109 protein-coding genes, 5 tRNA genes and 3 pseudogenes (1 of these 117 only partly in view) are annotated in these 113,449 nt (G+C 71.2%); 38 read left to right on the forward strand and 79 right to left on the reverse strand.

Going from position 1 to position 113,449, the window contains the following annotated elements; translation table 11 throughout:
• The 7 genes from IE258_RS42200 to IE258_RS31400 form a co-directional block, all read right to left on the reverse strand.
• Positions 1-84, reverse strand: the beginning of a protein-coding gene (locus IE258_RS42200) for a DUF7848 domain-containing protein (protein WP_444545805.1). The gene continues 123 nt to the left of window position 1, outside the view; 84 of the gene's 207 nt are visible here — the first part of the coding sequence; the start codon lies at positions 82-84; the stop codon falls past the left edge of the window.
• Positions 85-95: 11 nt separating this feature from the next.
• A complete protein-coding gene (locus IE258_RS31375; RefSeq protein ID WP_229892524.1) occupies positions 96-311 on the reverse strand; it encodes a hypothetical protein in 216 nt (71 codons plus the stop codon).
• A gap of 5 nt (positions 312-316) precedes the next feature.
• Positions 317-520, reverse strand: coding sequence for a hypothetical protein (locus tag IE258_RS31380; protein ID WP_189749133.1), 204 nt, complete (start codon positions 518-520; stop codon positions 317-319).
• A 90-nt stretch (positions 521-610) separates the two neighbouring features.
• The gene (locus tag IE258_RS31385; RefSeq protein ID WP_189749134.1) at positions 611-1,444 is read right to left on the reverse strand and encodes a helix-turn-helix domain-containing protein; all 834 of its coding nucleotides are present in this window, start codon (positions 1,442-1,444) and stop codon (positions 611-613) included.
• Entirely contained in the window at positions 1,441-1,959 is a 519-nt protein-coding gene (locus IE258_RS31390) for a DUF6879 family protein (protein WP_189749135.1), read from the reverse strand. The genes IE258_RS31385 and IE258_RS31390 overlap by 4 nt, the downstream gene beginning before the upstream one ends.
• Positions 1,943-2,149 carry a hypothetical protein gene (locus tag IE258_RS31395; protein ID WP_184910170.1) on the reverse strand — a complete coding sequence of 69 codons (207 nt, stop codon included), beginning with the start codon at positions 2,147-2,149 and terminating at the stop codon, positions 1,943-1,945. The genes IE258_RS31390 and IE258_RS31395 overlap by 17 nt, the downstream gene beginning before the upstream one ends.
• A gap of 127 nt (positions 2,150-2,276) precedes the next feature.
• The gene (locus tag IE258_RS31400; protein WP_189749136.1) at positions 2,277-2,471 is read right to left on the reverse strand and encodes a hypothetical protein; all 195 of its coding nucleotides are present in this window, start codon (positions 2,469-2,471) and stop codon (positions 2,277-2,279) included.
• A gap of 915 nt (positions 2,472-3,386) precedes the next feature.
• On the opposite strand from IE258_RS31400, the gene IE258_RS31405 reads away from it, so the two are divergent.
• The 10 genes from IE258_RS31405 (at position 3,387) to IE258_RS31450 (ending at position 8,546) form a co-directional block, all read left to right on the forward strand.
• On the forward strand, positions 3,387-3,581 hold the full coding sequence (locus tag IE258_RS31405) for a helix-turn-helix transcriptional regulator (RefSeq protein ID WP_189749137.1): 195 nt from the start codon (positions 3,387-3,389) through the stop codon (positions 3,579-3,581).
• Positions 3,578-3,865 (forward strand): hypothetical protein, encoded by a 288-nt coding sequence (locus IE258_RS31410; protein WP_189749138.1) that lies wholly within the window; start codon positions 3,578-3,580, stop codon positions 3,863-3,865. Before IE258_RS31405 ends, IE258_RS31410 begins: the two co-directional genes overlap by 4 nt.
• A gap of 172 nt (positions 3,866-4,037) precedes the next feature.
• Complete coding sequence (locus tag IE258_RS31415; RefSeq protein WP_189749139.1) at positions 4,038-4,958, forward strand: hypothetical protein; 921 nt, start codon at positions 4,038-4,040, stop codon at positions 4,956-4,958.
• 90 nt (positions 4,959-5,048) lie between these two features.
• Positions 5,049-5,237: a hypothetical protein gene (locus IE258_RS31420; RefSeq protein WP_189749140.1), complete on the forward strand. Its 189-nt coding sequence runs from the start codon at positions 5,049-5,051 to the stop codon at positions 5,235-5,237.
• A gap of 103 nt (positions 5,238-5,340) precedes the next feature.
• Positions 5,341-5,994: a hypothetical protein gene (locus IE258_RS31425; protein ID WP_189749141.1), complete on the forward strand. Its 654-nt coding sequence runs from the start codon at positions 5,341-5,343 to the stop codon at positions 5,992-5,994.
• A 282-nt stretch (positions 5,995-6,276) separates the two neighbouring features.
• A complete protein-coding gene (locus tag IE258_RS31430; RefSeq protein ID WP_189749142.1) occupies positions 6,277-6,591 on the forward strand; it encodes a hypothetical protein in 315 nt (104 codons plus the stop codon).
• On the forward strand, positions 6,588-7,214 hold the full coding sequence (locus tag IE258_RS31435) for a helix-turn-helix domain-containing protein (RefSeq protein ID WP_189749143.1): 627 nt from the start codon (positions 6,588-6,590) through the stop codon (positions 7,212-7,214). Before IE258_RS31430 ends, IE258_RS31435 begins: the two co-directional genes overlap by 4 nt.
• Positions 7,215-7,432: 218 nt before the next feature.
• Positions 7,433-7,936 carry a hypothetical protein gene (locus tag IE258_RS31440; protein WP_189749144.1) on the forward strand — a complete coding sequence of 168 codons (504 nt, stop codon included), beginning with the start codon at positions 7,433-7,435 and terminating at the stop codon, positions 7,934-7,936.
• Between the two features lie 20 nt (positions 7,937-7,956).
• On the forward strand, positions 7,957-8,382 hold the full coding sequence (locus IE258_RS31445; protein ID WP_189749145.1) for a hypothetical protein: 426 nt from the start codon (positions 7,957-7,959) through the stop codon (positions 8,380-8,382).
• Positions 8,379-8,546 (forward strand): hypothetical protein, encoded by a 168-nt coding sequence (locus IE258_RS31450; protein WP_189749146.1) that lies wholly within the window; start codon positions 8,379-8,381, stop codon positions 8,544-8,546. The genes IE258_RS31445 and IE258_RS31450 overlap by 4 nt, the downstream gene beginning before the upstream one ends.
• 508 nt (positions 8,547-9,054) lie before the next feature.
• On the opposite strand, the pseudogene IE258_RS31455 reads toward IE258_RS31450, so the two are convergent.
• The 14 genes and pseudogenes from IE258_RS31455 to IE258_RS31515 form a co-directional block, all read right to left on the reverse strand.
• Positions 9,055-10,056 (reverse strand): annotated as a pseudogene (locus tag IE258_RS31455) (YifB family Mg chelatase-like AAA ATPase); the annotation flags it as partial.
• Entirely contained in the window at positions 10,056-10,418 is a 363-nt protein-coding gene (locus IE258_RS31460; protein ID WP_189749147.1) for a YraN family protein, read from the reverse strand. The pseudogene IE258_RS31455 and the gene IE258_RS31460, both read right to left, overlap by 1 nt.
• Positions 10,419-10,506: 88 nt before the next feature.
• Positions 10,507-10,815 (reverse strand): DUF2469 domain-containing protein, encoded by a 309-nt coding sequence (locus IE258_RS31465; RefSeq protein WP_003965949.1) that lies wholly within the window; start codon positions 10,813-10,815, stop codon positions 10,507-10,509.
• Between the two features lie 56 nt (positions 10,816-10,871).
• Entirely contained in the window at positions 10,872-11,402 is a 531-nt protein-coding gene (locus IE258_RS31470; RefSeq protein ID WP_189749148.1) for an NUDIX hydrolase, read from the reverse strand.
• A complete protein-coding gene (lepB, locus tag IE258_RS31475; RefSeq protein WP_189749149.1) occupies positions 11,392-12,168 on the reverse strand; it encodes a signal peptidase I in 777 nt (258 codons plus the stop codon). The genes IE258_RS31470 and lepB (IE258_RS31475) overlap by 11 nt, the downstream gene beginning before the upstream one ends.
• A 127-nt stretch (positions 12,169-12,295) precedes the next feature.
• Positions 12,296-13,312 carry a signal peptidase I gene (gene lepB / locus IE258_RS41405; protein ID WP_229892528.1) on the reverse strand — a complete coding sequence of 339 codons (1,017 nt, stop codon included), beginning with the start codon at positions 13,310-13,312 and terminating at the stop codon, positions 12,296-12,298.
• Positions 13,203-14,294, reverse strand: a pseudogene (gene lepB / locus IE258_RS31480) (signal peptidase I); the annotation flags it as partial. The gene lepB (IE258_RS41405) and the pseudogene lepB (IE258_RS31480), both read right to left, overlap by 110 nt.
• A complete protein-coding gene (gene lepB / locus IE258_RS31485; protein WP_189749151.1) occupies positions 14,287-15,054 on the reverse strand; it encodes a signal peptidase I in 768 nt (255 codons plus the stop codon). The pseudogene lepB (IE258_RS31480) and the gene lepB (IE258_RS31485), both read right to left, overlap by 8 nt.
• 45 nt (positions 15,055-15,099) lie before the next feature.
• A complete protein-coding gene (gene rplS, locus IE258_RS31490) occupies positions 15,100-15,450 on the reverse strand; it encodes a 50S ribosomal protein L19 (protein ID WP_016432403.1) in 351 nt (116 codons plus the stop codon).
• A gap of 136 nt (positions 15,451-15,586) precedes the next feature.
• Positions 15,587-16,420, reverse strand: coding sequence for a tRNA (guanosine(37)-N1)-methyltransferase TrmD (trmD, locus tag IE258_RS31495; RefSeq protein ID WP_189749152.1), 834 nt, complete (start codon positions 16,418-16,420; stop codon positions 15,587-15,589).
• On the reverse strand, positions 16,420-16,986 hold the full coding sequence (rimM, locus tag IE258_RS31500) for a ribosome maturation factor RimM (protein WP_189749153.1): 567 nt from the start codon (positions 16,984-16,986) through the stop codon (positions 16,420-16,422). The genes trmD and rimM overlap by 1 nt, the downstream gene beginning before the upstream one ends.
• Before the next feature lie 114 nt (positions 16,987-17,100).
• A complete protein-coding gene (locus IE258_RS31505) occupies positions 17,101-17,340 on the reverse strand; it encodes an RNA-binding protein (RefSeq protein WP_003973401.1) in 240 nt (79 codons plus the stop codon).
• A 2-nt stretch (positions 17,341-17,342) separates the two neighbouring features.
• Complete coding sequence (gene rpsP, locus IE258_RS31510; protein WP_007444852.1) at positions 17,343-17,762, reverse strand: 30S ribosomal protein S16; 420 nt, start codon at positions 17,760-17,762, stop codon at positions 17,343-17,345.
• Between the two features lie 259 nt (positions 17,763-18,021).
• Entirely contained in the window at positions 18,022-18,618 is a 597-nt protein-coding gene (locus tag IE258_RS31515) for a hypothetical protein (protein WP_030188620.1), read from the reverse strand.
• Positions 18,619-19,288: 670 nt separating this feature from the next.
• Between IE258_RS31515 and IE258_RS31520 the strand changes: the two genes are divergently transcribed.
• On the forward strand, positions 19,289-20,176 hold the full coding sequence (locus IE258_RS31520; RefSeq protein ID WP_189749154.1) for an SAM-dependent methyltransferase: 888 nt from the start codon (positions 19,289-19,291) through the stop codon (positions 20,174-20,176).
• Positions 20,177-20,346: 170 nt separating this feature from the next.
• Positions 20,347-20,967, forward strand: coding sequence for a hypothetical protein (locus IE258_RS31525; protein ID WP_189749155.1), 621 nt, complete (start codon positions 20,347-20,349; stop codon positions 20,965-20,967).
• A gap of 13 nt (positions 20,968-20,980) precedes the next feature.
• Here the strand turns inward: IE258_RS31525 and ftsH are convergent, their stop codons facing one another.
• The 6 genes from ftsH to nsdA all read right to left on the reverse strand — a co-directional run bounded on the left by ftsH (position 20,981) and on the right by nsdA (position 30,712).
• On the reverse strand, positions 20,981-22,927 hold the full coding sequence (gene ftsH / locus IE258_RS31530) for an ATP-dependent zinc metalloprotease FtsH (RefSeq protein WP_189749156.1): 1,947 nt from the start codon (positions 22,925-22,927) through the stop codon (positions 20,981-20,983).
• Positions 22,928-23,045: 118 nt separating this feature from the next.
• Entirely contained in the window at positions 23,046-24,596 is a 1,551-nt protein-coding gene (ffh, locus tag IE258_RS31535; protein WP_189749157.1) for a signal recognition particle protein, read from the reverse strand.
• A gap of 126 nt (positions 24,597-24,722) precedes the next feature.
• Positions 24,723-27,191: a [protein-PII] uridylyltransferase gene (locus tag IE258_RS31540; RefSeq protein WP_189749158.1), complete on the reverse strand. Its 2,469-nt coding sequence runs from the start codon at positions 27,189-27,191 to the stop codon at positions 24,723-24,725.
• A 30-nt stretch (positions 27,192-27,221) separates the two neighbouring features.
• Positions 27,222-27,560, reverse strand: a complete 339-nt coding sequence (locus tag IE258_RS31545) for a P-II family nitrogen regulator (RefSeq protein ID WP_003973409.1) — start codon at positions 27,558-27,560, stop codon at positions 27,222-27,224.
• Positions 27,557-28,903: an ammonium transporter gene (locus IE258_RS31550; RefSeq protein ID WP_189749159.1), complete on the reverse strand. Its 1,347-nt coding sequence runs from the start codon at positions 28,901-28,903 to the stop codon at positions 27,557-27,559. Before IE258_RS31550 ends, IE258_RS31545 begins: the two co-directional genes overlap by 4 nt.
• Before the next feature lie 306 nt (positions 28,904-29,209).
• Positions 29,210-30,712, reverse strand: coding sequence for a transcriptional repressor NsdA (gene nsdA, locus IE258_RS31555; protein WP_189749160.1), 1,503 nt, complete (start codon positions 30,710-30,712; stop codon positions 29,210-29,212).
• A gap of 445 nt (positions 30,713-31,157) precedes the next feature.
• Here nsdA and IE258_RS31560 point away from each other — a divergent pair, with 445 nt between their 5' ends.
• On the forward strand, positions 31,158-31,829 hold the full coding sequence (locus tag IE258_RS31560; protein WP_189749161.1) for a bifunctional DNA primase/polymerase: 672 nt from the start codon (positions 31,158-31,160) through the stop codon (positions 31,827-31,829).
• Positions 31,830-31,958: 129 nt separating this feature from the next.
• On the opposite strand, the gene ftsY is transcribed toward IE258_RS31560, so the two are convergent.
• On the reverse strand, positions 31,959-33,167 hold the full coding sequence (ftsY, locus tag IE258_RS31565) for a signal recognition particle-docking protein FtsY (protein WP_189749162.1): 1,209 nt from the start codon (positions 33,165-33,167) through the stop codon (positions 31,959-31,961).
• A gap of 184 nt (positions 33,168-33,351) precedes the next feature.
• Here ftsY and IE258_RS31570 point away from each other — a divergent pair, with 184 nt between their 5' ends.
• Positions 33,352-34,815, forward strand: a complete 1,464-nt coding sequence (locus IE258_RS31570; protein ID WP_189749163.1) for a cytosine permease — start codon at positions 33,352-33,354, stop codon at positions 34,813-34,815.
• 125 nt (positions 34,816-34,940) lie between these two features.
• On the opposite strand, the gene IE258_RS31575 is transcribed toward IE258_RS31570, so the two are convergent.
• The 4 genes from IE258_RS31575 to IE258_RS31590 all read right to left on the reverse strand — a co-directional run bounded on the left by IE258_RS31575 (position 34,941) and on the right by IE258_RS31590 (position 41,243).
• Entirely contained in the window at positions 34,941-36,359 is a 1,419-nt protein-coding gene (locus tag IE258_RS31575) for a sugar porter family MFS transporter (protein ID WP_189749164.1), read from the reverse strand.
• Between the two features lie 203 nt (positions 36,360-36,562).
• Positions 36,563-40,117 carry a chromosome segregation protein SMC gene (smc, locus tag IE258_RS31580; RefSeq protein WP_189749165.1) on the reverse strand — a complete coding sequence of 1,185 codons (3,555 nt, stop codon included), beginning with the start codon at positions 40,115-40,117 and terminating at the stop codon, positions 36,563-36,565.
• 252 nt (positions 40,118-40,369) lie between these two features.
• A complete protein-coding gene (locus IE258_RS31585; RefSeq protein ID WP_030188592.1) occupies positions 40,370-40,582 on the reverse strand; it encodes a hypothetical protein in 213 nt (70 codons plus the stop codon).
• A gap of 379 nt (positions 40,583-40,961) precedes the next feature.
• The gene (locus IE258_RS31590) at positions 40,962-41,243 is read right to left on the reverse strand and encodes an acylphosphatase (protein WP_052838393.1); all 282 of its coding nucleotides are present in this window, start codon (positions 41,241-41,243) and stop codon (positions 40,962-40,964) included.
• A gap of 183 nt (positions 41,244-41,426) precedes the next feature.
• Here IE258_RS31590 and IE258_RS31595 point away from each other — a divergent pair, with 183 nt between their 5' ends.
• A complete protein-coding gene (locus IE258_RS31595; protein WP_189749205.1) occupies positions 41,427-42,635 on the forward strand; it encodes a CAP domain-containing protein in 1,209 nt (402 codons plus the stop codon).
• Between the two features lie 130 nt (positions 42,636-42,765).
• Positions 42,766-43,170, forward strand: a complete 405-nt coding sequence (locus IE258_RS31600) for a winged helix-turn-helix transcriptional regulator (protein ID WP_189749166.1) — start codon at positions 42,766-42,768, stop codon at positions 43,168-43,170.
• On the opposite strand, the gene mutM is transcribed toward IE258_RS31600, so the two are convergent.
• From mutM to fakA, 9 genes are all read right to left on the reverse strand, one after another.
• On the reverse strand, positions 43,160-44,020 hold the full coding sequence (gene mutM / locus IE258_RS31605) for a bifunctional DNA-formamidopyrimidine glycosylase/DNA-(apurinic or apyrimidinic site) lyase (RefSeq protein WP_189749167.1): 861 nt from the start codon (positions 44,018-44,020) through the stop codon (positions 43,160-43,162). The genes IE258_RS31600 and mutM overlap by 11 nt on opposite strands.
• 125 nt (positions 44,021-44,145) lie before the next feature.
• Positions 44,146-44,976 (reverse strand): ribonuclease III, encoded by an 831-nt coding sequence (gene rnc, locus IE258_RS31610; protein ID WP_161377550.1) that lies wholly within the window; start codon positions 44,974-44,976, stop codon positions 44,146-44,148.
• A gap of 7 nt (positions 44,977-44,983) precedes the next feature.
• Positions 44,984-45,157, reverse strand: coding sequence for a 50S ribosomal protein L32 (gene rpmF, locus IE258_RS31615; protein WP_003951102.1), 174 nt, complete (start codon positions 45,155-45,157; stop codon positions 44,984-44,986).
• A 2-nt stretch (positions 45,158-45,159) separates the two neighbouring features.
• On the reverse strand, positions 45,160-45,813 hold the full coding sequence (locus tag IE258_RS31620) for a YceD family protein (RefSeq protein WP_087807035.1): 654 nt from the start codon (positions 45,811-45,813) through the stop codon (positions 45,160-45,162).
• 144 nt (positions 45,814-45,957) lie between these two features.
• Positions 45,958-47,088: an ATP synthase F0 subunit B gene (locus IE258_RS31625; protein WP_189749168.1), complete on the reverse strand. Its 1,131-nt coding sequence runs from the start codon at positions 47,086-47,088 to the stop codon at positions 45,958-45,960.
• Between the two features lie 133 nt (positions 47,089-47,221).
• Positions 47,222-47,701 (reverse strand): pantetheine-phosphate adenylyltransferase, encoded by a 480-nt coding sequence (gene coaD / locus IE258_RS31630; RefSeq protein ID WP_104632564.1) that lies wholly within the window; start codon positions 47,699-47,701, stop codon positions 47,222-47,224.
• Between the two features lie 26 nt (positions 47,702-47,727).
• Positions 47,728-48,315, reverse strand: coding sequence for a 16S rRNA (guanine(966)-N(2))-methyltransferase RsmD (gene rsmD / locus IE258_RS31635; RefSeq protein WP_189749169.1), 588 nt, complete (start codon positions 48,313-48,315; stop codon positions 47,728-47,730).
• A gap of 55 nt (positions 48,316-48,370) precedes the next feature.
• A complete protein-coding gene (recG, locus tag IE258_RS31640; protein ID WP_189749170.1) occupies positions 48,371-50,590 on the reverse strand; it encodes an ATP-dependent DNA helicase RecG in 2,220 nt (739 codons plus the stop codon).
• 61 nt (positions 50,591-50,651) lie between these two features.
• Entirely contained in the window at positions 50,652-52,349 is a 1,698-nt protein-coding gene (gene fakA / locus IE258_RS31645) for a DAK2 domain-containing protein (protein ID WP_189749171.1), read from the reverse strand.
• 266 nt (positions 52,350-52,615) lie between these two features.
• Between fakA and rpmB the strand changes: the two genes are divergently transcribed.
• The 3 genes from rpmB (at position 52,616) to IE258_RS31660 (ending at position 57,466) form a co-directional block, all read left to right on the forward strand.
• Complete coding sequence (rpmB, locus tag IE258_RS31650) at positions 52,616-52,801, forward strand: 50S ribosomal protein L28 (RefSeq protein WP_003993230.1); 186 nt, start codon at positions 52,616-52,618, stop codon at positions 52,799-52,801.
• Positions 52,802-52,949: 148 nt separating this feature from the next.
• Positions 52,950-56,027, forward strand: a complete 3,078-nt coding sequence (locus tag IE258_RS31655; protein ID WP_189749172.1) for an ATP-binding protein — start codon at positions 52,950-52,952, stop codon at positions 56,025-56,027.
• Between the two features lie 233 nt (positions 56,028-56,260).
• Complete coding sequence (locus IE258_RS31660) at positions 56,261-57,466, forward strand: FAD-dependent monooxygenase (protein ID WP_189749173.1); 1,206 nt, start codon at positions 56,261-56,263, stop codon at positions 57,464-57,466.
• Here the strand turns inward: IE258_RS31660 and thiD are convergent.
• Positions 57,444-58,247, reverse strand: a complete 804-nt coding sequence (gene thiD, locus IE258_RS31665) for a bifunctional hydroxymethylpyrimidine kinase/phosphomethylpyrimidine kinase (RefSeq protein ID WP_189749174.1) — start codon at positions 58,245-58,247, stop codon at positions 57,444-57,446. The genes IE258_RS31660 and thiD overlap by 23 nt on opposite strands.
• Positions 58,244-59,212 carry a thiamine-phosphate kinase gene (locus tag IE258_RS31670; protein WP_052838407.1) on the reverse strand — a complete coding sequence of 323 codons (969 nt, stop codon included), beginning with the start codon at positions 59,210-59,212 and terminating at the stop codon, positions 58,244-58,246. The genes thiD and IE258_RS31670 overlap by 4 nt, the downstream gene beginning before the upstream one ends.
• A 233-nt stretch (positions 59,213-59,445) precedes the next feature.
• Between IE258_RS31670 and IE258_RS31675 the strand changes: the two genes are divergently transcribed.
• On the forward strand, positions 59,446-59,679 hold the full coding sequence (locus tag IE258_RS31675; protein ID WP_003973433.1) for an Lrp/AsnC family transcriptional regulator: 234 nt from the start codon (positions 59,446-59,448) through the stop codon (positions 59,677-59,679).
• Between the two features lie 178 nt (positions 59,680-59,857).
• Here IE258_RS31675 and IE258_RS31680 read toward each other — a convergent pair whose 3' ends face one another.
• The 3 genes from IE258_RS31680 to IE258_RS31690 all read right to left on the reverse strand — a co-directional run bounded on the left by IE258_RS31680 (position 59,858) and on the right by IE258_RS31690 (position 62,926).
• Positions 59,858-61,027 carry a D-alanine--D-alanine ligase family protein gene (locus tag IE258_RS31680; RefSeq protein WP_189749175.1) on the reverse strand — a complete coding sequence of 390 codons (1,170 nt, stop codon included), beginning with the start codon at positions 61,025-61,027 and terminating at the stop codon, positions 59,858-59,860.
• 103 nt (positions 61,028-61,130) lie between these two features.
• Positions 61,131-62,141 carry an NAD(P)H-dependent glycerol-3-phosphate dehydrogenase gene (locus tag IE258_RS31685; RefSeq protein WP_159330353.1) on the reverse strand — a complete coding sequence of 337 codons (1,011 nt, stop codon included), beginning with the start codon at positions 62,139-62,141 and terminating at the stop codon, positions 61,131-61,133.
• Positions 62,138-62,926, reverse strand: coding sequence for a lysophospholipid acyltransferase family protein (locus IE258_RS31690; protein WP_189749176.1), 789 nt, complete (start codon positions 62,924-62,926; stop codon positions 62,138-62,140). The genes IE258_RS31685 and IE258_RS31690 overlap by 4 nt, the downstream gene beginning before the upstream one ends.
• A gap of 143 nt (positions 62,927-63,069) precedes the next feature.
• Between IE258_RS31690 and cofC the strand changes: the two genes are divergently transcribed.
• Positions 63,070-63,708: a 2-phospho-L-lactate guanylyltransferase gene (cofC, locus tag IE258_RS31695; protein WP_159330349.1), complete on the forward strand. Its 639-nt coding sequence runs from the start codon at positions 63,070-63,072 to the stop codon at positions 63,706-63,708.
• Between the two features lie 9 nt (positions 63,709-63,717).
• Positions 63,718-63,969: a hypothetical protein gene (locus IE258_RS31700; RefSeq protein ID WP_189749177.1), complete on the forward strand. Its 252-nt coding sequence runs from the start codon at positions 63,718-63,720 to the stop codon at positions 63,967-63,969.
• A gap of 115 nt (positions 63,970-64,084) precedes the next feature.
• On the opposite strand, the gene IE258_RS31705 is transcribed toward IE258_RS31700, so the two are convergent.
• The 4 genes from IE258_RS31705 to leuC form a co-directional block, all read right to left on the reverse strand.
• Entirely contained in the window at positions 64,085-64,741 is a 657-nt protein-coding gene (locus IE258_RS31705) for an HU family DNA-binding protein (protein ID WP_087807049.1), read from the reverse strand.
• 137 nt (positions 64,742-64,878) lie between these two features.
• Positions 64,879-65,109, reverse strand: a complete 231-nt coding sequence (locus IE258_RS31710) for an SCO5555 family protein (RefSeq protein ID WP_052838413.1) — start codon at positions 65,107-65,109, stop codon at positions 64,879-64,881.
• 286 nt (positions 65,110-65,395) lie between these two features.
• Positions 65,396-65,989 carry a 3-isopropylmalate dehydratase small subunit gene (gene leuD / locus IE258_RS31715; protein ID WP_189749178.1) on the reverse strand — a complete coding sequence of 198 codons (594 nt, stop codon included), beginning with the start codon at positions 65,987-65,989 and terminating at the stop codon, positions 65,396-65,398.
• 5 nt (positions 65,990-65,994) lie between these two features.
• Positions 65,995-67,425 (reverse strand): 3-isopropylmalate dehydratase large subunit, encoded by a 1,431-nt coding sequence (gene leuC, locus IE258_RS31720; RefSeq protein ID WP_159330343.1) that lies wholly within the window; start codon positions 67,423-67,425, stop codon positions 65,995-65,997.
• 197 nt (positions 67,426-67,622) lie between these two features.
• Here leuC and ndgR point away from each other — a divergent pair, with 197 nt between their 5' ends.
• The gene (gene ndgR / locus IE258_RS31725) at positions 67,623-68,339 is read left to right on the forward strand and encodes an IclR family transcriptional regulator NdgR (RefSeq protein ID WP_011030305.1); all 717 of its coding nucleotides are present in this window, start codon (positions 67,623-67,625) and stop codon (positions 68,337-68,339) included.
• 69 nt (positions 68,340-68,408) lie between these two features.
• Here the strand turns inward: ndgR and IE258_RS31730 are convergent, their stop codons facing one another.
• Positions 68,409-68,972 carry a DUF4188 domain-containing protein gene (locus tag IE258_RS31730; protein ID WP_189749179.1) on the reverse strand — a complete coding sequence of 188 codons (564 nt, stop codon included), beginning with the start codon at positions 68,970-68,972 and terminating at the stop codon, positions 68,409-68,411.
• Between the two features lie 81 nt (positions 68,973-69,053).
• Here IE258_RS31730 and IE258_RS31735 point away from each other — a divergent pair, with 81 nt between their 5' ends.
• Positions 69,054-69,698, forward strand: a complete 645-nt coding sequence (locus IE258_RS31735) for a MerR family transcriptional regulator (RefSeq protein WP_189749180.1) — start codon at positions 69,054-69,056, stop codon at positions 69,696-69,698.
• 60 nt (positions 69,699-69,758) lie between these two features.
• Here the strand turns inward: IE258_RS31735 and IE258_RS31740 are convergent.
• The 6 genes from IE258_RS31740 to IE258_RS31765 all read right to left on the reverse strand — a co-directional run bounded on the left by IE258_RS31740 (position 69,759) and on the right by IE258_RS31765 (position 71,113).
• Positions 69,759-69,831, reverse strand: a tRNA-Glu gene (locus IE258_RS31740).
• A gap of 44 nt (positions 69,832-69,875) precedes the next feature.
• A tRNA-Gln gene (locus tag IE258_RS31745) sits at positions 69,876-69,947 on the reverse strand.
• 20 nt (positions 69,948-69,967) lie between these two features.
• Positions 69,968-70,040 (reverse strand) — tRNA-Glu (locus IE258_RS31750).
• Between the two features lie 62 nt (positions 70,041-70,102).
• Positions 70,103-70,175, reverse strand: a tRNA-Glu gene (locus IE258_RS31755).
• Positions 70,176-70,214: 39 nt separating this feature from the next.
• Positions 70,215-70,286: transfer RNA gene (locus IE258_RS31760), tRNA-Gln, on the reverse strand.
• 92 nt (positions 70,287-70,378) lie between these two features.
• Entirely contained in the window at positions 70,379-71,113 is a 735-nt protein-coding gene (locus IE258_RS31765; RefSeq protein WP_189749181.1) for an HAD family hydrolase, read from the reverse strand.
• A 107-nt stretch (positions 71,114-71,220) separates the two neighbouring features.
• Here IE258_RS31765 and IE258_RS31770 point away from each other — a divergent pair, with 107 nt between their 5' ends.
• Positions 71,221-71,505, forward strand: a complete 285-nt coding sequence (locus IE258_RS31770; RefSeq protein WP_189749182.1) for a hypothetical protein — start codon at positions 71,221-71,223, stop codon at positions 71,503-71,505.
• Positions 71,506-71,596: 91 nt separating this feature from the next.
• On the opposite strand, the gene gltX is transcribed toward IE258_RS31770, so the two are convergent.
• From gltX to IE258_RS31785, 3 genes are all read right to left on the reverse strand, one after another.
• The gene (gltX, locus tag IE258_RS31775) at positions 71,597-73,081 is read right to left on the reverse strand and encodes a glutamate--tRNA ligase (protein ID WP_189749183.1); all 1,485 of its coding nucleotides are present in this window, start codon (positions 73,079-73,081) and stop codon (positions 71,597-71,599) included.
• On the reverse strand, positions 73,074-73,859 hold the full coding sequence (locus IE258_RS31780; RefSeq protein ID WP_127895591.1) for a fumarylacetoacetate hydrolase family protein: 786 nt from the start codon (positions 73,857-73,859) through the stop codon (positions 73,074-73,076). The genes gltX and IE258_RS31780 overlap by 8 nt, the downstream gene beginning before the upstream one ends.
• A gap of 104 nt (positions 73,860-73,963) precedes the next feature.
• Positions 73,964-74,152 (reverse strand): hypothetical protein, encoded by a 189-nt coding sequence (locus IE258_RS31785; RefSeq protein WP_164461019.1) that lies wholly within the window; start codon positions 74,150-74,152, stop codon positions 73,964-73,966.
• Positions 74,153-74,755: 603 nt separating this feature from the next.
• Between IE258_RS31785 and IE258_RS31790 the strand changes: the two genes are divergently transcribed.
• From IE258_RS31790 to IE258_RS31825, 8 genes are all read left to right on the forward strand, one after another.
• Positions 74,756-78,718 carry a nitrate- and nitrite sensing domain-containing protein gene (locus IE258_RS31790; protein WP_189749184.1) on the forward strand — a complete coding sequence of 1,321 codons (3,963 nt, stop codon included), beginning with the start codon at positions 74,756-74,758 and terminating at the stop codon, positions 78,716-78,718.
• Positions 78,719-78,727: 9 nt separating this feature from the next.
• Positions 78,728-79,141 carry a roadblock/LC7 domain-containing protein gene (locus tag IE258_RS31795; RefSeq protein ID WP_003973453.1) on the forward strand — a complete coding sequence of 138 codons (414 nt, stop codon included), beginning with the start codon at positions 78,728-78,730 and terminating at the stop codon, positions 79,139-79,141.
• 111 nt (positions 79,142-79,252) lie between these two features.
• Complete coding sequence (locus IE258_RS31800) at positions 79,253-79,651, forward strand: DUF742 domain-containing protein (RefSeq protein WP_003973454.1); 399 nt, start codon at positions 79,253-79,255, stop codon at positions 79,649-79,651.
• On the forward strand, positions 79,632-80,207 hold the full coding sequence (locus IE258_RS31805; protein WP_003973455.1) for a GTP-binding protein: 576 nt from the start codon (positions 79,632-79,634) through the stop codon (positions 80,205-80,207). The genes IE258_RS31800 and IE258_RS31805 overlap by 20 nt, the downstream gene beginning before the upstream one ends.
• Before the next feature lie 417 nt (positions 80,208-80,624).
• Positions 80,625-83,867: a sensor histidine kinase gene (locus tag IE258_RS31810; RefSeq protein WP_189749185.1), complete on the forward strand. Its 3,243-nt coding sequence runs from the start codon at positions 80,625-80,627 to the stop codon at positions 83,865-83,867.
• Between the two features lie 10 nt (positions 83,868-83,877).
• Positions 83,878-84,291 carry a roadblock/LC7 domain-containing protein gene (locus IE258_RS31815; RefSeq protein ID WP_004983065.1) on the forward strand — a complete coding sequence of 138 codons (414 nt, stop codon included), beginning with the start codon at positions 83,878-83,880 and terminating at the stop codon, positions 84,289-84,291.
• Positions 84,292-84,385: 94 nt separating this feature from the next.
• Complete coding sequence (locus IE258_RS31820) at positions 84,386-84,958, forward strand: DUF742 domain-containing protein (protein WP_142200578.1); 573 nt, start codon at positions 84,386-84,388, stop codon at positions 84,956-84,958.
• On the forward strand, positions 84,939-85,520 hold the full coding sequence (locus IE258_RS31825) for a GTP-binding protein (protein ID WP_009314218.1): 582 nt from the start codon (positions 84,939-84,941) through the stop codon (positions 85,518-85,520). The genes IE258_RS31820 and IE258_RS31825 overlap by 20 nt, the downstream gene beginning before the upstream one ends.
• Before the next feature lie 268 nt (positions 85,521-85,788).
• Here the strand turns inward: IE258_RS31825 and IE258_RS31830 are convergent, their stop codons facing one another.
• The 3 genes from IE258_RS31830 to IE258_RS31840 form a co-directional block, all read right to left on the reverse strand.
• Positions 85,789-85,986, reverse strand: a complete 198-nt coding sequence (locus IE258_RS31830) for an acyl-CoA carboxylase epsilon subunit (RefSeq protein ID WP_059302326.1) — start codon at positions 85,984-85,986, stop codon at positions 85,789-85,791.
• Positions 85,987-86,003: 17 nt separating this feature from the next.
• Positions 86,004-87,587 carry an acyl-CoA carboxylase subunit beta gene (locus tag IE258_RS31835; protein ID WP_159330471.1) on the reverse strand — a complete coding sequence of 528 codons (1,584 nt, stop codon included), beginning with the start codon at positions 87,585-87,587 and terminating at the stop codon, positions 86,004-86,006.
• Between the two features lie 154 nt (positions 87,588-87,741).
• Positions 87,742-90,072 carry a polysaccharide lyase 8 family protein gene (locus IE258_RS31840; RefSeq protein ID WP_189749206.1) on the reverse strand — a complete coding sequence of 777 codons (2,331 nt, stop codon included), beginning with the start codon at positions 90,070-90,072 and terminating at the stop codon, positions 87,742-87,744.
• A 150-nt stretch (positions 90,073-90,222) separates the two neighbouring features.
• On the opposite strand from IE258_RS31840, the gene IE258_RS31845 reads away from it, so the two are divergent.
• Positions 90,223-90,780 (forward strand): YceI family protein, encoded by a 558-nt coding sequence (locus tag IE258_RS31845; RefSeq protein WP_109036151.1) that lies wholly within the window; start codon positions 90,223-90,225, stop codon positions 90,778-90,780.
• Here the strand turns inward: IE258_RS31845 and IE258_RS31850 are convergent.
• On the reverse strand, positions 90,767-91,342 hold the full coding sequence (locus IE258_RS31850) for a cysteine hydrolase family protein (RefSeq protein ID WP_189749186.1): 576 nt from the start codon (positions 91,340-91,342) through the stop codon (positions 90,767-90,769). The genes IE258_RS31845 and IE258_RS31850 overlap by 14 nt on opposite strands.
• 43 nt (positions 91,343-91,385) lie before the next feature.
• Positions 91,386-91,985 (reverse strand): TetR/AcrR family transcriptional regulator, encoded by a 600-nt coding sequence (locus tag IE258_RS31855; RefSeq protein WP_189749207.1) that lies wholly within the window; start codon positions 91,983-91,985, stop codon positions 91,386-91,388.
• 112 nt (positions 91,986-92,097) lie between these two features.
• Here IE258_RS31855 and IE258_RS31860 point away from each other — a divergent pair, with 112 nt between their 5' ends.
• Entirely contained in the window at positions 92,098-93,063 is a 966-nt protein-coding gene (locus tag IE258_RS31860; protein ID WP_189749208.1) for a DMT family transporter, read from the forward strand.
• A gap of 14 nt (positions 93,064-93,077) precedes the next feature.
• Here IE258_RS31860 and IE258_RS31865 read toward each other — a convergent pair whose 3' ends face one another.
• From IE258_RS31865 to ureA, 6 genes are all read right to left on the reverse strand, one after another.
• Positions 93,078-94,448 (reverse strand): hypothetical protein, encoded by a 1,371-nt coding sequence (locus IE258_RS31865; RefSeq protein ID WP_189749187.1) that lies wholly within the window; start codon positions 94,446-94,448, stop codon positions 93,078-93,080.
• Positions 94,449-94,512: 64 nt separating this feature from the next.
• Positions 94,513-96,117: a citramalate synthase gene (gene cimA / locus IE258_RS31870; protein ID WP_189749188.1), complete on the reverse strand. Its 1,605-nt coding sequence runs from the start codon at positions 96,115-96,117 to the stop codon at positions 94,513-94,515.
• Positions 96,118-96,426: 309 nt separating this feature from the next.
• Positions 96,427-97,029, reverse strand: coding sequence for a TetR/AcrR family transcriptional regulator (locus IE258_RS31875; RefSeq protein ID WP_159330463.1), 603 nt, complete (start codon positions 97,027-97,029; stop codon positions 96,427-96,429).
• 17 nt (positions 97,030-97,046) lie between these two features.
• Positions 97,047-98,075 carry an agmatine deiminase family protein gene (locus IE258_RS31880; protein ID WP_189749189.1) on the reverse strand — a complete coding sequence of 343 codons (1,029 nt, stop codon included), beginning with the start codon at positions 98,073-98,075 and terminating at the stop codon, positions 97,047-97,049.
• A 108-nt stretch (positions 98,076-98,183) separates the two neighbouring features.
• Positions 98,184-99,866, reverse strand: coding sequence for an urease subunit alpha (locus IE258_RS31885; RefSeq protein WP_189749190.1), 1,683 nt, complete (start codon positions 99,864-99,866; stop codon positions 98,184-98,186).
• A complete protein-coding gene (gene ureA / locus IE258_RS31890; RefSeq protein ID WP_189749191.1) occupies positions 99,863-100,546 on the reverse strand; it encodes an urease subunit gamma in 684 nt (227 codons plus the stop codon). Before ureA ends, IE258_RS31885 begins: the two co-directional genes overlap by 4 nt.
• A gap of 173 nt (positions 100,547-100,719) precedes the next feature.
• Here ureA and IE258_RS31895 point away from each other — a divergent pair, with 173 nt between their 5' ends.
• Complete coding sequence (locus tag IE258_RS31895; protein ID WP_189749192.1) at positions 100,720-102,165, forward strand: cytosine permease; 1,446 nt, start codon at positions 100,720-100,722, stop codon at positions 102,163-102,165.
• A 93-nt stretch (positions 102,166-102,258) separates the two neighbouring features.
• On the opposite strand, the gene IE258_RS31900 is transcribed toward IE258_RS31895, so the two are convergent.
• The 5 genes from IE258_RS31900 to IE258_RS31915 form a co-directional block, all read right to left on the reverse strand.
• Complete coding sequence (locus tag IE258_RS31900) at positions 102,259-103,347, reverse strand: branched-chain amino acid aminotransferase (protein WP_189749193.1); 1,089 nt, start codon at positions 103,345-103,347, stop codon at positions 102,259-102,261.
• A gap of 261 nt (positions 103,348-103,608) precedes the next feature.
• A complete protein-coding gene (locus IE258_RS31905; RefSeq protein WP_189749194.1) occupies positions 103,609-104,652 on the reverse strand; it encodes a 3-isopropylmalate dehydrogenase in 1,044 nt (347 codons plus the stop codon).
• A 75-nt stretch (positions 104,653-104,727) separates the two neighbouring features.
• Positions 104,728-104,859, reverse strand: coding sequence for a hypothetical protein (locus IE258_RS41795; protein WP_011030289.1), 132 nt, complete (start codon positions 104,857-104,859; stop codon positions 104,728-104,730).
• A gap of 306 nt (positions 104,860-105,165) precedes the next feature.
• Positions 105,166-106,806 carry an L-glutamate gamma-semialdehyde dehydrogenase gene (gene pruA, locus IE258_RS31910; RefSeq protein ID WP_189749195.1) on the reverse strand — a complete coding sequence of 547 codons (1,641 nt, stop codon included), beginning with the start codon at positions 106,804-106,806 and terminating at the stop codon, positions 105,166-105,168.
• A 46-nt stretch (positions 106,807-106,852) separates the two neighbouring features.
• A complete protein-coding gene (locus tag IE258_RS31915; protein WP_189749196.1) occupies positions 106,853-107,779 on the reverse strand; it encodes a proline dehydrogenase family protein in 927 nt (308 codons plus the stop codon).
• A 165-nt stretch (positions 107,780-107,944) separates the two neighbouring features.
• Between IE258_RS31915 and IE258_RS31920 the strand changes: the two genes are divergently transcribed.
• Complete coding sequence (locus IE258_RS31920) at positions 107,945-109,186, forward strand: PucR family transcriptional regulator (protein ID WP_189749197.1); 1,242 nt, start codon at positions 107,945-107,947, stop codon at positions 109,184-109,186.
• On the opposite strand, the gene IE258_RS31925 is transcribed toward IE258_RS31920, so the two are convergent.
• Complete coding sequence (locus IE258_RS31925) at positions 109,167-109,757, reverse strand: TetR/AcrR family transcriptional regulator (RefSeq protein ID WP_189749198.1); 591 nt, start codon at positions 109,755-109,757, stop codon at positions 109,167-109,169. The genes IE258_RS31920 and IE258_RS31925 overlap by 20 nt on opposite strands.
• Positions 109,758-109,840: 83 nt before the next feature.
• Here IE258_RS31925 and IE258_RS31930 point away from each other — a divergent pair, with 83 nt between their 5' ends.
• On the forward strand, positions 109,841-111,403 hold the full coding sequence (locus IE258_RS31930; protein ID WP_189749199.1) for an MFS transporter: 1,563 nt from the start codon (positions 109,841-109,843) through the stop codon (positions 111,401-111,403).
• Between the two features lie 81 nt (positions 111,404-111,484).
• Here the strand turns inward: IE258_RS31930 and serA are convergent, their stop codons facing one another.
• Both serA and IE258_RS31940 read right to left on the reverse strand, forming a co-directional pair.
• Positions 111,485-113,074, reverse strand: a complete 1,590-nt coding sequence (gene serA, locus IE258_RS31935; RefSeq protein ID WP_127896301.1) for a phosphoglycerate dehydrogenase — start codon at positions 113,072-113,074, stop codon at positions 111,485-111,487.
• A 220-nt stretch (positions 113,075-113,294) separates the two neighbouring features.
• Positions 113,295-113,449, reverse strand: a pseudogene (locus IE258_RS31940) (ketol-acid reductoisomerase); the annotation flags it as partial.

Consider the following 113,449-nt stretch of genomic DNA (forward strand, 5'->3'; position numbering starts at 1 on the left):
CTTCCAGGTGCACGTCATGCACTCGGCCTCGAACGTCACGCAGGTGTCCGGCTGCTGCGTGATCCGATGCTTCACGAAGCGCATGACGGAGCGGGTCACTGCGCGCCCTCTCGGGCTCTCATCGCCTCGGCCATCCGCTCGGCCACGTCCGCACGCACCATGCCTACGTGCACGTACGCGGTCCCCTTGTGGGTGACGACAGGGCGCACGGTCCCCCACACGCTCTCTGGGACGCCGAGGGAGGCGAGGGCCGCCCGGAGTGCCTCGGTCGCTTCAACGGCCGTAGCTCGGCCGTCTCGCCACGTCTGCATGTCCATCACTCGGCCCCGTGGTCGTCCCGCAGGTGCGTACGGAGCACGACGTTCGCGTCCGACACCTTCGAGTAGTCGCCGACCGATCGGGCGTTGGCCCGAGTCACTGCGTGGCCGAGGCATTCCCGGCAGCTTGCTACGGGTTCCGGCTCCCGATCCGGGGCCGTCAGGTGCACCGGCTCCGTGATCGTCGTCTTCGGTGTACTCATTCCGTACGGCCTCCCGGACTTCGTATCTGCCGAAGCATGATCCCGCGGAATGCGCACCGGTCCTCGGTTCATGCGCGTTGTCGACTGAAGTCATGCACGGCAGGCAGCCGACCACTCGGCGAGCCTCGCTCGAAGTTCCTCACCGAACAGCGCGCATTCCTCGTATCCCGCGAATTCCTTCAAGTAGGTCTGCACGTCTCGACCGTCACGCAGTACGAGACTGCCCGCTGAACTTTCGATGGTGACCAACGATGCGTCGTAAATCGTGAAGGTATTCAGTGGCGCCCGAGGAGTTACCGTCCCCACGGGAATCACACCGATGCGCACATTCGGAAGGTAGGACAGGGAAGACAAGCGGTCCATCTGTTCGGCCAAAGCCAACGGCGAAACGACAGGCCAGCGAACGGCCTGCTCGGTCAGTAGAAACGTGAACTGTTTCGACACGTCGTAGAGAATGGCTTGCCGTTCCAGCTTTCCAGCGACTGCCTTACTCGTATCGGCCGGGGAGTGCGCGAGGCTCGCCCTCACGTATTCCGGCGTGGCGAGGAGACCGGTAACCATCGAGAGCAGGAAGTAGCGCATGTGCGTCGAGGACGCTTCAAGCCCTTTCAACTCAGCCTGCCGTGTCCCGAGTCCCTTACGTCGAAGCTCCCGCAGGTTCCGCCATTCCGTGTTGGCCATCCTGGCGAGCGCGGACGCCTCGGCGACCAGTTCGGGCGGCGCCTCCAAGGCTCTGAGGATCGCCTCCACGTCGACCAGGGACGGCCGTGTACGGCCGTTCTCGATCCGGCTCACCTTGGACTGAGACATGTTGCAGCGCGCGGCGAGCCGATCCCCTGAGAGACCGGCTCGCTTGCGTAGCTCTCGGAGCAGTGAGGCAAGTTCCGGGCCGGACTCGCCGAGCTGCTCAGCTTCGAACGTCACTCGCTCTTCACGTACTCCAGGAACGGGACCGACTCGGCAACGGCGATGCGCTGGTATTCGATGAAGTCGGCCGGCTCGCCCTCGAAGAGCTCTCGACTCACCTGTGTGCCGTCGCTCTCGTAATGCATGAGAACGACCGTCGAGCGATCGAACATCCAGAAATCTTGGACTCCCGGCAAGGGATTCTCTCGCTCGGTCACGTCGAGAATGCGGATGTCTTCCCCGGCGAGTACGTGCGGCGCGTAGTAGCGAGAGAACTCGAAGAGCAGATACTCCGAGAGTGGCCGAGTCACGACGTGCACTCGCCCCTTACTCTTTCCCTCGGCGCGAAACCTCTTCAGGTCTTCCGTGTACGGGGACGAGTAGGTTTCTGGGTCCACTCGCTTACCCGCTCGAAAGGCTTCGAGCTCTCCGGATTCCTGCGGCATGAGGTACTGCGGCAAGGTTTCCAGTCGCCATGCCTCGGACTGGAATCCTCGAAGGGTGGCCTTCCAGTCGTCACCATCCAAGAGCACGAACAGCCTCCCGAAGAACGCTCTCGGGAATCTCCACAAGTCCTTCCCCCTGCGGCGGAGCGAAGGCGCTGGAAACGTCGCCCTGCACAACGAACGTTCCCCGCTCGGTCCGGTAGACATTCGGGCAGTCGTCTTCACCGCACTCCCCGTTCCCGTTGCCGGTAAGCCGAGTCAGTTCTTCGCGTGCCATGCGAAACCCCCTTGTCTGTCGGCCCTGTTGGGCCGTTGGACACGACCGTACGAGTGTCATGCCCGGCCGTCCATGCACGTTCGTGGGTATGCACGTTGTTGCATGAAGAGGCCAGCGCGGCACCGCCTCACGGGAGCAACGGACGCCCCTCCTGCGCGTCCCTGATGTGCTCAGGCTTCAGCGCGTCCTCGCCGTACCGGGCGGTGAACGCCCGCACGCGACCGAGGGGGGAGTCCGGCGGGGGCGGCTCCTCGCTCAGCGTGCCTCCGAGGATCAGGGCGCCGAACGCTGCGCCTACGTCTTGCGGGTTGTTCATGTCCATGCGGGGACGGTAGGCCGAGGGTCTGACAGTCAGGTGACCGGCGTCACGACCCAACCCCGCAACATCCGGCCCGCTCGATGGCTCTTTGTAGGTAGGGCCTCTTCGCCCTCGGCCGGGCGAGTGACCGGCGCACGCCCGAGGCACGGAAACTTCCGGCCCGCTCGCTCCGTATCAGTAGGTGGGAGACGTTCACTCGACGAGTGACCGGCGCCACAGTGGTTCGACCCGGACAAACGGCCCGCTCATCCGATCCTTGCAAGTGAGGGCGTTCCGCCTCGCGGCCCGGCAGGTGACCGGCATCACGCACATCTGATGGAAACTTCCGGCCCGCTCTTCCGGGACTTACGGGTGAGGGACGTTCGCTCCTCGTTCGCCGAGTGACCAGCGTCACCGCCGGTCCATCCGGACTTCCGGCCCGCTCGATGGCTCTTTGTAGGTAGGGGCCTTTCGCCCCGACCGATCAGGTGGTCAGCGTCACAGCCGATCCATCCGGACTTTCGGCCCGCCCATCCCGGACTTACGAGTGAGGGCGTTCGCTCCTCGCTCGCCGAGTGACTGGCGTCACGGTTCAGATCTCGCAACAAACCAAGATCGTTCTCGGTATACGTAAGTGAGGGCAGTTCGCTCCTCCCCACAGACCTCACGGGCGCGTCCTCCTGCGTGCTCCCCCTGGGTCGAGCCGGGCTCCCTGTCTGCCCGCGCTCCCCGCACGTCCCCTCTGCCTCACCGGTTCCCTCACTGGCCGGTGAGGCGGGGGTGACGCACTCAGACTTCCGCCCCTCGCGCGTGGGGACGGAACGGCCCTGAGCCGCCTACTCCGGTAGGTGGCTCGGGGCCTCTCTCTTTGGACTTCGTCAGTGACGACGACATCACCCATCACTCACCGCCCGAGTAGGGCAGGAAGGAGGCCCGGACGTGATCACGTACGACGGCCGCAAGCTGGTCTCGACCCGAGAGGCAGCCGAGATCCTGGGCATCACTCACGCGACGCTCAGGAACCAGAAGACTGAGGGCAGGTTCACCCTCGAAGGAGTCCGCATCGGCTCGGCCCTCTTCTACGAGGAGAGCCAGGTTCAGGCGCTCGCCGAGGAGCGAGGGGCCAGCCAGTGAGCGACGAACACGACTACTGGACCGTCAGGGACACCGCCGCCTACCTCATCGGATGTCACCAGAGTTGGCTTCGAGAGGACTTCGGAGTCAACAAGGAGTTCTGGAGACCGCTCTTCGCGACCGGCCCGGATGGCGGCTGTCTGATCGACGTCACCGCGCTGGCGGACATCATGGCCCGCGATCCGGAGCGGATGTGCTGGCCGAAGACTCGGGCGCCGGGCTCCACCCGCTCAGCCAAGAGGCGCCGTAAGCGTGAGCGCGAGGCTGGCCGCGCCACCCCCTGACGGCCCCTCTCTCAGCCTTCCCGCCCCTCTGGCCACCGATGGCCGCAGGGGTTTTCTCATGCCCGTACGCAGCCTCTCAGCGCCACCTCGGCCTGACGGCCGGCTCGCGCGCGGGCGCCTACCAAACCCCATGACCGGCACGTATCCCGTGCCAGAACAGGAGAACCGAACAGTGGCTACCAAGACCAAGCCCACCACCTACGCCGACCAGATCGCCGAGGCTGACGCCGTCGCCGCCGACAAGGCAGCGCAGGCGCGCGAGGCGTTCGAGGAGTTCAAGGAGAAGTCGGAACGCCTCGCCGACGAAGCCCACGAAGCAGGAGCGAAGCTGAAGTGGATGGAGGGCCGCTTCAAGGCTGGAGACGAGACCGTCTCCGTCGAGGAGTACGCCCTCGCCAAGGCTCGCCACGAACGGGCGGAGCTCCTTGCAGCGCTCGGCGAGGTGAGCAACCACACCGGGGAGAACGCCTCGGAGCGGCGCATCAAGGCCGCCAAGCGGGCACTCCCCGCGATGGAATCCAAGCTCGCCCGAGTCGTTGCCGAGGCTCTGCGGGCGCCCCTCCGGGGGGTCACGGTCCACGCCACGTTCGGCGAAGTGCCCGCGCCCGAGGAGTCTGACCTCCCCGTGGCCGTCGTCTCTCAGAGCAAGCCGACGAAGAACTTCGCCAAGGACGGCGACAGTGACGGCAAGCGCGTCTTCGCGAACGCCCTCAGCCGCTACCTCATCCACGGCGAAGTGAAGGTGACCCTCTTCAAGCTCCCCATTCACCGGGAGCTCGCAGGCAAGCAGATCGCCGACGCGCTCAGGAAGCACGGCATCGAGCTCGCGTCTGGCGCCGGGCTCGACCACAGCCACCCCATGACCGTGGCCCGCAACGGCTACGAGGTGCAGGAGCTGCGCGTCATGGTCGGCAAGGCGCTTGACCCGGACGCCGACCCGGAGCGAGTCGCCGAGGCCGAGGAGCAGATGGCCGAGAGCGCGAATCGGGCGGGAGCACAGACCTTCCGGCACATCGACGCCCACTCGCCCGAGTGGCAGATGGGGACCGGCTTCGAGGAGCACGGAGCGCGCGACTACGCGCGCACCCTCTGACGGCTCGCTGAATCTCTTCCCGAGTGGTTCGCCTCGGGGAGGGGTTGAGCGAGCCGACCGCGGCTCGCCGGTACCGAAGGAGCACGCCCCATGACCGTCGCCATCGCCGCCCTGTACGTCGCTCTCCTCGTCGAGGTCTTCACCCTCGCTCGCGTCGGCGTCAACGTCCTGTCCCCCGTCAAGCCTGTCGGCCGAGGAGTCCCGTACTCCGGTGCCCTGCTGCGTCACATGGCCCACGACCGCTACGTCCGCGAGACGGCCCACACCCGCAACGCCTGACCCCGGCCGCGTACGTCGACCACGTCACCGGTCACGTACGTACGTTTCCCACTTGACGTACCGGGCGCCCGTCGAGGGCGCCTCTTCGAAGGAGGATCTCCCCTTGCCCCGCACCACCCCCACGGCGAAGAGAGTTGCCACTGTCGCACTGCTCGTCTGCCTGCTCGTCGTCGCCGCCCTCGCGTTCGTCTCCACCTTCCCCGCGGCTCTCGCCGCCGCCTACTCCATCGGCCTGCCTCCCGTGGCTGCCTACTGCTGGGCCGCTCTGCCGGACGCTGGAACGCTCGTCGGCATGCTCGGGGCCCTGGTCCTTACGGACCGCAAGGGCCGACGCTTCGCCCTCGCCACCGTCGCCGTGTTCGCCCTCTCCTCGGCTCTCGTCAACGTGGCGCACGCCCTGTCCGGCCGGTACGGGGAGGCACCCGTTCCTCTCCTCGTCGCCTACGGCCTGACGGCAACCGTCGCCCTCTTCCTGTCGGCCGAGACTGCCTCCCGAGTTGTCGCCTCCCTCGCGCCTGCCGTCGAGGGTGAGGCCGTACCGAAGGTGGAGAGTCGAGCGACCGGCGGCGAAGGGAAAGGCTCGACGCTCCCGGCTCGACGCACCGAAGCGCAGGTGATCGAGCAAGCCCGAGAGGTGGCACGGAAGTACGCCCGAGCGGGCAAGCGCCTCACTGCCTCGGCCCTTCAGTCCGAGTGTCGACTCTCCTGGAAGCGGGCAAGCCGAGTGCTCGCCGTCGTCGAGACTGGCGCAGCCTGACGGCTACTCTCCGCTCAGCCGGCCGTCGACTCCGAGTGACCGAGGTTGACGGCCTCCCGGCCGATCATGTAAGAACTTCCTTCCGCTCGATCATGGGCGGACACCGTAGCTCCCGCCGCTCGACGGCGGTCGAGCTGGACACTCCGCGAGAGTCCGCCACCCCGAGGGGCTGGCAGGGGAAGCCGAGGGCACCCCGAGCGCGAACGGTACGCGCGATCTCCCATCATCACGCCGAGGCGTAGCCGCGCGCTGCCCTCGGCCTCTCGAAGGAGGTCGCAACCCGTGACGTCGACTGGCTACCTGCTCGACCTGCCCGTCACTGACTACCACCTGTCCTACTCGCACATCTCCGCCGAGCTCATCACCGCTCTGCCCGAGGGCTCTGCCGTCTCGGCCGTCCGCATGATGGCGGACGGCTCCTCGCTTCGGCTCACGTTCGTTCGCAGCTACGGCGAACGGGAGCTCTGGCACGTCCCTGGACTTTGCGCCCGAGGGGTCTCGAACGAAGAGCTCTCCCGAGAGCTCGTCTGCGTCCTGTACCGCCCTACCGCCACCGTCACCGCGGAGCGGTCACGCCCCTTGGAGGTGGCTCGATGAACAACGGCACGAAGAAGAAGGGTGCCCCCTTCAAGGTCCAGTGGGAGCGGCACGTTCTGCGAGTGGCGAAGCTGAAGAACCCGACTCACGCACTCGTCGGCATGGCTTACATCGGCTACGCCAACCCTGACGGGAGCAACCCCCGGCCGCCCGCCATGAAGCGGATCGCCGCAGACCTCGGCCTGTCCGAGCGCACCGTAGAACGCGCCTTCGAGGGGCTGGAAGCTGCGGGGCTCATCGTGCGACTGACCCGAGGAATCCCCGGCAAGGCCAGCCACTGGCGCTTCGTCATCCCCGAGGAAGACCCGACAGCCGTGACGGGTGTTGTCGAGGTCGAGGAGGAAGACCCGACAACCCTGACGGAGACACCCGACAGCGGTGACGGGAAGACCCGACAGCCCTGTCAGGAAGACCCGACAGCGGTGACGGCGTACCAAGACAAGTACCAACACACCACCAACACAACTACCAACACAGAGGCGGCCCTCACGGGCCGCATCAACGTTGACGACGTCTGGGCTCAGGTCGAGGCCGAGCACTACGAGCGAGAGCACTACGAAGAGCTCTCGACTCGGCACCTACTCGAACGCTTCGAGCTCGGGGCGCCTGTCGGCGCCCTCTGACGGAGATCGCGACGGCGAGGTGATCGCCGAGCACCACGCCTTCGCCGTTGCTCTGTGGCGCCCTACCGGGCGCCCCTGGCGCATGCCCGCTTACCCCTTGGGGGCGCTGCCGCGCCCCACTTCCCGAAGACCCTCACGGCAAGCGACTTCACCTTGCCGTTGCAGCTCTGCTCAAGCGGCGCCCGACAGGGCGCCCCATCACAAGGAGGACATCCACAGTGGAACCGACCAACACCACCAACCCGTACGCCGACATCAAGGTCTACGACGAGCAGGGCAACCGCGTCTGCGGGGTCGAGACCTGCGAGCAAGTGCACAGGGCCAACGGCTTCTGCATCTCGCACAACTGGCGCTTTCGGAAGCACGGCGACCCGCAGGCCGACAAACCGTTGCGCTCCCACGCCTCCCGCAACTGGAAGGGCGAGGACGTCTCGTACGTCGGCGCACACAGTCGCGTGAAGGCCGAGCATGGCCCCGCGTCGTCGTGGCCCTGCTCTTGCGGATGCGGCCGACAGGCCGATGACTGGGCGTACCTGGGCACTGCGGGAGAGCGCGAGAAGGTCTCCGACGCGAAGGGTTCGAAGGGCTTCCCGTACTCCCCTGACCCCGAGGACTTCGCCCCGCTCGCCAAGACCTGTCACAAGCGGTTCGACACCTGGCAGGCGCAGCGCCGTACCGGCGTCCCCCTCGCTCTCGTCATCGCCGAGGCGCTGGCCGCGTAACCACCCCCTACCGGAAGGAAGTGATCCCACTGTTCACCGTCTCTCACGTTCACCACTCCGCCCGCCGTACCGGCGAGCGCCTGTCGTCTCTGCTCGACTCCGTCACTGCCCGTGGCGTTGACGTCCGGCTCATCTCTGCCGACGCACACCAGGGCCGAGGATCGGCCCGTTGGCTCGACGTCGAGCTGTACGCCACGAAGGGGCACGGCTACCCGCACGCCGACACGTCCGAGGCACTTGGCGCCGTGGTGTCCGTCCTGGACGCCGTCACTGGCCACGAAGTACAGGGCTTCGGTTCGGTCACTGGCGGCGCCCTGGTGGACTCTCACGCCGTGCGTGAGGGTCTGGCGCTTCGCGTCCGTCTCGACGTCGAGGGCGAGGCGTCCCGCCTCTTCGCGCTGGACTCGCGAGACGTCCCGGCCGTCCCCGCGGAGGTGGCAGCGTGAGGCGCACCTACGCCCTGACGGACGACCCGAAGGAGATGGAGCGGCGAGCCATCGAGTTCCTGTGCTTCGCCTGCGCTCGCCCCCTCCCCGAGGATGCGGCAACGCACCGGGCGTACTGCGATGCCACCTGCCGCAAGCGGTACAACCGCTTCATGGCCGCCTGAGCGGCCCCATGTCCCGATCGACCCCCCGGACTGGCCCCAGAATTTCGGCCGGCTGGGGGGTCCTTCTGTGCGTTGACCTGCGGTTTTGCACCCCCACCCCCTGTCCGGGCAGATGTCACGATCGACCCTGTTACTGGGGCTGGATGGGAGGCGCTAAGACTCGGCGGTGCGGGAACCACGCTCCAGGGGGTCACCCCCCACCCCCGACCGGCGTCCGGCCGAGCGGGCAGGCACCAGGGCGGCCGAGGACGCAAGACGCGGCCCGCTCGCGAACGATCACGCAGCCTCGGGCCCGACTCCTCGGCCAGCCACTCAACGACCGACACAGGGGCACACAGCGGCTCGGCCAGCGGCCAACACACGCCCACGGGACCCGCGTTCAACGGCCATGACCAGGACTCTCAGCGCGATGTGAGCTCGACCACATTCGACAGGATCGAGCTTGACAAGATCCCCCGCCCTCATGAGAGAACCGAGATCCACACCGGAGTAAGTGCGAATCGCTCGGCTCGTCCAGGAACAGGACGCCCCGGTGCGCCAGCGACACGGCGCCGGGCCGCGCGATGCCGGGGCCCCCTCCGACGAGGGACTGCATCGTGGCGGAGTGGTGGGGAGCGCAGTAGGGGGCTGTGTCGATCATGGGTTTGCCCGGTGGCAGCAGTCCCGCCACCGAGTGCACTGCGGTGACTTCCAGCGACTCCGCCCGGCAGAGCTGGGGCAGGACGGCGGGCAGCCGTTCGGCGAGCATGGTCTTGCCGGCGCCGGGCGGCCCTTCCAGGAACAGGTGATGGCGGCCGGCCGCGGCGACCTCCACCGCGGTGCGCGCCGACTCCTGGCCGACGACGTCGGCGAGGTCGTGGCTGTGCTCGTGACCGTGGTCGTGCTGTGCCGCTCCGATGCCGCGCATTCCCGTGGCCGCGCCGGTGCCGGGCATGCGCAGACCGGCCAGGAGCGGGTCGGGGCGGCCCTGCGGGTCCTGCTCCTCCTCCGGCACGGGTTCGTCGGCGAGCACGGCGATCAGCTGGCGCAGGCTGCGCACCCCGAGCACCGACACTCCCGGCACCAGGGACGCCTCGGCGGCGGCGCACTCGGGTACGACCACCTGCTCGTACCCGGCCTCCGCCGCGGCCAGGACCGCCGGCAGGATGCCGCGCACCGGCCGCACCCGGCCGTCCAGACCCAGCTCTCCGATCATCACGATGTCGGCCAGCACCCGCGGGTCGATCCGCTCCGCCGCGCCCAGGACGCTCGCGGCGACGGCGAGGTCGAAGCCGCTGCCGCTCTTGGGCACCGAGGCGGGGCTGAGTCCGACCGTCAGCTTCTTCTGGGGCCACTGAGCGCCCGAGTTGACCACGGCCGCCCGTACCCGGTCCCGGCTCTCCGTGAGGCTCTTGTCCGGCAGCCCCACCAGGGTGAACGCCGCCACGCCCGGTTCCAGGTCGGCCTGGACCTCGACCACCACGCCCTCGACGCCGACCAGCGCCACCGAGCACGTACGCGCGAACCCCATCACGCCACCCCCCGGGCGTGCTCGACCACGGGGGCGCCGCGCTGCGGGAGGAGCACGCCGACCAGATCGATACGCACTCCCCCGGGCGGGACTCCCCCGTGGGTCTGGATCCAGCGCTCCGCCAGCCTCCGCAGCCGCTCCGCCTTCTCCGGCGTCACGGCGGCCATCGGGTGCTCGAAGGAGCCGCCCCTGCGCGTCTTGACCTCGCAGACCACCAGGACGTCTCCGTCCCGGGCCACGATGTCGATCTCGCCGGTCCTGCCACAGCGCCAGTTGCGCTCCAGGACGGTCATCCCGGACCCGGTCAGCCGGCGGGCGGCGAGTGTCTCGCCGTACTTGCCCATCGCGCCTCGTGCGTTCATGTCGGCACCACCTCCGGCACCAACGATCACGCAGACGAGCTGACCTCGTCACTCACGGTGAACTACTCACCGGTTGTGGAAAACCCCGTCACCCGCCCGGCAGTTCCAGATCGCTCTTGTTCAGCTCCTCGATGTTCACGTCCTTGAACGTCAACACCCTCACCTGCTTGACGAACCGGGCTGGCCGGTACATGTCCCACACCCAGGCGTCAGCCATGGAGACCTCGAAGAACACCTCACCCTGTACCGAGTGCACCTGCATCTCGTAGTCGTTGGTGAGGTAGAAACGCCGCTCGGTCTCGATCACGTATTTGAACAGACCGACGACATCGCGGTACTCCCGGTAGAGCTTGAGCTCCATCTCGGTCTCGTACTTCTCGAGGTCCTCGGCGCTCATGGCATGTTCCCCTTCAGCCGTGCGGTCCCCCCATTGTGCGCCAGTCCCGTGCGCCCCTAGACGATTTCGGTGTCCAGGGTCACCGGCCCGGCCGGGGGACCTTCGTCGAGCAGCGTGCGCAGCAGCTCGGCGAGTCTGGTCGGATACACCGTCTCACGTGCCCGGGTCAGTTCCTCACACGTCCACCAGCGCGCTCCGGCGACGCTGCGCCGCTCCAGCTCCGTGAGGCCGGCACCGACCGCCTCGGTCCCGGTCCGGGCGGTGCGGGCCAGGTAGTACCACTCGTCCTGGTCCCAGCGGCGGCCCGCGAAGGGGAAGGAGCACCTGCGCCGCCAGAGCACCGGGCCGAGGTCGACGTCGCTGATGCCGGTCTCCTCCAGCAGCTCGCGCCGGGCGGCCTGCTCACGGGTCTCGTCGCCCTCCACACCGCCGCCGGGGGTGAACCACCAGTCGTCGGCCGGATCGTCCGGTTCGTGACCGTGCAGCAGCAGGATGCGGTCCTCGGGGTCGAGCAGCACCACCCGGGCGACCCGGCGCAGTCCGCCCTCGTATGTGTCCTGTTCCGCAGACGTCACCTCAGCGCCCACCGGCGGGCTCCGCTCCCTTGCGGGCCCGGGAGGCCCCGGCCCGTTTGGCGAAGGGACCGTAGGCCGCGCCGCCCAGGATCAGCACGGCCCCGGCGATCACCAGGACGACCACGGTCCGCAGCGGCCCCGGCGAGGACAGGTCGCCCAGCGCCTCGAAGCCGGTGGGCCGCTCCAGCATGCCGTTCATCGGCCAGGCCACGGCGTCCACGCGGGCGTCCACGGCGCCGCGCGACACGGTGCCGCCGGCCGCGTCGGTGAGGTGGGCGGTGGAGTCCACGGAGTTGTCGCGCTCGTCGCCGAGCAGGAACAGGCGGCCCTCCGGGACGGTCACGGTCTGGAAGTCGCTGATCTCGGCCGGAGTGCCGGCGGGCAGGTACGGCTCGTCGATCACCTTGCCGTTGACCTTCAGCTTGCCCTTCTGGCAGCAGGAGACGGTGTCCCCGCCGACGGCGACCACCCGCTTGACCATCGGGGCGTTGGCCCAGGTCGCGTCCTTGAAGACGACGACGTCGCCGCGGCGGACGTCGGCGCCGTCGATGCGCTGTGCCAGGACCCGGTCACCGGCGTCGATCGTCGGCGTCATCGAGCTGGTCGGCACGGTGTAGGGCCGGTAGACCACCGCTCCCCAGCCGAACCCGCCGAGGAACAGCACCAGGCCCAGCGCCACGGCGATCCCGGACAACCGCTGCCCGGTCCGGCTGCCCACCGGATCCCTGTTCGCTCCGCCGCCGCGCGGTACCGTACGTGTCGTGCTCTCGCCACCCATGGAGCCGCACCTTACCCGGCGGTACGGCAACGGGGCAGCCCCCTCCCGGCGACCGGAAGGGGGCTGTTCGAACCGCGGCGGGCTGCGGCGGGGTCACCCCGCTGACCCCGCGGCGGGCGGCGGCAGGTCAGCGGGTCTCGACCGGGGCGGTGCGGCGACGGCGCCACCAGACGAAGGGCACCACGCCGGCCACGGCCAGGCCCTGGGGCGCGACCGACAGCGCTGCGGCGGCCGAGGACTGGGCCTGGGACTGCAGGCCGTCCTGGCCGAAGGTGTCCGGGACCGGCAGGGTGCTCCAGCGGTCCATCGGCCAGGCGACCACGATGGCGCGGCCGACGACCTCGTCCACCGGGACCATGCCGCCGTTCTTGTCCGACTGGTTGTAGCGGGAGTCCCGGGAGTTCTGGCGGTGGTCGCCCATGACCCAGATCTTGCCCTCGGGGACCGTGACCTTGAACCGCCCGCCCTGGTCGTCGTCCGAGCACGGGGTGTTGCCCGGGTAGACGTACGGCTCGTTCAGCGCCTTGCCGTTGACCTTGAGCGGGCCGGTCTTGTTGCACTCGACGGTGTCACCGGCGACCCCGATGACCCGCTTGATCAGGTCCTTCTCCTCCGCGGACGGCATCAGGCCGATCCAGCTGAGGACCGTCTGCAGCGCGTTCGGGTCGGGGGTCGGCTCGCCCGCAAGCCAGTCGGCCGGGTCGTGGAAGACCACGACCTCGCCGCGCTCGGGCTCCGAGCCGAACCAGGGGGTCAGCTTGTCGACCAGGACCCGGTCACCGATCTGAAGGGTGTTCTCCATCGAGGAGGAAGGGATCGAGAACGCCTGCACCAGGAACGTCTTGATCAGCAGGGCGAGCACCAGCGCGATGCCGATGAGGATCGGCAGTTCCTTCCAGAAGGAGCGCTGCTTCTTGGCCGCGGGGGGTGTCACGGGCGGCGTCCCGCCGACTCCCTCGTCCTCGGTCCCGCCGTTGTGTCCGTTCTGGCCGTGCTGTCCGTTCGTCACCCTGTCGCCCTCGGTCCCGGAGCCGTACCCGGAGTCCGGGGCGCCGACCGCGGCCGGACCGGAACTCTCCTCGGGGCGTCCGCGGTTCTCCTCGCCGTCGTGACCGGACCGTGCGCCAACCGCCACATCCCCCACGCCAACTCCTTACTCTCTGCCGCCGCCTGCCCCGGATACGGCGCAGGCCCACCACTCCCATAACGAGCGGGAGTTCCGCAGGGGTCGGGAGTTCCATCATCGCGTTCGGATCGTTCGGATCGTAGGGGGCAACCCTATGCGACAGCTCGGGGGCGGCGGCCGAACCGGAGGCCGCGTCGGACACGGACGCGTACGTTTTCGGTTCGTCCAGGGTGGTCCAGTGACCGAACGGCCACGCGATCACCATGGCCCGCCCCACCACCTCGTCCTGGGACACCGTCCCGAAGTCGGTCTCCTGGTGGGCGCGGGAGTCGGCGGAGTTGGACCGGTGGTCGCCCATCACCCACAGCCGCCCCTCGGGGACGGTGACGTCGAACGGCGTCCGGGACGGGGTGTCTCCGGGGTACAGGTAGTCCTCGTTCAGGGGCACGCCGTTGACGGTGACGCGTCCCTGTTTGTCGCAGCACTTGACGTGGTCGCCGCCCACGCCGACGACCCGTTTGATGAGGTCCTTCTCGTCGTCGGACGGCAGCAGGCCGATGAAGGCGAGGCCCTCCTTGACCTGCTTGACGACGACGGGGTCGTCCTTCTTGGTGGTCTGCTCGCCCTGGAGCCAGCCGCCCGGGTCACGGAAGACGACGACGTCCCCGCGCTGCGGCTCGGAGCCGAACCAGGGCGTGAGCTTGTCCACCAGGACCCGGTCGCCGATCCGGATGGTCTGCTCCATGGACCCCGAGGGGATCACGAATGCCTGTACGAGGAAGGTCTTGAGCACCAGCGCTATGAGCACGGCGACGCCGATGAGGAGCGGGATCTCCTTGACGGCGCCGCGTCTGCGCCGCCGCTTGACCTTGCGCTGCAGTTTGCGGCGTTCGGCGCGCGAGCGGCCGCCGGACGGTGCGGCGGTGCGCCTCGAACCGGTGGGCAGCAGGTTCTCCGTGGGGCTGCTGGGCGCTCCCCGCGGTTTGCCCCGGCTACCCATCGCCGTCCTCGGCGGGCGCGGACCGGGCCTCGGCGCCGGAAGCGGCCCCGGCATCGGCCTCCGCGTCCGGCACGCGCGCGTAGGCGTCGGGGCGCTCGATGCGGGTGGCGTGGCCGACGGGCCAGACGATCCAGTCGGCGCGGCCGATCACGTCGTCCAGCGGGACCATCCCGCCGCCCGGGGAGCCCAGGTGGTCGCGGGAGTCGCTGGAGTCGGCCCGGTGGTCGCCGAGGACGAAGAGGGTGCCGTCGGGGACGACGACGTCGAAGGGGACCGTGGACGGGCGGTCGCCGGGGTACAGGAACGCCGACTCGTCGACCGACTGGCCGTTCACCCGGATCCTCCCCTCCTCGTCGCAGCACACCACGTGGTCCCCGCCCACACCGACAACGCGTTTGATGTAGTCGCCGTGCCCGAAGCTCCCGGTGCCGTCGAAGACGACGACGTCTCCCCGTCGTGGCCGGCCGTCGAAACGGTACGCCAACTTATTTACGAGAACCCGGTCACCGATCCTCAATCCGCGCTCCATCGATCCGCTGGGGATCTGGAACGGCTGCAGCACGAAGGTGCTGACCAGCAGCAGGAACAGCAGGAAGACCAGCAGGACCACGGTGATCCGGCCGCCCGGCACCCAGTCCCTGATCCGCCCACCGAACGCGGAACGCGACCGGTCCTCCGGGCCCTCCGGGTCCGAGGGCTGCTCGGAGTCGGAAGGACGGGAGGAGCGGTCGCGCTCCGTGTGCTGTGTTTCGATGTCCATCGGGGCCAGATGCTATCCGGCCCCGGCACGGACCTCGGAGGGCGCTCAGCTCTCGCGCTTCTCCTTGATCTTCGCGGCCTTGCCGCGCAGCTCGCGCAGGTAGTACAGCTTGGCGCGGCGGACGTCACCGCGGGTGACGAGCTCGATCTTCTCCACGATCGGGGTGTGCACCGGGAAGGTGCGCTCGACGCCGACGGAGAAGGAGACCTTGCGGACCGTGAAGGTCTCGCGCACGCCGGCGCCCTGACGGCGGATGACGACGCCCTTGAACTGCTGCACACGGGAGCGGTTGCCCTCGATGACGCGCACGTGGACGTTGACGGTGTCGCCGGGGCGGAAGGCCGGGACGTCGCTGCGCAGCGACGCGGCGTCGACGGAGTCGAGCAGGTGAGACATTTCGTCTGCTTTCTTCGCCGATGCCACAGGTCATCGACGGAAACTAGGTGTTTCGGAATCAGGGTCGTGCGGGTCGGGACGGGCGTCGTCTCCCCCTGTGGCAGGGGCGCGCTCCGGACGGACGCACAACAGCCGCCTATTCTTCCATGCCGGGGGTCCTGCGCCAAAATCGGCCGTACGGTTCCCCGTCCGGATCCGGCTGCCAGCCCAGGATGGAGAGCATCTCGCGGTCCTTCTTGTCGAAGGCGGCGGGCTCGCACCGTTCGATCAGGTCGGGCCGGTTGGCCGTGGTGCGGCGCAGCGCCTCGTCGCGGCGCCAGCGGGCGATCTTCCCGTGGTGACCGCTGAGCAGCACGTCCGGGATGCCGCGCCCGCGCCACTGCGGCGGCTTGGTGTGGACCGGGCCCTCCAGCAGGTTGGCCATGGCGCCGAGGGCGAAGGAGTCGTCCCGGTGGGACTCGGCGTTGCCCAGCACGCCGGGCAGCAGCCGGGCCACGGCCTCGGTGACGACGAGTACGGCGGCCTCGCCGCCGGCCAGGACGTAGTCGCCGATGGAGACCTCGTACACGGGCATCCGGGTCGCGTACTCGTCGACGACGCGGCGGTCGATGCCCTCGTAGCGGGCGGGGGTGAAGATCAGCCAGGGCCGCTCGGAGAGGTGGACGGCGAGTTCCTGGGTGAAGGGCCGGCCGCTGGGCGTGGGCACGATCAGGGCGGGCTCGCCGGACCCCGTCTCATAGCCGTCGGCCAGCACGGAGTCCAGCGCGTCGCCCCAGGGCTCGGTCTTCATGACCATGCCGGGGCCGCCGCCGTAGGGGGTGTCGTCGACCGTGTTGTGCCGGTCGTAGGTCCACTCGCGCAGGTCGTGCACGTGGACGCCGAGCTGTCCACGCGCGCGTGCCTTGCCGACCAGGGAGACGTTCAGCGGTTCCAGGTACTCGGGGAAGATCGTGACGACGTCGAGCCGCATCACGCCTCTTCTCCGGAGGGGTCCTCCGAGGCGTCACGGGAGGAGGCGATCTCCGCCCGGTCGTCGATCAGGCCGGGGGGCGGGTCGATGACGGCGCGCTGCGCGTCGAGGTCGATGTCGGTGACGATCTCGGAGACGAACGGCACGTAGACCTCGCTGCCGTCGGGGCGCTCCACCACGAAGAGGTCCTGGGTGGGCAGGTGGGAGATCTCGCTGATGCGGCCCACCTCGGTGCCGTCCTCGGTGACCACGTCGAGGTCGATCAGCTGGTGGTCGTAGTACTCGTCCTCGTCCTCGGGCCGCTCGGCCGGGTCGACGTCGGCGATCAGGAGGGTGTTGCGCAGCGCCTCGGCACCGGTGCGGTCGTGGACACCGGCGAAGCGCAGCAGGAGGCGGCCGCTGTGCACCCGGCCGGTCTCGATGGTGAGCGGACCGGTGGAGGCCGGGTCGGTGGCCAGTACGGCGCCGGGCCCGAGCCTCAGCTCCGGCTCGTCCGTGCGGACCTCGACGGTCACCTCGCCCTTGATTCCGTGGGCGCGGCCGATGCGCGCGACTACCAGCTGCACTGTGCTTGATCTCCTGTCGGAACTGCGACGAGCCCGCACGACGGGGCTCATACGACTGCGGGCCGGGGACGGCCCAGTGGCCTTCCCCGGCCCGAGCCGGTGCTGCGATTGGCGTCAGCGGACGTGATCCACGTCGACGAGGTCGACACGGACACCGCGGCCGCCGATGGCGCCCACGACGGTGCGCAGCGCGCGTGCGGTGCGGCCGTTGCGGCCGATCACCTTGCCGAGGTCGTCGGGGTGGACCCGGACCTCGAGCACTCGCCCGCGGCGCAGGTTGCGCGAGGCGACCTGCACATCGTCGGGGTTGTCGACGATGCCCTTCACGAGGTGCTCGAGAGCCTCCTCGAGCATGCTCAGGCCTCGGACGCGGAGGACTCGGCGGCGGCCTCGTCCTTCTTGTCGGCCTTCTTCTTCTGGGTGATCGCCTCACCCTTGCCCTCGTCCTCGCCACCGATCGCCTCGAAGGACGGGCGGGCCGCCTTCTCGGCCGGCTGCAGCAGCGGAGCCGGGGCGGGCTCGCCCTTGAACTTCTGCCAGTCGCCGGTCTTCTTCAGGATGGCGAGCACGGGCTCGGTCGGCTGGGCGCCGACACCGAGCCAGTACGCGACACGCTCGGCGTCGACCTCCATCACCGACGGGTTGTACGTCGGGTGGTACTTGCCGATCTCCTCGATGGCCCGGCCGTCACGGCGGGTACGGGAGTCGGCAACGACGATGCGGTAGTGAGGCGAACGGATCTTGCCCAGACGCTTCAGCTTGATCTTGACTGCCACGGGAGTGGGTTCTCCTGGATTTGACGTGGTTGGGCACGGCGAGAGAGCCGCGTGGGGTTGCGGTACCCGAGTGCCCGATGGACGCGTCAGCCGGAGGAGAGAGGGGTCCTGTGCGACTGTCGAGTACAGCTAGCCATTGTGCCACACGCGGGCAGGCCCGTCGGACCGAGGGCACCGGGTCCGCCCACCCCGGGGGCGGACCACTCGGCTCTGGACGACGGACATCGGCCCGGTCCGGCTGCCACGAGCAGCCGGGCCGTCAGCTCACTCCCGCGCCGACCACCTCCGGGATCCGGAACGGCTTGCCGCAGCCGCCGCACATGATCGGGGCCTGGGCCAGCACCGACGGGACGACGCGGACGTTGCGCCCGCAGTCGCAGACCGCCTTCACGCGCACCCCTCCCCCGGAGGAGCCGTGGCGGGCGGCCGGACCGCGGAAACTGCGGGCTGTGTCGGTCGCGGTCGCGGCGGTGTGGGCCTTCAGCGCGCGCTGGAGGCGTTCGATCGTCGGGCGGTAGCGGCGCTTCGCCTCGGGGGTGAGCGTGACCAGCGAGAAGCCACTGCTGGGATGCGGCTCCTCGGGATGGTCCAGGCCCAGCTCCTCGGCGATCGCGAGGAATCGACGGTTGTGATAGCGCCCCGCGCGGGAGGTGTCGCGTACTCCGCGCGCGGCGGCGATGCCGTGGACTGCCTCGTGAAGCAGTCGCTCGAAGGAGAGCTCGTGCCCGCAGGCGGACGACGACTCTCCGATCAGGGACTCGGGCGCGGCAAGATCGGGCAGCTCGGTGTGGTGCCGCTGAATGTCGGCCCACGCCTGCGCCAGCTCTGCGGCGAGAACAGGTGGTGTCGTGCTCACGTAATGACAACGAGCCGGGGGGCCGCTGTGTTCCTATTCCGGGCCATCCCAAATATTTTGCACGTACCAGTCAGTTGCCGCTGATGCGTCCCGACGAGGGCGGGTGCGCTGATCTGCGGAGAAGCCTCACAGCTCGTACCAAGCTGGTGCGTAGTCCGACGTACGCGCCGGCGCGTAGCCACCGTCCACGCGCCGGAGTACGGGATCCGCGCGGGCGCAAGGGGCCGTTTCGGTCGCTGTCGTGCCGGAGGGGCGCCGTCCGAGCGGGCGCACCGACGAATGCGACGTTACCGGGTGCGCCGTCGGCGTGCGGCACCGCCCCGCCTTCCGACGCGTCCGGGCAGCACGCGGTGGCCGCCGGTCCGGCCGACCTTGGCCGAAACCGTCCCGTCGGTGCGCCGGCCACCCACGGTCATCGCCCGACGACACGATCCGGCCATCCGGGCCGGGTCGCGGGACGGGGCCGTGCCGGGTACCGCGCGGCCAGGTCCGTGTTGCCGGGAAGTGAAATCTCGCCACGGTGCCGGGGATCGGGCAAAGCGGGCCCCGCCACCACTGGACGCCACGGCGCGCCCGGAGTTACCTGGCATACGGGGGGAGTGCGAGCGCACTGCACGGGGGCCACGAAATCGGGCACGGCGGCAACACTCGGCGATTGGGGCACTTTCCTATGACACCTACGCTCGTGCGGCAGCACTCATCTCACGCGAGGGCGACGCCCCACGTGGACCTGCGGGCACGCGCGCGTGACTGGTCCGAGATACAGGAGCGGATGCTCGTACCGCTCCACGAGGCCGTCTACGAGCGACTGGACGTGGGCGGCGGCACCCGGATGCTGGGCCTGGGCTGCGGTTCCGGTCTCGCGCTGCTGATGGCCGCCTCGCGCGGTGCCGCGGTGACCGGGGTCGACTCGCGCTCTCCAGAGCTCCTGGACCTGGCCCGCCGACGCCTGCTGTCGGACACGGCCGAGGACCCCGGTGCGGGCCGCGCGGGCAGCACGCGCGTGCGTGCCGACGCGCCACGGATCGTCGAGGGCTCCCCCGAGGACGCGGCGGACCCCACGGCACCGGCGTTCACCCTGGTGACCGCCTTCGAGCCCACCGGGTGCCGCGCGGGCGACTCGGAGCAGCTCGGCGAGCTGCTCGCCCGGGCGACACCGCTCGCCGCGCGCGGTGCGGCCGTCGTGCTGGCCGGCTGGGGCCCGCCCGAGCGGTGCGCCACGACATCGGTGCTGCGGGTGGCCGCCAAGCTCACCGACCCGATGCGCGGTACGGGCGGCTGGCGCCCCGCCCTGCGCGACGACCTGGAGGAGGTCGCCCAGCGGGCCGGGCTCAGGCCGGACGGCTCGGGGCGGGTGGCGTGCCCGTTCGGCTACGCCGACACGGACAGCGCGGTGCGCGGGCTGCTGTCGACCGGACTGTTCGACGCGGCGGTCGCGGCGACCGACCGGGAGCAGGTCGACAAGGAGCTGACGGAGGCCCTGCACCCGCACCAGCGGCCGGACGGGACCGTGTGGATGCCGAACGTGTTCCGCTACCTGATCGCCCGGGTCCCGTAAGGATCGATTTCGATCGATGATGCGCGGCTCCTGATCGGCTCCTTTCGGTGCAGGTGTGAATGGTGTGAAGAAGCCGGGCCGGGGCTCCTGCGGTTTCCCCAGGTGGATCATGACCTCTACTCTGATCCACCGTTCGGGGGAACAGACACATCTGCATACAGGAGCCTGTAGTGCCGCACCGCAAGACCGCACTGTGCCTCGTCGCGCCCGTCGCCGTCCTCGCCCTGGCCCTCACCGCGTGCGGAGGCGAGGACGACGACACCGGCGCCGACGCGAAGGGCGAAGGGACCACCGAGTCCGCCGCGGCCTCGGTGGTCCCGTCGCCCTCACAGCCCGTCTCGGGCGGCGACATGGCGCAGGGCGAGAGCGCGACGGGCAAGGTGGCGGAGGACCCCGGCGAGGTCACCTACGACGTCGTGGCACAGAAGGTCGAGGTCGGCACCGAGGCGGAGGCCGCGAAGGCGGTGGCCGACGCCGCGGACGCCAAGGGCAAGGTGCTGGCCACCGCCCACATCAAATACACCCACAAGAGCGGGCCCGCCCTGACCGAGGGCTCCGACGTCCACGACGGCACCACGGTCTTCGCGGACGGGCAGCGCGGCGGCGTTCTCATCGGCGCCTCCGAGGACGCACCGGGCTGCGAGGACCCGTACGACGTCGAGAGCTGGAAGCAGGGCGAGAGCCACGTCTTCTGTGAGACCTACGTGATCCCCGCGGGCGCCACGAGCGTCGAGGTCCACTGGTCGGAGGAGGACGGCGAGCCCTACGTCTGGAAGTTCCCGCAGAAGTAGGGGCGCACGGCGCTCACGCCTCCGGGTCGTCCTTCGTCAGCCGGGTGATCCCGGCGATGCGGTACGCCTCCGCCTCGTCCAGCGTCTCGCTCGCCAGCAGCGACTCCGCCAGCGCGTCCAGTTGCCCCCGGTGGTCGCGCAGCTTGCGCACGGCCTCCTCGTAGCAGGAGTCCACGACCCGCCGCATCTCGCCGTCGATCGCGTCCAGCGTCTGCGGTGCCGCGGCGAGGCCGTACGCCTGCTGGGCGTCGCCGGGCAGGGCGGAGAGCCGGCCGACCCGCTCGCTCATGCCCCAGCGCGCGACCATGCCGCGGGCGATGTTGGTGACCTGTTCGAGGTCGCTCTCCGAACCGGTCGTGATCACGCCGTACACGACGTGCTCGGCCGCCATACCGCCGAGCGCGCCGATGATCCGCCCCCGCAGATACTCCTCCGTGTACGCGTACTTGTCCGCGTCCGGCGTCGACAGCGTCACCCCGAGCGCCCGGCCGCGCGGCACGATGGTGATCTTGCGGACCGGGTCGGCACCCGGCTGCAACATGCCCAGCAGGGCGTGACCGCTCTCGTGATAGGCGGTGCGCCGGCGCTCCTCCTCGGGCATCACCAGCGGGCGCTCGGCTCCCAGCTGGACCTTCTCCAGCGCCTCGGAGAGGTTCGCCTGCGTCACCCGCTCCTGCTTCCGCTTCACCGCGAGCAGCGCCGCCTCGTTGGCGAGGTTGGCCAGTTCGGCGCCGGTCATGCCGGGCGTCGTACGGGCGACCTGGGCGAGGTCGACGTCCGGGGCGAGCGGAATCTCACGGGTGTGAATCTCCAGGATCGCCTCCCGGCCACCGCGGTCCGGCGGCGAGACGCTGACCACCCGGTCGAAGCGCCCGGGGCGGGTCAGGGCGGCGTCCAGGATGTCGGCGCGGTTGGTGGCGGCGATGACGATCACGCCCTCCGAGCCGGAGAAGCCGTCCATCTCGGTGAGGATCTGGTTCAGGGTCTGCTCACGCTCGTCGTGCCCGCCCATGCCGGAGCCGCCGCCCCGGGCCCGGCCGATGGTGTCGATCTCGTCGATGAAGATGATCGACGGCGCCACCTTGCGGGCCTCCGCGAACAGCTCCCGCACCCGCGAGGCGCCCACGCCCACGATCATCTCGATGAACTCGGACGCCGACGCGGAGAAGAAGGGCACCCCCGCCTCGCCCGCCACCGCGCGCGCGAGCAGCGTCTTCCCGGTGCCGGGCGGGCCGGTCAGCAGCACGCCGCGAGGCATCTTGGCGCCCATGCGGCGATAGGCTTCCGGGTTCTTCAGGAAGTCGACGACGTCACTCAGCTCGCCCTCCACCTCGTCGATCCCGGCGACGTCGGCGAAGGTGGTGCGCGGCTTGCCGGCCTCCAGCTCGACCGGCTTGGGCGGCGCCTTGCGGCCCAGCATCCCGCCCGCCCCACCACCCAGCGCGCCCCGCATGCGCCGCGCGATGAGGATCCACAACACCACCAGGATCAGCATCGGGGCCAGCGCGATCAGCAGGTTGGCCAGGAAGCTGCGGTGCTGCACGACGGGCTCGGCGGTGACCGTGACCTTGTTCTTCGTCAGGTCGGCCCAGAGCTGGTCGTCCGCGAAGGTCGGCCGCTCGGTGGTGAACTTGGTGTACGTCCCGTCGCCCTCGGGATTGTCCCGGGCCTTCTTCAGCTGCCCCTGGATCGCGTCGCCCTTGGCGTAGATCTTGCTGACGTTGCCCTCGTCGACCTGTTTGCTGAACTCCGTGTAGGAGATGGTCGGCTCGTCGCCCTCGTTGAAGAAGGAGAGCACGAGGTTGGCGATGAGGTAGACGATCAGCGCGGCCAGGATCAGGTTCCACCAGCCGCCGCGCATCCTCCTGCCGCCGGACGGAGGCTTGGGCGGCTCGTCCGGCGTGCCCTCGGTCCGCCAAGGCGGCTCCGGTGCCTTGCGTGGCGGGGACGGATTGGTCATATCCGGACGCTACGACAGGAAAGCCGCGCGGGCATGTGGGTGTACCGGATGCACGACGCCGGGGCGCCCCCTGCGACAGGAGGCGCCCCGGCGACGCATATGCCCGGACGGGCGGCGGTCAGCCCATGAACTTCTTGAACTCGTCCGGCAGCTCGAAGTCCTGCCCGCCCTGCTGCGGCAGCCCGAGGGCACCCCCGCCCTGCGCGGCGGCGGCCCGGCGGGCGGCCTCCTCCTGCTCCTGCTGCTTGCGCTTCATCGGGTTGCCCGAGCGCTGCTTGCCCTTGGCCTTCTTCTGCTGCTTCTTCTGCCGCCCGGGGCCACCACCCATGCCGGGCATCCCCGGCATACCGGGCATGCCGCCGCCCTGAGCCATGCGGGACATCATCTTGCGGGCCTCGAAGAACCGCTCCACCAGCGACTTGACCGCGCTCACGTCGACACCGGAACCCTTGGCGATACGGGCCCGGCGCGAGCCGTTGATGATCGTCGGCTCCTGGCGCTCGGCCGGGGTCATCGACTTGATGATGGCGGCCGTACGGTCGACGTCGCGCTCGTCGAGGTTGTTGATCTGGTCCTTCATCTGGCCCATGCCGGGCAGCATGCCGAGCAGCTTGGAGATGGAGCCCATCTTGCGGACCTGCTCCATCTGGGCCAGGAAGTCGTCCAGGGTGAAGTCCTGGCCCTTCTTGGACGCCAGCTTGGAGGCCATCTTCTCGGCCTCTTCCTGGCTGAACGTCTTCTCCGCCTGCTCGATCAGGGTGAGCAGGTCACCCATGTCGAGGATGCGGGAGGCCATCCGGTCAGGGTGGAAGGCGTCGAAGTCCTCCAGCTTCTCGCCGTTCGACGCGAACATGATCGGCTTGCCGGTCACCGAGGCGATCGACAGGGCCGCACCACCGCGGGCGTCGCCGTCGAGCTTGGAGAGCACCACGCCGTCGAAGCCGACGCCGTCACGGAAGGCCTCGGCTGTGTTGACCGCGTCCTGACCGATCATCGCGTCGACGACGAAGAGGATCTCGTCGGGGCTGACCGCGTCGCGGATGTCCGCGGCCTGCTGCATCAGCTCCTGGTCGATGCCCAGGCGGCCGGCGGTGTCGACGATGACCAGGTCGTGGACCTTGACCTTGGCGAACTCGATGGAGTCCTTGGCGACCTTGACCGGGTCGCCCACGCCGTTGCCCGGCTCGGGGGCGTAGACCGCGACACCGGCGCGCTCGGCGACGACGCTCAGCTGGTTGACGGCGTTGGGGCGCTGGAGGTCGCAGGCCACGAGCAGCGGGGAGTGGCCCTGCTCCTTGAGCCAGCGGCCCAGCTTGCCCGCGAGGGTGGTCTTACCGGCACCCTGCAGACCGGCCAGCATGATCACGGTCGGCGGCTGCTTGGCGAAGCGCAGGCGGCGGGTCTCGCCGCCGAGGATGCCGACCAGCTCCTCGTTGACGATCTTGAGGACCTGCTGGGCCGGGTTCAGCGCCTTGGAGACCTCGGCGCCCAGGGAGCGCTCCTTGACCTTCTTGATGAAGGCACGCACGACGGGCAGCGCCACGTCGGCCTCGAGGAGCGCGATGCGGATCTCGCGGGCCGTGGCGTCGATGTCCGCCTCGGACAGCCGTCCCTTGCCCCGGAGGGATTTGAAGGTGGCTGACAGGCGGTCGGAGAGAGTATCGAACACGGCGGCGTAGGTCCTCGCGTCGGCGTTGGTGTGGGTCGCCCTCCAGGGTATCCGGCCCGGCAAGCAAATCGTCCCTGCCCGCCGCAGAGAGCGGACAGCCCGCTGCACGCGTCACGCGTCACGGGGTCACCCCCGCAGCGACTCCTCCAGCTCGCGCGCCACGGACGCCGCGTCCTCCCTCGGCAGCGGCACCCCCTCGCTCCGCGTCACATAGAACGCGTCCACCGCGTTCGCCCCCAGCGTCGACACGTGCGCGCTCCGCACCCGCACGCCCGCCGCCTCCAGCGCTCGCCCGAGCCGGAACAGCAGCCCCGGCGCGTCCTGGGCGCGGACCTCGATCACCGTGGCCAGCCGGGACGCGGCCGGGGCCACGGTGACGCGGGGCGGGGGTGGCTCCACGCCCCGGCGCCGGGGGTGGGCGGCGTCCCGTTCGGCGAGCCGCCCGGCGATGTCCAGGGTGCCGTCCAGAGCCCTGACCAGGTCGGCACGGAGCCGGGCGGCCTGGGGCAGGGAGCCGTACTGGGCGGCGACCCGCCAGTCGAGGAGCAGGACGGAGCCGTCGACGCCGTCCGGCAGCGGGAGGGAGCGCAGCTCGGCGGTGCGGACGGTCAGCCGGTGCATGGCCAGCACCCCGGCGACCGCGGGGAGCACACCCGCCTGGTCGGGTACGGCGATCAGCAGCTCCACGCCGAGGGGCTCGGAACCGTCGGCCGGGGAGGGAGACGGTGCGGAATCGGCGGGCGGCTCCGTCTGGGCCCGCAGCGCCAGGACCGGACCGCCGGTGCGGAATGCCTCGACCGCGAGCCGTTCCTGCTCGGCGGTGGGCGCGGCGGCCGCGGGTTCGGCGGGCGGGTCCCCGGCGAGCACCCCGGCGACCCGTTTCACCAGGTCGGCGACGAGGGAGCCGCGCCAGGACGACCAGGCGGCCGGGCCGGTGGCCAGCGCGTCCGCCTCGGTCAGCGCGTGCAGCAGCTCCAGCGTGTGCTCGGTGCCGACCGCCGCCGCGACCGCGCGCACGGTGGCCGGGTCGTCCAGGTCGCGCCGGGTGGCGGTCTCCACCAGCAGGAGGTGGTGGCGTACGAGGGTGGCGAGGACGGCCGCGTCCGCGCGGTCGAAGCCGATGCGCGTGGCGACGTCCCGGGCGATGGTCTCGCCGGCCACGGAGTGGTCGCCGGGCCAGCCCTTGCCGATGTCGTGCAGCAGCGCGGCGATCAGCAGCAGGTCGGGTCGGTGCACCCGGCGGGTGAATTCGGCGGCGCGGACGGCGGTCTCGATCAGGTGCCGGTCGACGGTCCACAGGTGCACGGCGTTGCGCTGCGGGCGGCAGCGGACCCGCTCCCAGTCGGGCAGCAGCCGGGTGACCAGGCCCTCGGCCTCCAGTGCCTCCCAGACCTGCACCGTGGGGCGGCCGGAGCCCAGCAGGGTCACCAGTTGCTCCCGTGCCTCGGCGGGCCAGGGCGTGGGCAGGGGGCGCGCGGTGGCGGCCATGCGCCGTACGGCGTGCAGGGAGAGCGGGAGTCCGGCCTGCGCGGCGGCGGCCGCGGCACGCAGCGGGAGCACGGGATCGCGTTCGGGGCGTGCGGTGCGGGCGAGTACCACCTCGCCGTCCTGTTCCACGACGCCCTCGGCGAGCGGGGAGCGCTCGGCGACCGGTTTACCGCCGTTCCTTCCGCTCATCATGGCGCGCAGCCGCGGCCGCACGGACCGCGAGCGCAGTACGCGCCCCACTTCGCGCCAGGTGACGTCGCCCGCGTAGGAGATGACGCGGGCCGCCTCGTACACCTGCCGCAGCAGGGCGTCGGCGTCCAGCAGGCCCAGCTCGGCGGCCACCTGGTCCTGTTCCTGCAGGGCCAGCCGGTCGGTCGCGCGGCCCGTCGCCAGGTGGAGCGCGTCGCGTACGTCGAGCAGCCGGCGCCGGGCCTCGGCGAGTCCCTCGCGCGGGGCGTCGGCGAGCCAGGAGGCGGCGACGGCACGCAGGGCGGTGGCGTCGCGCAGGCCGCCCCGGGCCTCCTTGAGGTCGGGTTCCAGCAGGAACTGCAGCTCGCCCTGGCGTTCGGCGCGCTCGGCGCACAGGTCGCGGAGTTCGGGGAGGCGCTTGGGCGCCTGGTTGCGCCAGTCGGCGAGCACGGCGGTGCGCAGGGAGGCGGTCAGGCCGAGGTCTCCGGCCAGGTGGCGGGCGTCCAGGAGACCGAGGTGGACCTTCAGGTCCTCGCCCGCGGTCTTGCGGGCCTGCTGCGGGGTGCGTACGGAGTGGTCGAGGTCGAGGCCGAGGTCCCAGACCGGGTACCAGAGGCGGTCGGCGAGGGCGGCGACGGCCTTGTCGTCCCGGCCGTCGTGCAGCAGGAGCAGGTCCAGGTCGCTGCGCGGGGACAGCTCGCCGCGCCCGTAGCCGCCGACCGCGACGAGCGAGACCCCCGCCTGTCCCCCGGCGCCCGCGCCGAAGAGGCCCGCCAGCCAGTCGTCCGTCAGTTCGGCCAGCGCCCTGCGGCGCGGCGGCCCGGACCGCGCCCCCTCGGTGAGGAGGCGCAGCCGGGCCGCCGCGTAGCCGCCGGGTCCCGAGCCTTCTGCTTCTTCCGTCACGTCCGTACTGGTCACCCGGCGACTCCCGTTCGTCCGTCCGTCGTGTCAGAGCGCGTCGGGTCCGCGCTCGCCGGTCCTGACCCGTACGGCCGTGTCGACCGGGACCGCCCAGACCTTGCCGTCGCCGATCTTGCCGGTGCGGGCCGCCTTGACCACCACGTCGATCAGCTGCTCGGCGTCGTCGTCCTCGACCAGGACCTCGATGCGGATCTTGGGCACCAGGTCGACGGTGTACTCGGCACCCCGGTAGACCTCGGTGTGTCCGCGCTGGCGGCCGTAGCCGCTGGCCTCGGTGACGGTCAGGCCGTGGACCCCGAAGGCCTGGAGGGCCTCCTTGATCTCGTCGAGCCGGTGCGGCTTGACGACGGCGGTGATGAGCTTCATGCGTCCACCTTCTTGCTCGGGCCCGACGCTGCCGCGGAAGCGGCCGGCGCGGCGGTCGTCCGGGCGGCACCGCCACCGGCGCCGCTGAAGTCGTATGCGGTCTCGGCGTGCTCGGCCTGGTCGATGCCGGCCACCTCGACGTCCTCCGATACCCGCATGCCGATCGTCTTGTCCAGCAGGAAGGCGAGGACCGCGGAGACGACCAGGGAGTAGGCGAGGACCCCGAAGACGCCCGCGCACTGCTTCCAGAACTGGTCGAGGCCGCCGCCGTAGAAGAGGCCCTGGACGTCGGACTGGCCCTTGCCGCTGGCGAAGAAGCCGATGAGCAGCGAGCCGAGGATGCCGCCGACGAGGTGGACGCCGACCACGTCGAGGGAGTCGTCGTAGCCGAACTTGTACTTCAGGCCGACGGCCATGGCGCACACGACTCCGGCGATGAGCCCGACGGCGATCGCGCCCAGCGGGGAGACCGCGCCGCCCGCCGGGGTGATGGCGACCAGGCCGGAGACGGCGCCGGAGGCAGCGCCCAGGGTGGTGAAGGCGCCGTGCCGGATCTTCTCGTAGGCGAGCCAGCCGAGGACGGCGGCGCCGGTGGCGACCTGGGTGTTGACGAACATCAGCGCGCCGACGCCGTCGTCGTTGCCGAGCCACGAACCGGCGTTGAAGCCGAACCAGCCGAACCAGAGCAGGCCGGCGCCGAGCATGACCAGCGGGAGGCTGTGCGGGCGCATCGGGTCCTTCTTGAAGCCGACCCGCTTGCCGATGACGAGGATCACGCCGAGCGCGGCGGCACCGGCGTTGATGTGCACGGCCGTCCCGCCGGCGAAGTCGATCACGCCCAGCTCGAAGGCCCAGCCGCCCGCGCCCCACACCCAGTGGGCGACGGGGAAGTAGACGATCGTGACCCACAGGGCGATGAACAGCGCCCAGGCCGTGAACTTCACCCGGTCCGCGAGGGCACCGCTGATCAGGGCCGGGGTGAGCACGGCGAACATCAGCTGGAAGACCAGGAACACGAAGACGGGGATGGTGTAGCCGTCCCACAGCTCGGTCAGGCCGATGTTGCTCAGGCCCACCCAGTCGGAGTTCCAGCCGACGATGCTTCCGGAGTCGGTGCCGAACGCCATGGAGAAGCCGTAGAGCACCCACAGGACGGTGACGATGCCGAGGCTGATGAAGCTCATCATCAGCATGTTCAGGGTGCTCTTGACGCGGACCATGCCTCCGTAGAAGAAGGCCAGGGCCGGCGTCATGAGCATCACCAGGGCGGAGCAGATGAGCATGAAGCCTGTGTTGGCGGCAGAGAGCTCCGTCTCTGCGGCGAGCGTGATGGCTGGAGCCATCGGCGTCTCCTCGTCGTTGGTACGGCCCCGTGCGGGCGAAGCCTGGCGGGCGGGGGAGGGGTGGGCCGGTTATGCGCCATGAGATTGGCGCAGCGCGGTTTCGGTGGAAGCCCCTCGTTGTTTCGCCGCCGTGACGAAGGCGCGGTGCGTGTTACGCGTGGGTGAACGGCAGGGGGCGGTCGTCGTGGTGACCGAGCCGTCCGGCCCGGTACACAAGCCGGCCGCGGCGGCCTCCGAATGACCTGGCATGGGGGAGCCGAGTCGGGCAGTTCGGGAGGGCCGGCCGCGGCCGGGGCTGGTGGGGGTTCAGACCGCTTCGGCGGTCTCCGGCAGTTCGACGGCGAGCCGCTGGGTGAGGTCGACGACTTCACCGAGGTCGCCGAAATCGCGTACGGCCGTGTCGACGGTCTTGCGGATGCGGGTGTTGACGCGTTCGGAGCGGACCTTCTTGGCGATGCCCATGGCTTCCATGGCCAGGACGGTGCTCTCCTCCGGCTCGCGGCGCAGCAGGTGGACGGTGGCCATGCCGATCAGGTTCAGCGCGTAGGAACGCTGGTGCTCCTCGTCCTTGGCGAACAGCTCCACGGCCTTGCGCATCAGGGGGTCGGCGAGGGAGGCGTAGGCGGGGCTGCGGCCGGCGACGTAGGCGAGGTCGCGGAAGGAGTGGCTGTTCTCCCCGTACAGCTCGGCCTCGGAGAAGAAGCGGATCCAGTCGGGGTCCGGCTCGTCCCACTCGTCGGCCTCGGCGAAGATGTCCTCCGCCATGCGCACCGCGCGCTTGGTGCGGCCGGGCTGGCCCATGTTGGCGTAGGCGCGGGCCTCCATCGCGTACAGCATCGACTGGGTGCGGGGGCTGGCGCAGTCCCGGCTGCCGTACTGCGCGAGGTGGATCAGCTCCAGGGCGTCGTCGGGCCGGCCGAGGTGGATCATCTGGCGGCTCATGCTGGAGAGGATGTACGAGCCGAGCGGCCGGTCCCCCGCCTCCTTGGCTGCGTGCAGGGCGAGCACGAAGTACTTCTGGGCGGTGGGCTGGAGCCCCACGTCGTACGACATCCAGCCGGCCAGCTCGGCCAGCTCGGCGGCGACCTTGAAGAGCTTGGCTCGGGTGGTCTCGGTCTGGGGTTCCTGGAGCAGGTCGGTGACCTCGTGCAGCTGGCCGACCACGGCCTTGCGGCGCAGACCGCCGCCGCACTGGGCGTCCCAGCGGCGGAACATCACGGCCGTGGACTCCAGCAGGTCGAGCTCCGGCCTGGACAGGCGGCCGCGCGCGCGGCCGGCGGGTGCCGCGGGCTCGGGTCCGGCCTCCGGCGGGGTGGCGGAGGGCGTGGGGACGAGCCAGCGCTGCATGGGTTCGATGAGGGACGGGCCCGCGGAGAGGGCCAGCGAGCTCCCGAGGAAGCCGCGCCGCGCCAGCATGAGGTCGCTGCGCGAGAACTCGCTGAGCAGGGCCACGGTCTGCGGGCCCGTCCAGGGGAGGTCGACGCCGGTGGCGGAGGGCGTGGGGCGGGTGGAACGCAGACCCAGGTCCTCGACGGAGACGACGACGCCGAAACGCTCGGAGAACAGCTCGGACAGGATTCGCGGGATCGGTTCGCGCGGGTTCTCCCCGTCGAGCCAGCGGCGCACGCGTGAGGTGTCGGTGGAGATGTGGCCGGCGCCCAGCTGGCGGGCCCGGCGGTTGACCTGGCGGGCCAGCTCGCCCTTCGACCAGCCGCTGCGGGCGAACCAGGAGGTGAGCAGCTCGTTCGGGCGCTTGTCAGCATGCGACGCGCTCGCCGCGCCCGTACCGCTTCCGCCGTTGCCACTCACTGGAACGCCCCCATCCCTGAGACCACCTGTCGCCGAGTGCGCCAAGCCCTATCAGAATGCCGGTGGCCCGGGCCCTCCGTCCGGTGGTTGGCACCCTTCGAACGGAGAGCCGGGTTGCCTCCGGCATACCCACGAGTGCATGTGCCCCAAGGCTCCATGCACACAAAGTAGTCCTACGATCACTCGTCCAGCCATGGCGATTGCGGAATCGCCACCATTCGCCACCCCTTCGAATGAACTCGCGGTGGCCGGGACGCGATTCACTTGACATAGGCCAACCGGGAGTCGGTGCAACGGTGCACACCGGGGCGTGCGCCGTCGGACGCACCACCGGGCGTGCTTCGGGACGCTGGATGAATCGCGTCGGACTGGGGAGTTGGAAGCAGAGAGTCACGTTTCACGTCCGCTGCGTAACCGCCGCTGCGTCGGACCCGTTGGAGGGGGCATGGGCTTCACGATCGGCATCGGCAGCAGTCGGGGCATGCGCGAGATCCGGTCCGGCGCTCGCCGCCGCGGCCGCGCCTCGGAGTGCACCGTCGTGGCCGAGTACACCGGCCTCTGGGGCTGGGACGTGGTCCCGGGCGCCCGGACCGCCCACGGCGCCTGCTCGTGCGGCCTGCCCGACTGTCCGGCGCCGGGTGCGCACCCCTTGGACTTCGCACCCCGGGTGCCCGCCGGGGCGACCCTGGACGAGGCGAGCGAGGCATGGGGCCGGTTCCCCGGCGCGGCGGTGATGCTGGCGGTCGGGCGGACCTTCGACGTGATCGAGGTGGCCGAGTCCGCCGGGCAGCGGGCACTGGCCCGGCTGGAGCGCATGGGCCTCCCGCTCGGCCCGGTCGCGGCCACCCCGCAGGGCCGCGCCCACTTCTTCGTCGCCCCGGGCGCCGCCGCCCAGCTGCCCCGGCTGCTGTACCGGATGGGCTGGGACGATCCGTCGGCCCTCGACCTCGCAGGTCTCGGCCCCGGTACGTACGTCACGGCCCCGCCCTCCGACCGCGGCGGCCGGGGCCCGGTGCGCTGGCTGCGGCCCCCGGCCCTCGACTCGGCCACGAAGCCCCCGGCGGCACGACTGCTGCTGGGCACCCTGGCATACGTGGCCCACCGGTCGCGGAGGTAACCACCCGCCCGGCACGCCGGCGCCCGTACGCCCGGCCCGCCGTACGCCTGTACGCCGAAGCGCCCGTCTCCCGGTTCGGGAGGCGGGCGCTTCTCGCCCGGGTGCGGCGCGGGGCGCCGGCGGGTGGCGTCACTCGCCGATGAGGGCATCCACGAAGGCCGCCGGTTCGAACGGCGCCAGGTCGTCCGCGCCCTCGCCGAGCCCGATCAGCTTGACCGGCACACCCAGCTCGCGCTGGACGGCGACCACGATGCCGCCCTTGGCCGTGCCGTCCAGCTTGGTGAGCACGATGCCGGTGATGTTGACGACCTCGGCGAAGACGCGGGCCTGGATCAGACCGTTCTGGCCGGTGGTGGCGTCGAGCACGAGCAGCACCTCGTCCAGCGGCGCGTGCTTCTCCACGACGCGCTTGACCTTGCCCAGCTCGTCCATCAGACCGGTCTTGGTGTGCAGGCGGCCGGCGGTGTCGATGAGCACGACGTCCGAGCCCATCTCCTTGCCCTCCTTGACCGCGTCGAAGGCGACGGAGGCGGGGTCGCCGCCCTCGGGTCCGCGCACGGTGTGGGCGCCGACCCGCTCGCCCCAGGTCTGCAGCTGGTCCGCGGCGGCGGCGCGGAAGGTGTCGGCGGCGCCGAGGACGACGCTGCGGCCGTCCGCCACCAGGACGCGGGCGAGCTTGCCGGTGGTGGTGGTCTTGCCGGTGCCGTTCACCCCGACGACCATCACGATGCCGGGCTTGCTCGTGGCGGGCTCGGTCTTGACCTCGCGGTCCATGTCGGGGCCGACGAGGGTGATCAGCTCCTCGCGCAGCAGGGTGCGCAGCTCCTCGGGCGTGCGGGTGCCGAGGACCCTCACCCGCTCGCGGAGCCGCTCCACCAGCTCCTGGGTGGGCTGCACGCCGACGTCGGCGGTGAGCAGCGTGTCCTCGATCTCCTCCCAGGTGTCCTCGTCGAGGTGCTCCCGGGACAGCAGGGTCAGCAGACCCTTGCCGAGGGCGTTCTGCGAGCGGGAGAGGCGGGCACGGAGCCGGACCAGTCGGCCGGCGGTGGGCTCGGGAACCTCGATCTGCGGGATCTCGAGCTCTTCGACGACGGGCGGCTCCTCGACGGTGGCGGTGCCGCCGTCCGGGAGGTCGACCTCCTCTATCGTCCGGCGCGTTTCGTCGCGCGGCGTCTCGGCCTCGTCGCCGACGTGCGGCTCGGCCGGAGGGGCGGTGATGTCGGGCGCGGCGGGGGGCGGCTCGGGCAGCTGCTTCTTGCGGCGGCTGCCGACGACCAGCCCGCCGAGCGCGCCGATCACGACCACGGCGATGACTACAGCAAGGATGACGATTTCCATAACGGGACCAGTATGCGTGACCCCCGGTACGGCCCCCTGCTATCGGTCGCTTGTGGTTTCCACCAAAGGACAAAGGCCCCTGGAGGGAACGAGTGGGAGCAAAGTACGATGGAGGAGGCCGCGTCAACGCGCGTAGAGTCCCGACCGCCCCCTCTTCCCCACGATCGAGGCACGGACCCCCCACATGAGCAAATCCGCCGAGAACGAAGGCGCCCTGGAAACCCGCGGCATCGAGCAGGTGCCCGACCACGAGCGCACCGCCCGGACCCGCGAGCTGTTCCCTACCTGGGTCGGCGCCAACATCAGCGTGCTGCTGCTCACGATGGGCGCGAGCCTCGTCGTGGCGTACCGGCTCAACTTCTGGCAGGCCCTGGTCGTCGCGGCGGCGGCGCCCGTCGTGTCGTACGGCCTGGTGGGCCTGATCGGCATCGCCGGCAAGCGGGGCGGCGCTCCCGGGATGGCGCTGTCCCGTGCCGTGTTCGGGCAGCGGGGCAATCTGCTGCCGGGTTCGCTGATCTGGGTGGCCCGCTGGGGCTGGGAGACGATCAACGCGGTGACCGGTGCCTATGCGCTGCTCACCGTGCTGGACATCGTCTTCGGCATACGCGCCAACAGCGTCCTGGACATGGTGACGCTGCTCGCCTTCGTCGTGGCGACGTTCGCGATCTCGGGGCTCGGCATCAACGCCGTGCAGAAGTGCAACAAGTACGCGGCGTACCTCTTCGGCGCCTTCTCGGTGCTGGTCCTCGGCTACCTGGTGGTCGACACCGACTGGTCCGCGGTGTTCGACCGGTCCGCCGGTTCGGTGGCCGCGATGATCACGGGTGTGGGTCTGATCGCGGCGGGCGGCGTCAGCTGGATCCCGTCCGCGCCGGACTTCACCCGGTACCTGCCGCGCACGGCCTCCTCGAAGGGGATCGTCGGGGTCACGGTCGGCGGCGCGGGCATCGTCGTCCTGCCGATGGTGCTGATGGGCGCGGTCATGGCGGTCTCCACGCCGGATCTGGCCTCGGCCGCCGACCCGGTCTCCTTCCTGGGCGAGATCCTGCCGACCTGGATCGCGGTGCCGTACCTGCTGATCGCGCTGATCGGCATGCTGCTGATCAACTCGATGTCGATGTACTCGGCAGGGTTCACCGCGCAGACCCTGGGCTTCAAGGTCCCGCGGCACTGGGCGGTCTCGGTCAACGCCGTGATCTCGCTGGTCTTCGGCGGCGTGCTGATGCTGGTGGCGACCAGCTTCATGGGGTCCTTCATCGCCTTCCTGTCGCTGCTCGCGGTCGCCTTCTCCGCCTGGGTCGGCGTGTTCGGCGCGGACATGCTGCGCGGCCGGGAGTACGACGGCGAGGCCCTGGCCGACACCGGGCGCACCAGCGCCTACTGGTACCGCGGCGGCTTCTCCCCCGCCGCCGTGGCGGCCTGGGCGGTGGGTCTGGCCGCCGGTCTGATGTTCACCACGTCCGACTGGTTCACCGGCCCGCTGGCCACGAACAACTTCGTCGGCGAGTACGGACTGGGCTGGGTGGCCACGATCGTGATCTCCGCCCTGCTGTACGCGGTGCTGCCGAAGCCGGCGCCGATCGTCCCGGCTGCGCGCGCGGAGCGGGCCGAGCAGCCCGAGGCCGAGACCGAGACCGTGACCGTCTGACGTAGGCCGAACGGGTCCCGGCACACCGCCGCCCCGCCCGGAGGGTGACCGGGCGGGGCGGCGGACGGTACGGGGAGAGGGGCAGCGGGGACTTGGCCCTCCTCCCCGGGTTCGGGGCGGGCGGGTCAGCCCATCTCCTCCAACGCCTTGCCCTTCGTCTCCTTCACGAACTTCAGCACGAAGGGGATGGAGAGGGCGGCGAAGATCGTGTAGATCACGTAGGTGCCGGAGAGGTTCCAGTCGGCCAGCGACGGGAAGCTCGCGGTGATGGCCCAGTTGGCGATCCACTGCGCGGAGGCGGCCACACCCAGGGCGGCGGCGCGGATCCGGTTGGGGAACATCTCGCCGAGGAAGACCCAGACGACCACACCCCACGACAGGGCGAAGAAGAGCACGAAGACGTGGGCGGCGATCAGGGCGACCCAGCCCTGGGTGGCCGGGAGCTTGCCGTCGACCAGGTCGAAGGAGAAGGCCCATGCCTCCAGTGCCAGTCCGATCACCATGCCGACGGAGCCGATCAGGGCGAGCGGCTTGCGGCCGACGCGGTCCACGAAGATCATCGCGATCACGGTGCCGATGATGTTGATGATCGACGTCGTGAACGAGTAGAAGAAGGAGTCCGTCGGGTCGACGCCGACCGACTGCCACAGCGTCGAGGAGTAGTAGAACGCGACGTTGATGCCGACGAACTGCTGGAAGACCGACAGGCCGATGCCGATCCAGACGATCGGCTTGAAGAAGAAGCTGCCGCCGAGGAGGTCCTTGAAGGAGGACTTCTCCTCGCTGTGCATGGCGTGCTCGATCTCGGTGACGCGGGCGTCGAAGTCCACGTCCTTGCCCTCGACCTCTTCGAGGATCTTCTTGGCGCGCTCGCGCTTGCCGACGGAGATCAGGAAGCGGGGGGACTCTGGGATGGCGAAGGACAGCAGGCCGTACAGGACGGCCGGGATCACCATGACGCCGAGCATGACCTGCCAGGCCTCCAGGCCCATCAGCTCGCCGCGCTGGTCGCCGCCGGCGGCGTTCAGCAGGCCCCAGTTGACCAGCTGGGAGACGGCGATGCCGATGACGATCGCGGCCTGCTGGAAGGAGCCGAGCCGGCCGCGGTAGGCGGGCGGGGACACCTCGGCGATGTAGGCGGGGCCGATCACCGAGGCCATGCCGATGGCGAAGCCGCCGATGACGCGCCACATGGCGAGGTCCCACAGCGCGAAGGGCAGTGCGGAGCCGACGGCGCTGATGGTGAAGAGGACCGCCGCGATCTGCATGCAGCGGATCCGGCCGATGCGGTCGGCGATGCGGCCCGCGGTCGCGGCACCGATGGCGCAGCCGATCAGCGCGACGGCGATGACCTGGGCCAGCACCGCGGAGCCGACGTCGTAGCGGTCCCGGATCGCCTCGACGGCGCCGTTGATCACGGAACTGTCGTAGCCGAACAGGAAGCCGCCCATCGCGGCCGCCGCCGCGATGAAGATGACGTGCCCGAGATGATCGGGGTGAGCCGTCCTGGCTCCTGAACTGGGTGCCTGCGATGTGCTGGACACGTGTACTCCTCGGGCTACCGGCAACGCTGCCGGGGCGGTTCTCTCTTCGAGGTACCGATGAAGGGACCTGAAGGTAAAAGCAACGTTGCAGAGACTATGCCTTCAAGTTTCGAAGTCAATAGGACGACAGCTGTGAGTTTTGGGATGCTGAAGACGTGCGGAGCGGGGACAGAACGTTCAAGAGTTGAAGTTAAGGGTTCGAGCTAGCGCAGCCGCTGGCTGATGACCTTCGACACACCGTCGCCCTGCATCGACACGCCGTACAGCGCGTCGGCGACCTCCATCGTGCGCTTCTGGTGCGTGATGACGATCAGCTGCGATGCCTCCTGCAGCTCCTGCATGATCCGGATCAGCCGCTGCAGGTTGGTGTCGTCGAGCGCCGCCTCGACCTCGTCCATCACGTAGAACGGACTCGGCCGGGCCTTGAAGATCGACACCAGCATCGCCACCGCGGTCAGCGAGCGCTCCCCGCCGGAGAGCAGCGAGAGCCGCTTGACCTTCTTGCCCGGAGGCCGGGCCTCGACGTCCACGCCGGTGGTGAGCATGTTGTCGGGGTCGGTCAGAATCAGCCGTCCCTCACCGCCCGGGAACAGTCTGCTGAAGACGCCCTCGAACTCCCGGGCGGTGTCCCGGAACGCCTCGGTGAAGACCTGCTCGACGCGCTCGTCGACCTCCTTGACGACCTGGAGCAGGTCGGCGCGGGTCTTCTTCAGGTCCTCCAGCTGCTCGCTGAGGAACTGGTGCCGCTCCTCCAGCGCCGCGAACTCCTCCAGGGCCAGCGGGTTGACCTTGCCGAGCTGCTGATAGGCGCGTTCCGCCGCCTTCAGCCGCTTCTCCTGCTCGGAGCGCACGAAGGGCCGGGGCCGGTTGCGCGGGTGCTCGGGATCCTCCGGGAGTTCCTCGCCCTCGGCGGGGGGCGAGGGCGGCACCTCTTGATGGGGGCCGTACTCGGCCGCGAGCCCCGCCGGTTCCACACCGAGTTCCTCCAGCGCCTTGGTCTCCAGCTGCTCGATGCGCAGCCGCTTCTCGGCGCCGAGTACCTCGCCCCGGTGAACTGAATCCGTCAACTTGTCCAGCTCCGCCTTGAGGTCGCGCCCGGCGGTGCGCGCGGCGGTCAGTTCCTGCTCGCGCCTGGCCTTGGCCGCCTCGGCGAGGGTGCGCTCCTCGTCGGCGCGGGTGAGTGAGACCTCGACGTGGGCGAGCAGCTGCCGGGCGCCGGCGGCGACCGCCTCGGCGACGGCCGCCTCGTGCCGCAGCCTGGCCCGCCGCTGCTCGGCACGCGCGCGTGCCTCGCGTTCGGCGCGGGCGGCCCGGTCCAGGGAGTCGGCCCGCCCGGCGAGTCCCTTGACCCTCTCCTCGTGGGTACGGACCTGGAGGCGGGCCTCCATCTCGGTCTGGCGTGCGTTGGCACCGTCGGCGGCGAGCCGGTCACGGGCGGCGGTGTCGGGCTCCTCCTCGACCGGCATTTCCTCCGCAACGGCCAGCCGCTCCGCCAGTTCCTCGACCTCCATGAGCGCCTTGTCCAGCGCCTCCTGCGCCCGGGCGGCAGCAGCGGCGGACCGTTCCGCCTCCCCGGCGGCGCCCCGCGCCTGTCCCGCGAGCCGGCCCAGCTGCTGGGCGACGGACGACTTCTCCCGGTCGGCGGCCCGGCGCCGCTCCCCCAGCTCCTCGACGAGCGCGGCACACTCCCCGCGCCGTGCGACGGACGCCTCCTGTGCGGCGGCCAGTTCCTCGCACCGCACGCCCAGCTCCGCCAGCTCGGCGGCGGCCTGGTCCACGGATGCCTGCACCTCGAGGAGGCTGGGCGCGCCGGCGGACCCGCCCTGCGCGAAGTGGGCGCCGAGCAGGTCGCCCTCGGCGGTGACGGCGGTCAGCCCGGGGCGGGCGTAGACCAGGTCCTCGGCGTCCTCCAGGGTGGCGACGACGACGATCCCGCGCAGCAGCCGCCGTACGGCGGGCATCAGGTCGGCAGGTCCGCGGACCAGGTCGGCGGCGTACGGCGGTCCGTCGCCGCGCGTGTCGTGCGGTACGTCGTCGGGGGCTCCGGCGAGCAGCAGTGAGGCCCGGCCGGCGTCCTGCTTGCGCAGCAGGCGGATGGCGTCCGCGGCGGCCGCCGGGGAGGTCACCGCGAGGGCGTCGGCGGCGGCGCCGAAGGCGGTGGCCAGGGCCGCCTCGTGGCCCGGCGTCACGGTGAGGAGTCCGGCGGCGGGGCCGAGCAGGCCGGTGAGCCGGTCCTTGGCGGCGAGCAGCGCTCCGGTGCCGTCCTTGCGGCGCAGCCCCAGGGCGAGGGCCTCGTGCCGGGCCTGTGTGGCGGCGCGCTCGCGTTCCGCCGCGGTGGCCGCCTCGCGGGCGGCACTCAGCTCGGCCTCGGCCTCGGTCAGTGCGTGCCTGGCCGCGTCGTGCCGCTCGGCGAGTTCCTGGTCGTCGGCGTCGAGTCCGTCGACCTCGGCCTGGAGGGTTTCGTACTCCTCCTGGGCGGCGGTGGCCCGCTCCCGCGACGCGTCGCGGGCTTCGGTCAGGCGTTCGATCTCGGCCTGGGCGGAGGCGGCACGGGACCGGGCGGCGCCGACCTGGCCGCTGAGCCGGGCCAGGCCCTCGCGGCGGTCTGCGATGGCGCGGGCGGCGTCCTTGAGACGGCGCTCCTCCACGGCCAGTTCGCGTTCGAGGTCGGCGCGGTGGGCGACCGTGTCCTCCAGGGCGTGTTCGGCCGCCTCCAGGGCCGCTTCCAGTTCGGCCTCCTGCTCCCGGACGCGGGCGGCCTCGCGCTCCAGTTCCTCCGGGTCGCGGCCCCGGCGCTCCTCGGGCGGCGCGGAGGTGGCGCTCTTCACGCGCGCGTCGGCCAGCGAGATCGTGCCGCGCACACGTTCGGCGAGCTGGGACAGCTCGTACCAGGTCTGCTGGGCGCGCTGGAGGCGCGGGGTGAGCCGGCGCACCTCGTCCTCCAGGTCGGCCTCGCGGCGCAGCGCCCGGCCCAGCTCCTGCTCGGCGGTCTCCTTGCGCTCCTTGAGGGCGGCCTCGTCGGCGATCTCGGCCTGCAGCGCCTCGCGCATCCGCACCAGGTCGTCGGCGAGGAGCCGGAGCCGGGCGTCCCGGAGGTCGGCCTGGATGACGGCGGCCCTGCGGGCGACGGCGGCCTGGCGTCCCAGGGGCTTGAGCTGGCGCCGCAACTCGTCCGTCAGATCCTGCACGCGCGCGAGGTTGGCCTGCATCGCGTCCAGTTTCCTGAGCGCCTTCTCCTTGCGCTTGCGGTGCTTGAGGACGCCGGCGGCCTCCTCGATGAAGGCCCGGCGCCCCATCGGGTCGGCGTGCAGGACGGAGTCGAGCTGTCCCTGGCCGACGATGACGTGCATCTCGCGGCCGATGCCGGAGTCGGAGAGGAGTTCCTGGATGTCGAGGAGGCGGCAGGTGTCGCCGTTGATCTGGTACTCGCTGCCGCCGTTGCGGAACATGATCCGCGTGATGGTGACCTCGGCGTACTCGATGGGCAGGGCGCCGTCGGAGTTGTCGATGGTCAGCGACACCTCGGCCCGGCCGAGCGGCGGGCGGCCGGTGGTGCCGGCGAAGATGACGTCCTCCATCTTGCCGCCGCGCAGCGACTTGGCGCCCTGTTCGCCCATGACCCAGCTGAGCGCGTCGACGACGTTGGACTTGCCCGAGCCGTTGGGGCCGACGACACAGGTGATGCCCGGCTCGAACCGGAGCGTGGTCGCCGAGGCGAACGACTTGAACCCGCGGAGGGTCAGGGCCTTCAGGTGCACGCCGCCGGACTCTACCTCTCGGGTCTGTCTCACTCCACGAACCGGTGAACCGGCGCGGTTTCACCGGTGAACGTGCAGGGCACATCAGACGTTGAAGAGGGTGAAAGGTTGCGCGGGGACGGACACACGGCGGGCGGGACGGGGGCGGGAAAGAAAGAAGGGACGCCGAGGCGTCCCTTGCAGACTCTGACACCTGAGCGGTTGTACGGGCGGGCCCGACCACTGTTGTGCCGTGATGGAGCGATGCAGTGATCAGGTGAGCGCAGGCTCCGCCTGGTGTGCGTCAACGCTCTCCATGCTCTCCATGATCCTGTCGTGAGAAGCGGCAGCCGCCAGCGCGTCTTTCTCCGCCTGGATTCGTCCGAGCTCGGATTCCAGGTCCTGGACGCGCTGCTGGAGCCGTCGCATCTCGGCGAGGAGTCGCGGGTCGGAGCCGCCGACGTAACCGAGAAGCGCCTTTGCCATGATGGATGGTCCTCCACAATGAGTGACCGACCGAAGCGGTGTGGGTCGTGAGGGAATCGCACCCGCGGTGCTTGGCACTTTGGAGTTTTTACTGCCGTTCAACCATGCCAAACAGCTAAGGTGCGCGGGGCTTTCAGCGTCTCACCAAAAAGTTTGACGGTCAACACGATCACGCCCCGTATTGGCGGGCACCCGGGGGCATGCGGCCGGGAAACGGCGACGCTGCGACTCCTGCGGGCCCCTCGGGGCGTGGCGATCATTCTGGGTGCGGAGCCTGCCACGAGCGGCCGCCCTTGGCAACCACCTGCCCGTTTTCACCCGGGCCACCCCTGCGGGGAGGGTCGTTCGCGACGCCCGCGAAGCCTCGCGCGGAGGATCGTCAGCGGATGGCGAAGCCGTCGTAGCCCCCGCGGGGTGTGTCCCAGATCTCGGTGACTCCGTCCACGCGTCCGGGCGTGTCGTCACCGCGCAGCCATGCGAGCAGACCCTCGCAGCGTTCGCGCGGGCCCTCCGCGACGACCTGGACGCGACCGTCGCCCAAATTGAGAGCAAAACCACTCATCCCGCCGAGTTCCAGCGCCCTGGCCCGCGTGAACCAGCGGAAACCCACGCCCTGGACCTGTCCGCGCACCCACGCGACCAGCCGTACATCCTCGCTCATGACTGCAACCTAACCAGTCAATGTCCCGCGCGACACTTCACGCCCAGGCGCCATGCGGTACCGTCCCGACCCAATGAATCCCACATGAAACTCACTCGATCGTGTGAGTTCCGTGTTGATCTTGAGCACATGTCGACCGCAGGGCACGCCCCGCGCGAGGACGAGGACGAGGAAGGCCAGGACATGGGACGCCACCGACGCTCCGCCGCCGGCCGCGCCGCCACGGGCCGCGCCGCGGAAGCCCATCAGCCGGACGGGACGCCGGGACGGCGCCGCGATCCGCTCGCCCCGGACGCGGACGCGGACGCGACCCCCACGATGGGCATCGCCCCTTATCTGAACCCCGAGGCCTACGCCGAGGTCCGCGCCAAGAGCGACGCCTACCTCTTCGCCGACGATCCGGACGGCGAGGGCCCGCAGGCCGGCCGCACCGTCGCCTTCCCCAGTGACGGATACACGCCCGACGGCGGCTCGGCGACCGGCGGCGGGCGTCGGCGCCGGCGGAAGAAGGCGGCCACTCCGGTCCGCACCGGTCTGCTCGGCGTGTCCGCCGCGGTCGCCATCGGCACGGTGGCGGTGGCCACGGGCGCGGTGCCGGGCCTCGACAACTACCGGATCGGCGGCGGCAGCGGCGGGGGCGACCGGGTGCACGCCCAGGACACCCCGACGAACAGCCCGTCCCAGCAGGGCGGCACCTCGGGCAGCGCGGACACCGGCCGTGGCGACGACGCCGCCACGAGCCGCGGCACCGACCGCTCCTCCGCCGCCGGCTCCTCGCCCTCCCGGTCCTCCCAGTCCCCTTCGAAGGACGAAGCCGCCAAGGACTCCCCGTCCTCCTCGCCGTCCTCGGCCTCCCCGTCCGCCTCGGCACCGGCCTCGAAGCCGGCCGCCCCGGCCGGGACACCGTCGAAGACCAAGAAGCCGAAGACGACGCCGAGCGCCAAGCCGAAGCCCACGCCCTCGCGCCCGGCCGCCGAGCCCGCGAAGCCCAGCGCCCCCGCCGCCGTCTCCGAGCAGGCCGTCGCCCAGGCACAGGTGCTCAAGCTGGTCAACGACGAGCGTGCCAAGGTGGGCTGCAGCCCGGTGGCCGCGAACAGCGCCCTGCGCGAACTGGCCGAGGACTTCAGCGAGGCCATGGCGACCCAGGGCTTCTTCGACCACACCGACCCCGGCGGCGCGACCCCCTGGGACCGGGCGGCGGCAGCGGGCATATCCGGTCTCGGGGGCGAGAACATAGCCCGCGGCCAGGCCGACGCCCAAGCCGTGATGGACGCCTGGATGAACAGCCCCGACCACCGCGCCAACATCCTGAACTGCGACTTCAAGACCCTGGGAGTCGGCGTCCACTTCGGCTCCGGCGGCCCCTGGTGGACACAGGACTTCGGCTACTGAGGGGATCGACGGCCGGTCCTGGGCGGCACGGTCGCCCCTTGAGCGAGCGGCCCCGGGACGATGTCGCCCGGCGCTGCTCCCCGCTCAGCGCGACCTGCGGCGCAGCGCTGTGCTCACGTACGCTGGACGCATGTCGACCACGCAGGAGCGCACGGCGGAGCAGGATCTGCCGTACGACGTGTTCTCCCGGGCCTGTCCCTCGCGCGGCACCCTGGAGCACGTCACGGGGCGCTGGGGCGCGCTGACGCTCGGCGCGCTGTACGAGGGTTCCTTCCGGTTCAACGAGCTGCGGCGCCGGGTGGACGGCGTCAGCGAGAAGATGCTGGCCCAGACCCTGCACGCGCTGGAGCGCGACGGACTGGTGCACCGCGAGGCCCAGCCGACCAACCCGCCCCGGGTGGACTACGAGCTGACGCCGCTGGGCCGCGAGGTGGCCGAGCGGCTGAAGGCGCTCATCCAGTGCCTGGAGGGGCGGATGGACGAGGTGCTGGCGTCGCGGGAGCGGTACGACGCACAGCGGATGCCTACGGCGTGACCCTCGGCGCCCGCTGGCACTTCGGGCAGAAGTAGCTGGAGCGGTTCATCCACGGCCGCCGGCGCATCGGTGTGGCGCAGCGGTTGCAGGGCAGGCCCTCGCGGCCGTACGCGTCGAGCGAGCGGTCGAAGTAGCCGGACTCTCCGTTGACGTTGACGTAGAGGCTGTCGAAGCTGGTGCCGCCGACGGCGAGGGCGGTGTTCATCACGTCCCGGACGTGGCCGAGGAGTTCGGCGGTGCGGGGGCGGGTGAGGGTGGCCGTGGGGCGTTCGTAGTGCAGGCGGGCGCGCCAGAGGGCCTCGTCGGCGTAGATGTTGCCGACGCCGCTGATCAGGGACTGGTCGAGCAGGGCCCGCTTGATGGTGGTGCGCTTGCGGCGCAGGGCCTGGTGGAACGCCTCGTCGTCGAAGAGCGGGTCCAGCGGATCGCGGGCGATGTGTGCGATGACGTCGGGCAGTCCGTCGGCGGACGTGTCGTGCAGCGAGAGGCCGCCGAAGGTTCGCTGGTCGACGAAACGGAGTTCGGTGCCGAGGGCGTCGGCGAAGCGGACCCGGATGCGCAGGTGCTTCTCGGCGGGTGTCTCGTGCGGCTGGACCAGGAGCTGGCCGCTCATGCCGAGGTGGGCGAGGACCGCCTGGTCGGTGTCCTCCAGCGGCAGCCACAGGTACTTGCCGCGGCGGCTGGGCGTGCCGATGCGGTGGCCCTCCAGGCGGTGGGCGAAGTCGTCGGGGCCCGCGATGTGGCGGCGCACCGCGCGCGGATGCAGCACCTCGGCGTCGGCGACGGTCCGGTGGGCGACCCAGCGCTCCAGGCCGCGCCGTACGACCTCTACCTCGGGCAACTCGGGCATGGCTTCCCCTCGGGCGGGCCGGGCCGGGCCGGCGGACCGGACCGGTGGACCGGGCTGGTGCACGGGCGACGAGCCGAGCGCCCGCCCCACAGGCGGGGCGGGCGTTCGGACCGTGCGGTGGATGGTCAGGCGGAGGCGGACGCCTCGTCGGGGTCCACGTCGACGGCGTCGGCCGTCGCCTTGGCGCGCTCGTCCGCCGCGGCCCGGATGGACCGCCACGCGGATTCCGCGGCCTGCTGCTCCGCCTCCTTCTTGCTGCGGCCGGTGCCGGTGCCGTACGAGACGCCTCCGACGCGGGCGGCAGCAGTGAAGGTCTTCTCGTGGTCGGGGCCGGTCTCCGTGACCAGGTACTCGGGGACGCCGAGCCCTTCGGTCGCGGTGAGTTCCTGGAGGCTGGTCTTCCAGTCCAGGCCGGCACCGAGGTTGGAGGACTTCTCGATCAGCGGGTCGAACAGGCGGTGCACCAGTTCGGAGGCCGCGTCGAGGCCCTGGTCGAGATAGACCGCGCCGATCACCGCTTCGAGGGTGTCGGCGAGGATGGACGCCTTGTCCCGGCCGCCCGTGCCCTCTTCACCGCGGCCGAGCCGGATGAAGGAGCCGAGTTCGAGCCCGCGGCCCACCTCCGCCAGCGCACGCGAGTTGACCACCGCGGCCCGCAACTTGGCCAGCTGGCCTTCGGGCAGGTCGGGGTGGGTGCGGTACAGCGTGTCCGTGACGACGAGGCCGAGTACGGAGTCCCCGAGGAACTCCAGCCGCTCGTTCGTCGGCAGACCGCCGTTCTCGTACGCGTAGGAACGGTGGGTCAGTGCACGCACCAGAAGGGCGGACTCGAGCCGATAGCCGAGCCGCCCTTCCAGAAGCGTGTGGGACGAGGCCTGGGTGTCCGCCTTCTTCTTGGCGGGTGGGTCCGCCTTGGCGTCTTCCGCCTTCTTGGGGACTGACACAGTGCCTCTCACCAGCCGCTCAGACCTCGAGGACCTGGCGCTTGTTGTAAGTGCCGCAAGACGGGCACGCGATGTGCTGCTGCTTGGGCTCGTGGCAGCGCTCGCACGCAACCAGGGTGGGGACCGCAGCCTTCCACTGCGACCGGCGGTGGCGCGTGTTGCTGCGCGACATCTTCCGCTTCGGAACAGCCACGGCTACTTCTCCTGCTTCTCGGCGGCGTCCGCGGAATCCGACCCGTCGCCGCTCATCTCGTCCTTCTCGCCGTCTCCGAGTGAACCGGCGAGTCCCTGCAATGCCGCCCAACGAATGTCGACGGCGTCGTGGTGGTGGTCCGGGTCGTCCGACAGGCGCACTCCGCACTCGGAGCACAGACCCTGACAGTCTTCCTGGCACACCGGCTGCATCGGCAGTGCGAGCACCACCGCGTCGCGCAGCACGGGTTCGAGGCCGATCAGGCCGTCCTCGACGAAGAACCTGTCCTCGTCGTCCTCGGCGTCGTCGCCCGGTTCCGCCACGGGGCGGCCACGGTCGTCGGCGTCAGGGTACGAGAACAGCTCCTGGAAGTCCGCTTCGAGCTGCTGCTCCAGCGGCTCCAGACACCTTACGCACTCCCCCCGGGCCCTGGCACGGGCGGTGCCTGTGACGAGCACCCCTTCCATGACCGACTCGAGCCGGAGATCGAGCTCCACCGGGGCGCCTTCCGGCACTCCGATGACTCCCTGGAGACCGAAGTCCTTGGGAGCGTCGACCGTGCGGGTCAGGCGCTGGAGCGCACCGGGCCGCCGTCCCAGCTCGTGCGTGTCGAACACGAGGGGGTCGCGGTGGTCGAGGCGCGCGTTCAGAACCATTCCTGCTTTCGGTCTTCGTGGGTGGAGGGCGCTGCCCTTCGGTGTTCCCGGGCAGCGGCGATCGCGGACGTACGCGCGACCGAAGAGCCAGGATACTGGACCATTCGCTCTCGGCCCAATCCGGGCCGACGGGCCCCCTCGTCCCTAGAGCCCGCGGCCCTGTTCGTACGCCCGCAGCTGCTCGGCGCTGATCATGCTGGTGTCGAAGAGGCTGGTCTCGTCGAGCGCCTGCGGCTGGGTCTGCGGGGCGTGCGGGGGCTGCGGCGGCTGCTGGGGCTGGGCGTAGCCCTGCTGTCCGTCGTACGCCTGCTGGCCGCCGTCGTACTGGTAGGCGTACGGGTCGGCGCCCTGCTGCTGGTAGCCGTACGGGTCCTGTCCGCTGCCGTAGGTCTGCTGGTAGGCCGCGTACGGGTCCGGCTGCTGCTGCGCCGCGTAGCCGTACGCCGGTTCCTGGGCCGGCATCTGAGGCACGGCCTGCGCCGCCTGGGCCGCGACGGGCTCCGGCTCGCCGTACTGGGGCTGCGGCTGCCTGGGCTGGTCGGCGGCGGGGGCGGCGTCGGAGAGGCCCGCGAGGTCGGCGAGGTAGTCGGCGTCGCTGGAGTGCTGGACGGTGGACATGTCGTCGGCGAGGGCACCGAGGTCGTCGGTGGCGATCCGGCCGTGCAGCTTCTGGCGACCGCGGCCGACCGCGTCCAGGGTCTTGGCCAGCACGGCCTCGAAGGCTCCGAGCTTGGTGTCGACGTAGGTGTCGGCGTCGCGGCGCAGGGTCTCCGGGTCGTGGCTGCGCTCGGGGGCGTCCTCGTCCTCGTAGCCGTTCTCGTCGAGGCCGGGTCCGGTGCCGAGGAGCTTCTCGCGGCCCCGGCCGACGGAGCCGAGGGTCTTGGTGAGGACGACCTCGAAGTTGGCGAGCTTGGAGTCGACGTAGTCGTCGGCCTCGGCGCGGACCTCCTCGGCCTCCTGGCGGGCCTCGGCGAGGATCCGGTCGGCCTCGGCCTGGGAGCGGCGGGCGACCTCGGTGCCGGCGATCAGGGAGCCGCGCTCGGCGTGCGCGCTCTCGATGATCCGGTCGGCCTCCTGGCGGGCCTGCGCGACCATCTGCTCCCGGTCGCCGATCAGCTCCTGCGCCTGGGCGAGGGAACCGGGCAGCTCCGCGCGCAGCTCTTCCAGCATCGAGAGCAGCTCGGCGCGGTTGACCACGCACGAGGCCGACATGGGCATGGCGCGGGCGCCGGAGACCATCGCGGTGATCTCGTCGAGCTTGTTCTGCACGTCCACCGTGTGCTCGCCACTCTCTACAGCTGTGTTGGAGACGGACGGGACGACTGTACGACCCTGGGGTGTCCCGGGGACACCGGGTGACGGATTGTCAGTCTCCGCGGCTGGTGGCGCCGGCGGTGCGACGGGGCGGTCAGCGGTTCCTCAGGCGTTCCGTGAGGGCTTCGAGGACCAGCGGCGGCACCAGGTGGGCGACGTCGCCGCCCCAGGTCGCGACCTCCTTGACCAGGGAGGACGACAGGAAGCTGTAGGTGGGGTTGGTGGGGATGAAGAGGGTCTCCACACCGGAGAGGCCGTTGTTCATCTGGGCCATCTGGAGCTCGTAGTCGAAGTCGCTGACCGCGCGCAGGCCCTTGACGATGGCCGGGATCTCGCGCTGCTTGCAGAAGTCGACGAGCAGGCCGTGGAAGGACTCCACGCGGACGTTCCCGTACTCGGCGGTGACCTGGCGGATGAGGTCGATCCGCTCCTCGATCTCGAACAGGCCCTTCTTGGCCTGGTTGATCATCACCGCGACGTAGACCTCGTCGTAGAGGCTGGAGGCACGGGCGATGATGTCGAGATGTCCGTTGGTGATCGGGTCGAACGACCCGGGACAGACGGCGCGGCGCACTTGAGTTCCCTCGCTCTCCGGTCCGGTCATCGTGCGTCTTCGCACGTAGAGGCGGCGCGACCGTACCAAAACGTTCCCTCGCCGTAGCGACGGGACCGGATCGCGTCGAAGCCGTCCGGCCAGCGGAATTCGCCGCCCCTGGTGCTGCGCTCCACGGTGACGAGCGCTTCCGCCCCGAGCCACCCCTCGGTACGGAGTGTGAGCAGGATCTCCCGAAGATCGTCGTCCGAGACGGCGTAGGGCGGGTCCAGGAAGACGACGTCGTACGGCTCGCCGGGCGCCGGGGTGCGGATGATCTGTTCCGCTTTGCCCGCCCTGACCTCGGCGCCGAGCAGGCCGAGGGACGTGACGTTGTCCCGGACCGTGCGGGCGGCACGGGCGTCGGCCTCGACGAGCAGGACGTGCCCCGCGCCGCGCGAGAGCGCCTCCAGGCCGACGGCGCCGGAACCGGCGTAGAGGTCCAGGACCCGCTCGCCGTCCAGCGGGCCGCCGAGCAGGGACTGCCAGGTGGAGAACAGGCCCTCGCGCGCGCGGTCCGACGTGGGGCGGGTACCGGTCCCCGGCGGGACGGCCAGGCGACGTCCGCCGGCCTTGCCGGCGATCACGCGGGTCATTTCTGGGTCCTTGTCGGTGTGCTCGGATGGACGGACGGTGTCCGCTGCCAGTCTCTCAGCCCTTCTCCAGGTACTGCTCCCGCTCCTCGTCCAGCAGCGCCTCCAGGGCCGTGCGCAGGCCGGGCAGGCCGGTCAGCTCCGGATCGGCGGCGACGACGGCGGCCGCCTCCTGCCGCGCCTCGGCGATGATCTCCTCGTCCTCGATGACGGCGAGGACGCGCAGGGAGGTGCGGGCGCCGGACTGGGCCTGGCCGAGGACGTCCCCCTCGCGGCGCTGTTCCAGGTCGATGCGGGAGAGCTCGAAGCCGTCGCGGGTGCTCGCGACGGCGTTCAGCCGCTGGCGGGCCGCGCTCGCCTCCGGCATCTCGCTGACCAGGAGGCACAGGCCGGGAGCGGAACCCCGCCCGACCCGGCCGCGCAGCTGGTGCAGCTGGGAGACGCCGAAGCGGTCGGCGTCCATGATCACCATCGCGGTGGCGTTGGGGACGTTCACACCGACCTCGATGACGGTGGTGGCGACCAGGACGTCGGTCTCCCCGGCGGCGAAGCGGCGCATGACCGCGTCCTTGTCGTCGGGCTGCATACGGCCGTGCAGCACCTCCACCTTGAGCCCCTGGAGCGGGCCCTTGGCGAGGCTCTCGGCGACGTCGAGGACGGCGAGCGGGGGGCGTTTGTCGGCGTCGCCCTCCGGGGGCTGCTTGGACTGCTTGGCGCCCTTCTTCGGGTCGTCGTCCTCGTCGCCGATGCGGGGGCAGACGACGTACGCCTGGTGGCCGCCCGAGACCTCCTCGCGGACCCGCTCCCAGGCCCGGGCGAGGAAGTGCGGCTTGTCGGCGGCCGGGACGACGTGGCTGGCGATCGGGGACCTGCCTGCCGGGAGCTGGTCGAGGACGGAGGTCTCCAGGTCGCCGAAGACGGTCATCGCGACGGTGCGCGGGATGGGCGTGGCGGTCATGACGAGCAGGTGCGGGGGCTGTTTGCCCTTGCCGCGCAGGGCGTCGCGCTGCTCGACGCCGAAGCGGTGCTGCTCGTCGACGACGACCAAACCGAGGTCGTGGAACTGGACCTTGTCCTCGATCAGCGCGTGGGTGCCGATGACGATGCCCGCCTCGCCGGTGGCCAGGTCGAGCAGGGCGTGCCGGCGGGCGGCGGCGCCCATGGAGCCGGTGAGCAGCACCACCTTGGTGGCGTGCTCGGCGCCGCCCAGCATGCCACCCTCGGCCAGCTCGCCCATCATCTCGACGACCGACCGGTGGTGCTGCTGGGCGAGCACCTCGGTGGGCGCCAGCATCACGGCCTGCCCGCCCGAGTCGACGACCGCGAGCATGGCGCGCAGGGCGACGAGGGTCTTGCCGCTGCCCACCTCGCCCTGGAGCAGCCGGTGCATCGGGTGGTCGGTGGCGAGGTCGTCGAAGATCTCGCGGGAGACCTTCTGCTGGCCGTCGGTGAGGGTGAACGGGAGACGGTCGTCGAAGGCGGTGAGCAGGCCGTCAGGGCCGGGCTTCCTGGGGACGGCGGGGAGTTGGGTCTCGGCGTGGCGGCGGCGGGCCAGGGCGATCTGGAGGACGAATGCCTCGTCCCACTTCAGCCGGGCGCGGGCGTCCTCGATGTCGGCCTTGGTGTGCGGGCGGTGGATCTTGAGGAGGGCCTCGGGCAGGGAGACCAGGCCCCGGCCCTCGCGCAGGGACTCGGGGAGCGGGTCCACGGCCTCCTGGGCGCTGGGCAGCACCGTCTGGATCGCCTTGGCGAGCTTCCAGGACTCCAGCTTGGCGGTGGCCGGGTAGAGGGGGATGAGAGCGCCCGCCCAGGACTCGACGGTCTCCTCGCCCTCGGTGTCGCCGCGCAGCAACTCGTACGCCGGATGTGCCAGTTGCAGTCGGCGGTTGAAGACGGAGACCTTGCCGGCGAACATCGCGCGGGTGCCCGGCAGGAGTTCCTTGTGGGGCTTGTGCACGCCGTTGCCGAAGAAGACCAGTTGGAGGCGGCCGCTGCCGTCGGTGATGGTCACTTCGAGGCGCTGCCCCTTGCCGCGCGGGGCCTTCGAGGAGGCGAAGGTGTGCAGCCGGGCGTCGGCGACCTGCGCGACCACGGTGACGTGCTCGTCCATGGGCAGGTCGGCGAGGTGGGTGAGCTGACCGCGCTCCTCGTATCTCCTCGGGTAGTGGTGGAGGAGGTCGCCGACGGTGTGCAGGCCGAGGTGCTCGGCCATCACCTTCGCGGTGGCGGGGCCGAGCACCTTCTTCAGGGGTTCTTGCAGTGCGGGCACGAGATCCATTGCACACCACGCCACTGACAACGGCCCAGGGGAGCGCCGTACCGGCCGCGTACTCCCGCGCCTACTCCACGCCGACCAGCAGCAGGGCGCCCTGCCGGCCGCCCCGGTAGACGACCGTGTCCACGGCCAGGTATGCCTCCCGGACGCGGGCCTCCAGGTGGTCGGCGACGCTCTCGGGCGCCTCGTCGCCGAGGACGAGGGTGACCAGCTCGCCGCCGGCCGACAGCATGCGGTCCAGGACGGTCGCGGCGACCTGGGAGACGTCGGCGCCGATGACGGCCACGTCGCCGTCGATGAGGCCGAGCACGTCGCCGGCCTGGCAGATGCCGGCCGTGGTCCAGGACTGGCGTTCGGCGACGGTGACCTCGGCGTGCCGGGTGGCGCCGGCCGCCGAGGTCATCGCCACCACGTCCTCGTCGAAGCGGCGCTCGGACTCGTGCACGGCGAGCGCGGCGATGCCCTGGACCGCGGAGCGGGTCGGGATGAGGGCGACGCGGATGCCCTCGGTGCGGGCCTGTTCGGCCGCCGCGGCGGCGGTGTGGCGCAGCTCGGCGTCGTTGGGCAGCAGCACCACCTCGCGCGCGTGCGCCCGCCGGACGGCCTGGACCAGTTCGCCGCTGGCGGGCGGCTCCCCGGGGCGCGCGAGCAGGATGGTCGCGCCGGCCTCGGTGTAGAGCGCCGCCAGCCCCTCCCCCGGTACGACGGCCACCACGGCGCGCTGGGCCCGCTCCCGGGGCGGGCGTTCGGCCTTGGTGGTGTGCGCGTCGCCGTGCCCGAAGTGGGTGATGCGGATCCGGTACGGCCGCCCGGCCTCGACCCCGGCCTCCACGGCGGCGCCCGCGTCGTCGACGTGCACGTGGACGTTCCACAGCCCGTCGCCGCCGACCACGACGAGCGAGTCCCCGAGGGCGTCGAGCCGCTGCCGCAGTCGGGCCACGGCCGCGTCCTCGGCCTCCAGGAGGTAGATCACCTCGAAGGCGGGTCCGTTCTCGTCGCCCTCCTCCGCGGCGCACCGCCCCTCCACGGCACGCTCCACGCGCGCGTGGGACGCCGCGACCGGACCCGGCGCCCGGCCCGTGAACGTCTCCACCAGGGCCGCGAGGACCGTCACCAGGCCGTGCCCGCCCGCGTCGACCACTCCGGCGCGCTCCAGGGCGGCCAGTTGGCCCGGGGTGGCGGCGAGCGCCGCGCGGGCGCCCTCGTAAGCGGCGCGCGCCACCTCGGCACAGTCGCCCCCGGCGCCCTCGGCCGCCTCCGCGGCGGCCGAGGCGACGGTCAGGACGGTGCCCTCGACCGGGTGGGCCACGGCCTGCCGGGCGGACGCGGCCGCGTGCCGCAGGGCCCGTTGCAGTCCGTGGCCTGCGGTGTGGTCGTTGTCACTCCGCGCGGCGAGCACCTGGGCCATGCCGCGCAGCAGCTGGGCGAGGATCGTGCCGGAGTTGCCCCGCGCGCCGATCAGCGCGCCGTGCGCCATGGCACCCACGGCGTCCGCCAGCGAGGGCCCGCCGGCCCCGTCCCGGGGGGCCTCGCTCCCGTCCCGGGGCGCCTCGTCCACCTCGTGCGCCGCGAAGACGGCCTCCACGGCGGCGACGGCCGACTCGACGGTCAGGTAGAGGTTCGTGCCCGTGTCCCCGTCGGCGACGGGATAGACGTTGATCGCGTCGATCTCCTCGCGCGCCCGGCCCAGCGCGGCGAGCGACAGACCGCACCAGGTACGCACCGCCAGAGCGTCGAAGAACCTCTGCGGCACCTGCGCCACCTGCGCCTCCCTGAGCTGCGGACGTGGCAGGCAGCGTAGACCTTGGGGCCCCGGCCCACGGGACGAGGGCCGGGACGGGCCGCTGAGCTGCCGTGGTAGTTTCGTTGTACGGGAGCAGCCGTTGTATGCTGCTCCGGTTGCCCGATCCCGATCGGGCCATCCCCCTGGCACCGCCACTCAGATCCCGGCCCGTTCGCGAGTCCGAGAGCTTGATCCCGGCATGCCGGGATCAACCGTAAGTGCATCTGAAGTCTTTGGAGTGACCCGTGGCTGCCAACTGCGACGTCTGCGGCAAGGGGCCGGGCTTCGGCAACAACATCTCGCACTCGCACCGCCGTACGTCCCGTCGCTGGAACCCGAACATCCAGCGTGTGCGTACCGTGGTGGGCGGGACGCCGAAGCGCGTGAACGCTTGCACCTCGTGCATCAAGGCCGGCAAGGTCTCGCGCTGACGCATCAGCTGAGCGCGCGGCCACTGCCTGGTCCGCTGCACGGAGCCGGTCCACCTCGTGTGGGCCGGCTTTTTGCCGTGCCCGGATTCCCCGCCCCGCGGCCCCTCGCCGCCGTGCCGCACGTACCCGCCGTGCCAGAATCCCCGGAATGCGCTTCGGGATTCTCGGCCCCCTGGACATCCGCACCGACGACGGCACCCCCGTCGACCCCGGCGGCCCCCGGCCCCGAGCGCTGCTGACGCTCCTGCTCCTCGACGCCGGCCGCACGGTCCCCGCGACCCGGCTGATCGACGGCCTGTACGGCAGCGAGCCGCCCGCCGGTGCCGCGAACGCCCTCCAGTCGCAGATCTCGCGCCTGCGCGGGCGGCTGGCCCCGCACACGGCCGTCGAGGCGGGCGGCGCCGGATACCGGCTTGTCGCACCGCCCGAGTCCGTCGACGCGCACGTATTCGAACACCTGTGCAGGAATGGTCGTGCCGCCCTCGCCGCCGGTGACCACGCGCGCGCGGCGACCGCCCTGCGTGAGGCACTCGCGCTGTGGCGCGGCCCCGCACTGCCCGACCTGCCGGAGGTGCCCGCCGAGGCGGCCCGGCTCACGGAGCTGCGGCTGACCGCCGTACAGGACCGGATCGAGGCGGACCTGGCGCTCGGTGGTGGTCCCGAGCTGGTGCCCGAGTTGCGGGCGTTGTTGTCCGCGCATCCCCTGAGCGAGCGGCTGTACGGGCAGCTGATGCGGGCTCTGCACGCGGGCGGGCGGCCCGCCGAGGCGCTGACGGTGTACGAGGAGGCACGGCGCACGCTGGCCGAGCAGTTGGGCGCCGACCCGTCGCCCGAGCTGTCCGCCCTCCACGGTGAACTGCTCCGGGGACACGCCGCCGCCCCGCGACGGCCCCGGCTGCCCGCCCAGCTGACCCGCTGCGTGGGCCGGGACGCCGAGCTGGACCGCATCGCCTCCCTGTTCGCCGAAGCGCGCCTCGTCACGCTCACCGGACCCGGCGGCACCGGCAAGACGCGGCTCGCGATCGAGGCGGCGAGCCGGTGCGGCACCGCGGACTCCCCGGCGGACGTCTGCTTCGTCGAGCTGGCGCCCCTCACCGACGGCGGGCAGATTCCGTACGCCGTGCTCACCGCGCTCGGTGTGCGCGAGGGCTTCCGCACCACGGGCGTCGACGCCACCGAGCGGTTGCTGACCGCCCTGGAGGACCGCGAGGCCCTGCTCGTGTTGGACAACTGCGAACACCTGGTCGACGCGGCCGCCACGCTGACGGCACTGCTGCTGGGTGCCTGCCGGGGCGTGCGGATCCTCGCCACCAGCCGGGAGAGCCTCCAGATCACCGGCGAGGCCCTGGTGCCGGTTCCGCCGCTGTCGCCGCGCCCGTCGGTCGAGCTGTTCCTGGAACGCGCACGTGCGGTGCGTCCCGGGTTCGACGGCCACGCGCGCGTGCCGGAGATCTGCGCGGCGCTGGACGGGCTGCCGCTGGCCATCGAGCTGGCCGCGGCCCGGCTGCGCACCCTCGCCCCCAACGAGCTGGCCGACCGCCTGGACGACCGCTTCCGGCTGCTCAGCCGGGGCGATCGTGCCAAGGCGCCCCGCCACCGCACGCTGCGCGCCGTCGTCGAGTGGAGCTGGGAGCTGCTGGACGACGAGGAGCGGGAGCTGGCCCGGCGGTTCACGGTCTTCACCGGGGGCGCCACGCTGGAGGCCGTGGAGGCGGTGTGCGGGGTGCCGCATCCGGAGGATCTGCTCGCCTCGCTGGTGGAGAAGTCGCTCCTGGAGCACCTGCCCGAGGGCCGCTACCGGATGCTGGAGACCCTCCGCGCGTTCGCGGCCGAGGGCCTGACCGGCCGGAAGACACTGCGGGACGCGCACGCCGCGTATTTCCTGGACCTGGCCGAGCGGGCGGAGCCGCACCTGCGCACCGGCGGGCAACGGCCCTGGCTGGCCCGGCTCGCCGCCGAGCTGGGCAACCTGGACGCGGCCCAGCGGCACCTCACACGGACCGACCCGCGCGAGGCCCTGCGGCTCATGGCCGAGCTGACCTGGTTCCACTGGCTGCGCGGCCTGCACGGCGAGCAGGTGCCGCGGGCCCGCGCGCTGCTGGCGGCCGTCGGCGACGAGCCGCCCGAGGGGCTGGCCGAGGAGTACGCGCTGTGCGCGATGAACGCGGTCTCCTCGGACGGGGACGGGGCCGGGGACGCGGCCGGGGACGGAAAGGAGACCGGCAACGGGGACGACGCGCCGGCCGGAACCGGGCGGGTCGCGCGGGTGTCGGCGCTGATGGAGTCGCTGGACCGGCCCCTGCGGCTGCCGTTCGCGGTCGTCCTGCACTCCCTCACCTGCGGGCCGATGCTCGTGGCGGACGCCGTGCCGCGGGTCCAGGTCGGCAAGGGCCCCTGGGGGCTGGCCCTGCTCGACATGGGCATCGGCTACCAGGAGCTGTTCGCGGGCCGGGCGGCCGAGGCGGAGGCCGCCTTCACCCGCTCCCTGGAGGGGTTCCGTGCCACCGGTGACCGCTGGGGCATGGCCAACTGCCTCGACCCGCTGGGCGGTTTCGCCAACCGGCGCGGCGCGTACGACCGGGCGCTGGAACTGCTCGACGAGGGTTTGATACACGTCCGGGAGCTGGAGGCGCCCGAGGAGACCGCCGACCTGCTGCGCTCGCGCGCGGTCGTGCTGCTGCACCGGGGCGAGGCCGAGGAGGCCGCCGGGCACTTCACGCACTCCGCGGCGCTCGCCCGCTCGGTGGGGGCCGGTGACAAGGTGGCGAGCGCCCGGCGGGGTCTCGGCGACGTGGCCCGGCTCTCCGGCGACACGGCACGCGCGCGCGTGGAGTACGAGAACGCGCTGCGGTTGTGCGCCGACAACTGGTTCAGCACCGGTGAGTCGGTCCGCATCCTGGTGGGCCTGGGCCGCACGGCCGCCGCGGAGGGCGACGCGCAGACCGCCGCGGACTGGCTGGAGCAGGCCCGGGTGCTCGCCCTCGACTCCCCCGACGTCCTCGCCCTGGCGGAGGTCGCCGAGTCTCTGGCCGTCATGACCCCCGCCCCGGAGCGCGCCGCCGAACTCCTCGGCGCCGCCACGGGTCTGCGCGGCGCCCCGGCCCCCGGCGACCCGGACGCCGCCCGTGCCGAGCGGGAGGTCCGCGCCCGGCTCGCCCCCGAGGCGTACGACCGCGCCTTCGCACGGGGGCGGAGGCTGCGCGCAGCGGCGGTGAGCGCACGGTAGGCACCCGCACACCGACGACCGCCCACCTGCCCTCGGTCCGAACGCCCAACGGGACACCCCCGCCAGGCCCTTCGCCCGGGCCCCGGGCCGACGTCGGGCACCCGCCCCGCGCGTCTGCGGCACCCGCCCCGCAGGGCGCACCCGCCCCTGCGGCTGCCCGGGGCCGGCCCCCGTCAGCCCTCGGTAAGCGGACGGTGGGCGAACGGTAAGCGGTGCCGCCGATGGTCGTTGCCATGACGCACACACACCGCCTCGGCCACCTCTCCGTCCTCGTCTCCGGCGCCGGCGTCGCCGGGCCCGCCCTCGCCCTCTGCCTCGCCCGGTACGGCGCCCGGGTCACCGTCGTCGAGAAGGCGCCCGCGCTGCGCGGGGACGGCTTCGCCGTCGACTTCCGGGGCCATGTGCACCGGAGGGTGCTCGGCGCCATGGGCGTCTGGGACGAGGTCCACGCCCGGCAGACCCACATGGGCCGGCAGACCGTCGTCGACGCCGACGGCACCCCGCGCGTCGACCTGCCCGCCGAGATGATGAGCGGGGACGTGGAGATCTTCCGCGGCGAACTGGCGAAGATCCTGCACGAACGCACCGAGGACACCGTCGAGTACGTCTTCGGGGACTCGGTCGCCACGCTCACCGACACCGGGGACGGTGTGGACGTCACCTTCGAGCGCGGCGCGCCCCGCCGCTTCGACCTCGTCGTCGGCGCGGACGGCCTGCACTCGCGCACCCGCCGCCTGGTCTTCGGCGACGAGTCCCGGTACCTGCGCTTCCAGGACCACTACGTGGCCGGCTTCGGCATCCCCAACCACCTGGGCCTCGACCGCACCGGCCGTCTGTACAGCGAGCCCGGCCGCGCGGTCTGCGTCGGCAACTACGACGGCGACCCGGAGCGGGCGGGCGCCCTCCTGGTGTTCCGCTCGCAGCGGCTGACGTACGACCGCGGGGACGTGGCCGCGCAGAAGCGGATCCTGCGGGAGCGCTTCGCGGGGATGGGCTGGGAGGCGCCGAGCGTGCTGAAGGCGCTGGAGGAGGCCGACGACCTGTACTTCGACGCGATCGCGCAGATCCACGTCGACCGGCTCACCCAGGGGCGCGTCGCCCTGCTCGGCGACGCCGGGTACGGCGCCACCATGGGCGGCATGGGCACGGGGGTGGCGATCGTCGGCGCCCACGTCCTGGCCGGGGAACTCGCCCTGGCCGGCGGCGACCACCGCACCGCGTTCGCCGAGTACGAGACGCGGATCCGGGACTTCGCCAAGGGCTGCCAGAAGATCTCCGGCAACGCGGGCCCGTTCTTCGCCCCGCCCACCGAGCGCCGTATCCGCAGCCGCGACCGCATGTACCGGCTGCTCAGCCACCGCCTGATGGCGAGCTTCTTCAAGCGGCTCACGGAGAAGGCGGCCACCGGCATCGAGCTCAGGGAGTATCCCGCCGCCTGAGCGCCCAGCCGTGGTCCACCGGTCCGATGCCGCAGCCGAGCGGGAAGCCGGCCGCGATCGCCCCGGTGACGTACTCCTTGGCCGCGCTCACCGCGTCCGGCACCGACTGCCCCTTCGCCAGCCCGCAGGCCACGGCCGAGGCGAGCGTGCAGCCGGTGCCGTGCGTGTGCCGGTTGTCGAGGCGGGGGGCGCGCAGCCAGTGCTCCTCGGAGCCGTCGGTGAGCAGGTCGACGGCGTCACCGGCCAGATGACCGCCCTTGATCAGCACCCAGCGCGGTCCGAACCCGAGGACGGCGGCCGCGGCCCGGCGCAGATCGGTCTCGGACTCGACGCTTACCCCGGTGAGTTGGGCGACCTCGTCGAGGTTGGGGGTGGCGACGGTGGCGACCGGGAGCAGCCGGGTGCGCACCGCGTCCAGCGCGGAGGCGACGAGCAGCGCGTCCCCGTGCTTGGAGACGCCGACCGGGTCGATCACGACCGGGGCGTCGGTGCCGGCGAGCAACTCGGCGACGGTCTCGACCAGTTCGGCGGAGGAGAGCATCCCGGTCTTGACCGCCTGCACGCCGATGTCGTCCACGACGCTGCGGTACTGGGCGCGCACCGCGTCCACGGGCAGTTCCCAGGCGCCCTGCACACCGCGGGAGTTCTGCGCGGTGACCGCGGTGAGCACGCTCATGCCGTGGGTGCCGAGGGCGAGCATCGTCTTCAGGTCGGCCTGGATGCCGGCGCCGCCCCCGGAGTCGGAGCCCGCCACGGTGAGGACCAGCGGCAGTGCCGTCACGACTCCACGTCCCCGCCGAAGTGGTCCCAGCCGCCCTTGCTGGTCCAGGGGGCACCGTCCACCGTCACCTGGGGCAGCGCCGAGGGGTTGAGGACCTCGCCGATGACCTTCCAGCGGGCGGGCAGCTTCACGTCCGGCGGGAAGGTCGCCACGATCGCGTGGTCCTCGCCACCGGTGAGCACCCACTGCATGGGGTCGACGCCGACGGCCTGACCGATGTCGTTCATCTGGGAGGGGATGTCGATCTGCCCGGAGCGCACGTCGATCCTGACCTTGCTGGCCTCGGCGATGTGGCCCAGGTCGGCGATGAGTCCGTCGCTGACGTCGCACATGGCGGTGGCGCCCAGGCCGGCCGCGGCCGGACCCGCGTGGTACGGCGGTTCGGGGCGGCGGTGGGCCTCGACGAAGGCGCGCGGCGAGCGGAAGCCGCGGGAGAGGACGGCGAACCCGGCGGCGGACCAGCCCAGCCAGCCGGTCACCGCGACGAGGTCGCCGGGCTGGGCTCCGCCCCGGGTCACCGGTTCCTGGTTGCGCAGGTCGCCGAGGGCGGTGATGGAGACGGTGATGGTGTCGCCGCGCACCACGTCGCCGCCGACCACGGAGGCGCCCGCGACCTGGCACTCGTCGCGCAGTCCGTCCATCAGCTCGGTCGGCCAGGTCACCGGCAGTTCGGCGGGCACGACCAGGCCGAGCAGCAACGCGGTCGGCACGGCACCCATGGCGGCGATGTCGGCCAGGTTCTGCGCCGCCGCCTTGCGGCCCACGTCGTACGCGGTGGACCAGTCCCGGCGGAAGTGCCGTCCCTCGACGAGGATGTCGGTGCTGGCCACCACCCTGCGGTCGGGCGCGGCCACCACCGCGGCGTCGTCGCCGGGTCCGACCCGGACCGCGGGGGTGGTGGTGAGACGGGAGGTGAGCTCCCTGATGAGCCCGAACTCCCCCAGCTCACCAACAGTGCCCTTCATCGCCTTGGCTCCCCTTCCGTCCCTGTCCGTGTCCGTGCCCGGTCGCGCGTCATCTCTGTCCTCGTTACGGTCGAATGGACCGTCGCCACGGTCGGTGTGATCGTCAACTCGTGTCCCTCGGGCACCCTGACGCGCGAGGTCCGCGGCCCGCGGGTCTCCCCGCGGAGAGCGGCTACGCGATACCGTGGCGTTCCTTTTCCCCACATGATCCTCGTGGCCGCTCTGGAGGTTCCGTGGTACAGGCGTACATCCTGATCCAGACGGAGGTCGGCAAGGCGTCGACCGTCGCCGAGACGATCAGCAAGCTCCCTGGAGTGATCCAGGCCGAGGACGTGACAGGACCTTACGACGTCATCGTCCGCGCCCAGTCCGACACCGTCGACGAACTGGGTCGCATGGTGGTCGCGAAGGTCCAGCAAGTGGACGGCATCACCCGCACCCTTACCTGTCCGGTCGTCCATCTCTAGCTTCTGCCCCCTCTCCGCCGCTCGGTCCCGTCCTGTTGATCGCCGCCGCGTGCTGTTCCCCAGCAGACGACGGCGAGTCGATGACGGTTCCCGGACCGGACAGGAAACCCGCTGATCATACTGCGAGAAGGCGACCCCCTAGGGAGTCGCCTTCTCTGTGGTCACGGCGCGAAAAGCGTCAGCGCAGTCCGGTGGGCCGCCGCAGCGCCGCCTGGACCAGCCGGTCCACCAGCTCCGGGTAGCTCACCCCGCTCGCCTGCCACATCTGCGGATACATGGAGATCGGCGTGAAGCCGGGCATGGTGTTGATCTCGTTGATCACGAACTCGTCGTCCTCGGTGAGGAAGAAGTCCGCGCGCACCAGCCCCTCGCAGGAGGCCGCGTCGAACGCCGCCACGGCGAGGCGCTGGACCTCGGCGGTCTCCTCGGCCGTGAGCGGGGCCGGCACGATGCCGGGGGTGGAGTCGATGTACTTGGCCTCGAAGTCGTAGTACGCGTGCTCCGAGGGCGGCGGGATCTCGGCGGGGACGGAGGCGCGCGGGCCGTCCTCGAACTCCAGCACCCCGCACTCGATCTCCCGGCCCCGCAGCGCCGCCTCGACCAGGATCTTCGGGTCGTGGCGCCGCGCCTCCTCGATCGCCTCGTCGAGGTCGGAGAGGTCGTCGACCTTGGTGATGCCGATCGAGGAACCCGCGCGCGCGGGCTTCACGAACAGCGGCCAGCCGTGCTCCCCGGCGAAGTCGACGATCTTCTTGCGTGCGCCGGAACGGTCCTGCTCCCACTCGCGGGGCCGGATCACCGCGTACGGGCCGACCTTCAGCCCGTAGGAGGTGAAGACCGCCTTCATGTACTCCTTGTCCTGGCCGACGGCGGAGGCGAGCACGCCCGCGCCGACGTAGGGCACACCGGACAGCTCCAGCAGGCCCTGGAGGGTGCCGTCCTCGCCGTACGGACCGTGCAGCACGGGGAAGACGACGTCCACCTCGCCCAGCGCCTTGGGCACCGAGCCCGGTTCGCTGTAGACGACCTCGCGGTTGGCGGGGTCGACGGGCAGCAGCACGCCGCCCTCGGTCGACTCGGCCAGTTCCTCGACGTCGGGCGTCCGGCGTTCGGTGATCGCCATGCGTTCCGGTTCGTCGGCGGTGAGGGCCCAGCGGCCGTCCCTGGTGATGCCGATCGGCAGGACGTCGTAGCGCGTCCGGTCGATGGCCGCGAGGACGGCGCCGGCGGTGACCACGGAGATCCCGTGTTCGGAGCTGCGCCCGCCGAACACCACGGCCACCCGCGGCTTGCGCGGCGGCCGCTGAGGGCTCTGCTCAGGGCTCTGGGGGAGGTTCTCGGTGCTCATATCGCGTTGAGAGTACCCGCCCGCGGTGCCTCGAGACAGCGTCGGCGGGCCGCGTGGCGCGCGGGTTCCGCTCGGCCCCCGAGCGGGCCTCGCCCGGCGTCGCTCAGCGTCGTTCGGGCTTCGCGCTGCGCGACATCAGTTCCTTCACGGCGACCACCGGGGGCTTGCCCTCGTGCACGATGGCGACGACCGTCTCGGTGATCGGCATGTCGACGCCGTGCCTGCGGGCCAGGTCCAGCACCGACTCGCAGGACTTGACGCCCTCGGCGGTCTGCTTGGTGACCGCGATGGTCTCCTCCAGGGTCATGCCCTTGCCGAGGTTGGTGCCGAAGGTGTGGTTGCGGGACAGCGGCGAGGAGCAGGTCGCCACCAGGTCGCCGAGCCCGGCCAGTCCGGAGAAGGTCAGCGGGTCGGCGCCGAGGGCGACTCCGAGGCGGGTGGTCTCGGCGAGACCCCGGGTGATGAGGGAGCCCTTGGCGTTGTCGCCGAGGCCCATGCCGTCCGCGATGCCGACGGCCAGACCGATCACGTTCTTCACGGCGCCGCCCAGCTCGCAGCCGACGACGTCGGTGTTGGTGTAGGGGCGGAAGTACGGCGTGTGGCAGGCGGTCTGGAGGCGCTGGGCGACGGACTCGTCGGGGCAGGCGACCACGGCGGCGGCCGGCATGCGGGCGGCGATCTCCCGGGCCAGGTTGGGTCCGGTGACCACGGCGATGCGCTCGGGGCCGACCTTGGCGACGTCCCCGATGACCTCGCTCATCCGCATCGCGGAGCCGAGTTCGACGCCCTTCATCAGCGACACCAGGACGGTGCCGGGCGCCAGCAGCGGCGTCCAGTCGGCGAGTCCCGCGCGCAGCGTCTGGGAGGGGACGGCGAGGACGGTGAAGTCGGCGTCGTGCGCGGCCTCGGCGGCGTCGGTGGTGGCCCGCAGGTTCTCCGGGAGCTCCACGCCGGGCAGGTAGTCCGGGTTGGTGCGGGTGGAGTTGACGGCGTCGGCGAGTGCGGCGCGGCGCCCCCACAGGGTGACGTCGCAGCCCGCGTCGGCGAGGACGGTGCCGAAGGCGGTGCCCCAGGATCCGGTGCCGAAGACGGCCGCCTTGACCGGCTTGCTCACGTGCTCTGCCCTTCTGCCTGCTGCGCCTGCGCCTGTGCCTGCGCCTGTGCCTGTGCCTGTGTCCGGCGCCGCTGTTCGATCCGCTCGCGGCGCGGGTCGTAGGGGGTTTCGGGCGCCTTCTCGCCGCGGATCTCCTCGAGCTGGCGGGTGACGGCGGCCATGATGACCTCGGTGGCCTCCTTCAGCAGCTCCGTGGTCATCTCCTTGTCGTAGAACCGCGACAGGTCGACCGGCGGACCGGCCAGCACCTGATGGGTCTTGCGCGGCAGGAGGTTCGGCTTCTTGGCGTACGGCGGCAGCAGTTCGTTGCAGCCCCACTGGGCGACCGGGATCACCGGGCACTTGGTCTGCAGGGCGACGCGAGCGGCACCGGTCTTGGCGGTCATCGGCCAGCCGTCCGGGTCGCGGGTGAGGGTGCCCTCGGGGTAGAACGCGACGCACTCGCCGCGCTCCACGGCGTCGATCGCGGCCCGGAAGGCACTCAGCGCGTCGGTGCTCTCGCGGTAGACGGGGATCTGTCCGGTCCCCCGCATCGCGGCACCGACGAAGCCCTTCTTGAAAAGGCCGCTCTTCGCCAGGAATCGGGGGACGCGTCCGGTGTTGTACTGGTAGTGCGCGTACGCGAAGGGGTCCACGTGCGAATTGTGGTTCACGGCGGTGATAAATCCGCCGTCGGCCGGAATGTTCTCCATTCCCCGCCAGTCCCGCTTGATCAGAACCACCAGCGGCGGTTTGCAGATCACCGCGGCCAGGCGGTACCAGAAGCCGATTCTGCGGCGGGGCACGCTGACACCTTTCCTCCAGGGCCTGGGGCCGGACAAGTGTCGCCCCGGGCCGCCCGTCTGTCGAGAACACCGTACGCCCCGAAGAGTGAACCGCCAGGTCTCGCAGGTGACAATGACGGCGACGAGAGAAGGACGGAACGCTCGTGCAGTGGACCTTGGTCGTACCCGTGAAGCCCCTCGCCCGGGCCAAGAGCAGGCTGTCGGACACCGCGGACGACGGGGTGCGGCCGGGACTCGCGCTGGCGTTCGCACAGGACACGGTGGCAGCCGCGCTGGCCTGCCCGGCGGTCGCGGATGTGGCAGTCGTCACGGACGACGCGCGGGCCGGGCGGGAGCTGGCGGCGCTCGGCGCGGGCATCGTCCCGGGCGAGCCGGGCGGCGGTCTGAACGCCGCGCTGGCGCACGGGGCGGCCGTGGTGCGGGCGACCCGGCCCAAATGCCCGGTGGCCGCGCTCAACGCCGATCTCCCCGCACTGCGGCCGGCCGAATTGGCGCGGGTACTGACCGCGGCCACGCAATTCCCGCGCGCTTTTCTCCCGGACGCGGCCGGAATCGGCACCACCTTGCTGGCCGCGGCGCCGGGCCGTGAATTGGCCCCGGCATTCGGCACGGATTCCCGGGCCCGCCACCGGGCGTCCGGCGCGGTGGAACTGCGTCTCGACGCGGTGGATTCCGTACGGCAGGACGTCGACACCGGCGGTGATCTGCGCTCCGCACTGGCGCTCGGCGTGGGACCCCGTACGGCCGCGGTGGCAGCGCGGCTGCTGATCGCCGGGCAGTAGGCTGCCGGCATGCAGGCGACCGCGTACACGTACGACCCCGAGAGCCGCAGCGGGCAGGTGCTGCTCGACGACGGCACGCCCGTGCCCTTCGACGCGGCGGCGTTCGACGCGGGCGGTCTCAGGCTGCTGCGGCCCGGGCAGCGGGTGCGGATCGAGACCGAGGACACGGAAGCGGGCTCGGGCGCGGGGACGGACCCGGGGACGGACACCGGGGCGGGCGCGGGTCGCCGGATCTCGCTGGTGACGCTGCAGACGTTCTGATCCACGGGGCCGGCCGCCGGGTCCCGGACACGCCGCGGGCCGGACTCCCGAGGGAGTCCGGCCCGGCGCGTGAGTGCCCTGTGCCCGTCCGCCCGCTGCCGCGGGGTGCCGCCTGCTACTTCTTGCGGGCGGTGGCCTTCTTGGCGGTGGTCTTGCGGGCCGTCGACTTCTTGGCCGGGGCCTTCTTGGCGGTCGCCTTCTTCGCGGGGGCCTTCTTCGCCGCGGTCTTCTTCGCCGCCGCCGTGGTGCTCTTGGCCGCGGACTTCTTGGCGGTGGTCTTCTTCGCCGTCGTCTTCGCCGCTCCGGTGGTCTTCTTCGCGGTCGTCTTCTTCGCCGCCGCGGACGTCTTCTTGGCCGCGCCCGTGGCCTTCTTGGCGGCGCCCGTGGCCTTCTTGGCGGCGGCCTTCTTGCCCGCGGCCTTGGAGATGGTGGGCGGCGGGCCGGACAGGCTGCCCTTGGGGGCCTTCTTGACCGCGATGTCGTTCTTCGGAAGCTTCTTCGAGCCGCTCACCAGGTCCTTGAAGCCCTGACCCGCGCGGAAGCGCGGCACGGAGGTCTTCTTGACCCGAACCCGCTCGCCGGTCTGCGGGTTGCGGGCATAGCGGGCCGGGCGGTCGACCTTCTCGAAGGAACCGAAGCCGGTGACCGAGACCCGGTCGCCCGCGACGACGGCACGGACGAGGGCGTCCAGGACCGCGTCGACAGCGTCGGCGGCCTGCTGCCGACCGCCCAGCTTGTCGGCAATCGCTTCTACGAGCTGCGCCTTGTTCACGTCTTCCCCTTCGGAGACATCGCCAGAACGAATGTGTTCAAGCTTTTTCGCACGTTAGGCAGATATATACCGCAAATCAAACACGAAACGGGCTAATCACCCTTGTGCCGCAACGGACTCGGGCCGCCCTGGCCGGTTCAGCCTTCCTCTTCGGGGAATCGACCCGCGTCGAGGTCGGCGGTGAACCGATCCAGGCGCCTTGCCGCACCGGCGAGATCGTGTTTGGCCGCGGCCGTAATGACCAGCAGCTTCCGGGTCAGCGCCATCCGTACGCCCTCCGGGACTTGCAGTGCGCGCACTCTTGTGTGCGCTTCCTTGAGCCGGACCGCGACCGCCGTATAGAGCTCGAGTTGGCCGTCGTGTTCCATGCACAGATTGTGCCATCTGGGGCGAGTTGTCGCCTGCGCAGGGGGCAACTGCCGCCCCGAACGGCCTTCCTGGCGCAGTCGGAAGCCAGTCCTCAACAACCTGCGTACCCCGGCAACCACGCCTCTAACGTGGGAAGTTGTGCGTCACGTCCGTCACGGGCGGGCGCGGACGGATCCAGAAACGGCCGTACCCCCGATCGGGCTGATCGGGGGTACGGCGGGGATGCTGGGTGGCCGAAACTCGACCTTGTGGAGCCCCGGGGAGACTCGTGCGGGCTCCTGGTGATCAGACCTGGACGGTCTGCGGCTTGAACGACGGGCGCTTCGCCTCGTACGCGGCGATGTCCGCCTCGTTCTGGAGGGTGATCGAGATGTCGTCCAGCCCGTTCAGCAGCCGCCAGCGGGAGTTCTCGTCCAGCTCGAAGGAGGCGGTGACGCCCTCGGCGCGGACCTCGCGGGCCTCCAGGTCGACGGTGATCTCGGCCTGCGGGTCCCGCTCCACCAGCTCCCACAGCGCGTCCACGACCTTCTGGTCGAGGACCACCGTGAGCAGGCCGTTCTTCAGCGAGTTACCGCGGAAGATGTCGGCGAAGCGGGAGGAGACCACGGTCTTGAAGCCGTAGTTCTGCAGGGCCCAGACGGCGTGCTCGCGGGAGGAGCCGGTGCCGAAGTCGGGTCCCGCGACCAGGACGGAGGCGCCCGCGCGCTCGGGCCGGTTGAGCACGAACTCCGGGTCCTTGCGCCAGGCCTCGAAGAGCCCGTCCTCGAACCCGTCCCGGGTCACCTTCTTGAGCCAGTGGGCGGGGATGATCTGGTCGGTGTCGACGTTGCTGCGGCGCAGCGGGACGGCCCGGCCGGTGTGCTTGGTGAACGCTTCCATGACTCTCAGACTCCAGCGGGCGTGGGGACGTCGGCGGCGGACAGGTCGGCCGGGGAGGCCAGGTGGCCCAGGACCGCCGTCGCGGCCGCGACCTGCGGCGACACCAGGTGGGTGCGGCCGCCCTTGCCCTGGCGTCCCTCGAAGTTGCGGTTGGAGGTGGACGCGGAGCGCTCCCCCGGGGCCAGCTGGTCCGGGTTCATGCCCAGGCACATCGAGCAGCCCGCGTGCCGCCACTCGGCGCCGGCCTCCTTGAAGACCACGTCCAGGCCCTCGGAGACGGCCTGGAGGCCGACCCGCGCGGAGCCGGGGACGACCAGCATGCGTACACCGTCGGCGACTTTGCGGTCCCGGACGATCTCCGCGGCGGCGCGCAGGTCCTCGATGCGACCGTTGGTGCAGGAACCTACGAAGACGGTGTCCACCGTGATGGAGCGCAGCGGCTGCCCGGCTTCCAAGCCCATGTACTCCAGGGCCTTTTCGGCGGCGAAGCGCTCCGAAGCGTCTTCGTACGAAGCCGGGTCGGGGACGGCGGCGGAAAGCGGTGCGCCCTGGCCGGGGTTGGTGCCCCAGGTGACGAACGGTGCCAGTTCGGCGGCTTCGATGACCACCTCGGCGTCGAACTCGGCGTCGTCGTCCGTGCGCAGCGTCTTCCAGTACTCCACCGCCGCGTCCCAGTCGGCGCCCTCGGGGGCGTGCGGGCGGCCCTGGAGGTAGGAGAAGGTGGTCTCGTCGGGGGCGATCATGCCCGCGCGGGCGCCGGCCTCGATCGACATGTTGCAGATGGTCATGCGGGCCTCCATCGAGAGCTTCTCGATGGCCTCGCCGCGGTACTCCAGGATGTAGCCCTGGCCGCCGCCGGTGCCGATCCGCGCGATGATCGCCAGGATCAGGTCCTTGGCGGTGACGCCGTCGGGCAGCTCGCCGTTGACCGTGATCGCCATGGTCTTCGGGCGGGCCATGGGCAGCGTCTGGGTGGCCAGCACGTGCTCGACCTGGGAAGTGCCGATGCCGAACGCCAGCGCGCCGAAGGCGCCGTGCGTCGAGGTGTGCGAGTCGCCGCAGACCACGGTGGTGCCGGGCTGGGTCAGGCCCAGCTGGGGGCCGACGACGTGCACGACGCCCTGCTCGACGTCGCCCAGCGGGTGCAGCCGGACACCGAACTCCGCGCAGTTCTTGCGCAGCGTCTCCAGCTGGGCCCGGGAGACCGGGTCCGCGATGGGCTTGTCGATGTCGAGCGTCGGGGTGTTGTGGTCCTCGGTGGCGATGGTCAGGTCGAGCCGCCGCACCGGGCGGCCGCTCTTGCGGAGGCCGTCGAAGGCCTGCGGGCTGGTCACCTCGTGCAGCAGGTGCAGATCGATGAAGAGGAGGTCGGGCTCGCCCTCGGCGCGCCGGACGACGTGGTCGTCCCAGACCTTCTCCGCGAGTGTCCTACCCATCGCTTTCCCTTCGGTCGGCGACGAAGCACCGACCCAACTAGAGATCTTGGGGAAGCGGTGCCCGCACCCCTGTGTTTCCGGGCAGCCGCCACCAGGCCCTTTCGTCACGGGCCGTTGTGACTTCCTGCCGTCCAGGGTGGCGCGTTCCATGGAAAATTGAACTTGCGTTTCACAGAGTGAGACGGGAGTATCGTGTCATGGACAACAGTAGCGGCGTCGGCGTTCTGGACAAGGCGGCCCTCGTCCTGAGCGCTCTGGAGTCCGGCCCGGCCACCCTCGCGGGGTTGGTCGGTGCGACCGGACTGGCACGACCCACGGCCCACCGCCTGGCCGTGGCGCTGGAACACCACCGTATGGTGGCGCGCGACATGCAGGGCCGTTTCATCCTCGGCCCGCGCCTGGCCGAACTGGCCGCGGCGGCCGGCGAGGACCGCCTGCTCGCCACGGCGGGCCCGGTCCTCACCCACCTGCGCGACGTCACCGGCGAGAGCGCCCAGCTCTACCGCCGCCAGGGCGACATGCGCATCTGCGTGGCCGCGGCCGAGCGCCTGTCGGGCCTGAGGGACACGGTCCCGGTCGGCTCCACGCTCACCATGAAGGCCGGTTCCTCGGCCCAGATCCTGATGGCCTGGGAGGAGCCGGAGCGCCTGCACCGCGGCCTCCAGGGCGCCCGCTTCACGGCGACGGCCCTGTCCGGCGTGCGCCGCCGCGGGTGGGCCCAGTCCATCGGCGAGCGGGAGCCCGGCGTCGCGTCCGTCTCCGCGCCGGTGCGCGGCCCCTCCAACCGCGTGGTGGCCGCCGTGTCCGTCTCCGGGCCCATCGAGCGCCTCACCCGCCACCCCGGCCGTATGCACGCGCAGGCGATCATCGACGCCGCCGGACGCCTCTCCGAGGCGCTGCGCCGCAACGGCTGACCGCCGTCCCCCGACACTTCTGACCGGTCACGGGCCCGCCTCAACGCCGCGGCGGGCCCGGCGCCGTTCTCAGACCCCGTCGGGGGCCTTCCCCGGGGCGGCGACCCGCTTCTCCGCCCGTTCCCCGGCGGCGTTGTCCGACCGGTACGCGAAGCGGTCCCGTGCGCGCTTGCCGCGCCGCTCCAGAGGCACCTGTCCGTGTGCCGCCGCGAGCCCGAACGCGGGCATGTCGGCGTAGATCGACTCGTACGACCCCTCGGGCACGACGTACGCCTCGTGCCACAGCCCCACGTGCCCGCGCACCTTGCCCTTGCGCTCCTTGCGGTTGATGACCGCCCAGGCCCGGTGGTGGAACATGTCGGGCGAGTGCGCGTACTTGTAGAGCTTCTCCTTGGACTCCCAGTACTGGACGACGTAGTAGGTCCGCGGGGACGCCGTCAGCAGGACGTGGCTCAGGAGCCCGCGCTCCGGGTCCTTCGCCAGCTCGCGGAGCATGCGCGGCATGGCGAGGAAGACCGGCAGCCAGTGGTGCACGGCCCAGAAGCGGTTGATCCGCATGCCGATCAGCAGGACGGTCACGTCCCCCTCGGCGGCGGCGGTGGTGCGGGTCGCGGTCGCGGACTTGCCCGGCATGACGCCTCCCCGTGTTGGTGAGCTGCACTGTCCAAGCAGCCCTGCTTAGATAGTGGCGCTATCCGAGAAGGGGCGCAAGGGATGCGACTGGCCGACCTGAGCAAACACAGCGGGGTGTCCACCGCGACGATCAAGTACTACCTGCGCGAGGGGCTGTTGCCGCCGGGCCGGCAGGTCAACGCGACCACCGCCGAGTACGACGAGGACCATCTGCGCCGGCTGCGACTGGTGCGGGCGCTGATCCAGGTCGGGAAGGTGCCGGTGGCGACGGCCCGGGAGGTGCTGGGGCACGTCGACGACGACTCGCTGGGCCGCACCATCCGGCTGGGGGCGGCTCTGTGGGCGCTGCCGCAGGACACCGAGCCGGACGAGGCGGACCCGGCGGTGGCCGCCGCGCGCGTCGAGGTGGACCGGCTCCTCGAACTGCTGGGCTGGGAGACCTCCCGGGAGTTGGCGCCGCTCTCCCCCGTCCACCGCTCCCTGGTGGTGGCGGTGGCCGCGCTGCGCCGCCTGGACTATCCGTGGGACGCGGAACTGATGGCACCGTACGGCGAGTTGATGATGGAGGTGGCCCGGCGGGACCTGGACTTCATGGAGACCCACGCCTCGGAGGCGGAGAAGGTCGAGATGGCGGTCGCGGCGGCGGTCCTCTTCCAACCGGTACTGCGGGCCCTGCACCGGCTGGCCCAGGAGGAGGAGTCGGCGCGGCGGTACGGCATCGAGTGAGCGCCGGGGGAACGCCGGAGGGGGCTCCCGCCGTAGCGGAAGCCCCCTCGGACTTTCGAGTACCCCCGACCGGATTCGAACCGGCGCTACCGCCTTGAGAGGGCGGCGTGCTAGGCCGCTACACAACGGGGGCGTGGATCTTGCAGGCGTTCGATGCTACATCGCCGCAGATCCGAGCTGGTCTACCAGGACTCGAACCTAGACTAACTGAACCAGAATCAGTCGTGCTGCCAATTACACCATAGACCAATGTGGTTTAGACCAGTTCGTACCCCCGACCGGATTCGAACCGGCGCTACCGCCTTGAGAGGGCGGCGTGCTAGGCCGCTACACAACGGGGGCCCTAGCGATCCTGCATCGAGAGCAGCGGGAGCGACCCGAGCTGTCCTCGCGGGAAGGATCTGTACCCCCGACCGGATTCGAACCGGCGCTACCGCCTTGAGAGGGCGGCGTGCTAGGCCGCTACACAACGGGGGCTTTGCGGATGTGCTCCGCGGCGCAGATAAGCTCTGCGAGCTGGCCTACCAGGACTCGAACCTAGACTAACTGAACCAGAATCAGTCGTGCTGCCAATTACACCATAGGCCACTGGAACGCAAGCCCCGGAGGGGTTCTTGTTCTAGCGTTGCGCTTCCGGTTCCCGGCCCTTCGGCCCGCTCTCCGGCGGCGCAGGAAGAACATTACCCGAAGGTGGACGGGGCTCCAAAACGGGTATCGGCGCCGAGCAGTGCGGGAAGTTCGGAGAGCGAGGCGATGCGGCGGGGGCCGGCCGGCGGGTCGACCGTCGCGTACGCGCCTGCGCGGTCGATCCAGACCGAGAGCAGCCCGGCCTCGGCGGCGCCCCTTCCGTCGATCTCCGGGTGGTCGCCGACGTAGGCGACCTCCCCAGGGCCGAGGCCGAGGGCGTCGCAGGCCGCGAGGAAGGCGCCGGCCTCCGGTTTGGAGACGCCCAGCTCGGCGGCGCACAGGATGACCTCGAAGCGGTCGTGCACGCCCAGGACGCGCAGTTTGCGGTCCTGGACGGTGAGGCTGGAGTTGGAGAGCACGGCGTGCCGGTGGCTGTCGGCGAGCGCGTCGAGCACGGGCATCACGTCCGGGAAGAGGGACCAGGCGGCCTCGTAGTGCGTGACGTAGCGCTGGAACCAGTCGTCGGCCTCGGCGTCCGTCAGTTCCGGCCGGCCCAGGAAGACCCGGGTGCGGTCGCGCCGCTGTGTGACGAAGTCCACCTCGCCCGCCGAGAAACGCGCCCACTGCTGGTCGGTGATCTCCCGCCAGCGCACGAGGGCCTCCTCGGCCGACCCGTATCCGGCGAGCAGTCCCTCGGCGACCAGATGGGCGCGCATGCCCTCGCGGTCGGCGGTGGTGTAGTCGAAGAGCGTGTCGTCGACGTCCCAGACCACGGCGCGAATGCTCATGATCCGACGGTAACGCCGGGACGGGCGGTGTGGGGGCTCTTCGGCGGTTCGGGGGGCGGCGGATGCCGTAGCTTGGGAGGACCGACGAGCGAAAGACCGAGCCCGCCATGACCGAGTATCGCGTTCAGTTCACCGTTGAGGCCCGCGCCACGTACGATGCGCTGCCCGTCGAGCGCCGGGCCCATCTGGACCGGGCCGTGCGGATACTGGCCCGCGACCCGTTCCGGAAGAACGCGACCGCCCAGCTCGGCCCGGACGAGCATCTGCGCAAGGCCTACGTCGCCCCCGGCGTGATGCTGGAGTACATGGTGGCAGGAGCGGTCATGGTCGTCGTCGTCCTGGAGATCTTCGACGAGAGCGCCTATCTCGTCGACGAGGCCGACGCGCAGTGACCTGGTGGCAAGGGGGCGGCACCCGGAGTGTTCCGGATGCCGCCCCTTGCTCGTGCCCGTTGCTCGAACGCGCTCTCTGCGCGCGTGGGCGTTACGCCGCCAGCCGCGTCAGCGCCGCGTCGATCCGGGCCAGGGACTTCTCCTTGCCCAGGACCTCCAGGGACTCGAAGAGGGGCAGGCCGACCGTGCGGCCGGTGACGGCGACGCGGACGGGGGCCTGGGCCTTGCCGAGCTTGAGGCCGTGGGTCTCACCGGCGGCCAGGACGGCCTCCTTGAGGGACTCCGGGGAGGCCCAGTCGGCCGCGTCCAGCTTCTCGCGGGCGGTGCGGAGCAGGGCGTCGCTGCCGTCCTTCATGGCCTTGGTCCAGCTCGCCTCGTCGACGGCCGGCTCCGGCAGGAAGAGGAAGTCGACGTTGTCGGTGATCTCGGAGAGGACCTTGAGGCGGGTCTGCGCGTGCGGCGCGATCGCCTGCCACTTGGCCTCGTCGAAGTCCTCGGGCGCCCAGGGGGCGACGGGGGCCTTCAGCCAGGGGCGGCAGCGCTCGGTGAAGTCCTTGACCTCGAGGAGGCGGATGTGGTCGCCGTTGATCGCCTCGCACTTCTTCAGGTCGAAGCGCGCCGGGTTGGGCTGCACGTCGGAGACGTCGAAGGCCGCGACCATCTCCTCGATCGTGAAGATGTCCTGGTCGGCCGAGAGCGACCAGCCGAGGAGGGAGAGGTAGTTGAGCAGCCCCTCGGGGAGGAAGCCGCGCTCGCGGTAGAGGTTGAGGCTCGACTGCGGGTCGCGCTTGGACAGCTTCTTGTTGCCCTCGCCCATGACGTACGGCAGGTGGCCGAAGGCGGGGATCTCCTTGGCGACGCCCAGCTCGATCAGCGCCTTGTACAGGGCGATCTGGCGCGGGGTGGAGGAGAGCAGGTCCTCGCCGCGCAGGACGTGGGTGATCTCCATCAGGGCGTCGTCGACCGGGTTGACGAGCGTGTAGAGCGGGGCGCCGTTGGCTCGGACGATGCCGTAGTCCGGGACGTTCTCCGGGAGGTAGGTGATCTCGCCGCGGACCAGGTCCGTGAAGGTGATCGCCTCGTCGGGCATCCGGAAGCGGACGATGGGCTCGCGGCCCTGGGACGTGTACTCCTCGACCTGCGCGTCGCTCAGGTCGCGGCAGTGGCCGTCGTAGCCGGAGGGCTTGCCGGCGGCGCGGGCGGCCTCGCGGCGGGAGTCCAGCTCCTCCTGGGAGCAGTAGCAGCGGTAGGCGTGGCCGGCGTCCAGGAGCTTTTGGGCGACGTCCGCGTAGATGTCCATGCGCTGCGACTGGCGGTACGGCGCGTGCGGGCCGCCGACCTCGGGGCCCTCGTCCCAGTCGAAGCCCAGCCAGCGCATCGCCTCGAGGAGCTGGTCGTAGGACTCCTCGGAGTCGCGGGCCGCGTCGGTGTCCTCGATGCGGAAGACCAGCGTGCCCTGGTGGTGGCGCGCGAAGGCCCAGTTGAACAGGGCGGTGCGGACCAGGCCCACGTGGGGGTTGCCGGTGGGGGACGGACAGAAACGGACGCGTACGGGGGAGCCGGATGCGCTAGCCACGCTTGACAACCTTGTTGGTGAGAGTGCCGATGCCTTCGATGGTGACGGCGACCTCGTCGCCGACGTTGAGGGGGCCGACGCCGGCCGGGGTGCCCGTGAGAATCACGTCGCCGGGGAGCAGCGTCATCGCCTCGGAGATGTTGACGATCAGATCCTCGATGGAGTGGATCATCTCGCTGGTGCGGCCGAGCTGCCGCTGGCCGCCGTTGACCGTGAGCTGGATGGTGAGGTCGCTCGCGGTCGGGATGTCCAGGTCCGTCTCCACCCACGGGCCGAGCGGACAGGAGGAGTCGAAGCCCTTGGCCCTGGCCCACTGCTTCTCACGGCGCTGCACGTCACGGGCGGTGACGTCGTTGGCGCAGGTGTAGCCGAAGATCACGTCCTGGACGCGCTCGCGCGGGACCTCGCGGCACATGCGGCCGATGACGACGGCCAGTTCGGCCTCGTGGTGCAGCTCCTCGGTAAAGGAGGGGTACTGGATGGCGTCCCCGGGGCCGATCACGGAGGTGGACGGCTTGAAGAAGGCGAACGGGGCGTCGGGCACCTCGTTGCCGAGTTCGCGGGCGTGTTCGGCGTAGTTGCGGCCGAAGGCGACGACCTTGTTGGGGAGTACCGGCGGCAGGAGCCGCACCTTGCTCAGGGGCACCTTGGTGCCGGAGAGCTCGAAGTCCGCGAACGGGATGCCCTTGATGATGTCGAGGACGAGCTGGTCCGGCTGGTCGCCCTCGACCGCGCCGAAGGCGACGTTCCCGTCGATGGAGAACCTGGCGATGCGCACGGGTTGCTTGGCCCCTTGACTGAGCTGGCTGGAGTCTGACGCTCCAGGCTAACGCGGCGGGCCTGCCAGGGTGGCCGCTGAACGGTCCGCGGCCGGGTGCCGTACTACTCTGCGACCGACGCCGCGACCGGGGCCTCCATGAGGATCGTGCGGCGGGGGTTGGCGGTCTGGGCGGGGAGCTCGACGGCGTGCTCCGGCTGCTCCGGCGTCTGCGGTCCGTCGGCGTCCTTGAGGTGCGCCAGCGTCGTGCGTCGCGGGTTGGCGATCTTGTGGAACATCATCGTCGTCTTCACGGTTGTTCGAGGCCCTTGTCGTGTCCGGGCGCCCGAGGGGCGGTGAAAGCCCCTGCGAGGGCGCGGGTTGTCGGTTTTGCCTTCTCTGTAAAGCGTCAGGCTAAACACGCGATTCCCCACCAGCCGTGGGGGAGTCCACGTTCCGGGTGTGAGTTTGCTCACTTATCAAGGGTCAAACCGGTCAATTGCGACGCCGACGCCACTCCGACTAAACCGACATTGCACATCTGAAGCCATCATTCCGCTGCTGATCATGTCGACTGGGACACCCGCTGGACCTCGACGACTCGCGGGCATACGTCCGGTTTACGGGTGATCATCTTCTACGGCTGGTGACCCGGCCCTCACGTGGTGTCACGTATCTCACGGCCTGCCCCACGGGCCTTGTTGGAGATCCTGCACTGTGCTGGAATTCCACGGACCGCCGCAGGATCGAGCCGGCGCACAGGGGGCGCACACCAGCGCCGAGCGGCGGCGAGAAGGGGGAGCCAGCGCCGGTCACTCACGACCAACACAGGGGCGTATTCAGGGCGCCCCTTTGACGCCGACACCGTGTCCGGCCGTTCACGCGGCAGGGCGCCTGGTCCAGAGGTTGCGACGCTAGTGCAGGGACGTTTCAAGAGGGATGGCAGCGCTTCGGCGGAGCCGGAGCCGCAGGGCGGGACTGGCCCCAAGGCCGTCAGCTCCTCGCCCCAGCACGCCCAGAACCCGGGCCAGACCCAGCCCGGTGACGGCGGGGAGCGCGCCGGTCAGGCGACGGGCCCGTCCGCTCCCGGCCAGCAGCCCACCAAGCCGGCCAAGGGCTCGACCGGCCCCGGCCCGCGAATAGCCCTGCGCAACTGGCGGATCTCCACCCGTCTGGTGTCGCTGCTGGCGCTTCCGGTGGTCGCGGCGACCTCGCTGGGCGCGCTGCGCATCAACCAGTCGATGGACGACATCCAGCAGCTCGAGAACATGAAGCTGCTGACCGAGATGACCAAGCAGGCCACGGAGCTGGCCGCCGCGCTCCAGGAGGAGCGCGACCAGTCCGCCGGTCCGCTGGCCCACGGTTCGAAGTCCGGCGCGATCGCCGTCAAGGGCGACCGCGAGCAGACCGACCGGGCCCTGAAGAACTTCCTCGACAAGTCCGAGCAGATCGACGCAGCGAGCAAGGACGGCAAGCTCGTCGGCGTCCGGGACAGCCTCGTCGGCATCGCGAGCGACCTGAACGACCTGACCAAGATCCGCAGCACGGCGTACACGGCGAAGGACAACTCGACCCAGACGGTCGAGGCCTACCACCGTCTGATCACCCACCTGCTCGACCTCTCGCAGGACATGGCGGAGGCGACCAGCAACCCCGACATGATCCAGCGCACGCGCGCCCTGTCGGCCTTCTCCTCGGCCAAGGAGTACGCGTCCATCCAGCGCGCGGTCCTCGCCGCGGCCCTCCCCGCGAGCAACAAGGACAAGGGCGACCTGGCCGAGAACGACCGGCTGTACGCCCAGTCCGCGCTGCAGAGCCAGACCTCCGAGATCCGCAGCTTCACCAGCATCTACGGCGAGGGCGCCGAGGACCTGCTCAAGCCGATCTCCGAGGGCAACCCGGTGATCGAGACCTCCGACCAGTACGCCGGGCGCGCCCTGGGCCGGGTCAACGGCCTGGCGGGCCTGAAGTCGCGGTCCTACCAGGACTGGCTGGACGACAGCTCCACCAAGATCCAGCAGATGAAGAACATCGAGCTGAAGCTGCTGGAGGACATGGAGCAGCAGGCCCGCGAGCTGCGCAACGAGTCCGAGCAAGAGGCCATCATCTCCGGTGTCCTCATCCTGCTCGTGCTCGGCGTCTCGCTGGTCGGCGCGTTCGTCGTGGCGCGGTCCATGATCCGCTCGCTGCGCCGCCTGGAGGACACCGCGACCAAGGTCGCCCAGGACCGCCTGCCCGAGCTGGTCAAGCAGCTCTCCGAGACCGACCCGCAGGACGTCGACACCTCGGTGGAGTCGGTCGGCGTGCACTCCCGGGACGAGATCGGCCGAGTGGCCGCGGCCTTCGACGACGTGCACCGCGAGGCGGTCCGCCTCGCCGCCGAGCAGGCCCTGCTGCGGGGCAACGTCAACGCGATGTTCACCAACCTCTCGCGCCGCTCCCAGGGCCTCATCCAGCGTCAGCTCTCGCTCATCTCCGAACTGGAGTCCCGCGAGGCCGACCCGGACCAGCTGTCCTCGCTGTTCAAGCTCGACCACCTCGCCACGCGTATGCGCCGTAACGGTGAGAACCTCCTCGTCCTCGCCGGTGAGGAGCCGGGCCGGCGCTGGACCCGGCCGGTCCCGCTGGTCGACGTGCTCCGTGCCGCCGCCTCCGAGGTGGAGCAGTACGAGCGCATCGAGCTGGCCTCCGTGCCGAGCACCGAGGTCGCCGGCCGCGTGGTCAACGACCTCGTGCACCTGCTCGCCGAGCTGCTGGAGAACGCGACCTCGTTCTCCTCGCCGCAGACCAAGGTCAAGGTCACCGGTCACGCGCTGCCCGACGGCCGCGTGCTGATCGAGATCCACGACACCGGCATCGGCCTCTCGCCGGAGGACCTGGCCGCGATCAACGAGCGGCTCGCCTCGCCGCCCACCGTGGACGTCTCCGTCTCCCGCCGCATGGGTCTGTTCGTGGTCGGCCGCCTCTCGCAGCGACACGGCATCCGCATCCAGCTGCGCCCGTCCGACTCGGGCGGTACGACCGCGCTGGTCATGCTGCCCGTCGACGTCGCCCAGGGCGGCCGCAAGCCGCAGCCCAAGCCCGGTCAGCCCGGCGCGGGCAGCGGCGGTCCGGCCGCCGCGCAGGCGGCCGCCGGTGTCGCCGCGGCCCGCCGTGGCGGACAGGGCGGCGGCGCCCTCGCGGGTAGCGGTGCCTTCGGCGGTGGAAGTGGCGGCGGCGGTGCCCTCGGCGCCGGTGCGCCGGGCGGCAGGCTCGGTGCCGGCCAGGGGCCGCGGGCCGCACTGCCCGGGCGCGACGCGGGCGGTCGCCCGGGTGCGCCGGGTGGCCCGCGCGGGCCCCAGTCCCCGGCGGCCCCGGGCCAGCAGAACCGTCCGGCTCCCGCCGGTGCGGGTGCCGGTGCCGGTCAGGCGCCGGGTGCTCCGCAGGGGCTGCAGGCCGCGGGCATGAACGCGCCGCAGGGCAACGCGCCGGCGAACAACGCCTCGCAGGGCCAGGACATGTTCGGTGGCTCCCGCACCCCCGCCGCGCCCCCGCAGCGCGCCAAGCGGGGTGGCAACGGCGACGCCGAGCAGGGCCGTCGTCCGCAGCTGCCGCCGCGCGGCGGTCCGCGGGCCGAGCTGCCCGGTGGCAACCCTCAGCCTCGCGTGCCCAGTTGGAGCGACGAGAACGCGCAGCCGCCCGTGCCGCGCGCCTCGCTGGACGCCCCGCGCGGCCACGACGAGCCGGACGGCTCCCGCACCGACGAACGGCAGGGCCCCGGCTCCACCGCGGAGATGCCGGCCGTGCCCCGGTTCGGCGAGCCCCAGTCCCCCGCCGCCACGGCCGAGTTCCCCCGCCCCGACTTCGACGCCCCGGCGCCCCGGCGGGACGAGCCGCAGGACACGGGCCAGTTCGCCCAGCCCGCGCAGAACCGGCACGACGGCCAGAACCAGTACGAGACCCAGTACGGGCAGGACCAGTACGGGCAGGACCAGTACGGATCGGGCCAGTACGGCCAGGGCCGGCCGGGCCAGGACCAGTACGACCGGGGCCGGTTCGGCCAGGACGCGCCGCAGAACGACCAGTTCGCGCGGCCCGAGCCGACCGCGCCGCAGCAGGGCGGCGGTGCCTTCGTCCGCTCGGACGTCTTCGGCGGCCAGCCCGGCCAGGCGGCCCCGAACGGTTCGGCCCCGGCCGACCGGTTCGCCGGCGCCCAGGGCTACGACAACGGCTCGACCGGGCAGCACGACCTGCCGGCCCGTCAGAACCCGGCGGCCACCGGACAGTTCGAGCGTCCGCAGGCGGGCGGCACGCAGGGCGGGAACGACTTCGGCGCCCCGCGTCCGCCGGCCCCGCAGCGGCCGGTCGCACCGGAGCCCGTGGGCCAGAACACCAACGGCACTCCCCCGCAGCGGCCCCAGGACGGTTGGGCCCTGCCCCCGGCCACCGGTCCCGGTGACGGACGTACGCCGCTGTACGACACGCTGGAGACCAACTGGTTCCACGGGGACCGCGAGGCGAGGGCGCCGCAGGCCGCCCCGGCCGCGTCCCCGGAGCCGCAGGCCGCCCAGCCCCAGACCCCGGCGGCCCCGCAGCGGCCGGCCACCTCGGCCTGGCGCAGCTCGCCGAACGACGATCTCGTCCGGCAGGCGGAGCGCGTCAGGCAGCCGGCCGCGGGCGGGGTCACCACCTCCGGCCTCCCGCGCCGGGTCCCCCGGGCCAACCTCGTCCCGGGGACGGCTCAGCAGCAGTCGCACCAGAGCGGTCCGGCGGTTTCGCGTGCGCCCGACGACGTGCGCGGCCGGCTGACCAATCTCCGTCGGGGAATCGCACAGGGCCGTCAGGCCGGTACCAACCAGACCGGCAGCTACCCGCGGCCCACTCACCAGCAGGAGCGTTAGTTGAGCCCGATGAGCCAGGCGGCACAGAACCTCAACTGGTTGATCACGAATTTCGTGGACAACACCCCAGGGGTGTCCCACACCGTCGTCGTGTCCGCCGACGGACTCCTCCTGGCGATGTCGGAGGGCTTCCCTCGTGACCGCGCCGACCAGCTCGCGGCCGTCGCCTCGGGGCTGACCTCGCTGACCGCCGGGGCGTCCCGGATCTTCGAGGGCGGCAACGTCGCGCAGACGGTCGTGGAGATGGAGCGGGGGTTCCTCTTCCTCATGTCCGTCTCGGACGGCTCGTCCCTGGCCGTCCTCGCGCACCCGGAGTGCGACATCGGCCTCGTCGGCTACGAGATGGCGCTCCTGGTCGACCGCGCGGGTGCGGTCCTCACACCCGACCTGCGCGCTGAACTACAAGGCAGTCTGCTCCACTGATCGGCCCCGGCACCACCCGTGTTACCAAATCACCGTCCGGCCGCCACAATCCCCCCACCGGCCTCGTCAGACGGCTTGACTGACCGACTTGCTGTCCCGCCCGGAGGATTCATGACCCCGCCCACCGCCTCTCATGATCCGTACGCGGAGCCGTACGAGGACGAGGGCGACCAGCCGCTGGTCCGTCCCTACGCGATGACCGGTGGCCGGACCAGGCCGCGCTACCAGCTCGCCATCGAGGCGCTGATCAGTACGACGGCCGACCCGGCAGCGCTCATGGGACTGCTCCCCGAGCACCAGCGGATCTGCCACTTGTGCCGCGAGGTGAAATCGGTGGCCGAGGTGTCGGCCCTGCTGGCGATGCCGCTCGGCGTGGCGCGGATCCTGGTCGCGGACCTCGCGGAGGCCGGGCTCGTCGCCATTCACCAGCCCGGCGGCGATGAGAACAACGGCGGTGCGCCTGACGTGACACTGCTCGAAAGGGTGCTCAGTGGACTTCGAAAGCTCTGACGGAGGGCGGGCGACCACCTCCGCGAAGATCGTGGTCGCCGGCGGCTTCGGCGTCGGCAAGACCACGTTCGTGGGCGCCGTCTCCGAGATCAACCCCCTGCGCACCGAGGCCGTGATGACCTCGGCGAGCGCCGGGATCGACGACCTCACGCACGCCGGGGACAAGACGACCACGACGGTCGCCATGGACTTCGGCCGCATCACGCTCGACCAGGACCTGATCCTGTACCTGTTCGGCACTCCCGGCCAGGACCGGTTCTGGTTCATGTGGGACGACCTGGTGCGCGGCGCCATCGGTGCGGTCGTGCTGTGCGACACCCGCCGGCTGGCCGACTGCTTCCCCGCGGTCGACTACTTCGAGAACAGCGGCCTGCCGTTCGTCGTCGCCCTCAACGGCTTCGACGGCCAGCAGCCGTACTCTCCGGACGAGGTGCGCGAGGCGCTGCAGATCGGCCCGGACACCCCGATCATCACGACCGACGCCCGGCACCGCGCCGACGCCAAGTCCGCGCTGATCACGCTGGTCGAGCACGCGCTGATGGCCCGCCTGCGGTAGGCCCCCGGCGGGTCCGCCAACCGCCGCAGCCAAGTCGGCTGGCTTCTACGGCACTTGTCGTAGACGGTTCGGAGCCGGCTGTGTCCTTTGACACGGTCGGCTCCGCTGTTCATAACGTTTCGGCAGAGGAATCGGGTGGTACCGACACGCGACGCGGTCAACTGGTCTCGCTGCGCGCACGAACGCCCCGTCTTTTGACGGACCTCGCTCTTTATGACCGTTTTACGTGGGGCTTACATCACGTGTAACCCCCGCGTTCCACTGTTTGGAAGAGCGCTGGTCGCCGTGCTGGAATGCCAGAACTGCCCCATGGTCAAAGACGTACTCAGCAGTAGCGCGTACTCGATGACTGACGGAGTGGGTTCTGAGACACCGCGGCACGACACAGGTGCCGACCGCCGAGAGGTTGTTGGTCGAGTGAGGCGAAGCAAGAACAGTCCCGAGCCATCGGCCCGGGGCAACTTCACCCCGCCGCCGCGCACAGCGGCGCCCGCCCCCGCCCCGGCCGCGGAACCCAAGGCCGAGCCGCCCGCGCCGAGCGGTGGCCGTTTCACGCCCCGCAACTGGCGGGTGACCACCCGGCTGAACGCGATCCTGCTCATACCCGTGCTGGTCGGCCTCGTCATGGGCGGCTTCCAGGTGAAGAGCTCGATCGACACCTGGCAGGACGCCGAGGACGCCGAGAGCACCGCGCGTCTCGTGCGCGCCTCCCTCGGTTACGCCAACGCCCTCTACAACGAGCGCGACATCACGGCGGCTCCCCTGCTGCAGGGCAAGGGCGAGAAGGACACCACCGTCGCCGAGGCCCGCCGGGCCACCGACGAGGCGGCCGACACGTTCGACGAGGCGGCCCAGGGCATGCCCGGCAAGGCGGGCCTGGAGCGCCGGCTGAAGGTGTTCCGCGAGCAGGAGCCGAAGCTCCAGACGCTGCGGGCCGCCGCGTACACCTCCAAGCTCAAGGGTGTGGAGACCGAGGAGGGCTACACCGGCGTCGCCCACCCCCTGATGGAGTTCGCCAACGAGCTGGGTCTGGGCACCGGCAACATCACCTCCTACGGCCGCACCGTCTACGCGATCTCGCTGACGAAGGCGGCGCTCTCCCTGGAGCGCTCCATCGGCATGCACATGCTGGTCAAGCCGGGTCCGGAGCCCAGCCACCTCGCCAGCCAGCGTGTCGCGCTCTCCTCGTACGCCTACCTGGAGCGCATCGCGATCGAGGAGTACATCGGCGGCGGCACCGAGGCGGACGCGCAGAAGCTCGAGGACGCCGAGGCGAAGCTCAAGGAGGACGGCGCGGCCATGGCCAAGGAGGCCAAGGCCAAGGACCCGGACTACGTGCCGCCGCCGTCCGACCCGACCACGATGATCTCGGAGCTGGCCCAGCTCGCCTCCACGGACACCAGCGCGCGGGCGGAGCTGGCCCAGCAGGGCATCACGCCGGAAAACTGGTGGGCGGTCAACACCCTCAAGTTCGACGCGTACCAGAAGATCGAGTCGGACCTGGCCGACAAGGCGGTGTCCGAGGCGTCCACGATCGCCGACGACGCCGAGCGCGACGCCTACATCACGGGCGCCGCGGTCGTCATCGCGCTGCTCGCCGCGTTCGTGCTGGCCGGCATGGTGGCCCGCGGCATGAGCCGCTCCATGCGCCAGCTACGCAACGCCGCCTTCGGCATCGCCGAGCAGCGGCTGCCGATGCTGGTCGACCAGCTCTCCCGCACCGACCCCGGCCGGGTCGACACCCGGGTGCAGCCGATTCCGATCACCTCCACCGACGAGATCGGCGAGGTCGCCCGCGCCTTCGACCAGGTGCACCGCGAGGCGGTCCGGCTCGCCGCCGAGCAGGCCCTGCTGCGGGGCAACATCAACGCGATCTTCACCAACCTGTCGCGCCGCAACCAGTCGCTGATCGAGGGCCAGCTGAGCCTGATCACCGACCTGGAGAACAACGAGGCCGACCCCGACCAGCTGGAGAACCTCTTCCGGCTGGACCACCTCGCCACCCGTATGCGCCGCAACGGCGAGAACCTCCTGGTCCTCGCCGGCGAGGAGCCCGGCCGCCGCTGGGACCAGCCGGTTCCGCTGGTCGACGTGCTGCGCGCCGCCTCCTCCGAGGTGGAGCAGTACGAGCGCATCGAGCTGTCGGGTGTCCCCGAGGCCGAGATCCACGGCCGTGCCGTGACCGACCTCGTGCACCTGCTCGCCGAGCTGCTCGAGAACGCCACGACGTTCTCCTCGCCGCAGACCAAGGTCCGCGTCACCGCGACCCGGCTGCCCGACGGCCGCGTGATGGTCGAGATCCACGACAAGGGCATCGGCCTGACCGCCGAGGACTTCGCGGACATCAACCACAAGTTGGCCAACCCGCCGACCGTGGACGCCGCGATCTCGCAGCGCATGGGCCTGTTCGTGGTCGGCCGGCTGTCCGACCGGCACGGCATCCGCGTGCAGCTGCGCCCCTCCGGGGAGCAGGCGGGCACCACCTCGCTGGTCATGCTCCCGGACGCCATCACCCACGGTGGCGGTGGCGAGCAGCAGCAGCGCGACGAGTTCACCGTGTCGCAGATCATCCCGGAGCAGAACTTCCAGGGCGAGAACTTCGGCCAGGTGGGCCAGGTCGGCCAGCCCATGCGGACCGCCGCCGAGCTGGGCTTCGACGACAGCCGGTACGCCGAGATCCCCGACGACATACGCGAGCTGGACCCGGTCGGCCGCTCGCTCATGCGTGAGGAGCGCCGCGCGGCCCTGGAGGCCCAGTCGCACCCCGAGCTGCCGGGTCCGGTGGACCAGGGCGACGGCGGGCGCGACGAGGCCACCGGGTTCCAGGACCGGTTCGCCGGTCAGCAGCCGGGCTACGACGGTCAGCAGGCCGGCTACGACCAGGCCCTCGACGGCTACCAGCAGCAGCCGAACGGCGGGTACCAGGAGCCGGCGACCGCCGGGTACGACCAGCAGTCGGCCTACGCCGACCCGCAGCAGGCCTACCAGGAACCGCAGCAGGCGTCGTACGACGAGCAGTACTACGCGCCGAACGGCGGTGCGCCGGAGAACGGGAGCTACTCCCCCTTCGAGCAGCGGCGCCACCAGGACGACTGGCCGCAGCAGGACGGATACCAGAACGGATATCCGGACCAGTACTCCGCGGGTGCCCCGCAGGCGCAATCCGCCCAGGCCGCTGACGTGACCGAGCCGGACCGCGTAGGCTTCGACCGTCCGGGGCCGGCCCCCTCCGCCGCCCACGAGCTGACCGACGCCGGTCTTCCCCGCCGCGGATCCACCGCGGGCGGCGCGGGCGATGCGGGGCACGTGGGCCAGGAGACACCGGCCGCCGCACCGGGGGCGGGCGGCGAGGACACCTGGCGGTCGGCCAACGACGACCGCTGGCAGCAGGCCTCGGCGCTGCGCAAGCCCAAGGCGGGCGGGGTGACCTCCTCGGGTCTGCCGCGGCGGGTGCCCAAGGCCAACCTGGTCGAGGGCGCGGCCGAGACCACTCCACAGGGAGGCCCCCAGGTCTCCCGCGCTCCGGAGGACGTCCGGGGCAGGCTGAGCAACCTGCGGCGCGGCGTCGAGCGAGGCCGCAACGCAGGCAGTGAAACGAACGGCCAGGACACAAGGAATGAACACCGTGGTCCTGACAGCACCTACAACCAGGAGCGTTAGTGTGAGCCCGATGAGCCAGGCGGCGCAGAACCTGAACTGGTTGATCACCAACTTCGTGGACAACACCCCGGGGGTGTCCCACACGGTGGTGGTCTCCGCCGACGGACTCCTTCTGGCGATGTCCGAAGGGTTCCCCCGCGACCGAGCCGATCAGCTCGCGGCCGTCGCCTCCGGCCTGACCTCGCTGACCGCCGGTGCCTCGCGCATCTTCGAGGGCGGCAGCGTGAACCAGACGGTTGTGGAGATGGAGCGCGGATTCCTCTTCATCATGTCCATTTCCGACGGCTCGTCCCTCGCGGTTCTCGCACACCCGGAGGCGGACATCGGTCTCATTGGGTACGAGATGGCCCTTCTGGTGGACCGTGCGGGCACGGTTTTGACCCCTGATCTGCGGGCTGAGCTCCAAGGGAGCCTTCTCAACTAAAGGACAGACGGTGCGTTTTGGCGTCCCGTGGCCGTAAAGTTTCGGGACGCGGCTCCACAGTGATGGGTGCCAGGCACAGTCGGAGGAGGAAAAAGTGGCAACACCCCCAGGCGGTCCGTCATCGGGCAACTGGTCGTACGGCCCTGGTCAGGGCCAAGGCGACGGCTCGGCGAACGGGTACGGCTACCCCTCCGTGCCGAACCACCGGCAGCCGTACGCGCCGCAGGGCCCCGGCCCTTCGCCGTACGACCAGCCGCACGCTCCGCGCATCCAGCCCGTGCAGCCGCAGCGCCGCACCCCTGAGCCGGCGCCCGCCGGGGCGTCGAACAACCCCCTGGTGCGCCCGTACGCCATGACGGGCGGCCGCACCAGGCCCCGGTACCAGCTCGCCATCGAGGCGCTGGTGCACACCACCGCGCAGCCGCACCAGATGCAGGGCCAACTGCCCGAGCATCAGCGGATCTGCAACCTCTGCCGGGAGATCAAGTCGGTGGCCGAGGTCTCGGCCCTCCTGACGATCCCTCTCGGCGTGGCCAGGATCCTCGTCGCCGACTTGGCGGAGGCGGGACTGGTCGCCATCCATCAGCCCGGCGGCGACGAGAGCGCCGGCGGCCAGCCAGACGTGACACTGCTCGAAAGGGTGCTCAGTGGACTTCGCAAGCTCTAGCGGCGGTCCTTCCCGCTCCACCACTTCCGCGAAGATCGTGGTGGCGGGCGGCTTCGGCGTGGGCAAGACCACGTTCGTCGGCGCTGTCTCGGAGATCAACCCGCTGCGCACCGAGGCCGTGATGACATCCGCTTCGGCGGGCATCGACGACCTCACCCACACGGGGGACAAGACGACCACGACGGTCGCCATGGACTTCGGCCGCATCACGCTCGACCAGGACCTGATCCTGTACCTCTTCGGTACGCCCGGCCAGGACCGGTTCTGGTTCATGTGGGACGACCTGGTGCGCGGCGCCATCGGGGCGATCGTCCTGGTCGACACGAGGCGGCTGGCCGACTGCTTCCCGGCCGTCGACTACTTCGAGAACAGCGGTCTGCCGTTCGTGATCGCGCTCAACGGCTTCGACGGGCAGCAGCCGTACAACCCGGACGAGGTCCGGGAGGCGCTGCAGATCGGCCCGGACACGCCGATCATCACGACCGACGCCCGGCACCGCGCCGACGCCAAGTCCGCGCTCATCACTCTCGTGGAGCACGCCCTGATGGCCCGGTTGCGCTGACGCGCCGCTGAGCCTGCGGCAGTCGTGCCGCCGTAGCCTGCGGGCAGTCGTGCCGCTGGGGCGGCACGGGTGGGCGCAGGCGGCACCCCGTCAGCGCCGGGTTGCGCGACGCCCCCTGCGGCCACTGGGCTGCCGGGGGCGGTTTCGTTGCCGGGTGCGTAGTACGTGGCTGGTCGCGCCCACGCGGCGGAGCCGCATATCGACACAGCCCCGCGCCCCTAAACGAGCGAGGCCCCTCCTGACGGAGGGGCCTCGCTCGTATCTCAGGTCAGCGCCAGCTGTGCGGCGCCCGGAAACCCGGTTCGCGTTCCAGGCGGCGCCACCCCGCGCGGGCGCGACCGCCGCCGTGGGTCGGGGCGATCTCGGCGGGGCGGGCGGCGGCGCGGGCCAGGAGGAGGGCCGTGATGGCGGCGACTTCCTCGGGCTCGGCGTGGCCCTTCTCGACGCGGATGTCGGGAGTGGACATGGAAGTGGCTCCTCGGGTCACTGCGGCGGGTTGCCGTGCTTGCGGGAGGGCAGGTCGGCGTGCTTGGTGTGGAGCATCGCCAGGGACTTGATCAGCACCTCGCGGGTCTCCGCGGGGTCGATGACGTCGTCGACCAGGCCGCGTTCGGCCGCGTAGTAGGGGTGCATCAGCTCGGACTTGTACTCCTTGACCATGCGCGCCCGCATGGCCTCGGGGTCCTCGGCCCCGGCGATCTGCCGGCGGAAGATGACGTTCGCGGCACCCTCCGCGCCCATCACCGCGATCTCGTTGGTCGGCCAGGCGTAGGTGAGATCGGCGCCGATGGACTGGCTGTCCATGACGATGTAAGCACCTCCGTACGCCTTGCGCAGGATGAGCGAGATCCGGGGCACGGTCGCGTTGCAGTACGCGTACAGGAGCTTGGCGCCGTGGCGGATGATGCCGCCGTGCTCCTGGTCGACACCGGGCAGGAAGCCGGGTACGTCCAGAAGAGTGATGATCGGGATGTTGAAGGCGTCGCACATCTGGACGAAGCGCGCCGCCTTCTCCGACGCCTCGATGTCCAGGACGCCGGCCAGGGCCTGCGGCTGGTTGGCGACGATGCCGACGACCTGCCCGTCGAGGCGGGCCAGCGCGCAGATGATGTTGCGGGCCCAGCGCTCGTGGACCTCCAGGTAGTCGCCCTCGTCGACGAGTTCCTCGATGACCTTGGCCATGTCGTAGGGGCGGTTGCCGTCCGCCGGGACCAGGTCCAGGAGCACGTCCGAGCGTCGGTCCACCGGGTCCGCGGACTCGGCGCGGGGCGGGTTCTCCCGGTTGTTCTGCGGGAGGAGGGACAGGAGGTAGCGGACCTCGGCGAGGCAGGTCTCCTCGTCGTCGTAGGCGAAGTGGCACACGCCCGACGTCTCGGCGTGCACGTCCGCGCCGCCCAGCCCGTTCTGCGTGATCTCCTCGCCGGTGACCGCCTTGACCACGTCCGGGCCCGTGATGAACATCTGCGAGGTGTCGCGGACCATGAAGACGAAGTCGGTCAGGGCGGGGCTGTACGCCGCGCCGCCCGCGCACGGGCCGAGCATCACGCTGATCTGCGGGATGACACCGGACGCCCTGGTGTTGCGCTGGAAGATGCCGCCGTAGCCGGCGAGCGCGCTGACGCCCTCCTGGATGCGGGCGCCGGCGCCGTCGTTGAGCGAGACCAGCGGGGCACCGGCCGCGATGGCCATGTCCATGATCTTGTGGATCTTCGTGGCGTGCGCCTCGCCCAGCGCGCCGCCGAAGATCCGGAAGTCGTGGGCGTAGACGAAGACCGTGCGGCCCTCGACCGTCCCCCAGCCCGTGATGACACCGTCGGTGTGCGGCCTCTTGGCCTCCAGGCCGAACCCGGTCGCCCGGTGCCGGCGCAGCTGCTCGACCTCGCGGAAGGAGCCCGCGTCCAGCAGCAGCTCGATCCGCTCACGCGCCGTCAGCTTGCCCTTGGCGTGCTGCGCCTCCGTCGCCTTCTCGCTCGGCCCGGCCAGCGCCTGCGCACGGATCTCGTGCAGCTCGGCCACTCGCCCGCGCGCGTCCGTCGGCTCACCCGGCGCCTCATCCAAAACGGTCATGTAGCGACTCTACGAAGCCCACCAAGGATTGCGAGCCGTCGACTCCGTACAGTCTCCGGCCCGTTTTCCTGGTAGCACCGAACAGAACCCTCGTCGCATGCAGCCTTTTCGACTGCTCAGAGGGGCTTCCGCTTGTAGAGGTCACACAAAGCCGTCAGCTGAGAGTCACCTCACATTCATGGGTGGTGCATACCACCCCTGGGGTGACGCGGAGGTGCAGTCGGCGGCCCGTCGCGAGGATCTCCACCGTCTCGTCGGCCCGCGGCACCGCTCTCACCGGGTGGTCCCAGATGATCTCCAGGGGTTCTCCCGTGCGCGGCGGTTCGCTCACGCAGAGGGTAGCGGTACGGCCCCAGCGGCGGACCAGCACGCTCGCCCCGGCCGTCGCGGTGAGCGGGCCCGCGGTGCCGGCCTGCCAGAAGTTGGCGGCCGTGAGACCGAGGGTGGGGACCGAGACCGCCTGGCGTCGGCGGTCGTTGGCGAGGACCGTGACCCGGTGGCGGTCGGCGGCGCGGCGGGCCACGGCCGACCGGGAGGCGCCCGGCATGACGGTGTAGACGTACGTGGCGTCGGCGGGGTCGGTGCCGTGGTCGAGCCAGAGGGTCTGCCAGCGCCGGGTGCGGCGCTCGGTCGTGCTGGTGGTGTTGATGTCGGACCAGGCGCCGGTGCGGTCCTCGCGCAGGGCCCTGAGGCCGCCCCCGGGCACGATCCAGCCCCCGTGGCCCTCCAGGTGTGCCCAGTGCCGGCCGCGGACGAGGGCCGGGTCGCCGCCCTCCCCCAGGTTGCGGTTGTCCACGACCGTCTCGACCGGGACGCCGTCCGCGCAGGCGATGCCCGCGCCCAGGCAGACCACGGAGTCGTCCAGGAAGAACCAGGACTTGCGGGCTTCGAGGGTGGAGCCGAGCCCCTTGAGGTGCTGCCCCACTGTCGCGTACTCGCCGTCGGTCGTGCCGCCGACCCAGCTCACGTCCGGTTTTGGCGCGCCCCATTCGCCGCCCGCGCGGTCGGGCAGGCGCTTGGTGGAGACGGTGGTGCCGGGCAGCCGGTACCAGTCGACGGTCGGCCAGAACCAGTCGGTGTACTGATCCGAGGCGGTCCCGTTCGCCCACCAGGTGAGCATCCCGGCGCCGGTGTGCCAGCCGCGCGGGTTCTCGCCGTTGCCGCACTCGTAGTGGGCGATGCGGTCGCCGGCCATGGCGAGGCCCGCGGTGAAGGCGGGGCGGCGGTGGACGGCGCGGTCCATGGCGGCGAAGAGGTGGTGCCCGACGGGCTCGGGGGCAGCTTCGCCCGGGGCGGCCGCGATCGCGTGCAGCCGGGCCAGGTCGGCGACCGGGAACTGGGGCGCGGTGAGGACCGGGGTGACGGTGTCCCGGTCGATCCAGCCCTTGATCCTGGCGTACCAGCGCTCGCGCTCGGCGCCGCTCGCCCCGCCCGCCAGGACCGCCATGGCGGCGATGATCTGCTGGCCGTGGAAGTGGTCGCTGCGCATGACGTGCAGGTCGTCGCTCTTGAGGTAACCCCGGCTGATGGCCCGCCCGTTGACGATGTCCATGACCAGCCCGTCGTGGATCAGGGGCGCGTAGGCGTGTTCGACGCTGTCGAGGACGATCTGCTTGCCCGGGTCGGTCACCTCCCACTCGGACCCGGCCAGCAGGGTGAACAGCCGACCGAGGCCGTCCAGCATGACCTGGCCGTACGTCCCCGAGTAGGCGACCCAGGTGTGCTGGACGAAGGAGCCGTCGGCGTAGAGCCCGTCGCCCTTCGTGACGTACGGGAAGACCGGCGAGAGGGCGTCGCGGGCCAGGGCGATCTTGGCGGGGGCCCGGCCCAGGATGCCGCGCAGGGCGACGGAGCGGCACAGGTCGACGCGGTTGGCGCCGGTGGAGGTGCCGGTGTAGTCGCCGAGCATCGCGTCGGGGACGAAGTGGTCGACTGCGGCACAGGCGGCGGCCACGCGGTCGGTGCCGAGGTGGTCGTACAGGGCGGCCGTGATGTCCATCAGGAGCCGGGGGCTGCCGATCTGCCATTCCCACCAGTTGCCGTAGCGGGTGGTGGCGGGGTTGTAGACGGTGGCCGAGAGGTGGTCGAGGCCGCGCAGGATGTCGGCGAGGAGGGCGGGGTCGCCGGTGGAGCCGGTGCCCTCCTGGACGTACGCCTCGGTCATCGTCCACAGGCGGCCGTAGGCGAAGGTGATGCCGGCCGGCGGGTCGAAGGGGTGGCCTGGCCACAGGGAGGTGGGGGTGGGGGCCATGGTGGCGCGGTGCTCGCGGGCGCGCTCGCCGGTCTCGGAGAGGCGGGAGGCGTACGGCTCGGCGGCCGGGTCGTAGCCGGTGCCGAGGGTGATGTCGAGCCAGCGGCGGCGGAGGGTGTCGTAGGGGTCGGCGGTGGCGGCCGCGGCACGGGGGACGGTGGTGAGGGCGGCGGCGGCCGCCGCGGCGAGCAGGACCGCGCGACGGGTGGGGGCGGTGGGGCGCTGTGGGGTCATGCTCATGCCGTCTATCACGCCGGGAGGCGGAGGGGAACAGTGCCGCAACACGTGCGGCGCGGGTGGTTGATGGCGGCGCGGAATAGCTCTAGAGTCGAAACCGTTGGACTGGTTGAACATTCAACTTCAACGCCTTCCTTGGAGGACACCATGACCGCCACCCCCGACCTCGCGACGCTGACCGGCGACTACACCGTCGACCCGGCCCACACGACGATCGGCTTCACGGCGCGCCACGCCATGGTCACCAACGTCAAGGGCAAGTTCCTCGACTTCACCGGCACGCTGCACCTGGACGGCACCGACCCGTCCCGCTCCACGGCGTCCCTGGACATCACGATGGACAGCATCGACACCGGCTCCCCCGACCGTGACGGGCACCTGAAGAGCTCGGACTTCTTCAACACGGGCGAGTACCCGACGATGACCTTCCGCTCCACCAAGGCGGAGTCCCTGGGGGGCGACGACTACCGCATCACCGGTGACCTGTCGATCCTCGGCACGACCAAGCCGCTCACCATCGACCTGGAGTTCAACGGCGCCGCCAAGGACCCGTTCGGCAACGAGCGCGTCGGCTTCGAGGGCAAGGCGGAGATCAAGCGCTCGGAGTGGGGGCTCACCTGGAACGCGGCGCTGGAGACGGGCGGCGTACTGGTCTCCGACAAGATCAAGCTGAACTTCGACATCTCGGCGATCAGGCAGGCCTGACGCCCCGTGCCCCCTCGGGGGCACCGAAGTCCACGTCGGCGGCGGCCCGGACCCGGATGCGGCGGCCGGGCCAGCCGATCGTGCGGTAGACGGCGTTGTACTGCGCGATCGAGCGGTCCGCCGGGACGAGGTCGGTGTCCGCCCCGGTCCGCACCGAGGTGGTGTGCCCGTCGGCGACGACCACCAGGTCGTAGCCCCGGCTCAGCGCCTGCCGCGCCGTGGTGTCCACGCAGACCTCCGTGGCGAACCCGGTCACGATCACCTCGGTGACACCGCGCGCCGTCAGGACCGCGTCGAGGTCGGTGCCCAGGAAGCCGTCCGGGGTCGTCTTGTCCACGACCGGCTCCCCCTCCCGCGGCGCCAGCTCGGGCACGACCCGCCAGCCCTCGGTCCCGGGGACCATGCCCGCGTCCTGCTGCCGCACGGTCACCACCAGCACCCCGGCCGCCCGCGCCCGCTCGCTCAGCCGGGCGATCGCGGCGACCGTCTCGGCGGCCCGGTGCGCCATGGCGACCGTGCTGTTCTGCATGTCGATGACGAGGAGCGCGGTGGTGGGCGGCACAGGCCCACCGTAGCGGGACGTCCGGCCCGCGCACCGCCCGTTTTCACCTGCCCAGCAACTCCCGCACCTGGTCGAGGGCGGTGTCGAAGGGGTCGGGGAGCACGCCGACCCCGTGGGCGACCAGCGCCCCCTCGTGCAGCAGCATCAGCGTCCGGGCCAGCCGGTCCGCGCCCGCCGCGTCGATCTCCCGGGCCAGGCCGGTGAAGAGGTCGAGCATCCACCGCTTCTGGCCGATGATGACCGGGTGGGCCGGATGGGCCGGGTCGCTGATCTCCGCATGTGCGTTGATCATGCTGCACCCCTTGGCGCCGTACCGCGCCGACCACGCGCGTGATGCCTCGAAGACCGCCTCGACCCGGGCGGCCGCCCCCTCCCCCGCCGCCTCCAGCCGTCCGGCGAGCAGGTCCCGCCAGCGCTCGTCGCGCCCGGCCAGGTACTCCACGACGATCTGCTCCTTCGAGCCGAACCGGTCGTACAGCGTCTTCTTGGTCACCCCCGCCTCGGCGGCGATGAGGTCCACGCCCACGGCGTGGATGCCGTGCGCGTAGAACAGCCGCTCGGCGGCCTCCAGCACCCGTCGCGCGCCCGGCGTCATTCGGACCCGGCGAGGTTTCCCCGCGGCTCCCACGACCTCTTCACCCATGACCTCTCCACCCGCGGCCTCTGCACCCATGGCCACGAGTATACCGGTCTGTATAGTGGGCACTCGGAATGAGTAAACCGATCTGTCTACTACGACTCTGGATGTGGTCGACGTGAACGCCCTGCTCTCGGCCGCCTTCGTACTGTGCTGGAGCTCCGGCTTCATCGGCGCCAAGCTCGGTGCGGAGACCGCTGCCACGCCCACCCTCCTGATGTGGCGCTTCCTGCCGCTCGCCGTCCTGCTGGCCGCCGCCGCGCTCGTCTCCCGGACGGCCTGGCGGGGTCTGACGCTCCGGGGCGCCGGCCGGCAGATCGCCATCGGCGCACTGTCGCAGAGCGGCTATCTGCTCAGCGTCTACTACGCCATCGAGCTGGGTGTCTCCAGCGGCACCACCGCCCTGATCGACGGCGTCCAGCCCCTGGTCGCCGGCGCCCTCGCCGGTCCCCTGCTGCGGCAGTACGTCTCCCGCAGGCAGTGGCTCGGACTGTGGCTCGGGCTGTCCGGCGTGGCCACGGTGACACTCGCCGACGCCGCGGCGGCCGGGGCGTCAGTGGCCTGGTGGGCGTATCTCGTCCCGTTCCTCGGCATGCTGTCGCTGGTGGCGGCCACCTTCCTGGAGAGCCGCACACGGGAGCCGGTCGCGCCCCGCGTCGCCCTGACGATCCACTGCGCGACCAGCGCCGTCCTGTTCTCCGGCCTCGCCCTGGCCGCCGGGGCGGCGACGCCGCCTGCCGGGACCTCGTTCTGGCTGGCGACCGCCTGGCTGGTGGTGCTGCCGACCTTCGGCGGCTACGGGCTGTACTGGCTGATCCTGCGCCGGTCCGGCATCACCGAGGTCAACACCCTCATGTTCCTCATGGCGCCGGTCACCGCGGTGTGGGGCGCCCTCATGTTCGGTGAGCCCTTCGGCGTCCAGACCGCCCTCGGCCTGGCGGTCGGCCTCGCGGCCGTGGTCGTCGTCCGGCGCGGGGGCGGCCCGGACCGGAGGCGGCGGTCCCTGGAGCCCGTGCGGTCCGGCGCGGACCGTCCGGCGGCCCCGAGGCCGAAGGCTGCCGGGCCGAAGGCTGCCAGGCGCTGACCCCGCCGCGCCCCTCAGAAGCCGCCGCCGAAGTCCCCTCCGCCGCCGAAACCGCCGCCACCGCCGAAGTCCCCGCCGCCGAAGCCGCCCCCGAAGTCCCCGGGGTCGAAGTCGCCGCCCGAGACGTCGCCGCCCTCGTAGCCGCCGAAGTCGCCGTACCCGGTGCCGTAACCGGCTCCGTAGGCGGGTCCCGCCATCATGCTGCCGAGCATGGTGCCGACCAGCAGCCCGGGCAGGATGCCGCCGCCGAAGTAGCCGCCCGCCCAGGGGCCGTAGGCCGGGCCCGCGTCCCAGTAGGGACGGCGGCCGTAATCGGTGTCCACCTCGCGGATCATCGGGTCCCGGCCGTCGGACAGCCGGGCCTGGTCGGCCGCGCAGACCGGGACCCGGCGCGTGGTGCCGCCCGGCGGGGTCCAGGTGGCGTCGGCGACCGAAGGGCCGTGGCGCGGGTCGAAGAAGCAGGGCGGCCTGCGCTCGGGCAGCGGCCTGCCCTCGCGGCGGGCGGCCAGCTGCGCGAGCGAGAAGCGGCCGTCCTCCACCGCCTGGGTGACGGCGCGCACGTCCTCCGGTTTGCGGGCGTCGGCCATATAGGTCTTGGCCTGCTCGTAGGCGTCGAGGGCGCGTTCGTAGTCCGCCCGCATCGCGTCGTCGGCGCCCGGTTCCGCCGGGTGGAAGTCCAGGCGGTCCAGCTCCTCGCCGAACGCCGTGATGTCCTCGTCGACCACCACCCGCAGCCGCTCCAGGGCCGCCCGCTGCTCCGCCTCGCGGCGGTGGCGGCTGCGCCGGGAGACCGCGTAGACGCCCGCGCCGCCCAGGACCACCACCGCGCCCGCGGTGATCAGGGCGCCCGTGGGCGCGGAGCCGCCGCCGGAGTCCCAGGACGAGGGGGCGGAGCCGCGCACGCTGCGCAGCGCGTCGTCGACGAAGTCGTTCAGCTGGGCCTTGGGATCGCCCGCGCCCTGGACGGCGGTGACCAGGTTCTGCACGCCCTGGCGGCTCAGCACGCTGCTGTCGGCGCGGGCGTCGAAGCGGTCGCCGAGCCGGACGCCGTACAGACCGGTGATGCCGGTCTCGGTGCGCAGGTTCTGGAAGAGGTTCTCGGTCGGGTAGCCGGCCGGAAGGACCGCCACGAAGACGGGTTCGCCCGCGTCCTCGATCTTGTGGGCGAGCGCGTCCGCGTCCGACTTGGACAGCAGGTCGGAGGCGGCCGGGTCCACGTACACGGGACTCTCGCGCAGGGCCTCGCCGATCTCGGAGACGTCGGTCTGCGCCTGCTCACCGGACGCACCGGACCCACCGGACGCACCGGCCAGCAGCACCGCCAGCGCGGCGACGACCGGCGCGACCAGGAGGCGTATGAGGAACCGAGCACGAACGCCCTTCATACGTTCGAACGTACCCGAACGGGTCTCAATCAGACATAAAGAGCGAGGGCATCATGTGCCGGGCTCACTCGGCGGGCGCGACCCCCGCCCGCAGCAGCCCGTACGTGTAGGCGTCCTCCAGGGCCTGCCACGAGGCGGCGATGACGTTCTCCGCGACGCCCACCGTGGCCCACTCCCCCGTGCCGTCCGAGGTGGAGATGAGGACCCTGGTCGTGGACTGGGTGCCGTGCACGCCCTCCAGGATGCGGACCTTGTAGTCGACCAGGTCGAGCTTGGCCAGCTCGGGGTAGATCTTCTCCAGGGCGACGCGCAGCGACCGGTCCAGGGCGTTGACCGGGCCGTTTCCCTCGGCGGTGGCGACGATGCGCTCGCCCTTGGCCCAGAGTTTGACGGTGGCCTCGTTGGCGTGGCTGCCGTCGGGGCGGTCCTCGGTGATCGCGCGCCAGGACTCGACGTCGAAGTACTTCAGCGGCCTGCCCTCGGCCTCGGCGCGCAGCAGCAGCTCGAAGCTGGCGTCGGCGGCCTCGTAGGTGTAGCCCGCCAGCTCGCGCTCCTTGACCCGCTCGACGACCCGGCCGACCAGCTCGCGGTCGCCGCCGAGGTCGATGCCGAGTTCCTTGCCCTTGAGCTCGATGGAGGCGCGTCCCGCCATGTCGGAGACCAGCATCCGCATGGTGTTGCCGACCAGCTCGGGGTCGATGTGCTGGTAGAGGTCCGGGTCCACCTTGATCGCGGAGGCGTGCAGGCCGGCCTTGTGCGCGAAGGCGGAGACGCCCACGTACGGCTGGTGGGTGGAGGGGGTGAGGTTGACGACCTCGGCGATGGCGTGGGAGATCCGGGTCATCTCGCGCAGCCGGCCCTCGGGCAGGACCTGCTTGCCGTACTTCAGCTCCAGGGCGGCCACGACCGGGAACAGGTTGGCGTTGCCCACCCGCTCGCCGTAGCCGTTGGCCGTGCACTGGACGTGGGTGGCGCCCGCGTCGACCGCGGCGAGGGTGTTGGCGACGGCGCAGCCGGTGTCGTCCTGGGCGTGGATGCCGAGCCGGGCGCCGGTGTCGGCCAGCACCGTGGCGACCACGGCCTGGATCTGCGCCGGGAGCATGCCGCCGTTGGTGTCGCACAGGATGACGACGTCGGCGCCGGCTTCCGAGGCGGTGCGCACGACGGACTTGGCGTACTCGGGGTTGGCGCGGTAGCCGTCGAAGAAGTGCTCGCAGTCGACGAACACCCGGCGGCCCCGCGCCTTGAGGTGGGAGACGGTGTCGGCGACCATCGCCAGGTTCTCGTCCAGCGTGGTGCGCAGGGCCAGCTCGACGTGCCGGTCGTGCGACTTGGCGACCAGGGTGATCACCTCGGCGCCGGACTCGAGCAGCGCCCTGACCTGGTGGTCCTCGGCGGCGGTGGCGCCCGCCCGGCGGGTGGAGCCGAAGGCGACCAGCTGGGCGTGCCGGAAGTCGATCTCCTCTTGGGCGCGGGCGAAGAACTCGGTGTCCCGCGGGTTGGCGCCGGGCCAGCCGCCCTCGATGAAGCCCACACCGAAGTCGTCCAGGTGCCGTGCGATGGCCAGCTTGTCCGCGACCGTGAGGTTGATGCCCTCGCGCTGCGCGCCGTCGCGCAGGGTGGTGTCGAAGACGTGGAACGAATCGTCGAGTTCGCTGGTTGCGGTCATGATCTGAAGGCTCCTGTATGGGATCTCGGTCTACCGGAATGACCGGTTCCACCGTCCGTCTATGATCCCTCGCGCTCTCTTCCCGGCTCGGGGTGGGCCAGGAAAGCGAAAAACCTCTCGCGGGTGCGAGAGGTCTGCGCGCGGGTCGAGGACGACGGTGTCCACCCGTACCTGGTCGTACGTGGTGGTCACTGCGGACCGGCGCGCCTGCTGCCAATAATCATGGCGAACGAGAGCACGGTGGCAGTCTGGCACATTCCGTCCCCCTGTCCACCGCCCGTCTCAGGATGCGAGCGACGGGCGTCCGGATCAGGACCGTGGCAGGAGCCCCTCGGCGAGGAACTCCCGTGCGTGGCCCAGCGCCTGCGCCCGGTCCGTCCCGCGCAGGCCGATCGCCACGTGAATGGCGAAGCCGTCGAGCAGGGCCCGCAGCCGGGACGCGAAACGGTCGGGGTCCACGGGCCGGAACTCGCCGCGCGAGATGCCCTCCGCGAGCAGGGCGACCAGGTCGCGGTGCCAGGCGCCCTCGATGGCGGCCTGCCGGTCGCGGGCCTCGTCGGGGGCGTTCTGCGAGCGGTTCCACACCTCCAGCCACAGCGTCCAGTGCGGGTCGCGGTGGCCGTCCGGGACGTACAGGTCGACGTAGGCGTCGAGGCGTTCCCGGGCGGTGCCGGGCCGGGTGAGCAGACGGCCGCGCTCGGCGCCGAGGCGGCCCTCGCTCCACTCCAGGGTGCGCAGCAGCAGTTCGTCCTTGGAGCCGAAGTAGTACAGGAGGTGGCCGCTGCTCATGCCGACCTCGCGGCCGAGCGCCGCCATGGTCAGTTTCTCCAGGCCGCGCTCGGCGATCATCTCCATGGCGGCGGCGAGCACGTCCTCGCGCGGCGGGGCCTGCCTGCGCCCACCACCGGCCATCTCCACTCCCGGGTCTTCTAGGTCGAGTAGGTCCTCGGCTGCTGCTGCGTGATGCAGTGGATGCCTCCGCCACCCGCGAAGATCGTACGCGCGTCGACCAGGGTCACCGTCCGGTCGGGGAACAGGCGGCGGAGGATGCCCGCCGCCCGTTCGTCGTTCGGGTCGCCGAAGGCGCACAGGACGACACCGTCGTTGCACAGGTAGTGGTTGATGTACGAGTAGTCGACCCAGCCGCCCTGCTCGTCCTTCAGGACCGTCGGGGCGGGGACCTCGACCACCTCCAGACGGCGTCCCTTGGCGTCGCTCTGGCCGCGGAGGATCTCCAGGTACAGCTGTGAGCGCTCGTGGTCGGGGTGCCGGGGGTCTCGCTGGCTGTGCACGAGGACGGTGCCCGGCCGTGCGAAGGCCGCGACGATGTCGACGTGGCCCTGGGTCCCGTACCTGCCGTAGTCGCCGCTCAGCCCGTGCGGGAGCCAGATCGCCCTGGTGGTGCCGAGCTTGGCGTGGATCTCGGCCTCGACCTCCTCACGGGTCAGGCCGGGGTTGCGGCCGGAGCCGAGCTGGACGGTGTCGGTCAGCAGGACCGTGCCCTCGCCGTCGACGTGGATCGCGCCGCCCTCGTTGACGAGGGTGCTGCTCAGCACGGGGGCGCCGGCGAGGTCCGCGACGTGGCGGGCGATCTTGGCGTCGTGCTCCCAGCGGGCCCAGTCCTGGGCGCCCCAGCCGTTGAACACCCAGTCCACGGCGGCCAGTTGGCCCCTCCCGTCCGTCACGAAGGTCGGGCCGATGTCCCGCATCCAGGCGTCGTCCAGCTCGCGCTCCACCAGGTCGACGTCCGGGCCGAGCAGCTCACGCGCCGTGGCGCCCTGGCCGGGTCCGTGCACCATCGTCACCGGCTCGAAGCGGCGCACCGCGCGGGCGACGCGGGCCCAGGCCGCACGGGCCTCGGCCAGCTCCTCGTCGTCGGTGAACGTCGAGTTGGGGCCGGGCCAGGCCATCCAGGTGCGTTCGTGCGGAGCCCACTCGGGAGGCATGCGGAAGGTCATGGAGGTGTCCCAGGAGGTCGGAGGAGGAGGACGGAGGGAGGCGAAGAAGAACGCCGGCGGAAGGCCAGAGGTAGGCCAGCAGTAGGCCAGAGGTAGGTCAGAGGTAGGTCAGAGGAAGTAGAGGCGGTTGAGCGAGACCGATTCGGCGGGTTCGGAGCGCAGCGGGTCGCCGTCGAGGGTGACCAGGCCCGTGCGCTGGTCGACGTCGACCGCGCCGGTACGGGAGTTCAGGCGCAGGTCGGCGGGGCCGATGCCGCGGGTGCCGCGCACGGCGACCCGGCGGCGGCGGGTGGGCATGGTGTCGTGCCCCTGGTCGAGGGCGGCCTGTGCCACGAAGGCCACCGATATCTCGGCGGGCGTGGCACCGTGCGCGCCGAACTGGGGCCCGAGGACCAGCGGTTCGCAGGTGTCGGTGGCCGCGTTCGGGTCGCCGACCACGCCGTACGCCGGGAAGCCCGACTTGAGGACCAGCTGCGGCTTGGCCCCGAAGTACTCCGGGCGCCACAGCACGATGTCGGCGAGCTTGCCGACCTCGATGGAGCCGACCTCGTGCGCGAGGCCGTGGGCAATGGCGGGGTTGATGGTCAGCTTGGCGATGTAGCGCAGGACGCGCTCGTTGTCGTGGTCGTCCGGCGCGCCGAACTGGGCCTTCATCTTGCCGGCCATGGCGAAGGTGCGGCGGACGGTCTCGCCGGCCCGGCCCATGCCCTGCGCGTCGGAGGAGGTGATGCCGATGGCGCCCAGGTCGTGCAGCACGTCCTCGGCGCCCATGGTCCCGGCGCGGATGCGGTCGCGGGCCATGGCGGCGTCGCCCGGCAGGTCGGTCTTCAGGTCGTGGACGGAGACGATCATGCCGTAGTGCTCGGCGACCGCGTCCCGGCCGAAGGGCAGGGTGGGGTTGGTGGAGGAGCCGATGATGTTCGGGACGCCGGCCATCTTCAGCACGTTGGGGACGTGTCCGCCGCCGCAGCCCTCGATGTGGAAGGCGTGGATGGTGCGGCCCTCCAGGACCCGGAGGGTGTCCTCCACGGAGAGGCATTCGTTGAGGCCGTCGCTGTGCAGGGCGACCTGGACGTCGTGCTCCTCGGCGACGCGCAGCGCGCTGTCCAGGGCGCGGGTGTGGGCGCCCATGTCCTCGTGCACCTTGAAGCCGGACGCCCCACCCTCGGCCAGCGCCTCGACCAGCGGGGCGTCGTGGGAGGACGAACCCCGGCCCAGGAAGCCGATGTTGACCGGCCAGGCGTCGAAGGCGCCGAACGCGTGCTTCAGCGCCCAGGGCGAGTTGACGCCGACGCCCCAGACCGGGCCGAACTCCTGGCCGATGATCGTCGTCACGCCGGAGGCGAGGGACGCCTCCATGATGCGCGGGGAGAGCAGGTGGACGTGGGTGTCCACGGCCCCGGCGGTGGCGACGAGGCCCTCGCCGGACACGATCGAGGTGCCGGTGCCGACCACGACGTCGACGCCGTCGAGGGTGTCGGGGTTCCCGGCCCGGCCGATGGCGTGGATGCGCCCCTCGCGGATGCCGATCGACACCTTCCGGATGCCCTGCACGGCGTCGATCACGACCACGTTGCTGATCACGACGTCGCAGGTGTCGCGCACGGCGGCGGCCTTGAGGTGCAGTCCGTCACGGGCGGTCTTGCCGAAACCGGCGAGGAACTCGTCCCCGTACCGCTGGGCGTCGGACTCGACGCGGACCACCAGGCCCGAGTCGCCGAGGCGGAACCGGTCACCGGCGCGCGGGCCGTGGGTGGCGGCGTAGGCGTACGGGTCGATGTCCGTGCTCATCGGTCTGCTCCCAGATATCCGCATGCGGCGGCCCGGCGCAGGGCCTCTTCCCTGGCACCCGGTGCGTCCAGCGCGCCGTCGACCAGCCCGGCGAAGCCGATGGCGACGCGTGCGCCGCCGATCGGCACCAGCCCCACCTCGACGCGCTCGCCGGGGCCGAAGCGGACCGAGGATCCGGCGGGCACGGCCAGGCGCATGCCGTAGGCCCGCTCACGGTCGAAGTCCAGGCGCGGGTTGGCCTCGAAGAAGTGGAAGTGGGAGGTCACGGAGACGGGCACGGTCGCGGTGTTGGTGACCGGGAGCCGCAGCGCCGCCACGGGTTCGGCGTGTGCGCGTCCCGGCAGCAGGGCGCCGGGGGCGTCGGCGCCGAGCCCGCCGCCCGCGACGGGGTCGGTGACGACCGCGAGGCGGGAGCCGTCGTCGAAGACGGCCTCCACGTGCACCTCGGTGACCACGTCCGCGACGCCGGGCAGCACGTCGTCCGGGCCGAGCACGGACCGGGCGCGCTCGACGGCCTCGGCGAGGCGGGCTCCGTCGCGGGCGGCCTCGCACACGGTGTCCGCGATCAGCGCGGTCGCCTCCGGCACGTTCAGCCTGAGCCCGCGGGCCCGGCGGGCGCGGGCCAGCTCCGCCGCCCCGAACAGCAGCAGCCGGTCACGTTCCGTGGGGGTCAGTCTCACGTCGCGGCACCTCCTCACTTCTCCTGATTTAGAGCATCACTCTAAACGCAAATCTCACCCTAGACACGAATTACAGGCAACGGAACCGTTGACTGACAGCGGGGGCAGACGTCACATTGAACGTCGCTCTAACATCACTCCACCCCTCAGGCGGCCGTCGAAGGAGACCAGCCATGCCGATAGAACAGCGCGGAGTCGACACCATCCCGGAGGCGGAACGCACCAGCGGGCCCCGGGACCTGGTCTCGATCCTGCTGGGGTCCAACCTCTGCCTGGGCGTGATCGTCTTCGGCTGGCTGCCGCCGTCCTTCGGCCTCGGCTGGTGGGCGTCGGTGAGCTCGGTGGTCGCGGGGACGCTCGTCGGCACGCTGTTCACGGCCCCGCTGGCCCTGATCTCCCTGCGTACCGGCACCAACCTGTCCACGTCCTCCGGCGCCCAGTTCGGCGTGCGCGGGCGACTGGTGGGCTCGGTGGTCGGACTGCTGCTGGCCCTCGGCTACACCGCGCTGACCGTGTGGATCGGCGGGGACGTGATGGCGGGCGTGCTCGGACGGCTCTTCGGCCTGCCACAGGGCGGTGCGACATACGCCGTCGTCTACGGACTGCTGGCCGCCGCGACCGTCGCCGGCGCGGTCTACGGCTACCGGGTGCTGCTCGCCATGTCCCGGGTGCTGGCCTACGGCATGACCGCGCTGCTGGCGCTGGGCGTGATCGCCTACGCGCCCGACTTCACCACCGCCGCGCTGCCGGAGGCGGGCGGGTATCTGCTGGGCGGGTTCTGGCCGACGTGGCTGCTGGCGGCGGTGGCCGCGGGACTGTCCGGGCCGATCGCCTTCATCACACTGCTCGGCGACTACACCCGCTACATCTCACCGGCCCGCTTCTCCTCCCGCCGGGTGCTGCACGCGACCTGGCTGGGGCTGACGCTGGGGCTGCTGGTCCCGCAGCTCTTCGGCACCTTCACGGCGTACGCCGCCCGCGCCGCCCTGGACTACGCGGGGCCGCTGGTCGACGCCGCCCCCACCTGGTACCTGGTCCCGCTGCTGCTGGCCGCCTCGGCCGGCTCGGTCGGCAACGCGGGGCTGATGCTGTACTCGATGGGCCTGGACCTGGACGCGATCCTGCCGCGCGCCTCCCGCGCCCGCGCCACCTGCGCCGTCGCCGTGGTCGCCACGGCCTGCGTCTTCGCCGGGCACTACGCCTGGCAGGCGCAGTCGGCGATGACGTCCTTCGTGCTGCTGCTGACGGCGATCGGCACCCCGTGGGCGGTCATCACGATGATCGGCTCGGTGCGCTGCGACGGGGTGTACGACGCGGACGCCCTCCAGGTCTTCAACCGCCGGGCGCGGGGCGGGATCTACTGGTACCGCTCCGGCTGGAACGTCCCTGCGACGGCCGCCTGGGCGGTGGGCGCGGTGGTCGGCGTGCTCGCGGTCTCCCTGCCGTCGTACGAGGGCCCGCTGCTGTTCCTCACCGGCGGGGTGGACTGCAGCTTCCTGCTGTCGGGGCTGGTGGGCGGGGTGGTGTACGTGCTGTTGCCGCAGCCCCGGGCTGCCTCGCCGGAGGAGCCCGGGGTCGGGAATCTCAGCCCGTCTGGGGGTACCTCCCACGCCCTCTAGGCAGTGGGGGAGTTTGAGGACGAGGCCGTTCAGGCCGAAGCGGGGGTCTGGGGGCGGCAGCCCCCAGCGGCCCGCACCCACGCCGGGGTCGCGTCAGGCCAGCGTGTGCATCCACCCGTGCATGTCCGCGACAGTGCCCCGCTGGATGTCGAGCAGCGCGTCCCGCAGCCGCTGCGTCACCTCGCCCGGCTCGCCCCCGCTCTGCTGCCACTCGGCGCCGGTCCGCTTGACCGTGCCGACCGGCGTGATCACGGCGGCGGTCCCGCAGGCGAAGACCTCGGTGAGGGTGCCGTTCTCCGAGTCGCGCTGCCACTGGTCGACCGAGACACGGCCCTCCTCGGCCTCGTAGCCGAGGTCACGGGCGACGGTGAGCAGGGAGTCGCGGGTGACGCCCTCCAGGATGGAGCCGGTGAGGGTGGGCGTGATGATCTTGTTGCCGTACACGAAGTAGAGGTTCATGCCGCCCAGTTCCTCGACCCACTTGCGCTCGATGGCGTCGAGGTAGCAGACCTGGTCGCAGCCCTTGGTCGCCGCTTCCGCCTGCGCGAGCAGCGACGCCGCGTAGTTCCCGCCGGTCTTGGCGTCGCCCATGCCGCCGGGGACGGCGCGGACCCGGTCCTCGGAGACCCAGATGGAGACCGGCTTGACCCCGCCCGGGAAGTAGGCGCCGGCCGGGGAGGCGATGACGAGGAAGAGGTACTCGTTGGCGGGCTTGACGCCCAGGCCGACCTCGGTGGCGATCATGAAGGGGCGCAGGTAGAGCGACTCCTCGCCGCCGTGCGCCGGGACCCACTTCTCGTCCTGCCCGACCAGCGCGTCGCAGGCTTCGATGAAGGTGTCCACCGGAAGCTCGGGCATGCCCAGGCGGCGCGAGGACGCCTGGAAGCGGGCGCCGTTCTTCTCCGGGCGGAAGGTGGCGACGGAGCCGTCGGGCCGCCGGTATGCCTTCAGTCCCTCGAAGATCTCCTGCGCGTAGTGCAGGACCATGGTGGCCGGGTCGAGGGAGAGCGGTGCGTACGGCACGAGCTGGCCGTCGTGCCAGCCGCGGCCCTCGGTCCACTTGATCGTCACCATGTGGTCGGTGAAGTGGCGGCCGAACCCGGGGTTGGCCAGAATCTCCGCGCGCTCGGAGTCCGAGAGCGGGTTGGCGGAGGGCTTGAGCTCGATCGTGGGCGTCGTCATGGGTGGCTGTCCTTCACCGGTTCGTATTGTGACGGGCCGCGGTCACGCCCGTACGGCCGGTGGCCGGTGCTAGGACGTCCGAGCATTCCCTCAAGTCGCGGCTTTCGCGTTCGATTATCGCGCGCGGCCCGCGACGGGCGAAACGGGGTGAATGCGGTCCAGGGTTCGATGGTCGCACCTGGCGGACGCAGGAGAAAGCCGCCGGGTGCCTTGTTTTTCGGACCCGGCGGCTTCGAAAGGTTGGATTTCGAGTGCGCCGGGTCAGCCGGCTACTCGTACGGCGAGCGCGTCGCCGATCTCGGAGGTGCTCCGGGCGGGCAGGCCGCCGCGCTCGCCGAGGTCGGCGGAGACGGCTTCCTCGATCCGGGCGGCCTCGTCCTCGTACCCGAGGTGGCGCAGCAGCAGGGCGACGGACAGGACCGTGGCGGTGGGGTCGGCCTTGCCCTGGCCGGCGATGTCCGGCGCGGAGCCGTGCACCGGCTCGAACATCGAGGGGAAGTCGCCGGCCGGGTTGATGTTCCCGCTGGCGGCGACGCCGATGCCGCCGGAGACGGCCGCGGCGAGGTCGGTGATGATGTCGCCGAAGAGGTTGTCGGTGACGATCACGTCGAACCGGGCCGGGTCGGTGACCAGGTAGATGGTCGCGGCGTCGACGTGGATGTAGTCGGTGGTGACCTCGGGGAACTCCACCGCGACCTTGTTGAAGATGTTGGTCCACAGGTGGCCCGCGAAGGTCAGCACGTTGTTCTTGTGGACCAGCGTGAGCTTCTTGCGGGGGCGGGCCTGGGCGCGGGCGAAGGCGTCGCGGACGACGCGCTCGACGCCGTAGGCCGTGTTGACGGAGACCTCGGTGGCGACCTCGTGCTCGGTGCCCTTGCGGATGGTGCCGCCGTTGCCCGTGTACGGACCCTCGGTGCCCTCGCGGACGACGACGAAGTCGATCTCGGGCTGACCGGCGAGCGGGGTGGCGACGCCGGGCAGGAGCTTGCTCGGCCGCAGGTTGACGTGGTGGTCGAAGGCGAAGCGGAGCTTGAGCAGGAAGCCGCGCTCCAGCACGCCGGACGGCACCGACGGGTCACCGATCGCGCCGAGCAGGATGGCGTCGTGCGCCTTGAGGGCGTCGAGGTCGGCGTCGGTGAGGGTCTCACCGGTGGCGTGGTAGCGCCGGGCGCCGAAGTCGAATTCCTTGGTCTCCAGCTTCACATCCTGCGGAAGGACGGCGGAGAGGACCTTGAGACCCTCGGCCACGACCTCCTGGCCGATGCCGTCACCGGGAATCACTGCGAGATTGAGGCTGCGAGACATGACGGCACCCTATCGCTCGTCCCACGGGATGACATGAGGCGTCCGCCATGCGGACGCCACAGTCGTCCGCGCGGCTCAGTGGCCGGTGGCGCCGCCGTTGTCCCGGCGGTCGAGGGAGCGCTGGAGGGCGGCCGCGGCGTTCTTGCGGTCGGAGTCGCTGGTACGGGAGAGGTGGCGGACTCGGCGGCGGACGGTCGTCTCGGCCATGGGAATCGACTCCTTCGGCACAAAGGGAGCACGGAAAGCGAGGGTGGTGTCAGACGCCGGAAGGGGCGGGGAGCACGGTGCCGCAGGGGTTGCCTGCACGGGCACGGGCTCACGACCGCCATTCGCTCGATCGAGCGGGACGTTCGGCTCCTACAAAACTAAGGGAGCGCGGAGCGTCTGTCTCCACAATTACTCGGACTTCCTACTATCTGAGACAGTGCCTTGACTCACACGTCCCCCACCTGCGAAAACGCCCGGCGGGCCAGGTCGGTCGACCTGGCCCGCCGGGCGCTTCGCACGCGGGCGTCAGCCCATGTGCGGGTACGTGTAGTCGGTCGGCGCGACCAGCGTCTCCTTGATGGCGCGGGTCAGCGTCCAGCGCATCAGGTTCTGCGGGGCACCGGCCTTGTCGTTGGTGCCGGAGGCACGGCCGCCGCCGAAGGGCTGCTGGCCGACGACGGCGCCGGTCGACTTGTCGTTGATGTAGAAGTTGCCGGCCGCGTAGCGCAGCTTCTCCATCGTGTACGCGGCCGCCGCACGGTCGTTGGAGATGACCGAGCCGGTGAGCGCGTAGTCCGACACCGACTCCATCTGGGTCAGCATCGCGTCGTACGCGCCGTCGGCGCTGTCGTCGTACACGTGCACGGCGAGGAAGGGACCGAAGTACTCGGTGCGGAAGACCTCGTTCTCCGGGTCGGTGCACTCGACGACCGTCGGGCGGACGAAGTAGCCGACCGAGTCGTCGTAGGAGCCGCCCGCGACGATCGTGCAGGTCTCGTCCGCCTTGGCACGGTCGATGGCGGCCTTGTTCTTGGCGAAGGACCGCTCGTCGATGACGGCGCCCATGAAGTTCGACAGGTCGGTGACGTCACCCATGGTGAGGTAGTCGACCTCGGCGGCGAACTCCTCCTTGAACCCGTCGTTCCAGATCGACGCCGGAATGTACGCGCGGGAGGTGGCGCTGCACTTCTGGCCCTGGTACTCGAAGGCACCGCGGGTCAGCGCGGTCTTGAGCACGGCGCGGTCGGCGCTCGGGTGGGCGACCAGGAAGTCCTTGCCGCCGGTCTCGCCGACCAGGCGCGGGTAGGTGCGGTACTTCTCGATGTTGTTGCCGACCGTCTTCCACAGGTGCTGGAAGGTCTTGGTCGAGCCGGTGAAGTGGATGCCCGCGAGGTCCCGGTGCTCCAGGGCGACCTCGGAGACCGCGATGCCGTCGCCGGTGACCAGGTTGATGACGCCCTTGGGCAGCCCGGCCTCCTCCAGGAGCTGCATGAGCAGCACGGCGGCGTGGGTCTGCGTCGGGGACGGCTTCCAGACCACCACGTTGCCCATCAGGGCCGGAGCGGTGGGCAGGTTGGCCGCGATCGCGCTGAAGTTGAACGGCGTGATCGCGTAGACGAAGCCCTCCAGCGGGCGGTGGTCCATGCGGTTCCACACGCCCTGGGAGTTGGCCGGGGGCTGCTCGGCCAGGATGTTGCGGGCGTAGTGGACGTTGAAGCGCCAGAAGTCGATCAGCTCGCAGGGGCTGTCGATCTCGGCCTGCTGGGCGGTCTTGGACTGGCCGAGCATGGTGGAGGCGGCGATGGTCTCGCGCCACGGGCCGGACAGCAGCTCGGCGGCGCGCAGGATGATCGCCGCGCGGTCGTCGAAGGACATCGCGCGCCACGCGGGGGCGGCGGCCAGGGCGGCGTCGATCGCGTCCTGGGCGTCCTGCTGCGTGGCGTTGGCGTACGTGCCCAGGCGGGACTTGTGGTTGTGCGGCTGCACGACGTCGAAGCGCTCGCCGCCACCCATCCGCTTGACGCCACCGATCGTGCAGGGCAGGTCGACCGGGTTGTCGGCCAGCTCCTTGAGCTTGGCCTCAAGACGGGCACGCTCGGGCGAACCGGGCGCGTAGCCGTGCACCGGCTCGTTGACGGGGGTGGGGACCTGGGTCACAGCGTCCATGGGTTCCGTAACTCCTTTAACTGAGCGGTCTTGCGAGCGGGTGGGCTCAGCCCTTGCTGACCATCGAGCGGGCGAAGAACCGGAGGTTGGCCGGCTTCTCCGCCAGACGGCGCATGAAGTAGCCGTACCAGTCGGTGCCGTACGCGGTGTACACGCGCATGCGGTGGCCCTCGGCGGCCAGCCGCAGGTGCTCGTCGCCCCGGATGCCGTACAGCATCTGGAACTCGTACTCGTCGAGCTTGCGTCCGGCCGTGCGGGCCAGCTCCTGGCCGATGGAGATCAGGCGCGGGTCGTGCGACCCGATCATCGGGTAGCCCTCGCCCTCCATCAGCGTGCGCAGGACGCGGACGTACGCCTTGTCGATCTCGTGGCGCTGCTGGTACGCGACCTCGGCGGGCTCCTTGTAGGCGCCCTTCACCAACCGTACGCGAGAGCCGCTGTCGGCGAGGCGGCGCGCGTCGGCCTCGGTGCGGAAGAGGTATGCCTGGATGACGCAGCCGGTCTGCGGGAAGTCCTTCCGCAGCTCCTCGTGGATGGCGAACATCGAGTCGAGGGTCGTGTGGTCCTCGGCGTCGAGCGTGACGGTGGTGCCGATCTCGGCGGCGGCCTCGACGACCGGGCGGACGTTGTTCAGGGCCAGCTCGTGGCCGCCCTCCAGCGCCTGGCCGAACATGGAGAGCTTGACGGACATCTCGGCGCGGGTGCCGAGCTCCAGCGGCTTGAGCCGGTCGATCAGCTCCAGGTAGGCGTCGCGGGCGGCCTCGGCCTGCGCGGGGGTGGTGATGTCCTCGCCGACGACGTCCATCGTCAGTTCCAGGCCCTGATCGGTCAGCTCCCGGATGATCGGCACGATCTGGTCGACCGTCTCGCCGGGGATGAACCGGTCGACGACCGGCTTGGTCACGGGCGCGGCCGAGACGAGACGACGCATCCGGTCGCTGCGGGACGCGGCGAGAATCACGGGACCCAGCACGGGGCACCTCCACTTACCAACCAACACAGGGGCCGCTGCCCGACGAAGGGGGAACGGCACGGAGAACCACCGTGAAATCTAAGGATGCTCCCGATCGTGGGCCATCGACAGCTGTCACGCATCCGTGCCGCGGATCTCAGACAGATGTATGAAGGGCGCTCGCATATGCGGCAGAATGCCCGGGTGACGTCCGATTCCAGAGGTTCCGCAGGCACCGGTGGTACGCGTGGTGACTACCAGGAGCTGGTCGACGAGCTGTCCGAGCTGCTGGGCGCCCCCGCCACCCTGGAGAACCGCGACTTCGAGCTGATCGCCTTCGGCGCCTACGACAGCGAGGGCGACCTCGACCCCTCCGCCCTGGATCCGGTGCGCACCCGCTCGATCCTCACCCGGCGCTCCACGGCGGCGGTGCGGGCCTGGTTCGAGAGCTTCGGCATCACCCGCGCGACCGGCCCGGTCCGCATCCCGCCGACCCCCGAGGCGGGCGTCTACCGGGGACGCACCTGCCTGCCGGTACGCCATCGGGGTGTGGTCCTCGGCTACGTCTGGCTCCTGGACACCGACCCGGGCCCGACCGAGCGGCAGCTGGCGGCGGCCATGGAGGTCACGGCGCGGATCGGCGCGCTGCTCGCCGACGAGGCGCAGCACGGCGCGGACCTGAGCCGGGAGCTGCGGGCGGTGCTGACCGCCGAGCGGGACTGGCAGCGGGACATGGCCGTGGCGGAACTGCGCAGCGCGCTGGGGCAGCGGGCGGACACCCCGCACGCGGTGGTCTGCGTGGCGCCCTGGCCCTCGGCCGACCCGGACGACGCGCCCTCGGTCCGTACGGTGCCGGGCGCGACGGCGTTGTGCACGGTGCCGTGGGGGGTGTCGGCCGTGTCGCTCGCGCTGCTGGTCCGGCTGCGCTCGGTGGAGGTGCAGACCCCGGCGACGTCGGCGGCGGGGCGACTGCTGGAGCGGGCGGGGACGGCCACGGGCCGGGGCGGCCCGGCGGGGGGCGCCGCGGCCGGTGTCTCGGCGCCGCGCACGGGTCTCGCCGACCTGGGGGCGGCGTGGTCGGAGGCGTCGGCGGCGGCCCGGGCGGCGCGGGCGGAGGAGCGGTTCGGGCCGGTCGCGCAGTGGACGTCGATCGGGGCGTTCCGCCTGCTGACCTCGCTGCCCCCGCGCTCAGCCGACGATCCCGCCGTACGTGCCCTGCTCTCCCCCGCCCACCGCGAACTCGCCCGCACGGCGGAGGTGTACCTGGACTGCGCGGGCCAGGCCGGCCGCACCGCCGCCGAGCTGGGCGTCCACCGCCAGACGCTGTACTACCGGCTGTCCCGCGTCGAACAGCTCACGGGCCTGGACCTGGACGACGGCGAAGACCGGCTGCTGCTGCACATGGCGCTCAAGGCGCGTCGCCTGTAGCGGCCCCGATCACCCGGCGCAGGCCCTCGGTCAGCGCGTCGGCGTCGGGTGCGCTCTTCGGGTCGAAGTTCCACTGGGCGATGAGGCCGGTCATCAGGGTGACGTAGAAGGCGCCCAGGGTGTCCGTCGTCTCGTCCGTGACGTCCTCCTCCCTGCCGCCCATGAGCAGGGGGATGATGCCGCGTGCCGCCTCGCGCTGGGCGCGGCCGAGGTGGTCGCGCAGCTCGGGCATCCGGTCGCCCATGACCAGCACTTCCATGCTGAGGCGCCAGATGGAGCCGGGCTCCCGCATGGTGCCGATGACGTTGGACCACACCTGCTGGAACCGCTCGATGGAGCCCGGTTCGGTGTCGTCCAGAGCGGGGCCCTCCCCTTCGAAGGCGCCCCCCATCCCCTCGATCAGCTCGGTGTACGCCTGGGCGAGCAGGACGTCCTTCGACCCGTAGTGGTAGCCGATGGACGCCAGGTTGGTCCCCGACTCCTTGACGATGTCCCGCGCGGTCGTGCGCGTGAACCCCTTCTCCAGCAGGCAGCGCTTGGCGCCCTCGAGCAGATCCTCACGGTGTCCCATGCGCCCACCCTACCCGCACCTTCATACGCACGTCTTAAACAATGTTCTAGACAGCCGTATAAGACGTGCGTACAGTCGCCGTCATGACAACGAACCCGTCCCGCGCAGGGCGCCGCGAGTGGATCGCGCTCGCCGTGTTGATGCTCCCGCTGCTGCTGGTCTCGATGGACGTCTCCGTCCTGTTCTTCGCGATCCCGGAGATCAGCGCCGATCTGGAACCGAGCGGCACCCAGCAGTTGTGGATCTTCGACATCTACGGCTTCGTACTGGCCGGCCTCCTGATGACGATGGGGTCCCTGGGCGACCGCATCGGCCGTCGCAGACTGCTCCTCGTCGGCGCGGCCGCCTTCGGCGCGGCTTCCCTGCTCGCGGCCTACGCGCACACCGCCGAGACCCTGATCGCCGCCCGCGCGGTCCTCGGCATCGGCGGCGCCACCCTGATGCCGTCGACGATGGCGCTGGTCCGCACGATGTTCACCGACCCCGCCCAGCGGGCGAAGGCGATCGGGCTGTGGTCCGGGGTGATGACCGCCGGGATCGCGCTCGGCTCGGTGATGAGCGGCGTCCTCGTGGAGCACTTCTGGTGGGGCTCGGTCTTCCTGGTGAACCTGCCCGCGATGGCGCTGCTGCTGATCCTCGGCCCGGTACTGCTTCCGGAGTCCAAGAACCCCTCACCCGGCCGCTTCGACATGGTGAGCGTCCCGCTGTCGATGGCGGCGGTCCTGCCCGTGGTCTACGGCCTCAAGGAGCTGCCCTCCGAGGGCTGGAACGTGCGCTACGTCGTCTCGATCACCGTCGGTCTGCTCTTCGCGGCGCTGTTCGTGCACCGCCAGCGCACCGCGGCCTCGCCGATGATCTCGCCCGCCCTCTTCCGCGGGCGCGGTTTCACCCCGGCCGTCGTCCTCAACCTGGTGTCGGCCTTCGGGATGATGGGGTCCTCCTACTTCACCACCCAGTACCTCCAGTCCGTGCTGGACAAGAGCGCGCTGGAGGCCGCGCTGTGGGCCCTGCTGCCGTCGGTCTTCATCGGCGTCGCCGCGCCGCTCGCCATGCGGCTGGTCCAGCTGGGTGTGGAGCGGGCGCACGTGGTGGCGGGCGGTTTCGTGGTCGCGGCGTGCGGTTACGCGCTCCTGGCCTGCGCCGGCACCGACTCCCTGTGGCTGGTGCTGGCGGCCTGCGGCGTCATGGCGGGCGGCATCGTCGCGGTGATGTCGCAGCTCACCGACCTGGCGCTCAGCTCGGCCCCGGTGGAGAAGGCGGGCGCGGCGTCCTCCCTGATGGAGACCGGCACCGAGTTCGGCGGCGCGTTGAGCATGGCGGTCCTGGGCTCCGTCGGTACGGCCGTCTACCACCACGAGATGCCGGCCTCGGCACCGGACGCGGCTCGGGAAACCCTGGGCGGCGCGCTGTCGGTCGCCGCCCGGCTGCCGGGGTCCGCGGGAGAGGCCCTGGCGACGGCGGCGCGGGAGGCCTTCACCGACGGCATGCGGGGCGCCGCGATCGCGGGCGCGGTGCTCCTGTTGGCGGCGGCGCTCCCGGCGGCGCGCGCACTGCGCGGCATCCGGGTGCGCGAGAACGCGGCCACGGAAAACGCCGGACAGGCTGACTCACTCAGCCCGTCTGGGGGTACCTCCCACGCCCTCTAGGCAGTGGGGGAGTTTGAGGACGAGGCCCCTTCAGGGCCGTGAGCGGGGTCCCGGGGGCGGCGGCCCCCGGGTACGGCCGCCTCAGACGAGGTTGACGGACCGGGCGGACGTCGCCCCGATCTCCGCCGAGACCTCCGCCAGAACACCGGAGGGCACCGTGTCGTCGACGGTCAGTACGGCGAGCGCCTCGCCGCCCACCGTCGCACGGGCCACCTGCATGCCGGCGATGTTGATGCCGGCCTCGCCGATGACACGGCCGACGGTGCCGACGACGCCGGGGCGGTCCTCGTAGCGCAGGACGACCATGTGGTCGGCGAGGGCGAGGTCCACGTCGTACTCGCCGACGGCGACGATCTTCTGCAGGTGCTTGGGGCCGGCCAGCGTGCCGGAGACCGACACCTCCTCGCCGTCCGCGAGGGTGCCGCGCACGGTGACGACGTTGCGGTGCTCGGGCGACTCGGAGCTGGTGGTCAGGCGGACCTCGACACCGCGCTCCTGGGCAAACAGCGGGGCGTTGACGTAGGAGACGGTCTCGTCGACGACGTCCTCGAAGACGCCCTTGAGGGCGGACAGCTCCAGCACCTTCACGTCGTGCTGGGTGATCTCGCCGTAGACCTCGACGTCGAGACGGACGGCGACCTCACCGGCGAGCGCGGTGAAGATGCGGCCGAGGCGCTCGGCGAGCGGCAGGCCCGGCTTGACGTCCTCGGCGATGACACCGCCCTGGACGTTGACCGCGTCGGGGACCAGCTCACCGGCGAGCGCGAGGCGCACCGACTTGGCGACGGCGATGCCGGCCTTCTCCTGGGCCTCGTCGGTGGAGGCGCCGAGGTGCGGGGTGCAGACGACCTGGTCGAACTCGAACAGCGGCGAGTCGGTGCAGGGCTCCTTGGCGTACACGTCCAGGCCGGCGCCGGCGACGCGGCCCTCCTTGAGCGCCGAGTACAGCGCCTCCTCGTCGACGATGCCGCCGCGCGCGGCGTTGACGATGCGGACGCTCGGCTTGACCTTGCGCAGCGCCTCGTCGCCGATCAGGCCGAGAGTCTCGGGGGTCTTCGGGAGGTGGACGGTGATGAAGTCGGAGACCTCGAGCAGCTCGTCCAGGGACAGCACCTTGACGCCCATCTGCGCGGCCCGCGCGGGCTGCACGTAGGGGTCGTAGGCGACGACCTTCATGCCGAAGGCCGACATGCGCTGGGCGACGAGGGCGCCGATGCGGCCGAGGCCGACGACGCCGAGGGTCTTCTCGGCCAGCTCGACACCGGTGTACTTGCTGCGCTTCCACTCGCCGTTCTTCAGCGCGGCGTTGGCCTGCGGGATGTTGCGGGCGGTGGCGACGATCAGGCCGCAGGCCAGCTCGGCGGCGGTGACGATGTTGGAGGTCGGGGCGTTGACCACCATCACGCCGGCCTTGGTGGCGGCGGAGACGTCCACGTTGTCCAGGCCGACCCCGGCGCGGGCGACGACCTTGAGCTTCTTGGCGGCGGCGACGGCCTCGGCGTCGACCTTGGTGGCGGAGCGGACCAGGATCGCGTCCACGTCGGCGATGGCGGGGAGCAGTTCGGCCCTGTCCGCGCCGTTGCACTGGCGGATCTCGAAGTCGGGGCCGAGCGCGTCCACGGTCGCGGGCGACAGCTCTTCAGCGATGAGTACGACGGGTTTCGAGCTCACGTGAGTCCTCACAAGTCCAATGCGGACGGCCGTCCCGACGGCCGCATGCGGAGGGTTGCTAGCCGCGTGGAAGACGCACGACGCTGTGGGCCTGACGCGTATGTGTTCAGCAGTCTAGTGGCGTGGCGGGCAGTGTCCTGCGCCGCTGCGGAAGCATCACCCGGAAGTGGATCCCGCGGGGGGTGCCGGGCGCGCCGGGCACCCCCCGCGGGGCGAAGACCTACGCCTCTTCGTCGACCCAGCTCATGAGCTTGCGCAGCTCCTTGCCGGTGGTCTCGAGGAGGTGCTCGGAGTCCTGCTTCTTGTACTCGTTGTACTTCTTCAGACCGCCGTGGTACTCGTCCATCCAGTTCTTGGCGAAGGTGCCGTCCTGGA

The organism is Streptomyces tendae (assembly GCF_014650435.1).
GTDB classification, from domain to species: Bacteria; Actinomycetota; Actinomycetes; order Streptomycetales; family Streptomycetaceae; genus Streptomyces; species Streptomyces tendae.

Excerpts from the sequence above, each read along its gene's own strand:
- IE258_RS31375 (WP_229892524.1), bottom strand. The coding sequence starts at position 311 with ATGCAGACGTGGCGAGACGGCCGAGCTACGGCCGTTGAAGCGACCGAG.
- IE258_RS31380 (WP_189749133.1), bottom strand. The coding sequence starts at position 520 with ATGAGTACACCGAAGACGACGATCACGGAGCCGGTGCACCTGACGGCC.
- IE258_RS31395 (WP_184910170.1), bottom strand. The coding sequence starts at position 2,149 with ATGGCACGCGAAGAACTGACTCGGCTTACCGGCAACGGGAACGGGGAG.
- IE258_RS31400 (WP_189749136.1), bottom strand. The coding sequence starts at position 2,471 with ATGGACATGAACAACCCGCAAGACGTAGGCGCAGCGTTCGGCGCCCTG.
- IE258_RS31420 (WP_189749140.1), top strand. The coding sequence starts at position 5,049 with ATGACCGTCGCCATCGCCGCCCTGTACGTCGCTCTCCTCGTCGAGGTC.
- IE258_RS31435 (WP_189749143.1), top strand. The coding sequence starts at position 6,588 with ATGAACAACGGCACGAAGAAGAAGGGTGCCCCCTTCAAGGTCCAGTGG.
- IE258_RS31460 (WP_189749147.1), bottom strand. The coding sequence starts at position 10,418 with ATGAACGCACGAGGCGCGATGGGCAAGTACGGCGAGACACTCGCCGCC.
- IE258_RS31465 (WP_003965949.1), bottom strand. The coding sequence starts at position 10,815 with ATGAGCGCCGAGGACCTCGAGAAGTACGAGACCGAGATGGAGCTCAAG.
- lepB (WP_189749149.1), bottom strand. The coding sequence starts at position 12,168 with ATGGGTGGCGAGAGCACGACACGTACGGTACCGCGCGGCGGCGGAGCG.
- lepB (WP_189749151.1), bottom strand. The coding sequence starts at position 15,054 with ATGGACATCGAAACACAGCACACGGAGCGCGACCGCTCCTCCCGTCCT.
- rplS (WP_016432403.1), bottom strand. The coding sequence starts at position 15,450 with ATGTCTCACCTGCTCGACTCCGTCGACGCCGCGTCGCTGCGCAGCGAC.
- trmD (WP_189749152.1), bottom strand. The coding sequence starts at position 16,420 with ATGCGGCTCGACGTCGTCACGATCTTCCCCGAGTACCTGGAACCGCTG.
- IE258_RS31505 (WP_003973401.1), bottom strand. The coding sequence starts at position 17,340 with ATGCTCGAGGAGGCTCTCGAGCACCTCGTGAAGGGCATCGTCGACAAC.
- IE258_RS31520 (WP_189749154.1), top strand. The coding sequence starts at position 19,289 with ATGACACCTACGCTCGTGCGGCAGCACTCATCTCACGCGAGGGCGACG.
- ftsH (WP_189749156.1), bottom strand. The coding sequence starts at position 22,927 with ATGACCAATCCGTCCCCGCCACGCAAGGCACCGGAGCCGCCTTGGCGG.
- IE258_RS31545 (WP_003973409.1), bottom strand. The coding sequence starts at position 27,560 with ATGAAGCTCATCACCGCCGTCGTCAAGCCGCACCGGCTCGACGAGATC.
- IE258_RS31550 (WP_189749159.1), bottom strand. The coding sequence starts at position 28,903 with ATGGCTCCAGCCATCACGCTCGCCGCAGAGACGGAGCTCTCTGCCGCC.
- IE258_RS31560 (WP_189749161.1), top strand. The coding sequence starts at position 31,158 with ATGGGCTTCACGATCGGCATCGGCAGCAGTCGGGGCATGCGCGAGATC.
- ftsY (WP_189749162.1), bottom strand. The coding sequence starts at position 33,167 with ATGGAAATCGTCATCCTTGCTGTAGTCATCGCCGTGGTCGTGATCGGC.
- IE258_RS31570 (WP_189749163.1), top strand. The coding sequence starts at position 33,352 with ATGAGCAAATCCGCCGAGAACGAAGGCGCCCTGGAAACCCGCGGCATC.
- IE258_RS31585 (WP_030188592.1), bottom strand. The coding sequence starts at position 40,582 with ATGGCAAAGGCGCTTCTCGGTTACGTCGGCGGCTCCGACCCGCGACTC.
- IE258_RS31590 (WP_052838393.1), bottom strand. The coding sequence starts at position 41,243 with ATGAGCGAGGATGTACGGCTGGTCGCGTGGGTGCGCGGACAGGTCCAG.
- IE258_RS31595 (WP_189749205.1), top strand. The coding sequence starts at position 41,427 with ATGGGACGCCACCGACGCTCCGCCGCCGGCCGCGCCGCCACGGGCCGC.
- IE258_RS31600 (WP_189749166.1), top strand. The coding sequence starts at position 42,766 with ATGTCGACCACGCAGGAGCGCACGGCGGAGCAGGATCTGCCGTACGAC.
- mutM (WP_189749167.1), bottom strand. The coding sequence starts at position 44,020 with ATGCCCGAGTTGCCCGAGGTAGAGGTCGTACGGCGCGGCCTGGAGCGC.
- IE258_RS31620 (WP_087807035.1), bottom strand. The coding sequence starts at position 45,813 with ATGGTTCTGAACGCGCGCCTCGACCACCGCGACCCCCTCGTGTTCGAC.
- rsmD (WP_189749169.1), bottom strand. The coding sequence starts at position 48,315 with ATGACCCGCGTGATCGCCGGCAAGGCCGGCGGACGTCGCCTGGCCGTC.
- recG (WP_189749170.1), bottom strand. The coding sequence starts at position 50,590 with ATGGATCTCGTGCCCGCACTGCAAGAACCCCTGAAGAAGGTGCTCGGC.
- IE258_RS31655 (WP_189749172.1), top strand. The coding sequence starts at position 52,950 with ATGCGCTTCGGGATTCTCGGCCCCCTGGACATCCGCACCGACGACGGC.
- IE258_RS31660 (WP_189749173.1), top strand. The coding sequence starts at position 56,261 with ATGACGCACACACACCGCCTCGGCCACCTCTCCGTCCTCGTCTCCGGC.
- IE258_RS31670 (WP_052838407.1), bottom strand. The coding sequence starts at position 59,212 with ATGAAGGGCACTGTTGGTGAGCTGGGGGAGTTCGGGCTCATCAGGGAG.
- IE258_RS31680 (WP_189749175.1), bottom strand. The coding sequence starts at position 61,027 with ATGAGCACCGAGAACCTCCCCCAGAGCCCTGAGCAGAGCCCTCAGCGG.
- IE258_RS31700 (WP_189749177.1), top strand. The coding sequence starts at position 63,718 with ATGCAGGCGACCGCGTACACGTACGACCCCGAGAGCCGCAGCGGGCAG.
- IE258_RS31710 (WP_052838413.1), bottom strand. The coding sequence starts at position 65,109 with ATGGAACACGACGGCCAACTCGAGCTCTATACGGCGGTCGCGGTCCGG.
- leuD (WP_189749178.1), bottom strand. The coding sequence starts at position 65,989 with ATGGAAGCGTTCACCAAGCACACCGGCCGGGCCGTCCCGCTGCGCCGC.
- leuC (WP_159330343.1), bottom strand. The coding sequence starts at position 67,425 with ATGGGTAGGACACTCGCGGAGAAGGTCTGGGACGACCACGTCGTCCGG.
- ndgR (WP_011030305.1), top strand. The coding sequence starts at position 67,623 with ATGGACAACAGTAGCGGCGTCGGCGTTCTGGACAAGGCGGCCCTCGTC.
- IE258_RS31730 (WP_189749179.1), bottom strand. The coding sequence starts at position 68,972 with ATGCCGGGCAAGTCCGCGACCGCGACCCGCACCACCGCCGCCGCCGAG.
- IE258_RS31735 (WP_189749180.1), top strand. The coding sequence starts at position 69,054 with ATGCGACTGGCCGACCTGAGCAAACACAGCGGGGTGTCCACCGCGACG.
- IE258_RS31765 (WP_189749181.1), bottom strand. The coding sequence starts at position 71,113 with ATGAGCATTCGCGCCGTGGTCTGGGACGTCGACGACACGCTCTTCGAC.
- IE258_RS31770 (WP_189749182.1), top strand. The coding sequence starts at position 71,221 with ATGACCGAGTATCGCGTTCAGTTCACCGTTGAGGCCCGCGCCACGTAC.
- IE258_RS31795 (WP_003973453.1), top strand. The coding sequence starts at position 78,728 with ATGAGCCAGGCGGCACAGAACCTCAACTGGTTGATCACGAATTTCGTG.
- IE258_RS31800 (WP_003973454.1), top strand. The coding sequence starts at position 79,253 with ATGACCCCGCCCACCGCCTCTCATGATCCGTACGCGGAGCCGTACGAG.
- IE258_RS31815 (WP_004983065.1), top strand. The coding sequence starts at position 83,878 with ATGAGCCAGGCGGCGCAGAACCTGAACTGGTTGATCACCAACTTCGTG.
- IE258_RS31830 (WP_059302326.1), bottom strand. The coding sequence starts at position 85,986 with ATGTCCACTCCCGACATCCGCGTCGAGAAGGGCCACGCCGAGCCCGAG.
- IE258_RS31835 (WP_159330471.1), bottom strand. The coding sequence starts at position 87,587 with ATGACCGTTTTGGATGAGGCGCCGGGTGAGCCGACGGACGCGCGCGGG.
- IE258_RS31840 (WP_189749206.1), bottom strand. The coding sequence starts at position 90,072 with ATGACCCCACAGCGCCCCACCGCCCCCACCCGTCGCGCGGTCCTGCTC.
- IE258_RS31845 (WP_109036151.1), top strand. The coding sequence starts at position 90,223 with ATGACCGCCACCCCCGACCTCGCGACGCTGACCGGCGACTACACCGTC.
- IE258_RS31855 (WP_189749207.1), bottom strand. The coding sequence starts at position 91,985 with ATGGGTGAAGAGGTCGTGGGAGCCGCGGGGAAACCTCGCCGGGTCCGA.
- IE258_RS31865 (WP_189749187.1), bottom strand. The coding sequence starts at position 94,448 with ATGAAGGGCGTTCGTGCTCGGTTCCTCATACGCCTCCTGGTCGCGCCG.
- cimA (WP_189749188.1), bottom strand. The coding sequence starts at position 96,117 with ATGACCGCAACCAGCGAACTCGACGATTCGTTCCACGTCTTCGACACC.
- IE258_RS31875 (WP_159330463.1), bottom strand. The coding sequence starts at position 97,029 with ATGGCCGGTGGTGGGCGCAGGCAGGCCCCGCCGCGCGAGGACGTGCTC.
- IE258_RS31880 (WP_189749189.1), bottom strand. The coding sequence starts at position 98,075 with ATGACCTTCCGCATGCCTCCCGAGTGGGCTCCGCACGAACGCACCTGG.
- IE258_RS31885 (WP_189749190.1), bottom strand. The coding sequence starts at position 99,866 with ATGAGCACGGACATCGACCCGTACGCCTACGCCGCCACCCACGGCCCG.
- IE258_RS31895 (WP_189749192.1), top strand. The coding sequence starts at position 100,720 with ATGCCGATAGAACAGCGCGGAGTCGACACCATCCCGGAGGCGGAACGC.
- IE258_RS31900 (WP_189749193.1), bottom strand. The coding sequence starts at position 103,347 with ATGACGACGCCCACGATCGAGCTCAAGCCCTCCGCCAACCCGCTCTCG.
- IE258_RS31905 (WP_189749194.1), bottom strand. The coding sequence starts at position 104,652 with ATGTCTCGCAGCCTCAATCTCGCAGTGATTCCCGGTGACGGCATCGGC.
- IE258_RS41795 (WP_011030289.1), bottom strand. The coding sequence starts at position 104,859 with ATGGCCGAGACGACCGTCCGCCGCCGAGTCCGCCACCTCTCCCGTACC.
- pruA (WP_189749195.1), bottom strand. The coding sequence starts at position 106,806 with ATGGACGCTGTGACCCAGGTCCCCACCCCCGTCAACGAGCCGGTGCAC.
- IE258_RS31920 (WP_189749197.1), top strand. The coding sequence starts at position 107,945 with ATGCGGCAGAATGCCCGGGTGACGTCCGATTCCAGAGGTTCCGCAGGC.
- IE258_RS31925 (WP_189749198.1), bottom strand. The coding sequence starts at position 109,757 with ATGGGACACCGTGAGGATCTGCTCGAGGGCGCCAAGCGCTGCCTGCTG.
- IE258_RS31930 (WP_189749199.1), top strand. The coding sequence starts at position 109,841 with ATGACAACGAACCCGTCCCGCGCAGGGCGCCGCGAGTGGATCGCGCTC.